The sequence below is a fragment of the Mycoplana azooxidifex genome (assembly GCF_014196765.1).
Classification (GTDB): Bacteria; Pseudomonadota; Alphaproteobacteria; order Rhizobiales; family Rhizobiaceae; genus Mycoplana; species Mycoplana azooxidifex.
This window is the reverse complement of the sequence record NZ_JACIEE010000003.1, coordinates 447,727-563,069: the sequence shown is the minus strand read 5'-3', so window position 1 is coordinate 563,069 and position 115,343 is coordinate 447,727. Positions and strand designations below refer to the sequence as shown.

Genomic DNA, 115,343 nt, shown 5'->3' with positions numbered 1-115,343 from the left:
ACGCTGCGCGCGCAGCGGGCCTACCGATCAGATCCTTCGTCGCCGGCTCGTTCCTGGCAAGCGGGCTTTGCGGTGGTTTCGCCGGCATCCTGTCGGTCTCCTATCTCTCGGGCAGCACCACGGGGGCGGGCGACATGCTGCTGCCGGTCGTCGTCACGGCGCTGCTCGGCACGGTCTTTTCCCGCCGGCTGGTGCCGACGATCACCGGCACGCTGCTGTCTGCGCTCTTCGTCGGCTTCCTGATCAACGGCTTCCAGCTTCTCAACATTTCCAGCACGCTGGTGAGCGGCGTGCAGGGTCTTCTGATCCTGCTCGTCGTCTCCGCCACCACGCTGCTCGGCCGCAAGGAGAGCATCTGACATGGCGACGGCCTTCCTCTCCTCCCTCACCCGTGGCATCGGGCGCTATGCGCTGGTCGCCGCACTCACAGCCGTCTTCGCCTTGTTCGCTACGCTCGCGCCGGGCTTCCTGTCCGGCGCCAATCTCCTCAGCGTGCTGGTGAACAATTTCGCGCTGCTTGCCATCGTCGCCGTCGCCATGACCTTCGCCGTCTCGGCCGGCGGAATCGACCTCTCGGTCGGCACGGCGATCGATTTCGCGAGTTTCGCGTTCGTTTCCCTCGTTCTCGCCGGCCAACCGGTCGCGCTCGCCGCCCTCGGTGGGCTTGCCGGCGGCGCGCTCGTCGGCGTCTTCAATGCCGTGCTCATAGCCGGCATCGGCATTTCGCCGTTCCTCGCCACGCTCGGTACGCTCTTCGTCGGCCGCAGCGTGCAGCAATTGCTGACGAACGGCGGCAACCCGGTCTACCTGCCGCCCGCCGGCGTGCCGGAAGCCTTCCGCTTTCTCGGCCATGGCACGGTCGCCGGCATTCCCGTGCCGCTCCTTCTTGCCGCACTCGTCATTGCCGGGGCCTGGCTCGTGCTGTCGCAAACCCGCTTCGGCCGGGTGGTGCTCGCCACCGGCATCCAGGCGAGCGTCGTGCGCTATTCCGGTATCCGGCTGTCCCGCGTCACCGCCGCAAATTACGTGCTGGTCTCGACGATTGCCGCCGTCGTCGGGCTCATCCTCACCTCCACGGTGACGGTCTATATCCCGTCCTCCGGCAATGCCTTCCTCCTGAACGCCATCGGCGCCACCTTCATCGGCACGACCTTCGATCCGCGCGGCCGGCCCAACGTGCCCGGCACGGTGCTCGGCGTGCTGCTGCTCGGCGTGGTCGCCAATGGCCTCTTGCTCTCGGGGCTCAATTTCTACTGGCAGCAGGTCGGCACCGGCCTTCTCATTTTCTCCGTCCTTGCCATCGGCTTCGCCAACCGCAAGGCCGCCGCCCGGGCATGACCCGGATCCCTCGAAAGGAATGCCCATGAGCAGCGTCACCCGGCTCACCGAATCACAGGAAGCCGCCCATCGCATCGTCAACGAAGACGAGGCGCTCGCCGTCGCCCGCGCGCTGGCGGCGGAGTTCGCCGGCGGGGCAAGCCGGCGCGACTATGAGCGGGCGCTTCCGCACGAGGAACTGGACAAGCTCTCGGCCTCCGGCCTGCTCGCCATCACCGTGCCGGCCGAATACGGCGGCATCGACGTCTCCAACGCGGTGCTCGCCGAGGTGACGGCGATCCTCTCAGAGGCCGACAGCTCGATCGGCCAGATTCCGCAAAACCATTTCTACATTCTCGAGGCCCTCAGGCATGACGGCAGCGAGGCGCAGAAGCGCTTCTATTTCGGCCGCGCGCTGGCCGGCGACCGGTTCGGCAACGCCCTCTCCGAAGTCGGCACGAAAACCGTCGGCGACTACAACACGCGCATCACGCCGGACGGGGCGGGTTTTCGCATCAACGGCCGCAAGTTCTATTCCACCGGCGTGCTTTTTGCCCATTGGGTGGCGATCTTCGCGCTCGACCAGCAGGATCGCCTCACCATGTCCTTCGCCCCGCGCGAGACGGCGGGCATTGAGATCGTCGACGACTGGGACGGCTTCGGCCAACGCACCACCGGCAGCGGCACGACGATCCTGCGCGACGTCTATGTGCCGGCGGATGCCGTCGTGCCGCACCAGAAGGGTTTCGAGCGCCCCGGCACGATCGGCTCCGTCGGCCAGATCATCCATGCCGGCATCGATCTCGGCATTGCCCGGGCGGCGCTGACGGAGACGATCGGTTACGTCCGCGACAAGGCGCGGCCCTGGACGGACAGCGGCGTCGAGCGCGCGGCGGACGATCCGCTGACGATTGCCCGCATCGGTGAACTCGCCATCCGCATCGAGGCGGCCGAGGCGGTGCTGGAGCGCGCCGGCCGCAAGGTCGACAAGGCGCAGGTCAGTCCCGGCGAGGAGAATTCCATTGCCGCGACGCTGGCCGTGGCCGCCGCCAAGGTGCTGACGACCGAAATCGCCATCGACGCCACCAACGTGCTGTTCGAACTCGCCGGCACCTCCGCGACGAAGCGCGGCCTCAACCTCGAACGCCACTGGCGCAATGCCCGCACCCACACGCTGCATGACCCGGTGCGCTGGAAATACCACGTCGTCGGCAATTACCACCTCAATGGCGTCCCGCCGCCGAAGAACGGTGCACTCTGAAGTCCAGCTATTGTTGTGGGGCGATAGAGAGCGAACCGACCGCATGTAGCGGGTTGCCCCTCACCCTAACCCTCTCCCCGCGAGCGGGGAGAGGGGACGTGCCCTGAGAAGGGCTTAGATCGAAGAAAGCTGAGCGGCGCATTACCTTCTCCCCGCTTGCGGGGAGAAGGTGGCCGGCAGGCCGGATGAGGGGCGGAAGATGAGTTCGAACGGCCGCTCTCCCCCTCCTCCCACCCAGCCTCAGCTGTACAGGCTCGGCTCCGGCACGCGGCCGTTGAGGGTGAAGTCGCCGACCTCGCGGGCCTTGTAGAAGACCGGATCGTGCAGTGTATGGGTGCGCACGTTGCGCCAGTAGCGGTCGAAGCGGTAGTGAGAGGCTGTCGAGCGGGCGCCGGTCAGTTCGAAGATGCGGGCGGTGACGTCGAGGGCCACATGGGTGGCGTTGACCTTGGCCGCATAGGCCTCGATCGCCGCCTCCCCGCGTTCGCGGTCGGTGACGCCGCGGCCGCGCGCAAGCGCCGACTGAACGGCGGTTGCGGCTGCGTCGGCCAGCGCCACGGAGGCTTTCAGGGCCGCACGGAATTCACCGATGCGTTCCAGGATATACGGATCCTCGCTTGCCTTTTCGACGCCGGACGTGAGCCAGGGGCGCGTCGTCGTGCGCACGTAGTCAATGGCCGCGTCCAGCGCGCCTTCCGCCGTGCCGAGGTAGAAATTGACGAACACGAGCTGGATCAGCGGCGTATTGAAGGTCGCCTGCACGGCAGGGGGCGCATCCTTGTCGGCGAACGGCAGGATGAAGTCGCTTTCGTAGACCGGAGAATCGCGGAACTCGACGCTGCCGCTGTCGGAGAGCCGCTGGCCGATATTGTCCCAGTCGTCATTGGCGATGTAGCCGGGGCGATCGGTCGGCAGCACGAAATTGGCGACCTGGTCACCGAAGGCGGCATTGGCATTGATGCGATCGGAAACGCGGGCGCCGGTCGAAAACGTCTTGCGGCCGTTGAGCAGATAGTGCTCGCCCTCCTTCCTGAGCGTCAGGCCCGGGTCGCGCGGATTGACCGCAGCGCCCCAATAGAGCGTCTTCGCGACAGTCTCGACGCCGAGGTCCCAGGCCTTGTCCGGATCTTCCGCCGCCCAATAGATGTACTGGCTGTTGACGAAATGATAGCCGAGAAGCTGGCCGATCGAGCTTTCGCCGCGCGCCAGGATACGCACCAGACGGAGGCCATCGACCCAGTCCAGCCCGCCGCCGCCGATTTCAACCGGATGGAGGGCCGAAAGCAGCCCTTCCTTCTTCAGCTGTTCGATTTCCGCTTTCGGCGGTTTGCCTTCAGCATCCAGCGCCGCGCCGCGGCGGGCGAGGTCGGCGGAAATCGCCTCCGCCTTGGCGAAGAGCTTTGCCCGGTCGTCGTGAAGATTGGGGTCCTTGAGAAGGTGCAGGGCGGTCATGGCTGGTCTCCTGTTCTACAGCCTTTCGGCAATTCGCCCCACATCTTCCCCGAGGCGCAATCTTCGGGCCAGCAAAGCCATTTCCGAAATTAATATATCTAAAAGATAGAATTTCTGTATTTTCGCAACGAAGGCTCTATTCTCCGCAAACTTCGATGCCGTTCGGCATCCAAAAGATGCTGGAGATCGCCATGGCCCGCCCTATCCGCTTCAACGCCTTCGACATGAACTGCGTGGGTCACCAGTCGCCGGGCCTTTGGGCGCATCCGCGCGACAAGTCGTGGAAATACAAGGACCTGGACTATTGGCAGGATCTGGCCCGCACGCTGGAGCGCGGCGTCTTCGACGGCATCTTCATCGCCGACGTTATCGGCTACTACGACGTCTACAAGGGCTCGAACTACCATGCCATCCACCAGGCGGCGCAGCTCCCGGTGAACGACCCGCTGCAACTCGCCGCCCCCATCGCGCTTGCCACGGAGCACCTCGGCATCGGGATTACCGCCTCGACGTCCTTCGAGCATCCCTACACCTTTGCCCGGCGCATCGCGACGGCCGACCATCACACGAAGGGTCGCGTCGGCTGGAACATCGTCACCTCCTATCTGGAAAGCGGCGCAAAGAATGTCGGTCAGGGCGGCCTTCGCCGGCATGACAACCGCTACGAGGTAGCCGCCGAATATGTCGAAGTGCTCTACAAGCTGCTCGAAGGCTCGTGGGAAGAGGGTGCCGTGGTGCGCGACGGCGAAAAACGCATCTTCACCCATCCCGAAAAGGTCCACGAGATCGCCCACAAGGGCAAATTCTTCGAGGTTCCCGGCTATGGCCTGACGGAACCCTCGCCGCAGCGCACGCCGGTGCTCTACCAGGCCGGCGCCTCCGGTCCCGGCAAGGCGTTCGCCGCCGCCCATGCCGAATGCATTTTCGTCGCCGCGCCGACGAAGTCCGTGCTGAAGGCCTACGTCGCCGACATACGCCAGCGCATCGCCGCCACCGGCCGCGATCCGAAGAAGGTCTTCATCTACACGCTCATCACCATCATCACCGACGAGACGGAAGAGAAAGCGCAGAAGAAGTTCGAGGACTACAAGAGCTACGTCTCCTATGACGGCTCGCTCACCTTCATGTCGGGCTGGAGCGGCATCGACTTCGGCCAATACGCGCCGACGGATGTAGTGGAAAGGATCGAGACCAACGCCATCCATTCCTTCGTCGAGCACGTTGCCGGTGGCGACAAGTCCTGGACGATCGACGAACTCGCCCGGTTCGGCGGCATCGGCGGCATGGGGCCGGTCTTCGTCGGCTCGCCGGAGCGCATCGCCGATATTCTGCAGGAATGGGTTGCCGACACCGACGTCGACGGCTTCAACATCGCCTATGCGGTGACGCCCGACAGTTTCGAGGATGTCGTCGCCCATATCGTGCCGGAGCTGCAGAAGCGCGGCGCCTATCCTATCGCCTACAGGCCGGGCACCCTGCGCGAAAAACTCTTCGGCGAAGGCCCGTACCTGCCGAAGACGCATCCGGCCGACGGCTATCGCGACATCGAGTCGGTAAAGCGCCGCGAGGCCGAGGGCGTGCAGGCCTTGAGATCGGTCGGCGCCTGACGGCCAGCCTCGCGCCGCCGGCCGCGGCCCGGTGCTCTGTCGACCCCGTGGCCGGCGGCCAGTAGCGGAACGCCGCAGGCGTAGCCCTGCCATCGGCACTCAATTCGGCATTCCATGCGGCGCGGCTTCAGGTCGATCAGCGCTCGCGGGAGCATGGCCGACGAAGCGATCCGTCGGGCCCTGGAGGGCCGTTGCCCGATCGAACGGCCCGAGACCGAGGGCAGCGCTCGCGTTGCCGGGCATCCGGCGGAGGCGGGTAGGGACAAAGCCTATCCCAATGGACGGCGGGGCACCGGTCAGACCGCACTCGCGACGCGCTCTCCTCGCGGTTCTACCGCAAAAGGGTGACGACCGTAATTCTTGCCTCGGGTCGGTGATCATCTAGAATCCCGGCCAGGTGAGGAAACATCGAGAAACACATGGCGACGGTTCAGGTCCTCGTTCCCTGCTATAACTACGCTCGATATCTGGAGCAATGCGTCCAGAGCGTTCTCGATCAGGAAGGCGTCGACGTCGACGTCCTTATCATCGACGATTGCTCGTCCGACGACACGCCACGGGTCTGCGCCGATCTGATGCGCCGTGACCCGCGCATCCGGGTCATTCGCCATGAGACCAACAGGGGTCACATCGCGACATACAACGAGGGCATCGCACAGATCCGTGGCGACTACTTCGTCCTGCTTTCGGCAGACGACCTGCTCACGCCTGGCGCCCTGTCGCGGGCCACGTCGCTGATGGACACCAATCCGAATGTCGGCATGACCTACGGGCAACCGATCTCTTTCACGGATGTCCTTCCGCCGGCGCGCACCTCGTCGAGCAGCACCTCGATCTGGAATGGAAGGAAGTGGATCCGACACATCTGTCGATCGGGAAAGAACTTCGTCGTCTGCCCGGAGGCGGTCGTTCGCGCCGATATTCAGAGGCGGATCGGCGGCTACAGTGCTGATCTCCCGCATTCCGCCGACATGGAAATGTGGCTGCGAATCGCAGCTATTTCCGACATCGGCCGCGTCCACGGCGCCGACCAGGCCTACTACCGCGTCCATGTGCTCAGCATGCAGCGAACCATCCACGCCGGCGTATTGTTCGACCTGGAGGGACGGCACAAGGCTTTCAAGGCCGCGTTCGAAAAGGAGGGCGCGGACCTGTCGGACCGGGACGAGCTCTATGGCCTCGCAAGGCGCTCGCTCGCCATTATGGCGCTCCAACATGCGCGCAAGCTTTGCGATTTTCCCGCAGAGAACGACGTCTCGCCGGCAAAGTATCGCGAATTCGCCGTTTCGCTGTGGCCGGATATCGTTGACACATCCGGATACCGTGCGCTGGTGGCCGACGAGCGTCGCCATGACAGGAGCGCCGTGCAGGCCGCCCTTGCCCGCCAAAGCGCGCGATTGCGCCTATTCGCGGAGCGCGAGATCTTCAACAGGGTCGATTGGCATTGGGCCCGATACACCGGCATACACGTTCCGCGATTCTACTTATGATCGCCATGCCCCGCGACATCGCGAGGACCGCTTACCGGCCTGGCCATCAAAGGCAGCACGCATGCTGACGACGGTGTTGAGAGATGACGTTTCCCGCAGCGGCAGGCCCACGCCTGACGCGTATCGGGGACGTGTGCGCGGCAAGGCTGCCGTCGTCGCCGGCGCCACGACCGCCCGGGCTGTCGCAGGCACGCCAGACCCGGTAAGCCGCAAGACCAGGGCACGGCTGCCGTGGCCCATTGTCGTCTTCGTCGTCGGCCTCGTCATTCCATGGATCATACCGCTCGGCCCGATGAACCTGTCGGTGTACCGGATCGTCCTGCTCGCCACCTTGTTGCCATGCCTGTTCATGTGGGTCAGCGGCAGGGCAGGGCCAATCCGCTTTGCGGATATCGCCGTCCTGCTGTTCAGCCTCTGGGCTTCGCTGAGCCTCGCCGTCGTCCACGGTATCGGGCCGGGGATCGAGGCGATTGGAATCCTGAACATCGAGACCCTGGGGGCCTATTTCCTGGCGCGCTGCTATATCCGGACGGCAGAAGACTTCCGCAATATTGTCCGGCTCGCCTGCTGGCTGGTCTTGATCCTCCTTCCGTTCGCCCTCTACGAATGGACGACCGGCCAGAAGCCGCTGTTGACGGTCCTTGGAACGGTCTTTCCGACCGTCGAGATCACGCTGATGGAGCCGCGAATGGGATTCTGGCGCGTCCAGGGGCCGTTCGGACATTCGATCGTCTTCGGTCTCTTCTGCGGGAGCCTTCTCGCGCTGGCCTATCAGGTGCTCGGTTACGGAAGAATGGGCCTGTCGCGCTGGGTCTGGCCGGCCGCCATTTTCTTCACGGCCTTTCTGTCGATGTCGTCGGCGCCCATTGCCGGTATGGTGATGCAACTGGCGTTCATCGGCTGGAATCTGGCGCTGCATCGGTTCAGCTACCGATGGAAGATTTTCTGGGGGATCGTCTTCCTAGGGTATCTGATCGTTGAATTCGGCTCCAACCTGACCCCTGTGCAGTTCTACATATCTCGCTTCACCTTCGACCCGCAGACCGGCTGGTTTCGCCTGCTGATCTGGGAATTCGGCTCCGCCTCGGTCGCGAACCATCCGCTGTTCGGCATCGGCATGGGCGACTGGGCGCGGCCGTCGTGGATGCCAGACAGCGTCGACAACTTCTGGCTCCTGATTGCGATGCGACACGGCATTCCGGGCGTCATCCTGATCTTCGCAGCCTGCCTGGTCGCGATCTGCGGGGTTGCCTATAGAAAAAGCGTCGACGAGAAGATCGACGCCTATCGCTCCGGATATGTCATCTGCATGGCGATGTTCATGCTCGTCGGCTGCACGGTCCACATCTGGGCCGCGAACTATGCATGGTTCCTGTTCCTGCTGGGAAGCGGCATCTGGATGCTGGACGCGAAGCCCGGGGAAGGGGTCCCGATCGAACAACCGGGCGTTCGGGCGCGCAGGTCTGCGCGAACGCCGGCGGCGATCGAGCGGAAGGGCCGAAGGGAGCGTCCTGAGGCCGAAGTGCGGGGTTAGCTGCAGCCGCTGCGCGGCGACCCTGGCGAAGCCGGCAGGCAGGCCCGTGCGCCTATGCGCGTGAACGTCGGGGCTGGAGCGCCCCGTGAATTGTTCCGAAGCCTGAGCTCTCGCTTAAAAGTCACGGTCCCCACGCAGAAGGGGCAAATCCCCGCCCGCATGGCGCCAGCGAAGTTGCGCGCCGGAATATCGATCGGACATGGCCGACGCGGCGACGCCGCGGGTGTGACGTGAAAATCCTTGCGGCGTCGATGTCTCACCGCTCGGTGAACGCCCTGGACATGCTGTCGGTGATCGGCTTGACGATGTAGCTGAAGAAGGTGCGCTTCTCCGTCTGGATCATCACCTCCGCCGGCATTCCGGGCGTCGGGTGGAAGCCCTTGACCTTTGCGAGCTCCTCCGCGGGAATGTTCACGCGCGCCAGGTAGACGTCGTGGGCCGGCATGCCCGGCTTGCTGTCCTCCAGCGCGTCTGCGGAAATATAGAACAGGTTGCCATGGAGAACCGGCGTGGTGCGCTGGTTGAGCGCCACCAGGCGGACCGTTGCCGTCTGCCCGACGGACACGCTGTCGATATTGTTGCGCGGTATCTGCGCCTCGATGATCAGCGGCACCCCGGCCGGCAGTATTTCCATGATGCCCTTGCCGCTTTCGATGACGCCGCCTGCCGTATGGTAGTGGGTCCGCACGACGGTCCCCGTCACCGGCGCGTTGATCGTGACGCGGCGCAGGACGTTCTCGGCCTGGCGGGACTGTTCCCTTACTGTGTCCAGTTCGCCCTGGATCGCCTGCAGCCTGTCGAGCGCGTCTTCCCGGTAGGACTGTTCGGTGCTGCTGATTTCCTGCCGCCCCTTGACGATCTGCGCCTGCGTCTCGGCCACTTCTGATTCCAGCCTGCCGATCTGTCCCTCCGCGTCGGCCATCGCGCGTTGAATGGCCTTCAGTTCGGTCTCGCGGATCAACGCCTTGGCGAGAAGCTTCTTCTTGCTCTCCTGCTCCTCCCCGAGCAGTTCCAGTTGCCGCATGATGGATATGCGTTGGCGGGCGTATCCTTCGCTACGGAACTCCAGGGCCTTGATGTTCTGGCGCAGCAAGGACAGTTCGTTCGACTGCTTCAGGCCCAGAGCCTTAAAGTTCAGCTGCTGGTTCATCAGGATCGATGACACATCCGGGTCGTTTCGGTGGTTCTCCGCAATGCCGGTAATGTCTATCTGCTCGTCGCCCTCGAACAGGGAGGTCAGGCGCGCGGCGGTCGCCTCCAGCCTGACGCGGCGCAGGAACAGTTCGCGCTCCTTGGCCAGCGCGGCGGTCTCGTCCAGCCTCACCAGCGGCTGGCCCTCCACCACCTCGTCGCCCTCGTTGACGAGCAGCTCCTTTATGATACCGCCCTCGTAGTGCTGGACGACCTTGTTGCGGCCGGTCGCCACGAAGCTGCCCTGGGCGATGACGGCTGCGGCGAGCGGAGCGGTGAAGGCCCAGGCCCCGAAGCCTCCGAACGTGGCGCCCAGCAATATCAACCCGGCGGTCATCTGCTTTCGGATCGACCGGGGCACCTCCGAATACCACTCGATGTCTTGGATTTTCGCTATGTCGGACATCACCGCCGCTCCTACTGCAACTGATGGCCAAACGAGCCGTTGTCGATCTGGATGCCCCGCGTCTCCAGTGCCTTCAGGACGTCCTGGCGCAGGCCGAACAGCGCCACGGTGCCGTTGACCAAAAGCAGCACCTTGTCGACATTGCTGAGCAGCGCCGGGCGCTGCGTGATCGTGATCATGGTGATCTTGTGCTCCTTGGCGTGCTGCAGGGCGCGCATCAGGGCGGCGTCGCCGGCACTGTCGAGGTTGGAGTTCGGCTCGTCCAGCACGACCATGCGGGGATCGCCGAAGAAGGCGCGGGCGAGCGCGATGCGCTGCTTCTGCCCGCCGGAAAGCGGTGATCCGTCGGCGGCCACGGTGGTCTCGTATCCGTGCGGCAACGTGGCGATCATCTCGTGGACGTCGGCAAGCATCGCCGCCTTGTAGACCTGCTCGTCGGTTGCGTCCTGGCGCATGCGGGCGATGTTCGCCTTGATCGTCCCGGGGAAGAGTTGCACGTCCTGCGGGAGATAGCCGATGTTCTGGCCGAACTGCCGCTGATCCCAGTTCCGGATGTCCATGAGGTCGAGGCGGACGTTGCCCGATGTCGGCAGGATCGAGCCGACCAGCATCTTGCCGAGCGTCGTCTTCCCGGCCCCCGAGTTGCCGATGACGGCAAGGGAATCGCCCGGTTGCAAGGCAAAGGAGATGCCGTTCAGCACGACGCGCTTGGTCCCCCCCGGCACGTAGAGCAGCCGCTCCACATCCAGCCGGCCTTCCGGCCGCGGCAGGTTCAGGCGTTCGAAATTGAGCGGCGACGCCTTCAGCAGGCTGGTTATCCGGCTATAGGCGGCACGCGACTGGCTGTACTGGCTCCACCCTTCGATGGCGCCTTCGATCGGCGCCAGCGCGCGTCCGGCGATGATCGACGATGCAATCACCATGCCGCCGGTCATTTCGCCGTTGATCGCCAGATGGGCGCCCCATCCCAGCATGGCCACCTGCGCCAGCAGGCGGATGCCCTTCGAGAGCGCGCTGATGGCGATGTTGCGATCCTGCGCGATGACCTGCGCCTTCAGGGAGGTCGCCGTGTCCCTGCCCCAGATCTGCACCGCCTCGGGTATCATGGCGAGCGCGTTGATCACCTGCGAATTGCGCGACATCGATTCCAGATGAAGATTGGCCTTCACCTGCGAGGTGTTCGCTTCCGCGAAGGGAGCGGCCGTCAGGCGCTGGTTGACGAGCGTGAGGATGAGAAGAAGCAGCGCCGTGGCGATCACGATCGATCCGAGATGAGGATGGACGAGGAAGACGGCGAGGACGAAAAGCGGCGCAAGCGGCGCGTCCAGGAACGACAGCAGGGTTCTGGATACGAGGAAGGAGCGCACCTGCTGGAGGTCGCCGAGTGTCTGGTATTCCCGGCCGTTTCCGTTGAGCGATGCGGTCGCCGCCGCGCTGAGAATGGGTGCGCCCAGCTGGACCGCGACCTCCACGGCCGTGCGCATCAGGATGAAGCGCCGGATCGCGTCGAAGACCGCCTGCAGAACGATCGCGCCGACGATGACGACGGTCAGCATGATCAGCGTGTCGAGCGAGCGACTGGTCAGGACGCGGTCGGAGATCTGGAACAGATAGATGGGCACCGCCAGCACCAGCACATTGGTGGCGAGGGTGAACACCATGACTGCAGCCAGGTTGAGCCTGACGGCATCGATCCCCGCCTTGAGGCTCGCGGAGAAGTCGACGGGTCCGAGCCGCTTGTGGAAGGTGCCGCCGCCCGAGCCGGACCCCTTCCCTCCACCCCCGGAGAAGGCTTTGTCGTTGGCCCCCCCTCCGGCCTTTATCGGGCCGGTGTCGCCCTCGATCGTCACGAGACCCTCTGGGCCCTTGGCAATGGTCGGTTCGCGCTTGGCCGTCTCCGGCTTGGCTTCGCCGAAGAGCGCGCGCGTCCGCTCCCTGATCGGTGCGGCCTGCGGCTTTTCCTGCTCCTGCACGACCGGCTCTGCCGCAATCCGCGTGACCGGCTGGGGAACGACGGTCAGGATTTCCGGTTCCACGACGGTTGGCGGCGGGTCGATGTCAACAGGCTGGGCGGCGGGACGGGGGGCAACGGGGGACTCTACCGCCTTGATCGGGCGCACGTCCTTCTCCGGCTGCGGCACGCCCCGCGGGCCCATTCCCGGCGTCCGCTCGGGGCTCTCCGGCCTGGCAGCGGATTGCGAATCCTGCCGCCGCACGTCTTGAGACGGCGCGGGCAGGGCGGCTGCGACACGGGGCGGACCTGCCGCCTGTTCGCTCTCCGCCGAGACGATTCTGGGACCCGGTCTGTTGGGCGGACCGAATTTTGCACGATGCGCAGACGTCATGGCGACGGCCGAATCCGGCCCCTCGACCGCAGCCGCCTGGCACTGCTGCACGGCATTCTGAAACCGAGCATAGGCCTGGTCGTACGTCGCCGGCTGAACGCCTTCCGAGGGCACACGATGCTCGTCATTGCCATCGGCAACCCGTTTGCGGTTGTCAGACATCCCCTCGTCCCCTCAATGACCGAGTACGTGTTGCAGCCCGTCGTCCGTTGGTCCGTCGTTGGCGGACGGAATGTAGACGCCATGCCCCGGCTGCTGGTCGGCCCCGGCCATCGGGTCGTCGAGGAATGCGATTGCTTCGCTGACCAGCATGTTCGGATCCTGAGCGCCGAGGCGATCGGGTTCGCATGAGATCAACTCGGCCTGGATGAGTGTCTCCTGGGAATATTTCTCTCCGCCGACATAGGTCTTGCCGAAGGAATCCAGGTTGACGATCGCGGCGTTGTTGATCAGGGCGTTGCCGCCGGTCGAGATGGACCAGTCGGTGTCGAGATGAGGTTTGAGCTGGTCCATCGCCAGTGCGACCTGGTCGCAATCCCCGAGCACGCTGGTCTGCTTGATGTACTGCAGGTTGATGATGTCTCCCTCGATGTAGAGCACGTTCAGGCCCTTCAGCCCGGCAAAGGCCTCGTCGCTCAGGACGTCCTTGGAAATCGTGTTCTTGCCGTCTGCAAGGTCTTCCGCGGTCTCCCGGTAGGCATCGGGCAGGGCCGCGAAGCGGTCCGCGCCGCCGATGTTGTTGATCACCGCCTCGTTCCACAGCAGGTTGTCCGATGTGGAGGCCGAGCCGGTCCCCTTCGTCTCGAAACCCTGTACGCCGCCGAGCAGGTCGTTGTCGAAAAGGACGTTGATTTGCTGGATGATGCTGGCGTCATAGATCGAGCCGCCGACGACGATGAGGTCGTAGGAGAAGCCGAGGTCGAAGATGGAGGTCTGGTTGACGCCCGTGTTGTCGCCGCTGATCACGCTCGTCGTGACGCCGGTCGACGACAGGATTCCGACGTCGTTGTCGGTCTTGAAGATAAACTGTTCGAGCCAGTTGACCATCAACAGGTCGCCCTCGATCTTCGTCACGGCCCAGAAATCGGGAAATTCACCTTCCGTTGCATCTGCCTTGTCGTCGTCCGCAGAAAGGTCCGTTCGGTTAAAAGAGGCGATGTTGAGCACCTCGTTGACGGCGGCGTCGCTCGTCCAGTCGCAGACGCCGGTTCCGATCTTGTCTGCATCCCAGATCGCATTCGTCTGGATGATCGCATTGAGTTCGATGTGGTTGCCGACGACCGCGGTCACGGTGCCGGCGGTCCAGAGGTTCTTCAGGATGGCCTCGTTGACCAGCGTGTTGTCGCCGGCGGTCAGCGTCACGGAAGCCTCGACCAGGATCGATCCATCCTCGCCGAAGGTTGCATTGCCAGTCGAAACGACTTCTCCGGTCCCGTCCGGCTCGTCCTCTTTCTCGAATTCGTGATAGTCCGTGAGCTTCGGCACTTCGTCCACCAGTTCGCCGTTGACGAAGATGCCGCTGATGCCCTGCCCCTGTTGCACGAAGACCTGGAATTCGCTGCCGTTGCCGGGGGCGAACCCGTCCAGCCGGGCGGCGATATCATTTACGGTCTCGATCATCTCAACGCTCGATCCCGGACGCTCCAGCCCGCCGATCGGCGACAGGGAATAGGCCGCTTCGGCCGCATCGAGCAATTCGTCGGCGCTCACTTCCCCGGGTGTGAAGGAAAGGCCATGCCCGCCGACACTGAAGACATCGTTGTCGGAAAGGCCGATCGCCTGGTTGATGTAGGCGACGACGGAGCCCGGCGGTTCGAGTTCCGGCGGGCCGGCTGTAGCGGCGCCCGATGCAACTGCGTCCTGTATTCTGACCATCGGTGTCACGGAGAACTCCGGAAAGTCGGGCACGAGCGGTGGCGGGGGCGGAAGCATGTTGGGGAAGCGGTGCGGGTCGCCGTCCATCGGACCCGGAGGGGGAGAGCGGTACGGGACGCCGGGATCGAAGCCGATGAACTCGTAGGGCGCTGCAAACGGCAAATTGCCGGGCGCCGGCGCATCGGGATCCGGCTCGACCGGCTTGAGCGCGTCGAACTCCTCATAGGTGTGCCTGACAAGGGCTTGTTCGGCACTCATCTGAAGCATGCCGATGAAGTGGGCGATCTCCTCGTTGATCTTGTCCATGGTGATCATGACGCGATACTCCCCCCAGACGCTGGCAACTTGCTGGATGCTGTGAGATCGGTCCGGTTGAGCGGCTAGGGAGCGCTCCAACCGTGCGACCAGGAAAGTGCTCTACCCGAAGTGAACTGCGCAGCGACGGCTGCGCAGTTCGAACGCGGGTGGTCTCGCTCGATGGAGCGAAACCACCACCTCGTGACGTCATGCGTCGTCGTCTTCGCCGATGACGGTGTTGCTGAGGTTGCCGCCGACCACGGTCATGTCGACCGCGTTCTGCTGCAGGTTTGCACCCATGACGATTTCCTGGTTGAAGGCGCTGATGCTGATCGCTGCATCGGCCGAGGCCGAACTCGTTCCGGTGACGTAGCCGTCATCGCCGTTGCCGGAGCCCCAGGTGCCGCCGGCGCCACCGGCGCCGCCATCGCCATTGGTTGCCGTTCCGCCAGCGCCACCGGCTCCGCCGGCACCGCCATAGGCCCAGCCGCCGTAGCCGTCGCCGCCGGTGCCCGTAGCCCATGCACCGCTGAGTGCGTGGCCACCCGTGCCGTCTCCGGCCCATGCACCGCCGCCGGTGCCTGCTCCGCCGGTTGCGTCGCCGCTCGCGGCAGCTCCGCCGACACCGTATCCGCCGGCTGCGCCGTCACCACCGGTACCCGCACCGTTACCGGCGCCGTAACCAATGCCGACGCCCGCGCCGAGCGCGCCGCCGCCATCGCCGCCGTCGCCCGCATCGGTCGCGGACCCGCCGCCACCGCCTGCGCCGCCTGCTCCGGCACCGCCGCCTGCACCACCGGCACCGCCGCCACCGCCATTGCTGGCGTTGTCGACGTCGCCGCCGTTGCTATCTACGAAGACAGGGTCGATCAGGCCGAGGGCAACGCCGACTGCGGTACCGCCGTCACCTGCCGTCGAGGATGCGCCTTCGCCGCCGTCACCGGCATCGCCGCCGTCGGCATCGCCGCCGTCGCCGCCTTTGTCGCCATCGCCGGCCTTGTTGTTGCCGCCTTCTTCACCGTCGCCGGCAAATGCCAGCCCGGCGCCGAGGCCGAGGCCGAGACCGAGGCCGAGGCCGAGGCCTGCGCCACCGTCACCGCCTTTGCCGCCGTCGCCTTTGCCGCCGTCAGCGTAGCCGCTTGTGGCGTCGCCGCCGTCGCCCTTGCCGCCGTCAGCGTTGCCGCCTTCGCCCTTGCCGCCGTCAGCGTCGCCGCTTGTGGCATCGGCCTTGCCTTTGCCGCCCGCAGCGAAGCCACCCAGGGCACCGCCGCCGTAACCGCCGTCGCCGCCGTCCGCATAGGCTTCGTCGCCGCCGTCGCCGCCGGTGCCGCCGGCAGAGATGCCTTCCTCGGCTTCGGCCTTGCCGCCTTCAGCGGTCAGGTTGAAGTTTACCGGGCCGTTGTTCGTGACCTGGGCGTTGTCGAGTTTGTCGTTGTCCTGGAGATTGGCGACCTGGTTGAAGACGTTCGCAACGTCATTGCCGGCACCGGTCAGGGCGCCGTTCAGCATATCGTCGAACTTGATGTTGAACATCCCGTCGATCGAGTTGTGGCCCTTCATGTCGATGTCGGCGAAATCGTTGTCGTCAGGCCGATGGCTCTTTCCCGATGCCGCTGCGACATCCACGTTGACGTCCACGTCGACGGTCGTCTTGCTTTCGTTGATGTTCTTGTTGAGGTTGGCGTTGCCGTTTAGGTTCAGGTTGCCGTTGCCATTGAGGTTCAGGTTGCCGTTACCGTTACCGTTGCCATTCCCGTTGTCGTTGCTGTTCTCGTTGGTCGAGTCGCTCGTCTGGGTCTGGTCCTGGGTGGTGGCCTGTTCCTGCTGCTGCTGTTGTTGTTCCTGCTGCTGCTGTTGCTGCTGTTGTTCCTGTTCCTGCGAAGGATCGACGTAGTCCCAGTTGTTGTTGTTCCGGCTCTTGCTAGACATAGCTATACCCTCTGTTGCTGGGCCGCTACGGCTTGACCGCCATTCATCTTCATAGGGTCTTGACCGAGCGGGGGTTGAACATGAGTGCTGTCAACTGGCCTGTGCCCGGACGCCGGGTTTCGGCGTTCACCGGTTGCTTCAATCCTGTTGTTGGATTGTATGCCTCCCTTCTGAACTCAGGGTGCGGTGGACGAAGGCCACTTAAGGGGCCTTGGCCGTTTCCGCTTGCAGACCCGCCGAACGCGTTGCGTTTCGTCGACCTGACCCAAGCCAGGTTGTGATTGTTGCGCCAACTTGCGCACTTAATAAGTTGGCCGTTCGAGCTAGGAGGCCGGTGTTTGTGCGACTATGTGTATTAAGCCGGCAAAGGGTTACCACCTTTGGTGCACGTCAGCGCACATAAGCGTACTCAGTTCGCGTAGTATCAATGTATAGTTGTTCGCGAGTTTAGTATTACTTATTTCTCAACCTGTAGATATTGTTGTTTCATGTGGCAACCTATACGACGTTGTCGTGACGAGTGATGCATATGAATTCTTTACTTGTTTAGCATTCGGCAGGAGTATGTTTCTGCGGAATTGACGGAAATCCGGCAGCGTCGATTCAAGGACTTCGAGGGCCGATCGGAAAAATGCGCGGGGTTTGGAGACATCGCATGCCGAAGTTGCAGGACATACTGCTGCTGGTGGGGCAGCTCAACTACACCTGGACCAACACCGAAAGCCTGCTGATCCACATGATTGCCGGCCTTGCCAAGGTGGACAAGGAAACGGCCATCGTCATATTTCTCACCTTGAATACGACGCGCGCGCGGGTCGATCTCGTCGAGCGGCTGACGAAGATGCAGAAGACGCCGGCCGAGTGCCGCAACGACGTGCTCGAGGCGACGAGGCGGCTCAGCGAGCAGGCGAAGCTGCGCAACAAGTACAATCATTGCATCTACTCCTTCGATCCTGACAGCGGCCAGGGTCTGACGCAGCTCATGCGCATTTTCGATAGCAAGGACGAGGTCAAATACGGGAAGGTGGAAGCGCTCGACGACCAGGAAGTCGTGCGGATAAGGGAGTGCATCGCCTCGCTGGTCGCCATCAATCGCACGCTGTGGGATATCACCGACAAGTACGGTTTTCCCAGGTAGCAGCTCGACTGCGTCCTGGTGGCGAGGCCGAAGACGGCTGGTCCGGCACGACTCTCACCGGAAGGCCGATCGAAGGCCGGCCCAGGCAAGAGACGACGACGGGGTTCGCTGCAGCTTGCTCGAAGCCGGCTACAAGACAGTTGCGGCGGCCTGACGGCCGCCGCAACCTGATGACGTCGATGCTTTCCTCGGGTCGCGCCGGTGGCGCGAGCCGGGGGCATCCTTAGAGGATGAAATCGCTTGCGGCGAGCTTGACGAGCCCCTGCAGCTGGAGTTCGAAGTCATGGACGCCATCGCCGTTCGTGTCGGCCTGGATGACGGTCACGTCCCTCGCGGTTCCGGACTTGTCTTCGAGGTGCCAGGCCAGCGCGCCCTTGGCGCGATCGAACACGGCATTGTCTGCGGCGATGAAGTGGAACGTGCCGTTGCCGGATGCCGAACCGTTTGCGTCGATGACAGACAGGTCGATCTTGTCCTGACCCTTCTGGAAGTCGGTGATCACGTCGCGGTTCGAGCCGGAGCCCGTTTCCGAGGCGGCCTTGAAGGTGAAGACGTCCGCACCTGCGCCACCCTTCATGGTGTCCTTGCCGGCTCCCCCATTGAGCGTGTCGTTACCGGCACCGCCGTCGAGGGTGTCGTTACCAGCCTTGCCATTGATGGTATCCTTGCCGGAACTGCCGACGAGGTTGTCGTTTCCGCTCGTGCCGTCGATCACCTTGTCACCCGGGGTCGGTGTGGGCGTCGGCGTCGGGGTGGGCTCGGGGGTCGGCGTAGGCTCGGGCGTCGGCTCCGGGGTGGGGGTTGGCGTCGGTTCCGGCGTCGGGGAGACGGTCCCGTCACCCGGTTCGGGTGCACCGTTGCGCGGATATTCGACATTGCCGGAGAGAACCGGGCTGGAGTTGTCGATGCTGTAGTAGCCGTAGCCGCCCTTCTCGATGTGGTTGTTGCTGATCGTCACGCCGGTGATCGGCCCACCATTGGCGCGGCCGTCGACATAGACCGGATAGCCACTGTCGCCGAGCAGCAGGTTGCCGGTCACCTTGACGTTGGCGATCGGGCCGAAGTCGTTCTTGATGAAGACGTCGGAGGTATCACGGCCGATGACAGTGTTGCCTTCGATCAGCACGCCGTTCTGACCGCCCTGCACCGAGATGCCGTCATAGTGCGGGTCGGAGCCGGCCGCCTCGAGGTCGTGGATGTAGTTGCCCTTCACCGTGCTGGCGCCGCCCTGCAGGACGATGCCGTTCTCCGACTTGGAGATGTCGTTGCCGCTGAAGTTGCCGCTGCCGAGGATGGCGGCATTGGCGATGCCGGAATAGCCCGGACCGGTGATGTCGTTGTTCTGGATGGTGACGTTCTTGGCGCCTTCGGCGTCGATGCCCCAGGTGCCGCTGTACTTGATGACGCTGTTCTTGATCACGACGTTGTCGGCGGTGATGCGCAGCGAGCCGTTGATGATCGCGTTCTCGATCACCGTGCCGGCCTTGGTGATGGTCATCGGGCCGGTATAGGTCTTGAGCGCGGTTCCGGCCGGAACGCCGCTCGTCGAGGCATCCGGGAAGCCGGACGAGGCTGCGGCGGCAGCGGCCGGAGCGGCAGCTGCGGCTTCGACACTGCGGACAGCCGTGGTGTCGGCAGGAGCCGAAGTCGACTGTGTTTCAGCGACGGCGTCGGTGACGCCGGCGGTCTTGACGGAGGACAGCTCGGTCGATGACTGGAGGTCTGCCTTTGTGGCGGTCGTGCCCGACTTGTCAGCGAACGAGAAGTCACCCCAGCCACCCTTGTGGTCGGCTGCCTTCTTGCCGAAATCGTCGATCATCTTGCTGACGCGCTCGTTGTAGGCATCGGCACCCAGATCATCGGTGCTGCTCGACAGAAGATCGAGCAACTTATCAAGCGACAGAGCTACAGCCTGGCCATTTTCGTTGATGGGATTGCCGATGAGGTCGACGTGAGTTGTCTCAGCCCGGACTCCGGCCTTGGTTACATCGCGAATTGTGCTTGTCACTGCTACTTTGCCTTTCTCCCCACCCTGAACCCTTTGGAGATGAGTGGTTACTACTTATGTGCGATACCGGTTAATATTTTTGGTTAATCCGGCGTTACGGGGAGAACTAATAGTGCAGCTTTCCGGGGGCCGCAACGCCTCGGAACCAGTAAGACTGCCGACTATAGTGGCCATATTGCTGCCACATTATCTGGACCGGCTGCGACTTATTCTTGAAATAGTTGCCAAAATCGGAGCTGCCAAAATTAAGGCAGCCACTTGCCAAGCGTAGTCCGCAAAAGTTGAACTTGGCGGCCCAACACGCGCGGACGAACACTGAAAACATTAGGCAATTCTTATTGACGATTGCGAGAGGCGCGAAAAATTACGCCCAAAAGGAGAAAATCGAAATTTTTTCTGAATATCGCAATTTTGCAATCTATGAGGGGGCGTTTCGGCGCCCTCAATCCCTGATTCATGCCGGCTCCGGCTCAGGAACCAGCGACGGGAGGCGAATCAGGACGGCGATTGTCAAGCTCCACAAGCTGGTTTCCGGACGGCGCTCTGCCGACCGGAATCGGCCTGTTCCGGCACAAACCGGTTGATCAGAGGAGGACGTTCCGCCCGCTGACCCGGTAGCGGCAAAGATGGCGCCGCACCCTTGGAGATGCCCCTCGCGGGAAAGCCGTCCGCCCCGCTGCGCGCGCGCTGCGGGGGTCAGTAGCCCGGGCCGTACCGGCACCTGTTCAGCACCACGCCGGCGACGTTCGATCGTTCGGCCAGGTCGCGTTCGCAGGCATCGACTTCCTCGATGGTGCTCTTCTCTGCCCCGACCACGAGGATGGCGCAATCGACGTTCGGCAGGAATGCGGTCACGTCGTCGCGCGAGAGCATCGGCGGCAGGTCGTACAGGATCACGTGCGGGTTCAGCCGCTTTCGCATGTCCCTGAGCGCCTTGGCGGCATCCATGCTCTGCAGTAGCTCGGCCGAGTATTTGACCGGGCGGCTGTTCATGCCGATCGCAAGATTTTCCCCGTAGCGCTGCATCACGCTGCGCAGTTCGCAGCGGCCGCCGAGGAGGTCTTCCATGGAAGCGTTGTTCCTTGCCCCCAGCATCTGGCCGATCTGCGGCTGCTTCAGGTCCAGGTCCATCAGCACCGTGTTGCAGTCCTTCTGATTGGCAAGGCAGAAGGCCAGGTTGAGCGCCACCAGCGACTTTCCGCAGGACGGCGTCGGCGAGGTGATCGCGACGGAGGTCCAGCCGTTCTGGCGCAATGTCTGCAGCAGCCGGGTGCGCAGCATGTCGAAGGCGACATGGGCCGGGTCCGATCGTGCGAACGTCACGATACGGCTGCGCTCGGCGATCTGCGGGTTCACCGTCAGGACGGGAAGGCTCTCCCAGACCATCTCCTGCTCGAAGCGGGCGCAGGCCTGCACGGTCTGCTCGGCCAATCGGTCGGTGCTGCGAAACCGCATGGCTTCCTGAAGGGGGGCGGGTATCTGCTCCATGGCCTATTTCCCGATGACGAAGGTCTGGTCGCGATTGATGGCAAGGCTGGACCGCATTCTCATGCCACTCCCGAAAACAGCCGCAGCAACAGGTGGTCGAGCGGGACCGTGAAACAATGAAGCGTCATGAAGCAGGCGGAGACGAGCGCTGCGAGTCCGCGCTTGCGCTTGGCTGAAGAACCACTGCGTGCCGGTGCGATTTCCGGAATGGTCGCCAATGGCTGCGTCTGCAGCAGCCTGGCAAGTTCCACCGGCCGGCGAATGGTCCTGTTCAACATCTCCAGGGCGAGCGCCACGCCGAGGCCGAGCGCGAGACCTGCGACCGGCCCGAGCGCCATGATTTTCATGCGCTTCTTGTTGACCGGCTCGAGCGGCGGCACGGCCGCCTCCAGCACGGAGACACGACCGCCGTCGGAACGCATTTCGATCTGTTCGCCCGTCGAGGCTTCGGCGCGTCGGGCGATCGCCTCGTTATATTGCGTCTGGACGTTGGCCCGATTGCGCTCCAGCGCGGTCAGAACGGTTTCGCTGGCAGGCGTCGCCGTGATCGACCGGGTCAGTTCGTCGATGCTCTGCGACATCGAGACCCGTTCGCGCGCGATCGCCTCGAGCCTCTGGTCGATGTCGGAGAGCTGGAGGTCGAGCCCGAACGTCATGTCGTCCCGCTGCCGCGGATCGGTCTTGCTGTCGGCAAGCGCCCTCGGCTCCCGTGCCAGCAGCTTCGCCTGCAGTGCCGCGATGCGGCCCCGCAGCGCCGCGATGTTCGGGCTCGTTTCGGAAAAGATCGCAAGCTGTTCGGCGAGCGCGCGATTGAGGTCGGCCAGCATCTGCTGTTCCGGTGTCAGGGGGGATGCATCGGAGATGCGCCCGGTATTGGTATAGGTTGCGATCAGGTTGATGCGCCGCGAGCGCAGGTCGGATTCCTCCCGCTCCAGCGACACCAGCCGTTCCTGCAGGTTGCTTTGCTGGGTACGGCGGAATTCGATGCTTTCCGGCAGAGTGTCCTTGTTCTCGGTCTTGAACTTGAGGATATCGGCCTCCAGCTTGCTCAGTTGCGTGCCCAAACGGGCGACCTCCTGGTTGAAGAACTGGAGCGTGCTGCCGGCGCGGTCTGTTCGCTGGCGCTGGTTGCGGGCCAGGATCATGTTCGCCAGTTCGTTCGCCATCCGCGCGGCAAGCACCGGATCGCCCGACGTGAAGGAGACGTCGAAGATGACCGCGCTCATGTTGCGACCCTGCGTATCGACAAGCATCTCCTCGATGGAGATCCGTGAGCGCATGTCTTCGACGATGTCTTCCGGCAACGGCGGTTCCTCGGCATTCGCATAGAGGTTCAATCGGTCGGCGAGCGCCAGCAGGTCGTCGCGGGTGGTAATCTGCTGCTGCAGGATCTGCACCTGCTCAGCCGGCCCGATCGTCACCGAGGACCGGGCGAGCTCGGATGGAATCTGCGGAGATTCGACGAGGATCTTCGAACTGGCCCGGAATTTTGTCGGCAGCATATAGGCAGCGCCTGCGATCAGCACCGCAAAGGAAACGGCGATCGCCAGCACAAGCGGCAACCGCCTGATCAGCAGTGAAAGGTAGAACCGCAAGTCCAAGCTGCTCATTACGAATCCACGTGCAACGCCAGAGGGGCCTCATTGCCTGGAAGCCATTCTCAGGCGGCTGCGCATCGCACGATAGATCGTCAATGGTGGGTGCAGCGGTGGCGCGAACGGCGCGCGGTAACCCATTTGGGTAGTCGCGCTCGACCTATGCCTTACCGCCGCCGGCCGTTGCGAACCCGGAAGCGGACCTCTCGCGCCTTGTGGCCGCGACGTCGCCATCCGGCAGGACCCTATGAAAGGAGAGATGCCGGGGCGGGATTTGCCTTCTGCCATGGAACGCCACCGGTGTGCCGGCCGTGTTTTCGTCCGCTGGCGCACTCCGGACACCATCCCGGGCAGGTCGATGATCTCCGTCGGCAACAGGGCACCTGCGAGCGCCGGCAAGGCCCCGCGACGCCTATCCTCCATGTGTCCGTCGCGCCGGCGCCGGCTTCCACCGTCGATGCCAGAACCCTCGCCCGATGTGGGTCTCACTTTAAGTACAGGCGCCCGGAAGGAGCCCAAAGGATCGCCGCGTCGGCGCGTTTCCTACCCCGAAACGCTCACCAAACACTACCGAACGACGTACAGGGTGATCATCCCGATAACCTAGATCGAATTGGCTAACGGGGATTTATTTGAGACGCCATTTCATATGGTTAATATAGTCTTACTCAAGCGCCTTCGAACCCAATTGAAGACACCCGGACCGGCACGAACTGCCGGCGCCGAGCCTTCTTGTGTGCCGCGATGGCACCGGACGCTTGTGGCTGTGTCCAGCGTACGCGGAGGCTATAATGTCGAAAGACCACCTGCCCTATTCGCTCGGGCTTGCGACCCAACCGGCGTCACAAGCCCAGGCATCGGGCTCGCGATCTGTCTATCTGTCATCGAAGAGACTGTTCGATATCCTTTTCACCCTCGCGATCGCGCCTCTCGTGCTGATCGTGGTCGGCATGCTGGCCCTGCTCGTCAGGTTGGATGGGCAGGCGGCGTTCTTCTGCCAGCCGCGCATCGGCAAGGATGGTCGGATATTCAAGCTCTGGAAGCTGCGCACGATGGTGCCGAAAGCGGACCAGCGGCTTCAGGGCTATCTTGCCGAAAACACCGCGGCCCGCATCGAGTGGGAACTGACGCAGAAGCTGAAGGACGACCCGCGCATTACCCGGGTGGGCCGCTATCTGCGCAAGTACTCGCTCGATGAGTTGCCGCAGCTATGGAACGTCTTCCGCGGCGACATGAGCCTGGTCGGGCCGCGGCCGATGCTGCCCGAACAGCGTTCGCAATATCCAGGCACTTCCTACTTCCACATGCGCCCGGGCCTGACAGGGCTGTGGCAGATCAGCGTGCGCAACGGCTGCAGCTTCGCAGAGCGGGCGATCCACGATACGCGCTACTTCGGCATGATGTCCTTCGCCACGGATCTCTGGATCTTGTCCAGGACGCCGATGGTGGTGATCCGGGGTACCGGTCTCTAAAGGGGGAAGGGCGGCCCCCGTGCGAGGGCGTCCTGCCACTGGTGAGCGGGTTCGGTACGGACACATGCATTCGAAAGGTCGTATTGGGCTCTGCTTGTCCGGCCCGGCCAAGTCTGAAGCGGCCCATCGGACTTCATCGGGCCGCGGTCCCTGCGGGGAACAGGCAAGGTGAAGAGAGAGGATCGGGAGCGGTTTGTGCGGACGGCCCTCTGACCTATGAAACGCAGCAGGCCCCTAATGCATGTCGCCCGAAAATGTGCGGCGGTTTCGGGAAAACGGCATGCATCAAGACAAGGACTTGAGGGGTGGCGGACCGAAGACAAGAGCGGACAAGCTGAAATGCATCCGGGCTCCGCGAGGGAGCCCGGAAACTGGTACAGCGGAGAAAGAATGGCAAAAGATCACGGCTCACAAGCCGCGGGCCGGTAAAAGCCTTCAGTGTTCCAGCCGGCTTGCAGTGTCGGCGGAGAAGTCGGTCGGGAAGAGATCGTTGATCTTGTAGGCGACTTCGGTCCTGTTGGTGGCCTTCACCTTCTTCATGATATTGCGAATGTGAACCTTCACCGTGCTCTCGCGCAGGTTCAGCTCATACGCAATGATCTTGTTGGCCTTGCCACGACGAAGGGCTTCGACCACTTCGGCCTGGCGGGCGGTAAACATGCCGGCCAGGGGACGGGCAACCGGACTGCCGGTTTCGAGGACCTGGCGCATTGCGAAGACGCTGCTCGCCGGAACGAAGATGCCTCCCGCAAGCGACAAGGCGATCGCCTCGATGCAGACATCGATGCTGACCGAAGACGGGATGTAACCCTTGGCTCCGCACTCCAGGGCTCTCATGATCTGGGCAAGATCGTCCGTATCCGCCAATACGATGATCGGTGCCTCGAACTCGGCTGCGAGCTTCTTGATCTCTTCGGAGACAGAAGGCTCGGCAATCTTGCGACCGCCTACGTTGAGCAGGATGGCAGCAAGCGGCGGATAGTCCTGGCGCTTGCGCTTCCACTCCTCCATGGAGCCGAAAGCGACGACATCCATGTCAATCTTGTGCGCGGAAATACACTGGGCAAGGCATTGCCGGTCCAGTGCTCTATTGTCGATGATCAGGAGAGACCTCTCTCTCGCAACGTGAACCCCCTCGAACACCTTTGCATGAGACGAATTGGAAGGATCAAGTGCGATGGGATGAATGAGACTGCCTGCTATTTCCTTGCCGGTGGACATCATTGCTGAATTCATAGCTATTTTACTCCCTACAACGCACGTCCATCCTCCTCTGTGTCACAGAGGTGCAGTGGATGATACGTGCTAGCCCCAACTATACTTATAGGCCCCGAACTGCGCATTCACTCACGGTTATTAAACTTGAATATTATGTATGAGGTATAGCTTATTTACCCGATAATAACGATCTTGCATAGCGGGGTATTCGCTGCGGCAGTCGCATTCGCCTGCCTGGTGCCGGCAAGACAGCTACCGCATTGAGTTAGGGGGGTGCCTTCGGATGGGGTAGGACACTACGCCTTTTGAGGGGGAGAGGCGGGGGCCGGAGGTTCCCGGGCCGTGCTCCGTTACCGGTCAAGCGGGCGTTTGAGCCGGCTAAGCCTATAGTAACATAACCAGATTCCCATCACCCAAAGGATGAATGCAGGCCTCTGCCCGGCAATACTCACCGAAAATTACGTCGGTAACGTATATTGATCGAATAATACGTCGATGCTTGTCATAATTCTGTTAGCTGTCAACTCCGACGCCCGGAGAATGAGCCCGGAAGGCGTAGTTATTCACCGAAAAGTGCAGCCGAAAGGCGGATTCTCGCGCGACGGGCGTCACAGCGTGCCGTGCCCTCGCCGGCTTGTCGCGAGGCGTCCGAGCCGGCGGCAAGCGACGTCGGCGGACGGCACCGTCGAAATAAATCGCCGCGCGATGGAAGATATCCCGTCCCAGTTCCGTATATGCGGGTATGGATCGGAATGGACGACCCTTCGACGTCATCGAGCAGCTCGGCACGCTGCGGCGCTACGCGCGCTCGCTCGTCCGCAATTCGTCGGATGCCGAAGATCTTGTCCATGACGCTCTGGTGAGAGCCTATGAGCGGCGCTCGACCTTTCGGAGCGGCGCAAACCTTCGCAACTGGCTGCTTTCGATCGTCCACAATACCCATGTGGATCGGCTGCGCTCCACGCTGGCCAGTCGGCGCCGGCAGGATGCGGCAGCGATCGAGGCGGAACAGGCCTATCCGGCTACGCAGGAGCATGCCGTCCGGCTGCGCCAGGTTCGAGAGGCCTTCCTTGAGCTGCCAGAAGAACAGCGCGAGGCTCTGCATCTCGTTGCCGTGGAGGATCTGTCCTACCAGGAGGCAGCCGATGTGCTCGGCGTGCCTGTGGGAACGCTGATGTCGCGCGTTTCGCGGGCGCGGGCGCGGCTGCGCTCGTTCGAGGACGGTCCGGGACAACCCCATCATCTGAGGCTCGTGGGAGACGGCGATGACTGACACCGCTACCATTCTCGATACCGATCTCGACGCCTACGTGGACAACCAGCTCGATGCGGACGGCCGCCTCAGGGTCGAGACCTATCTGGCGCGCCATCCGGACGTCGCCGCCCGTGTCATGGCCGATCTCGGCATGCGGACCACCCTGCGGCTTGCCGTGGCGGCGGACGTCGTGACCGGCCGGCCGGAAACCCGCGAAGCCGCCCGCCATCTGTCCTCGGGTCTCGCGGGCCGGCGCATGTGGATGGCCATCCGGCGGGTGGCGGCCGTCGGCCTGCTCGTTTCCGCCGGCTGGTTCGCCCATTCTGCGATGGGTCCGCTCGGCGCGCGCGAGGTGAATGCGTCGGTTCCTCCGCCCGCCTTCGTCGAACAGGCGGTGCGCGCGCACCAGACAGCGCTCGTCAGGAAGAACATGCCGTCGCAAACGGAGGCGAAAATCTACGACCGCGACGACATCCGGGCGGCAACCGCGATCGTCATGCCCGAGCTGCCGGACGGGTGGACGGTCACCGACGTGCAGATCTTCCCGTCCGGCTACGGGCCGAGCGTCGAGATGAGCATCGGCACCGGCGACGGGACCCGGATCTCGTTGTTCGCCGTCCGGCCGGGCCATTTTGCCGTCGAGAACGTGACGGACATCAACCTCAAGGATGCGGAGGCTGCCTGGTGGCAGATCGGCGACGTCGCCTATGCCGTCGTGTCCAGCACCCCCGGTACCGGTCTCTCCGACGAGGCCGAACTTCTCAAGAATTCCCTCTACTGATCATCAAAGGAGACCCACATGTATCCGAACCAGGGCCGCTTCGGCGGCTATAGCCAGACTTCCGCCGCCGCCTTCGATGAGGGCCTCAGACAGCACATGCTGCGCGTCTACAACTACATGGGCCTAGGGCTCGTGGTCACGGGCCTTGTCGCCTTTATCGTCGGCACGACGCCGGCGCTCTATGTGCCGATCTTCTCGTCGCCGCTGAAATGGGTGGTGATGCTGGCGCCGCTGGCCTTCGTCTTCTTCTTCTCGTTCCGCATCCAGACCATGTCGGCGTCTACCGCTCAGATGACGTTCTGGGCCTTCTGCGCCGTGATGGGCCTGTCGCTCGCCTCGGTGTTCCTCGTCTTCACCGGCGCCAGCATCGCGCGGACGTTCTTCATCGCCGCGACCATGTTCGGCACCACCAGCCTCTATGGCTACGTGACCAAGCGTGACCTGTCCAAGTTCGGATCGTTCCTGATCATGGGCCTGATCGGTGTCGTCATAGCCTCGATCGTCAACATCTTCCTGGGATCGAGCGCCCTGCAGTTCGCCATTTCGGTGATCGGCATCGTCGTCTTCGTCGGCCTGACCGCTTGGGATACCCAGAACATCAAGGAGCAGTATGCCGAAAACTTCGACCAGGAGTCGCGGCAGAAGCTGGCCGTCTTCGGCGCGTTTTCCCTCTACCTGAACTTCGTCAACATCTTCCAACTGCTGCTGAACTTCACCGGCGAACGCGAAGGCTGACAGGATCGTTCGTATTCGGCGCGAGCTGAAAAGATGATGTCTTCGAGGGGCGGTCCAACCGGGCCGCCCCTTCGCGTTGATGCCGTTTGCCAGGGCCTGTCGGGCTTTTCCGGACGCCTTTCTCGCCTGCCTCCCGGCAAGTGCTTGACGTCGGAGCCGGTGCCGGTTTGAGGCAGCCTCCGGCAGCGCGGGATCATGGTCAGGGCGATGAGAGCATGTCTCCCGAAAGTGGGAACCGGTTTCGGGATAAAGACATGCGTTAAAACAAAGACCTAAAGCGCCAAAAGCGAATCCGAAGGATCGCGACGCGCTTTAGAAGTGGCCTGAATCCCGACCCTTAAAGGGCGCTGCGGACCCGTTCCCAGGCGTTCGCCAGATGGCGGCCCAGCACGTCCGACAGCCGCGCCTGGTCGCGGGCCTCCAGCGCCGAGATCATCTCTTCATGCTCGGCGACGGCGGCGGCCCATTTCTCCGGCCCCTCGTGGCCGATGAAGCGAATGCGCTTCAGCCGGGTCTGGAGCATCTGGTGTATGTCGGCAAGCGTGGCGTTCTGTGCCAGCCGGACGATCGCGGTGTGGATGTCCTGGTTCAGCTTGTAGTACTGCAGGCGATCGGCCGCCCGGTAGCACCGGATCATCTCGTCGTGCAGGGCGCGGACATGGGCGATCTCGGCTTCGCTTGCGAGCTGGCAGGCGAGCTTGCCGGCCAGTTCCTCGAGGTTGCGCAGGACCGTCAGCATGTCCTGCACGTCCTTGCCGCTGAACCGCTTCACGATCGCCCCGCGGCTGGGCACCAGCTCGACCAGGCCCTCGCTCGCCAGATACTTGATCGCTTCGCGAAGCGGCGTGCGCGATACGCCAAGCTGCTCGCCGAGTTGACCCTCATGCAGGCGCGTACCAGGCTCGAGGTTGCCCTCGATGATCATGTCGCGCAGGTGGTTGACGAGCGTGTCGTGCAGGGCGGTGCGGCGGATCGGTCCGGGACCGCCCGAGGTCGGTCGGTCCAAGGTGCTGATTTCGTCCATCTTTTGTCTTTCCACCGTGTCTGCTCCGCGATCCGACGCGCGTCAGCGATTCTCCAACACGACCATTATGACCATGGCAACACCATAGACCCGCGTCAACGGAAAATGCTGCATGCAGAATACAAAAGACTTGATGCAGCGTTTTGAATGCCGTATGTCTGCCGTCACAAGGCATGACGAGGAGGAACATCATCATGACAACGAACGGCGCAAATGCGCGTCCCGTTATCGCGCTCGCCATGGGCGACCCGGCCGGAATCAGCCCGGAGTTGACCGCGCGCATCCTCGCGCTGGACGAAGTTCGCGCCGCCGCGCACATCATTGCCATCGGTGATCGCCGCATTCTCGACGAAGGTGCGAAGGCCGCGGGCCTAACGCTCGCCCTCGAAAGCGCCACGCTGGAAGGTGCCGACAGGGCCGGAACCGACCGGCACGTCTTCGTCGACCTGAAGAACCTCGATCCGGCGGACGTGACGCGCGGAGAGGCGACCCTTGCCGGGGGAACGTTTGCCACCCACAATTTCCGCGAGGCGCTGAAGCTTGCCCATCGCGGCGGCGCCCAGGCCGTCTGCTTCACCCCCTTCAACAAGAAGGCCATGCGCTTTGCCTATCCGGGCTATGACGACGAAATCCGCTTCGTCGCCGATGTGCTCGGGTTCGAGGGCAAGGTTCGCGAGTTCAACGTTCTGGAGAAGGTGTGGAACGCGCGCGTCACCTCGCACATCCCGCTTTCGGAGGTGGCGTCGGCGATTTCCGTGGAAGGTATCCTCGGCGAACTCGAGCTGGCGCAGGCCTGCCTGAAGAATGCCGGTTACGAAAACCCGAAGATCGCCGTTGCCGGCATCAACCCGCATGCGGGTGACGGCGGCAGCTTCGGCATGGAAGAGATCGACATCATCGAGCCGGCCGTCGCCGAGGCGAAGGCCCGCGGCTACGATGTCGATGGACCGTTCCCGGCCGACACCGTGTTCCTGCGTGCCCTCAAGGAGGGCTTCCACGCGGTGCTGACCATGTATCACGACCAGGGCCAGATCGCGATGAAGCTCATGGGCTTCGACAAGGGCGTGACGATGATGGGCGGCCTGCCGTTCCCGCTGTGCACCCCGGCCCATGGCACCGCCTATGACATTGCGGGCAAGGGGATCGCCGACGTCGGCGCCAGCCGCGAGGCGATCCTGCTCGCCGCCCGAATGGCAAAGCGCGCATCGGCAATTTCCGCCGCTGCCTGATTTACATCGGTTTTCATCAATAGCGGCATGGAGGAGGTCTCGTGCCGTCGTCAAACGGAGGAGTTGACTATGAAAAGAAGCCTGTCCCTTGCATGCGTCGTCGCGGCTGCCATCGGGGTTGTCGCCCCGGCACATGCCTTCGAGCCCAACCGCCCGGTCGAGTTCGTCGTGACCGCCGGCCCTGGCGGCGGCACCGATATCTTTGCCCGCACGATCCAGGCGATCATCGCCAAATATGAGCTGATGAAGGCCCCGGTCGTCGTCACCAACAAGGGCAGCGCCGGCGGCGCGGAAGGCTTCGTCTATACCGCGGGTTACAAGGGCGATGCCCACAAGCTCGCCTTCGGCACCAACAATGCCTACCTCCTGCCCATCCGCGCCAAGGTTCCCTACAAGTCGGAGGATCTCGTTCCCGTTTCGGCGCTCGCAGCCGATGAGTTCATTCTCTGGGTCAACGGCAACTCGGAATTCAACACCGCCGCCGACTTCGTCGCCAAAGCGAAGGAATCGGCGGACATGAAGGTCGGCGGCAGCCAGTCTAAGGATGTCGACCAGATCCTGACCTCGATGATCAACGATGCCACCGGCAGCCAGCTCGGCTACATCCCGTTCAAGAGCGGCGGCGAGGCAGCCGTCCAGCTTGCCGGCGACCATATCGCCGCCAACGTCAACAATCCGAGCGAGAACCTCGGCCAGTGGCAGGCGGGCATGGTCAAGCCGCTCTGCGTCTTCAAGGCCGAGAAACTGAAGAACGATGCCAAGGTCGCCGGCGACAAGGGCTGGTCCGATATCCCGACCTGCAAGGAAAGCGGCATCGCCATCGACAACTACTCCATGCCGCGCACCGTCTGGCTGCCGGCCGGGGTCGAGCCGGACGTCGTTGAGTTCTATTCCGAGGTCCTGAAGAAGGTGTCCGAAACGCCGGAATGGGCCAAGTATCTCGCAGACACCTCGCAGTCTCCGGCCTATATGAGCGGAGAACAACTGACGACCTTCATCAAGGGCGACGAGACCTCCGTCAGCGAAGTGCTCAAGCGCGAAGGCTGGCTGGCCAACTGATCCTCCCAAGGTCAGTGCGGACGCCTCCGGGCGTCCGCAACCCGTTCGAAAGGCTCAATCGATGCAAGAACATGGTGAAAAGGGACTGCCGCGCTTCGTCATGGAGGCAGGCGTCGCCCTCTTGACCGGCGCCTTCGGCGTTGCCGTGTGCTACGGCTCCATCGAGGCCGGTGCCGGCTGGACCGACATGGGCCCGGATGCAGGCTACTTCCCCTTCTATATCGGCCTGCTGATCGTCTTCGGAAGCCTGGTCAACCTGGTGCAGGCGCTCGTCAAGCATCGCGGCAGCGGCGAGATCTTCGTCGACGCGGCGCGCTTCCAGGCGGTTCTCGGCTTCTTCCTGCCGCTGGTCGCCTTCGCGGCCGTCTCGACCTTCCTCGGTCTCTACGTCGGCACGGCGCTCTATATCGCCGGCACGATGATCTTCCAGGGCCGCTACAAATGGTGGGTCGGCCTGCCGGTGGGTATCGCCGTCTCGCTCTTCTTCTTCGTCATTTTCGAAATCGGCTTCAAGGTTCCTCTGCTGAAGGGGCCGGTCGAGGCGTGGTTCGGGATCTACTGACCCCCGCGCCGGCTGTCTTTGGAGGAAAGACATGGAAAACATCGGACTTCTGATGGACGGGTTCGCCCACGTCCTGAGCTGGAACCACATTCTCCTGATGATGCTGGGCGTCACGCTCGGCATCCTGGTGGGCGTGCTGCCCGGCCTGGGTGCGCCCAACGGCGTGTCGCTACTCCTCCCGCTCACGTTCTCGATGGATCCGATCTCGGCGATCATCCTGCTGTCCTGCATGTACTGGGGGGCGCTCTTCGGCGGCTCCACCACGTCGATCATCTTCAATATCCCCGGCGAGCCCTCCTCCGTGGCCACCACCTTCGACGGCTATCCCATGGCCAAGAAGGGCGAGGCGAGCCGCGCGCTGACGCTTGCCTTCGTCTCCGCCGGCCTCGGCGCCCTTGCCGGCGTCGTCATGATCACGCTTCTGTCCGGCTGGGTGGCGAATTTCGCGCTGCGCTTCTCCTCACCGGAATACTTCGCCGTCTATTTCCTCGCCTTCGCCAGCTTCATCTCGATGGGCGCCCAGTCGCCTTTCAAGACATTGGTGTCGATGATGATGGGTTTCGCGCTCGCCTCGGTCGGCATGGACACGATTTCCGGCAACCTGCGCCTGACCTTCGACATTCCCGAGCTGATCAAGGGCGTCTCGTTCCTGATCGCTGTCATGGGCCTGTTCGGCATCGGCGAGCTGCTCCTGACCACCGAGGAGGGCCTGCGCTTCGAGGGCATCAAGGCGCGCGTCCGCCTCGTCGAGATCGGCCGCACGCTGATGGAGATGCCACGCTACTGGTTCACCATCGTGCGCTCCACGCTGATCGGCATCTGGATGGGCATCACGCCTGCCGGTCCGACGGCGGCCTCCTTCATGAGCTACGGCGTCGCCCGCCGTTCGGCACGCGACAAGTCGCAATTCGGCAAGGGCGATCCGCGCGGCATCGTGGCACCGGAGACGGCCGACCACTCCGCCGGCACCTCTGCCCTGCTGCCGATGCTGGCGCTGGGCGTTCCGGGCTCGGCGACAGCGGCGGTGATGATGGGCGGGCTGATGATCTGGGGCCTGACGCCCGGTCCGACCCTCTTCACCGACCGGCCGGACTTCGTCTGGGGCCTGATCGCCTCCATGTATCTCGGCAACATCGTCGCCGTGATTCTGGTCATCGCCACCGTGCCGCTCTACGCCTCGATCCTGCGGATCCCGTTCTCGATCATCGGCCCGGTGATCGTTGCCGTCATCCTCTCCGGCGCCTACCAGGTCGGCAACTCGATCTCCGACATGTGGCTGGTGCTCGCCTTCGGCATGCTGGGCTACGTCTTCAAGAAGCTCGACTATCCGCTGGCGCCGCTCGTCCTTGCGATGGTGTTGGGAGACAAGGCCGAGGATGCCTTCCGCCAATCCATGCTGATGTCCAACGGCAGCCTGTCCATCTTCTGGTCGAACGGCCTCGTGACCGTCCTGATGCTCGTCAGCCTGGCGCTGCTGCTGTCGCCGCTCGCCTTCTGGCTGGTCGGCCTGGTGCGCGGTCGCCGGGACGATCCCGCCGAAATCGATCACGACGGCAAGCCGGCCGTCTGATCGGCCAGCTTGCCGATCCAATGGAAACGAGGGAGGTTGCGATGAACGCGACGCCACGAAAGTGGAACAACGAGACCTGGCCGATCGCGGCCGCCATGATCCAGTATCCGAACCTGTTGCCGGACGGCCGCTCGGTTCAGGACCAGTCCGCCGAGGAGTGGGCCGCAACGCTGGCCGACATCGTCGAGGCCGGCTTCACCGAGCTCGACCCGACCGACAGCTGGCTGCGGCTCGCCGACCTGACGCCGTCGCGGCTTGAGAGCTTCTTGGCGCTGACGCGGTCGCTCGGGCTTTCGATCCCCGCGATCTCCACATCCAGGCGCAGCGTGATCGACGCGGTGCACGGCGACGAATACCTGGCCTACGGGCATCGCGTCATCGACACCGCGAGCGCGATCGGCGCCAGCGCCGTCTCCTTTGGCCTGTTCGAGCCGCTGACCGAGGCGCAGAAGCAGGTGCTGTGGTTCTGGACCGTCGACGGTGCGAGGAACCCGGACGATCCGGCAACCTGGCAGAAGGCGGTCTCCCGCATCCGCGAGCTTGGCCGCCATGCCGAGGAACTCGGCATCGAGCTTTCGCTCGAGATGTACGAGGATACCTATCTCGGCACCGCCGACAGCTCGGTTCGGTTCGTAGACGACGTCGGGCTCGACAATGTCGGCATCAACGCCGATCTCGGCAATCTTATCCGCCTGCACCGTCCGGTCGAACACTGGCAGCAGATGATGGCGAAGGTTGCGCCCTATGCGAAGTTCTGGCACGTCAAGAACTATACCCGCATGGAGGATCCGGCGTCCGGCGTGATCATGACCCACCCCGCGCCGCTGGAATCGGGCATCATCAACTATCGCGCCGCCATCCGCATGGCCCTTGCGCACGGTTTCTCGAGCCCCTTCCTGTGCGAGCATTACGGCGGCGACGGCGTATCGGTCGCCGCCACCAATCGTGATTATCTGCGGCGCATCCTGCCGCGCTGACGAGGACTTCGCCCATGACGACGATTTTCGACGCCCCGGAAGAGTTTGCAACGACGGCGCTCGCCGGTTTCGCTGCACTCTACAGCCGCTTCGTTCGCCCGGTGAAGGGCGGGGTGGTGCGTTCGACGGGCGTGCCGGAGGGCAAGGTCGCCGTCGTCATCGGCGGCGGCTCCGGCCACTATCCGGCCTTTGCCGGCTATGTCGGTCCGGGCCTCGCCGATGCAGCGGTCGCCGGCGACGTCTTCGCCTCGCCATCGACTGCGGCGGTCGCCCGCGTCTGCCGACAGGCCCATCGCGGCGGCGGCATCCTGCTCGGCTTCGGCAACTATGCCGGTGACGTGCTGAACTTTGGCGTCGCGGCTGAGCGCCTGCGCGCCGAAGGCATCGATGTCCGCATCGTTCCGGTGACGGACGACGTCGCCAGCGCATCGGCCGAGACGCCGGCCAAGCGCCGCGGTATCGCGGGCGACCTCGTCGTCTTCAAGATTGCCGGTGCCGCGGCGGAAGCGGGGCTCTCGCTGGACGAGGTCGAGCGCGTCACGCGCCATGCCAACGAGCGCACCGTCTCGTTCGGCGTCGCCTTCGCCGGCTGCACCCTGCCCGGCGCCGGCCATCCGCTGTTCACCGTGCCGGAGGGCCAGATGGCCCTGGGCCTCGGCATCCATGGCGAACCGGGCATTCGCGAGGAGGCGATCGTCCCGGCGAGCGATCTTGCCAAGCTTCTGGCCGACAAGCTGCTGGCCGAGCGCCCCGCAGGCACGGGCAGGGTCGGCGCTGTCCTGAACGGCCTCGGCTCCACGAAGTATGAGGAACTGTTCGTGCTCTGGACGGCGGTCGCAGCACTGCTCAAGGAGGCGGGGCTCGAGGTCGTGGCGCCGGAGGCCGGCGAATACGTCACCAGCCTCGATATGCAGGGCTGCTCGCTGACGCTGCTGTGGCTCGACGACGAGTTGGAAACCTACTGGACGGCGCCGTGCGATACCCCGGTCCTGCGCCGCGGCGCGGCGATTCCCACCGTGCCCGCCACCGACATCCTCGTCGACGAGGACGGCCCGGCGAGCTATCCGGTCGCCACCGAAGAGGGCAAGCGCGGGGGTGCCTGCATCGCCCGCATCTTCGGCGAGATCTCAGCCACGCTGCACGATGCCGAGGAAGAACTCGGCCGTATCGACGCGCGCGCCGGCGACGGCGATCATGGACAGGGCATGGCCCGCGGTGCGACCGCCGCCCTCGAAGCCGCAAGAGCGGCCAGCGCTGCCGGTGCCGGAACGGCAAGCGTGCTCGCCGCCGCAGGCGACGCCTGGGCCGATCGCGCGGGCGGAACCTCCGGCGCGATCTGGGGCCTGCTCCTGCGGTCCTGGAGCAGCGCGCTCGACGACAACGCGCCGATCGAGGATGCGGCCGTCGTCAGGGGCGCACGCCTGGCGCTGGACAGCGTCTCGAGCCTCGGCGGCGCCAGGGTCGGCGACAAGACGCTGGTCGATGCGCTCGTACCCTTCGTGGAGACACTTGAAGCCCGCGTCGCCGCCGGCAAGCCCCTGCCGACAGCTTGGGCCGACGCCGCGGCGGCATCGAAGGCTGCTGCCGATGCAACGGCAGAGCTGACGCCGAAGCTCGGACGTGCCCGCCCCCTCGCCGAAAGGAGCATCGGCCATCCCGATGCAGGCGCCGTCTCCCTGTCGATGATTGCTGCCCGCGTGGCGGCAGCGCTCGGCTGACGCAGCTGGGGCAACCCGCAGTCGGATTGCGCGCGGCAGGCTTCAAGGCATCCGGTGAAGGTCACGGGAACAGTTCGCCTCGCGCTTTCGGAGCACGAGGCGATCATGAAATATCGCCGCAGTGTTCTGGCAGAAGCGTGACCGACTTTGGCTTTATGCCCGGTTCCAGCGGGCGCTCCATGCCGGGGCGCTGGCGCCGAACGCAAGCGCGAGCATGATCCAGAACCTGTAGCAGCGGACGAACACGACGCCGAGGAAGGCAAGGGCGCGCGAACGCCAGCCTTTCAGCCGGTCGGTCCGGCCGATCCGCAGGAGTTCGGCGGCGGGAGAGATTGCGACGGCCAGGCTGCGCAGGATCCAGCGCAGCCGCCACCCGCGCTTCGATTGGATCCGCACGAAATCGTGCGCCGTATGCCGCTCCCATTTCTTGGCAAGCTCGGCAAGTGTCTTGCGCGCAGGATGATAGACGATCATGTCCGGGAGATAGTGGGTCCGGTAGCCGAGCCGCAGGGCCCGCTGCCCCCAGTCGCGGTCCTCGGCGATCTCGATGCCGCCGAACGGGCCGACGGCTGCAAAGACCTCCGCCCGCACCGCCAGGTTGCCGGTGCCGGTAAATCCCTGCTTGGCGATATACTCCTTCATGCGGTAGGCGAACACGCTCTCATAGGCTTCCAGAAGCGTCAGCCTGTTCGGATCCACACAGGCGATCCGCACGTCGCCGCCCAGGATCGCAAAATCCGGATGCGTCGAGAAGCAGCGCTCGATCTCGGCAAGCCAGCCGCCGCCGGCGATGCAATCGGCGTCGATGAAGGCGAGGATGTCGCCCTTCGCGCTCGCGACGCCGAGGTTGCGCGCCGGCCCCGGCCCCGGCACCGGCTGCGACAGCAGGGTGACGCTGGGGAAGGCGGAGCAGATCTCGACAGGGGGCACCCTGGAGCCGTTGTCGACGACGATGATTTCGACCTCTTGGCCGAGCCCGGTCTGGGCGCGCAGCGAGGCGAGGCACGACCGCAGGGCCTCCGCCTGGTCGAGATGCGGGACAATGACGCTGATCATTGATCAAGCTCCGGCGGAACAGGGCATTACAGGCACCAAAGTATCGGCAGGCCGGACATGCGGGTCTTCGACCAGGATCAGGATGTGATGCCTCATGGAAATCGTAGCCTCCCGTTCGCATCCGCAAAGACGGCGAGGTCGACCATACGACCAGCAAACCGTAACGCTCCAGTCGGCAATGGGGATAGGGACCTGACCTTTTGTCGAACTACCTTCGGCCCGGCAGGTGGCTATAAATACCTGAACTAAGCTCAGGCGACCGGTTGGGGAAGATTGCGAAGGAATTGACGGACAGTGTCACACTCTGAGTTCAGATCGACTGCCGAAAACATCGAGATATGCCCGATCACACCCGGTGATGTGGAGCGCGTTGCCGAATTTCTTCACGCCGAACTGAACAGCCGGCTATCGCCGTCGGCATGGGCGGCGGCCATCCGCCCGACGTGGCAATCGGCATCGCCCAATCATGGGTTCATGCTGGTGGACGGCGAGCGCGTGCTCGGCGCCTATGTGGCGTTCTATTCCCAGCGTCGCGTCGACGACCGGATGGAGAATTTCTGCAATCTCTCCGCCTGGTGCGTGCTGGAACCATACCGCTCGCACGGTCTCAGGCTGCTCAGGGCCATGCTTGCCCAGGAGGGCTACACCTTTACCGACCTGTCGCCGAGCGGCAACGTCGTTCCGCTGAACGCGCGGCTGAATTTCCAGCATCTGGATACGGCAACAGCGCTCGTCCCCAATTGGCCATGGCCGCGGCTTGGAAAGCGCCTGCGCATCGTCTCCGATCCGGCGACGATCGAAAAGAGCCTGAAGGGACGCGATCTCCAGATCTACCGGGACCATGCCGGCGCCCCGGCAGCCTATCATCTCGCCGTGATAGAGGACGGCGAGTGCTGCTATGTGATGTTTCGCAGGGACAGCCGGAAAAGGCTCCGCCTGTTCGCCTCGATCCTTCATGTCGGCAATCCGGATCTGTTTCAGCGGGTCGCCCGCCATGTCTACAGCCATCTGCTGACTCATCACGGCATTCTGGTGACGCTTGCCGAAACGCGCGTCGTTTGCTCCAGGCCGCGATATTCCATCCTGCTGGCCTCGCCACGACCCAAGATGTTTCGCAGCAGCAGGGTGTCGTCCAGCCAAGTCGATTACCTCTATAGCGAACTTACCTGCGTGCCTTGGTAGGAAGGAGTGAGGCGATACATGCGACCGGCAATCAAGACCAACCTGGCCCATCTCCTGCAGCAGGCTGCCGGTGTCCACGCGGCATCTCCCGCGGTGACCTACAAGAATGTGACCTGCACCTATGCCGAGCTCTGGCAGCAGGTTGGCAGGTTCGCCGCAGCGCTTGGCACGATCGGGATGCGTCGCGACGATCGCGTCGCGGTGTTCCTCGAAAAGCGCATCGAGACGGTCGTGACGATCTTCGGCACGACGGCGGCGGGCTGCGTCACCGTGCCCGTCAACCCTCTGCTCAGGCCGCAGCAGGTCGCCTACATCCTCGGCAACTGCGATGTGCGCGTCCTGGTCACCTCGCCCGACCGTCTCGCCCAGCTCCAGGAATTCATCGCCGACAACGAAAAGCTGCGCAACGTCATCCTCGTGGACGACGCCTATGCTGACGACCGCCAGACGCAGGCGGGGGGCCGCGAGACGCATGGCTGGGCCGAGCTGCTCTCGGCCGCGGTCGCGCCGGAACCCGAGATGACGACGGTCGACTGCGACATGGCGGCGATCCTCTACACCTCGGGCAGCACCGGCAAGCCGAAGGGGGTCGTCCTCACCCATCGCAACATGATCGTCGGCGCCGAGAGCGTCAGCCATTATCTCGGAAATAGTCCCGCCGACACGATCCTGTCCGCGCTCCCGCTCAGCTTCGATGCCGGGCTGAGCCAGCTGACGACGGCCTTCAATTCGGGCGCCCATGTCGTCCTGATGAATTTCCTCCTGGCCGGCGACGTCATAAGGCTGTGCGAAAAGCATGGCGTGACCGGGATTACCGGCGTGCCCCCATTCTGGATCCAGATCGCCGAGCTTAACTGGCCGCCCGAAGTGGCGGCTCGGCTGCGCTATTTCGCCAATACCGGCGGACGCATGCCGAAGGCGACGCTCGACCGGCTGCGCGCGCAGTTCCCGCAGGCGCTGCCCTATCTGATGTACGGGCTGACGGAGGCCTTTCGCTCGACCTATCTCGATCCGTCCGAGATAGACCGTCGGCCGGACTCGATCGGCAAGGCCATTCCGAACGCCGAGATCCTCGTCGTGAGACCGGATGGGTCGCGCTGCGCGCCCGGCGAACACGGCGAGCTCGTACACCGCGGCCCGCTCGTGGCCATGGGCTACTGGAACGACCCGGTGCGCACCGCCGAACGGTTCCGCCCGCTCCCGGGCACAGACACGAGCTGGCGGGCACCCGAGATCGCAGTCTTCTCCGGCGATACGGTTGTCGCCGACGAGGAAGGATTCCTGTTCTTCGTCGGCCGGAAGGACGAGATGATCAAGACGTCCGGCTACCGGGTCAGCCCCACCGAAATCGAGGAAGTCGCCTACGCCACGGGCCTGGTCCGTGATGCCGTCGCGCTCGGGCTGGAAGACGCAGCGCTGGGGCAGCGCATCGTCCTCGTCGCAAGCCCCGTCGCCGACACGCTCGACGCGGCCGCCCTGCTGGCGGCCTTCAGGAAGCGGTTGCCGCAGTACATGGTGCCTTCGGAGGTCATCGAAATGGACGTCATTCCAACCAACCCGAACGGCAAGTTCGACCGGGTCCTGCTGAGGGAGCGAGCAAGCTCGTGAGCGCACACCCGTCCATCGCTGAATTTCAGGTCGCCGGAGATTGCCTCGCCGTCGGCGGCGTCTCGCTCGATCGTCTGGCCGAGCGTGTCGGCGCAACGCCGTTCTTCGCCTATGATCGCCAACTCATCACGTCGCGGGTCGGATACCTCCGGTCGGTGCTGCCGTCGGCCGTCAAGCTGAGCTATGCGGTGAAGGCCAATCCGATGCCGGCGGTCGTCCAGCATTTGTCTGGCCTGGTCGACGCGCTCGACGTGGCTTCGTCGATGGAGATGAAGGTCGCGCTCGACACGCCGGTGCTGCCCTCGCATGTCAGTTTTGCAGGTCCGGGCAAGACCACGGCGGAGCTGACACAGGCGGTGGCTGCCGGCGTGACGATCGAAATGGAATCGCCCAACGAGGCGAGCCGCCTGGTAGAGATCGGCAACAGGCTGGGGATTCGTCCGCGCGTCGCGCTTAGGGTCAATCCGGACTTCCAGGTCAAGGGATCCGGTATGCGCATGGGCGGCGGCCCGCAGCAGTTCGGCGTCGATGTCGAGGAGGTCCCTGCGCTGCTGCGCTCGCTTACCGCGACCGACCTCGACTTTCTCGGGTTCCACGTCTTTGCCGGCTCGCAGAACCTGCATGCCGAGATCCTCTGCGAGGCCCTGGCAAAGAATGTCGCGCTGTTGTTGCGGCTCGCCGGCGATTGCCCCTGGCCGGTGCGCTATCTCAACCTCGGCGGCGGGTTCGGCATCCCCTATTTCGAGCAGGATCGCCCGCTCGACCTCTCGTCGGTCGGAAAGGCGCTCGGCGAGCTCGTCGAGGGGTCGATCCGCCCGCAGCTCCCCGACGCCCGTGTCGTGATCGAGCTCGGCCGATACCTGGTCGGCGAAGCCGGCGTCTACGTCACGCGCGTCGTCGATCGCAAGGTATCGCGCGGGCGCACCTATCTCGTGGTCGACGGGGGCCTTCATCACCAGCTCGCCGCTTCCGGCAATTTCGGGCAGGTCATCCGCCGCAACTATCCGATCGTCATCGGAAACCGGATGCGTGACACCGAGCTGGAGAGCGTTTCGGTGGTGGGATGCCTGTGCACGCCGCTCGATCTCCTGGGCGACAACGTCATGCTTCCGCATGCCGACGTCGGCGATCTCGTCGTGATCTTCCAGGCGGGCGCCTACGGCCTGACCGCCAGCCCGACCGCGTTTCTCGGCCACCCGATGCCGGCGGAGGTTCTGGTCTAGGACCGTCTTGGGCGCGTGATTGAAAATTTGGTTTCAGACACTGAGAGGGCAGCATGAATACGTCAACGCTCGAAGCCGTGAAGGACGTCATCATAGAGACGCTCGGTATAGAAGACCGGGGCAGGATCGAGGCGGCCTCGACACCCCTGTTCGGGAATATTCCGGAACTCGATTCCTTCGCTGTCCTCAGCCTGGCAGCAGCGCTGGAGCAGCGATTCCGCTTCACCATCGACGACAGCGACTTTACCGGCGAGGTCTTCGAGACCGTCGGGTCGTTGGCCCGGTTCGTGGATAGCAACCTGAGCCACTAGGCCGGGCCGCGCCGGGCCGCGGCGTGGCTGCAACAGCGTGGGAGACCGGAATTGGCAGATAGATTTCAGGACAGCTCGCCGGTGGTCGACACGGCTAAGGAGGCGGGGGTGGATACGACGACCACCGTGTCCGTCGTCATCGTCACCTACAACAGCGCCTCCGCCCTGCCGGCTTTGCTCGATTCCCTGCCGGCAGGCCTGAACGGGGTTGATCGCTTCGAGGTCGTCATTGTCGACAACGAGTCCAGGGATGGGTCGGCGGAACTGGCGGAAGCCCATCCGATCCGCCCGAACGTCATCCGCATGGGACGGAACGCAGGCTATGCCGCGGCCATCAATGCAGCCGCCGCGTCGGTGCATCCGAATTCCCATCTCCTCGTCCTCAATCCCGACCTTCGGCTCTATCCGGACGCCGTCAGGCCGCTGCTCGATCATCTCGAGGCGCGGTCCGTCGGCGTCGTCGTTCCGCTGAACTACACGGAAGGCGGCACGGTCGATCCGACCCTGCGGCGGGAGCCGTCCATGCTCACCGCCTGGGCCGACGCGATCCTTGGCGGGACGTTGGCGGCGCGGATCGGCTGGGGCGAAGTCGTGGGCGAACCGGCCCGCTACGACCGAAGCGGGCCGATCGAGTGGGCGACCGGATCGGCACTCCTCGTATCCGCAAGGGCCCGGCGCATCGTCGGGGACTGGGACGAATCCTTCTTCCTCTACAGCGAGGAGGTGGACTATCAGCGAAGGGTACGCGAGGCAGGATTCGAGATCGTCTACGAGCCCCGGTCGAAGGTGATGCATGCCTCGGGCGGCAGCGGCGCGAGCCCGCGCCTGTACGCGCTGCTGACCTCCAACCGGATCCGCTACTATGGGCGCCATCACGGATTTTTCCGGACATCGATGTTCCGGCTGGGGGTTGCTGCAGGGCAGGCCATCAGGTTCTGGCGGGGATCGCCGCATCGGGCAGCGCTCTACAGCGCCCTGATGCCGCTGAGGCCCGTGTCCGAGTTCCAGGCCAACACACGGAACTAGCAATGGCAGTGGCGGGGCAACAGCGAATCCTCAACTTCCATGGCGTGGGCGAGCCCGGCCGGGCGCTGGAGCGCGGCGAAGCCCCGTATTGGCTCGGTGTAGACCGGTTCTGTGCGGCGCTGGATCGCATCGCTGATCATCCGGATCGCGATCGCTTGTCGATCACTTTCGACGACGGCAACGCCTCCGACCTGCTGATTGCCGCCCCGGAACTGCAAAAGCGCGGCCTTGAGGCGGAGTTCTTCGTCCTGTCCGGCCGCATCGGCGAGGCCGGCTCGCTGGATGCAGGCCAGATCCGGGCGCTGATGCAAATGGGCATGCGCATCGGCAGCCACGGCGTGGCCCATAGCGACTGGTCGAGCCTTTCGGCGCATGCGTTGCAGCGTGAGCTCGTCACATCGAAAGCAGTCCTCGAGGAGATCTGCGGGATCCCCGTCCAGTCGGCCGCGATACCGTTCGGACGCTACAACGCCGCGGTATTGCAGGCCCTGAGAAGCGCGGGATACGCCGTCGCCTACTCGAGCGACAGGGGAAGCTCCACCTCGGCGGCATTCCTCCATCCGAGAACGTCGCTTCGACAGGACACGACCGACAGCATTTTCGAAGCCGTGCTGTCCGGGACCATGGCCCCCTGGAAGCGGTTGCGCCGCTTCGCCGGCATGACCGCGCGGGCCTGGATCTGAAGGCGAGCGTGGTGGCGTGGGCCGATCGGCCCGTCCTGTCGGAATTCCGCCGGAAACAGGCTGCCGGGCTATGAAAATCACCGTCCTGATTCGCCCCTCTGCGCCCCGCTTGTGAGCGGTAGCGAACACGAATCGCTGATTGAATCCATCGGTTCGTCCGCTCATAGATTGCAAAATTGCGATATTCACAAAAATTTTCGAATTTCGCCCACTGCGCGCGGTTTCGCAGCGTTCACGCGCGGATCGTTAAGAATTTACTAATGTTTTCAGCGCCGTTGCCGCGAGTGAGCGTGCGAGATTCAACTTTTCCGTGGAATGGTTAGCCAGTAGTTGCCTTAATTTGGTCAATTCCGATTCTGGCAAATAATTCAAAAAATAAATCGAAGCCGGTTCAGATAATGTGGCAGCAATATGGCCACTATAGTCGGACGTCTACTGGTTACGAGGCGTTGCACCCCCTGGAGAGCTGCACTATTAGTTCCGCCGTGCCGTCGGATTAACAAAAATATTAACCGGCTTAACACACAGATAGTAACCACTCATCTCCAAAGGGTTCAGGGTGGGGAGAAAGGCAAAGTTGCAGTGACAAGCACAATTCGCGATGCAATCAAGTCCGGAGTCCGGGCTGAGACGACGCACGTCGGTAGCACCATCAACGAAAATGGCCAGGCTGTAGCTCTGTCGCTTGATAAGTTGCTCGATCTTCTGTCGAGCAGCACCGATGATCTGGGTGCCGATGCCTACAACGAGCGCGTCAGCAAGATGATCGACGATTTCGGCAAGAAGGCAGCCGACCACAAGGGTGGCTGGGGTGACTTCTCGTTCGCTGACAAGTCGGGCACGACCGCCACAAAGGCAGACCTCCAGTCGTCGACCGAGCTGTCCTCCGTCAAGACCGCCGGCGTCACCGACGCCGTCGCTGAAACACAGTCGGCTTCGGCTCCTGCCGACACCACGGCTGTCCGCGACACAACGGCTGTCCGCAGTGTCGAAGCCGCAGCTGCCGCTCCGGCCGCCGCCGCCGCAGCCTCGTCCGGCTTCCCGGATGCCTCGACGAGCGGCGTTCCGGCCGGAACCGCGCTCAAGACCTATACCGGCCCGATGACCATCACCAAGGCCGGCACGGTGATCGAGAACGCGATCATCAACGGCTCGCTGCGCATCACCGCCGACAACGTCGTGATCAAGAACAGCGTCATCAAGTACAGCGGCACCTGGGGCATCGACGCCGAAGGCGCCAAGAACGTCACCATCCAGAACAACGACATCACCGGTCCGGGCTATTCCGGCACCGCCAATGCCGCCATCCTCGGCAGCGGCAACTTCAGCGGCAACGACATCTCCAAGTCGGAGAACGGCATCGTCCTGCAGGGCGGCGCCAGCACGGTGAAGGGCAACTACATCCACGACCTCGAGGCGGCCGGCTCCGACCCGCACTATGACGGCATCTCGGTGCAGGGCGGTCAGAACGGCGTGCTGATCGAAGGCAACACCGTCATTGGCCGTGATACCTCCGACGTCTTCATCAAGAACGACTTCGGCCCGATCGCCAACGTCAAGGTGACCGGCAACCTGCTGCTCGGCGACAGTGGCTATCCGGTCTATGTCGACGGCCGCGCCAATGGCGGACCGATCACCGGCGTGACGATCAGCAACAACCATATCGAGAAGGGCTACTACGGCTACTACAACATCGAGAACTCCAAGCCGGTTCTCTCCGGCAATGTCGAATATCCGCGCAACGGCGCACCCGAGCCGGGTGACGGGACCGTCTCTCCGGATCCGACGCCCACGCCGACCCCGGGCAACAAGGTGATCGACGGCACGAGCGGAAACGACAACCTCGTCGGCAGTTCCGGCAAGGATACCATCAATGGCAAGGCCGGAAACGACACCCTCAACGGCGGGGCCGGCAACGACACGCTCAACGGGGGAACCGGCAACGACGTCCTCAAGGGGGGCGCCGGTGCCGACACTCTCAACGGCGGCAGCGGACGCGACACGGCAACCTATTCCGGTTCCAACAAGGCGGTCAACGTCAGCCTCGGGACGGGCACCGGCACGGGCGGCCACGCCCAGGGCGACAAGCTTTCCGGCATCGAGAACCTGACCGGCTCCAGCCACAGCGACACGCTGACGGGCAACAGCGGCAACAATGTCATCAAGGGCGGCCTCGGCGTCGACAAGATGATCGGCGGCGGCGGCAACGACACTTATGGCGTCAACGACTCGCGGGACAAGGTGACAGAGAATCCCGGCAACGGACACGATCTCGTCAACGCGAGCGCCAGCTACAAACTTGGCGCGAACATCGAGGAACTGCATCTGACAGGAGAGCGCAACCTGACGGGTACGGGCAACGGCAAGGCGAACGAGATCATCGGAAATGCCGGCGACAACAGGCTGTACGGCGGTGCTGGCAACGACGTGATCAACGGTGGTACCGGAAACGACACCATCCGCGGCGATGCCGGTTTTGACAAGCTCACCGGCGGCGGCGGCGCAGACGGGTTCGTATTTCGTCAGGCGAGCTTGAAGTCGGATCAGCCGGACCATATCACCGACTTCTCTTCGAACGACCTGATCCGTTTCGACGTCACCTCCGGCCCCACCGGCGCCCTGGCCGACAGCGCGTTCCGGCTCGGCACGCACGCCGCCGACAGCAACGATCGCTTCATCTTCGACAAGAAGAGCGACACGCTCTACTACGACAAGGACGGCAGCGGATCCGCCGCACAGATCAAGGTCGCCGTCCTGGACAACGGCTACGTGCTGTCGGCTGACGACATCTGGCTGTTCTGACGGCGACCATGCTTGCCGTCTGGATAAACGCAGACGGCAGATGACGGGACTTGGAGCGCGCCGGGGAAACCCCGGCGCGCTTTTCATATTCGGTGTGTCCGCGAAGACGACAGCGGCCGTCGACAGCCTACCCACCGCTCGGTGCGAGGTGGACGCAGGACCTGCCGCAGGGTTACACATTCGAGCGAGGCGGCTAATCGCAGCCGCGAATACTGAGCATCTACCCCTGTCCGGATACACCTTTAGACGAAACGACTACCGCGTTTTGTTTCCTTTACTCCCAGCCTGAAAAGAACTCTGCTGAACCTCGGAAGAACTTTGCCGTCGACCGTGCCGTGCACTGGTTCAGGCTCGCAGATCTTCTTGGGTTTTGGCGGGAACGGGGGCTCATCCGGAATGATCGCACCTTCAGTGACCCTCGGCGAGGGGGTCGTCATTCATCATCCCGATCTGGTCAATCTCTATGGCTGTACGATCGGGGCCGGCAGCCGTATCGGGACATTTGTCGAAATCCAGAAGAACGCCGCCATCGGCCGCGATTGCAAGATTTCCAGCCACACGTTCATCTGCGAGGGCGTCACCATCGAGGATGGCGTCTTTGTCGGTCACGGCGTGATGTTCACCAATGACATGCATCCGCGCGCCGTCAATCCGGACGGCAGCCTGCAGACCGACAGCGACTGGGAACTGCTTCCCACCCGTGTCGGACGGCGGGTGTCGATCGGCAGCAATGCCACCATCCTGCCCGGCCTGACGATCGGAGAGGGTGCGCAGGTGGGGGCCGGCGCGGTGGTGACCAGGGATGTGCCCAGTCACGCAATCGTCGCCGGCGTGCCGGCGCGCGTCATCGGCCGCGTCGCGGACGCGCCTTACGAGATCCGCTCTTCCGGGAGAAAATGATGATCGGCATTGCTGTAGTCGGATATGGATACTGGGGGCCGAACCTGGTTCGGAACATCGCCGAGATTCCCGATGCAAGGGTTGTCTATGTCTGCGATCTCGCAAAGGAGCGGCTGGCGAACGTCAAGCTTCGCTATCCCGCGATCGAGATCACCGACGACTTCGAGGAAATCCTGCGCGATCCGCGGGTCGACGCGGTGGCGATCGCCACGCCCGTCTCGACCCACTTCCCGCTCGCCATGAAGGCGATGATGGCGGGCAAGCACGTCTTCGTCGAAAAGCCCATGGCATCGACCGCCGAGGAAGCGCGGCGGATGGTCGAGGAGGCGGCGCGGCGCAAGCTGGTGCTGGCCGTCGACCACACTTTCGTCCACACCGGCGCCGTCCGCAAGATGCGCGAGATCGTCGAGAACGGGCTGGGCGAGATCTACTACTACGACAGCGTCCGGGTGAACCTCGGGCTCTTCCAGCACGATGTCAGCGTCATCTGGGACCTGGCCGTGCACGACCTGTCGATCATGGACTACGTGCTGCCGGAAAAGCCGGTCGCTGTCTCCGCGACGGGCATGAGCCATGTTGCCGGCGAGCCCGAGAACATCGCCTATCTCACGCTCTTCTTCGAGAGCAAGCTGATCGCGCATATTCACGTCAACTGGCTGGCACCGGTCAAGGTGCGGCGCACCCTGGTGGGCGGCAGTGGCAAGATGATCGTCTATGACGATCTCGAGGCCAGCGAGAAGATCAAGGTCTACGACAAGGGCATCACACTCAACGGCAATCCGCAGAAGAACGGCGAGAAAGTCTACCAGATGCTGGTCGGCTATCGCACCGGCGACATGTACGCACCGCAACTGGACATGACCGAGGCGCTCGGCCGCGAATTGCGGCAATTCGTCGAGTGCATCGACACCAACGGCCAGCCGATCGCGGACGGCCAGGCCGGCCTGCGCGTCGTGCGCATCCTGGAAGCCGCAACTCAGTCGCTCGCCCAGCGCGGCCGCGTCATCGAACTCGAGCAGCAGAGGCGCATTGCATGATCCCGTTTCTCGATCTGAAGGCCCAGTACGCCTCGCTGAAGAGCGAGATCGATGCGGCGGTTCTCGGTGTGCTGGCTTCGGCACAGTACGTGCTGGGCGAGGAAGTCGCCCAGTTCGAGCGGGAGTTCGCCGCCTATTGCGGGACGAAGCACGCGATTGCCGTCAACACCGGCACCAGTGCGCTGCATCTGGCGTTGCTCGCCGCCGGCGTCGGCCCCGGCGACGAGGTCGTCACCGTGCCCTTCACCTTCGTCGCCACGGCGTCCGCGATCTGCTATTCGGGAGCGACCCCGGTCTTCGTCGATGTCGAGCCGGTGACGCTGACGATGGATCCGCAAAAGCTGGAGGCGGCGATCACGCCCCGCACCAAGGCGATCCTCCCCGTGCACCTCTACGGGCAGATGGCCGATCTCGACGCGATCATGGCCATCGCCGACCGGCACGGCATTCCCGTCATCGAGGATGCCTGCCAGGCGCACGGCGCGGAAGACAAGGGACGGCGCGCCGGCAGCATCGGCGTCTCGGGCTGCTTCAGCTTCTACCCCGGCAAGAACCTCGGGGCCTGCGGCGAGGGCGGCATCGTCGTCACCAATGACGACGACCACGCCAAGACCATCCGCATGCTGCGCGATTGGGGCCAGGAGCAGCGCTATCACCATGCGCTCAAGGGCTTCAACTATCGCATGGACGGCATCCAGGGCGCGATCCTGCGGGTGAAGCTCCGGCACCTCGAAGACTGGACCGAGGCGCGCCGCGCCCATGCGAAGCGCTATTCCAGCCTGTTGAAGGGATCTCCCGAGGTGAAGGTCCCCGTCGAACTCGAGGGCCGCCGGCACGTCTACCACGTCTATGCCGTCCGCTGCCGCGACCGCGACGCGCTTCAGCGTCATTTGCAGGCCGAAGGCATCCAGACCGGGCTGCACTATCCCATTCCCGTGCATCTGCAGAAGGCGCATGCGGACCTCGGCTATAAGCCCGGCGATTTCCCGGTCTCGGAGGCGGCCGCGCGCAACGTCCTGTCGCTGCCGATCTATCCGGAGATGACGGCGCGCCAGGTCGAGCAGGTGGCGGCCGCGATGGAGCAGGAAGCCTATGTCGGCTGAACCCCTCGCCGCCCGCATCGTCCCCTCGGTCCACGGCCGCCGCGAGGCGCCGGCCGATCCGGACTACCAGCGCGAACTCGTCGAGGAGCTGAAGCGGGCCTATACCACAGCCGGTCTCGTCGAGTTCTACGGGCGCTTCGCGATGGGCGACGGGTTCTTCGACGCGATGATGCGCAAGCTGATCGTGAAGGCGATTGCCCGCAGTTCCGGTTCCGGGCTTCAGGTCGGAAGCGGCGTCGGCTTCAAGCATGCGGAGACCTTCGAGATCGGCAGCGGCGTCTTCGTCGGCGCCCAGGCCTATATCCAGGGCCGCTATGACGGGACGTGCCGGATCGGCGACAATGTCTGGATCGGCCCGCAGGCCTATTTCGACGCGCGCAACCTGATCCTGGAGGATCATGTCGGCTGGGGGCCGGGCGCCAAGGTGCTGGGATCGAGTCATACCGCGATTCCCGTCGACGTGCCGATCATCCGCACCGACCTCGAGATCAAGCCGGTCAGGGTGGGCGCCTGGGCCGATATCGGCACGAACGCCACGATCCTGCCCGGCGTGACGATCGGCAAGGGCGCCATCATAGGCGCCGGCGCGGTGGTCACGTCCGACGTCGAGCCCTTCTCGGTCGTTGCCGGCGTGCCGGCGAAATTCATCCGGTGGCGGCAGGATCCGCTGCCGGAATCCTCGTGAATGGTGGATAGTCATGAAGAACAAACGGATATTGATCACCGGCGGCGCTGGTCTGATCGGGTCGCACATTGCCGACCTGGTCGCCTTGGAAGAGCCGCGCGAAATCCTCGTCCTCGACAATTTCGTCCGCGGACGGCGCGAGAACCTGGAGGCCGCGATCGCCGCTGCCCCGGTCACGATCGTCGAGGGCGACATTCGTGACCGCACACTCCTGGCCGAGATGCTTCAGGGCGTCGACGTCGTGTTCCATCAGGCGGCGATCCGCATCACCCAGTGTGCCGAGGAACCGCGGCTGGCTTTCGAGGTGCTGGCCGGCGGAACGTTCGACGTGCTCGAGGCCTCGGTGAATGCCGGCGTGTCGAAGGTCGTGGCGGCGTCGTCCGCCTCGGTGCTGGGGCTCGCCGAGAGCTTCCCGACCACCGAGGATCACCACCCCTACAACAACCGCACGATCTACGGGGCGGCGAAAGTGTTCAACGAGGCGCTGCTGCGCAGCTTCACCGACATGTACGGCCTGAACTACGTCGCGCTCCGCTATTTCAACGTCTACGGCCCGCGCATGGATGCCTACGGCGTCTATACCGAGGTGATGATCCGCTGGATGGAACGGATTGCGGCGGGCCTGCCGCCGGTCATCTTCGGCGACGGCCTGCAGACAATGGATTTCGTCAACGCGCGCGACATCGCCCGGGCCAACATGCTGGCCGCGAAGTCGGACGTGACCGACGAGATCTTTAACGTCGCCAGCGGCACGGAGACGAGCCTGCTCGAGCTGGCGCAGATGCTGGTGCGGATCATGGATTCCTCCGTCGAGCCGCAGTTCCAGCCGGCGCGCAAGGTCAACGCGGTCACCCGCCGGCTCGCCGATACGAGCAAGGCGGAGCGGCTTCTCGGATTTCGCACGGAGATCTCGCTCGAGGACGGACTGCGCGAACTGGTCGCCTGGTGGCGCAGCGAAGTGGACCGGGCAAAGGGCGAGGCTGCGTGATGGCCATGATCCCCATTGCAAAACCGATGCTGGACGAGCGCGAGGTCGAGGCCGTCAGGCGGGTCGTCCTGTCCGGCTGGGTCACGCAAGGCCCCGAAGTCGCGACCTTCGAAAACGAGTTCGCCACCTTCGTCGGCGCGGATCACGCCTGTGCTGTATCCAACTGCACCACGGCGCTGCACCTGGCCTTGAAGGTCGTCGGCGTCGGGCCGGGCGACGAGGTCGTCACCGTCAGCCATTCTTTCATCGCCACCGCCAATGCGGTGCGCTATTGCGGCGCCGTTCCCGTCTTCGTCGACATCGAGGAGAACGGGTTCAACATCGATCCGGACAGGATCGAGGCCGCCATCACGCCGAAGACGAAGGCAATCCTCTGCGTCCACCAGTTCGGCATGCCCTGCGACCTCGAGAAGATCGTCGCCATCGGCCAAAAACATTCTATCCCGGTCGTCGAGGATGCGGCCTGCGCGTCGGGCAGCGAGATCCTCTGGCAGGGGAACTGGGAGAAGATCGGCAAGCCGCATGGCGACGTCGCCTGCTTCTCCTTCCATCCGCGCAAGCTGCTCACCACCGGCGACGGCGGCATGCTGACGACGGCCAATGCCGACTATGACGCCAAGTTCCGCCTCTGGCGGCAGCATGGCATGAGCGTCACCGACGCGGTGCGTCACGGCTCCAAGCAGGTGATCTTCGAGAGCTATCCCGAACTCGGCTACAACTACCGCATGACCGACATGCAGGCGGCGATCGGCCGCGTCCAGCTCGCGCGGTTGCCGGATTTGATCGAAGCCCGCCGCCGGATGGCGGAACTCTATCGCAAGGGCCTGGCGGAAATCCCGGGCGTCGAGGCGCCGGGTGAACCGCCCTGGGCGCGTACCAACTGGCAGAGCTATTGCGTGCGCCTTGCAGAAGGGCTGGACCAGCTCCAGGTCATGCAGACGCTGCTCGATCGCGGCGTCTCCACCCGCCGCGGCATCATGAACAGCCATCGCGAGCCGGCCTATGCCGATCCGTCGACGCACAGGGTTTCGGGAAGCCTGGAAAACAGCGTCGCGGCGCAGGAGCGGTGCATCGTCCTTCCGCTGTTTGCTCAGATGACGGAAGCCGACGTGGCGACGGTGCTGGACGAACTCCGCCAGGCCTGCAGGCTGCCGACGCGCGAGCGCCCGGTCGCGGCCGCCGAGTAGGGCGTCCGCATTCACGGACCAAAAGGTCGCTGTTTCCGCGGCCGGGCGGGCAGGCAAGGTTCAAGTCCGCTACAGATCGAAAGCCCCGGGGAGCACAACGCTCCCCGGGGTTCGCTTTTTACAGCGCCAGATCTCAGGCTGATTTGGACAACAGGGCCCGCACCGGCATCGGCAGGGATTCCGGAGGCAGCAGGTTGATCAGGCTGCGAAGCGCATGGAGCCCGAGGACGAGGGTCACCAGCAAGCCCGCCGCCATGGCCTGCCAGGGCGGCAGATACTGCGTCGCGCAGAAGACGAGGCCCGAGGCGACGATGAAGAGCATGCCGGTCCTGAGATTGGCGCCAGACCACCTAAACTGCGTCAGGTGGCGGGCGATGGCATAGACCATGAACCCCTGCCAGACATAGAGCCCGAGAAAGGCGACCGCCGCACCAGTCGGCCCGAGGCGTGGCACGAGCAGGACGGCCAGGACCACATGCAGGCTGTGCGAGACGATCTCGGAGAAGAAGAAGATCATTTGTCGGCCCTTGGCGATGATCACGAATCCGAGCGGCCAGGACACGATTCTGAGCAGCACGCCCAGGCAGATCCAGCGCAGGATCTCGGCTGCCGGGTAGAATTCCGGCGAATAGAACAGCCACATCGCCACAGGCGCAAAGGTCAGCGTGGCCAGCACGCCCGGCCCTCCCAGCAGCAGGCTGATCTGCGTCTGCTCGTTCACCAGCCGGTTGGCGGCCGCGTGGTCGCTCGCAGCCGCGGTCAGTCGCGGATAGAAATCCGCCCCCATCGCCTGCAGGATGAAGCCGGCATAGAGGCCGCCGAGCGCCCAGGCCGCCTGGTACTGTCCGGCGGCGGCGATTCCCCCGTCCCACGTGACGAGCATGCGGATGACATAGGCGGCGCCGAAACCAAGGATGCCGCTCAGCATGAAGGCGAAGCCGAGTTTCAGGAGCGGCGCCACTTCCTCCACCAGTTCGCCGGTCGACATGGCCTGCCGGCTGATGCGGAGCTTCCGGCCGGACCACCAGCAGATCAACAGCAGGGCTGCCGCGCTCATGACGATCGACGGCGCCAGGGCGGCGGGGCCGAAGAAGAAGACCAGCGCGACGGTGATGCAGCTTGTCGCAAGCCCCGACAGGATCTGGATGCGGGCGAGGCTTGCGATGTCGCGCATGCCCTGCGTCAGCGCGATCTGGCCGCCGGCCACCAGTTGCAGGAGGATCGCCAGCGACAGCAGGGCGACGCCCAACGTATGCTGGTCGTCGCCGAATGTGAGGTTGGCGATCGGGCTGGCCAGGGCGGCGAGCAGGACGGCGCCGATCAGGCCGAGCACGATCGAGGTCCTGCGCAGGGCCGTTGCAGTGCGTGCGATGCGGTCGGTGTCGCCGGTGCCCGCGGATTCGGCGATCTGGCGCACGCCGCTGGACTGGACCCCGAAGCCGGCCAGCGCCTGGGCCAGGTCGACGATCGACAGGTAGAGGCTCATCTGCCCGACGCCCGCCGGGCCGAGCAGGATGGCCAGCGCCTTGTTCTTCACGATCGAGAACAGCACGTTGATGACCGACGACCCCCCGATCATCGCCATCGACTTGAGGATATGGAAATAGGACTGTTGTCTCTCGGTGTGCGGCGTGGTCATTGCCATCGATCCGTGCGGGCGCCGCAGCGGCGCCCGTCCCCTGGGTTTTTCATCAATCCTGTTGCAGCACGCGGCGGACGACCGCGGCGGTGCTCTCCTGCCACGGCGGCGCGCGCCAGCCGAACGTCTGTTCGAACTTGGCGCAGCACAGGCGCGAGTTCAGCGGCCGCCGCGCCCTGGTCGGGTAGTCCGCCGTTGCGATGTCACGGATGTCCGCGCTGGGGCCGTCGTTGGCCTTGCTCACCTCGAACACCGACCGGGCAAGACCGGCCCAGTTGGTATCGCCGGTGCCGGCCACGTGATAGATGCCCGGCCGTTCCCTTGCGGGATGCGTCGCGACCAGCAGGATCGCATCGGCGAGGTCCAGCGCGCTGGTCGGACTGCCCCACTGGTCGGCGACGACGGATATCGACGGGCGCTCGCCCGCAAGCCGCAGCATGGTCTTGACGAAGTTCGTGCCGAAGGGGCTGTAGACCCAACTCGTCCTCAGGATGATGTGGCGCGGATTGGCGCCTGCTACCGCATGTTCGCCGCGCAGCTTCGTATAGCCATAGACCGTCTTCGGCTCCGTCTCGTCGTCTTCCGAATAGGGTCGCTCCGCGTCTCCGGAAAAGACGTAGTCGGTCGAGATGTGGATCACCGGGACCCGCAGGGCTGCCGCCGCCTCCGCGACCGCGGCCGCGCCGATGACGTTCACCGCATAGGCGAGGTCCTGCTCGTCCTCCGCCCGGTCGACCGCTGTGTAGGCAGCAGCCGAGACCACGATGTTGGGCCGCGCCGCAAGGATCTCCCGCTGGATGGAGGCGGGGTTCGAAAGGTCGAGTGTCGGTCGCCCGGCCGTCACCAGCTCGATGCCGGGCATGCCCGCTGCGGCCTCGACGAGGCTTGTCGCCAGCTGTCCATGCGTGCCCGTCACCAGGATCTTCATTACCCTGCAGCCAGTCTGCCGAGGCGGTCGCCGGCATAGGTCCCTTCGCGGATCGGCCGCCACCACCAGTCGTTGACGAGATACCAGTCGACGGTCCGTTCCAGTCCGGTCGCAAAGGTCTCCCGCGGCGCCCAGCCGAGCTCGCGCTCGATCTTGGAGGTGTCCATCGCATAGCGCCGGTCGTGGCCCGGGCGGTCGGCGACGAAGGCGATCAGCGCGCGATGGCTCTCGCCGTTCCGGCGCGGCCGCCGCTTGTCCAGCGCGTCGCAGATGGCTTCCACGACCGCGAGGTTGGTAAGCTCGGCGGCGCCGCCGATATTGTAGCTCTCTCCGATCCCGCCGCGTTCGGCCACGAGCGCCAGCGCCCGGGCGTGGTCCTCGACATAGAGCCAGTCGCGGACGTTCGCCCCGGTGCCGTAGATCGGCAGCGGCTTTTCGTCGAGCGCGTTCAGGATCACCAGCGGGATGAGCTTTTCCGGGAAGTGGAAGGGCCCGTAGTTGTTGGAGCAGTTGGTGACGACGACCGGCACCCCGAACGTATGGTGCCAGGCGCGCACGAGATGGTCCGAAGCGGCCTTCGAGGCCGAATAGGGCGAGGACGGCGCATAGGGCGTGCCCTCGTTGAAGGTGCTGTCGTCGAAGGGAAGGTCGCCGAAGACCTCGTCGGTCGAGACATGGTGGAAGCGAAACCGTTCCGCAGCCGGCGCCGGCAGGCTGCGCCAATATTTCAGCACCGCTTGCAGCAGCCGGTACGTGCCGACGATGTTGGTCTCGATGAAGGACCCCGGCCCGTCGATCGAGCGGTCGACATGGGTTTCGGCGGCAAGGTGGATGACGCGGTCGATCGCCTCCGCCCGCAACACCTCGCCGATCGTCGCCTCGTCGCCGATGTCGGCGCGGACGAAACGGTAGTTGGGCAGGCCCGAGATCGAGGACAGTGAGGCGAGGTTGCCGGCATAGCTGAGCTTGTCGACATTGACGACACGATTGGCCGGATCGGCGGCGAGATGACGGCAGAGCGCCGAGCCGATGAAACCGGCACCGCCGGTGACGAGTATGTTCATGGCCAGGTCCCCCCTGTTGGCTCGAAGACGTCCGCCTGTGCCAGGCGCGACGCATTGCGATCCTTGTCCGAAAGCTGGAACTGCGAGGCGGCGATCGGCCAGATGATGCCGATCTGCGGGTCGTCGAAGCGGATCGACCGGTCGTGCGTCGGCGAATAGGGGTTCGTAACCTTGTAGATCACCTCGGTATCCGGCTCGAGCGTCACGAAGCCGTGCGCAAACCCCTTGGGTACGAGCAACTGGTTCCAGTCGGCCGCCGAAAGCCGTGCCGCACACCACCGGGCAAAGGTCGGCGATCCCTGCCGGATGTCGACGGCGACGTCGAAGATCGCCCCGCGCGTCACCCGCACGAGCTTGTCCTGCGCAAACGGCGGAAGCTGGTAGTGGAGCCCGCGAAGGACGCCGCGTGCAGCGGAATAGGAGTGGTTGTCCTGCACGAAATCGAGCGCGATGCCTGCCTCGGCAAAGGCCGCGGCACTCCAGGTCTCTGAAAAGAAACCGCGCTCGTCGCCGAACTTGCGCGGCCGTATCTCCAACACGTCCTCGATCTCCAGCCGCCTGATTTCCAGCGTCATCCGGCGCGTTCCTCGACGAGGCGGTTCAGATAGGCGGCATAGGCCGTCTTGCCGAGCAGGCTGGCGCGCCGGCTCACCTCTTCCGGCCCGAGCCAGCCCATCTCCAGGGCGATCTCTTCGGGGCAGGCGATCTGCACGCCCTGGCGCCGTTCCACCGTGCGCACGAAAGAGGATGCGTCCTGCAGGCTGTCATAGGTGCCGGTATCGAGCCAGGCATAGCCGCGGCCGAGCTGGCAGACATGCAGGTCGCCGCGCTCCAGGTAGATGTTGTTGACGGTGGTGATCTCCAGCTCGCCGCGGGCGGACGGCTGAATCGACTGGGCGATGTCGACGACGTCGTTGTCGTAGAAGTAGAGACCCGTCACCGCCCAGTTCGACTGCGGCTCGAGCGGCTTCTCCTCGATCGTCAGCGCCGTGCCGGTCTTCCTGTCGAAGGTGACGACGCCGTATCGCTCCGGATCGTCGACGTGATAGGCGAACACCGAGGCGCCCTTCTTGCGCGCCGCCGCTTCCCGGCAGACCGCTGGCAGTCCGTGGCCGAAGAAGATGTTGTCGCCGAGGATCATTGCGACATTGTCCCAGCCGATGAAGTTTCGGCCGATGATGAAGGCCTCGGCAAGCCCGTTCGGCTGCGGCTGCTCGGCATAGGAAATGTCGAGGCCGAAGTCCGATCCGTCGCCGAGCAGGGCCCGGAAGCACGGCAGGTCGCGCGGCGTCGAAATGATGAGGATCTCGCGGATCCCGGTGAGCATCAGCACGCTCAGCGGATAGTAGATCATCGGCTTGTCGTAGATCGGCAGGATCTGCTTCGACACCGCGATCGTCAGCGGATAGAGCCTCGTGCCGCTGCCGCCCGCCAGGATTATGCCTTTCATCGCGTCCGCCCTTCGTTGCGCCCCGGACCGGTCGGTCCCTTGCCCCGTCTCGTCACGTCCCGTCTCGTCATTGGCTCGCCTGCTCCGTTGGATTTTCCGCAGCCGGCACGCCCGCGGCCTCGTCCGGCAGGGTGCCGGCGACCGGCAACCGCGTCCGCACCACGCGGACGACATCGCCCGGCTGCACCGTCGTCGTTTCGTTTGCCTCGATCACGTCGACCTTGCCGTCGGCGCGTCGCGAGATGCTGTAGCTGGTGAGCGAGGTACTGGCCGCGTTGTCGCCGTCCGCATCGGCCCCCAAGGCGCCGTTCAGCACGTTGCTGCGGGTATCGCGCCGCAGTTGCAGCTGCTTCAGCGCGCCTTTTTCCGCCTGCAACTGCGCCGTGACGTCCACCTGCCGGTTGTCGGTCAGCCCTTCGAGATTGCGCGTGGCCTCGGAAATGTTCTGGCGAGCGCGCATGATCGCGGTGACCATGTCGAGCCGCGTCGACTGGTATCCGCGCAGCGACCGCTCCAGGTCGATCTGCCGCGTCGGCAGGATCACGCCGCGCTCCACCATCGGCTTGACGGTCGCAAGCTCCTTGCGGACGGATTCGATGTCCTCGTCGTTGCTGTCGATCTTCTTCTCCAGCGTGCCGATCTCCTGGCCCATCAGTTCGCGAAGCTCCGTGAAGGATCGCGACTGGCGCTCGACCACGGCGGCGCGTGCGGTAAAGATCTGCTGCTCCTGCTGAAGGATGGTCGCGGCCAGCGGGTTGTCGCGATGCGGCTTCAGGTCGAAATCGAAGCCCTTCGCGCCCGCCATTTCCGCTTCGAGCCGCGCCACGCGGATGCTGCCGCGCAGGATGGAATCGTTCAGTTCCCGCAGTTCGCCCGCATACTCTACCCCGCGCGCACCGGTGAGACCCTCCAGCCTGAACTCGCCGCCGGCCGTGGCAAGTGTCTGCAACACGGTCAGGCCGGGGCGGAAGCGGTATTCGCCGGGCGAGGCGACGTCGCCGACCACGTAGACGGGCGGATAGTCGATGACGGCGATCGAGGCGTCGGGCTTCTCGACCAGCCCGATCCGGGTCTTCAATTGCTCGGCGATCCTGGCCGCCAGTTGGGCCTCGTCGAGGTCGCCGACGGGAACATTGCCGAGAACGGGAAGCGAAAGGGTGCCCTCATCGGAAACGACGAACTCGCCGCCCAGCGCATCCCAGCGTTCATAGGTTCCCCGCGTCGGCATCCACTGGACCACCGAGAGCCGGATGCGCGTCTGGGGCGCAAGCTTCGATGCAATGGCGGGGGCAGGCGCCAGCGCGCCGGCCACGATGAGCGCAGAGAGGATGATCCCGGCCTTGAGGGATCTGCAGCGATGCAGAATGGCGACTGGCATGTATTTCTCCAACCCGTCACAGGGAGAGGTGCAGATGCACGCTCGACCAATGCTCGGCGCTGCCCTTCCAGACAGCGTGTCCCAGTGTGCAAATTCCTGAAATATTGAGAAGGGGCAGGATCTTGCTCCGACTTCATCAATATTGGTGAAAGTGCATAGGCAGGGCCTACCCCCATCGCCGTTCCGTAGCCCCGGCCGGGGCAGGTGCGATCTATGGGCGGTGTCCGGGCGGGTGAGGTAGCAGGAGAATTGCGCCTGATGCCCAAGTTGGTGGGTGGGCTTCACCTTAGGTTAGTTCGTTTGGATGAACGTGCCTTGCCCGGTGCCTCCACGTGCATTGCCCTTCGATCCTTTTCTCAGCCCATTTGCGCCGTCGCCGTCGTTCGTGGCGTGCGCTAAGGTCTTGTCGATGGTGCACGATTTCGTGCGTTCGCCGGCAGTGACGATTGCCGGCGACGAAAACCGGGATCGGGCAGGGCGGGTGAAGGGATATGGTGCTTTTGGACGGGAACGAATACGCGGAAGCGGGGCCGGGCGCGGCGGGTATCAGGGGTGGACCTGAACCACAACGCGTGATGCTGATAGTTACGAGCACGGGGAGCGTATCGAAGCGGCTGATCGATGCGGTCGAGCGCGAGTTCCCCTGGGTTCTCGTCGAGCAGGTGGAGAGTGTCTCCGCCGGCTGCAGGGCGTTTGCCCATCCGGTCGCGCTGATCCTCGTCGATGTCGCCCTGGTGCAGGAGGCCGAGGCCGCCGCCGCAATGCTTGCGCGCGTTCATCCGCAGGCCCTTGCCGCCGTCATCGAACCCTATGACAAGATGCAGGCGACGTCCTTCTCGGCCGTCGCCGATTCCGCCCTGTTCCGCAGCGTCCTGCCGATGGATATGCGGCTCGATATCTGGCTCTCGATCATCAGGCTGATGCTGTGCGGTGGCGAATACCTGCCGCCGGGGTCGGTGGTCGGCGCGCGCGCAGGCGAGCCCGGGCCGTCGATGCCGGCGCACAACGGCGTCTCTTCCGGTCCACGCAAGGCGGAGAGCAGCGTCGCAGAACTGACGGCCAGGGAATTGCAGATCCTGGAGATGGTCTCCCGCGGGCTCCAGAACAAGCTGATCGCAGCCGGTCTCGGTCTTTCCGAGCATACGGTCAAGATCCATCTGCACAATATCATCCGCAAGCTCGGCGTGCACAACAGGACGGAGGCTGCCGCTCGCTTCCGCAATGCCAGAAACGGCAATGTCCTCTTCGACTGAGCCGGCGCGCGACCGTTGATGTCGCGAACGATCTCCATTGCCCGAAAACGTCCGATCACCGTACCTAAAACGTCCGGTCACCGTATGAGTGACCCTGCGACCCGGCTGCTTGCCAACCGGAGGGCGCCCTGCAATCCTTCGCAGAATTGCGGCGGCCGCGCTGATTCGCCGGCCCGGATCGCCGCGGGAGCACAATGCACCGGGGGGAGCATCTTGGACATCAGAACCTGTCTTCTTGGCACGGCGGCCAGCCTTGCCTGCGTCTCGGCGGCCGGCGCGGCCGATGCAATCGTATCGGCCGAACCTGAGCCGATGGAATATGTCCGGGTCTGCGACGCCTACGGGGAGGGCTATTTCTACATACCCGGCACGGAAACCTGCCTGAAGATCGGCGGCTATGTGCGCGGCGAAGTCGCGTTCGGCGATCCGAACGGGCAGGACACCTATCCCGGCGGCGGCGGCGATTCCCTGTTCACGCGCTCCCGCCTCAACCTGCAGATGAGCACGTCCTCGGACACGGACTACGGCGTGCTCGGCACCTATTTCGAGGTCGAGATCAACCGCGACGACAACAACAACGCCTACGAGACGTTCAAGGCCGGCTACGTCGAGCTCAGCGGTTTCCGCGTCGGCTACAGCGACACGCTCTATACCGAATTCACGGGCTATGCCGGAAACGGCATCAACGACTACTACTATGTCGACTACGGCGACTTCGCCCGCAACCAGCTCCGCTACACCTACGACACCGGTTCCGGTTTCAGCTTCGGTTTTGCCATCGAGGACAACGATCCGACCAGCGATCGTGTCTACGACTATGACATCGCGGTGGACAGCTACATGCCAGACCTCGTGGCCGCGGCCGGCTATACCGCGGGCGACTTCATGATCCGCGCCGCCGGCGGCTATGACGAATCGATGGAGGAGGGCGCGATCAAGCTCCGCGTCGACGGCAAGGTCGGCATCGTCTCGCTCTTCGCCATGGGGGGCTGGAGCACGGACGGCGACCGGATCAACAACTATGCCCTGTGGGAGGGCGACTGGGCGGTCTGGCTCGGCGCCACGGCCGACATCACCGAGAAGGCCCAGATCAACGCCTCGATCAACTTCGACGAAGGCGACGACATCGAGGCGGCCCTGAATGTGGTCTATGCGATCGTTCCGGGGCTGAGCATCACGCCCGAGCTGAACTACGTCAACAACATGGACGAGAAGGCCGGGCCGGAAGCGGAAAACTGGGGCGGCGTGATCCGGATCGAGCGCGAATTCTGACCCGCGCTCGCGATCGCACCGGCGTTATTTCCGCGCAAACCGCCCGATGTGCCGGGCGGTCCATTCCTCCCAGTAGTCGAGCCGCTCGAGGTTGACCTTGCCGCGCGCGATCCCGGTGCCGACATCCGTCATCAGCGATCCCGGCCGATGCGCGCCGAAGGACAGCGGTTGGCGCAACCGCCGCCATCCCCGCCATCCGAAGACGAGCTTCAGCCGCGCGATATACTCGCTGTCCGCACCCGTGCGGACGTCCTCATAATAACCGGCGCGGCCAAGGGCATCCTCGCGCCGGAACAGCGGGGAGGCAGGATTGAGGCGCGTCAGGGGATAGATCTGCCGGGCGTAGAACTGGCCGTGGTCGTCGACGCGGACCCAGTTGGACAGGGTGAAGAACAGCCCCTTGTCCTTCAGGAGCGGCCTGACCTGCCGTGCGATCTTCTCCGGGTGCGCCCAGTCGTCGGAATCCTGGCACGTCACGAAGTCGCCCCTTGCATGGGCAAGGGCCAGATTGCGCGCGGCATAGGGACCGCCGTTCTGGTCGCGCCGGATCAGCCGGACGCGGTCGTCGCGTGCGGCAAGTGCGGTGACGACCGCGACGGTGTCGTCGGTGCTCGCATCGTCGGCGACGAGCACCTCGATGTCCCGGTAGGTCTGGGCCAGCAGCGATTCGATCGAGCGGCCGATCCGTTCGGCGGTGTTGTAGGCCGGCATCGTGATCGTTACCAGCGGTCCGCGGACGCTGCCGGCAGCGACGCGGCTTGCCAGGTTCGAGGCCGAGATCGGCCGTTGCGGATCGAGCAGGGCAACCGGCGACAGCCCATGCGCCGAGAGAAACGCGTTGGCGAACGGCAGCGCGGCGCTCTCGTCGCCTGTGGCGTTGGCGAGCAGCAGGTGCAGGCCCGGCTCGCGTTCGCCCTCGCCGCGCCCGATCGCGGCCCTTGCCTCCCGCAGCGCTTCCTCCTGCCGGCCTTCCGCCAGCAGCAGTGCGATACGCAAGCCGGTGCTGATCGGAGCGCCGGCGCGACAGAAGTGGGTTGCCGTGTCGAGGCTGTAGGGAGCGACGGCTTCTGTCGCCGCCGCGAGCTGCCTTCCGTTGAGCTGCCCGCCCTCGTGCGCCTTGCGCAGCAATGCGATCCCCGCCTCGTTCTCGCCCGAGGCGACGAGCGAAATCCCGAGCGCCAACGCCTCCCGCCCGGAGCGTGGCTGGCGCAGAAGGGCGCTCGCCGACCTGTAGCAGCCAAGGCGATAGAAGGCCCAGGCGCGGCCCGTACGGGTCACCTCGGGATCCGCCTCCGAAAGTGCGAGCGCCTCCGCAAACCGGTTGGTCGATAGGAGATAGTGAAATTGAAGTCGACGGAACTGCAGCACGATCCACCCGCTTGCCGAAAGCCACCCGAGGGGAAACAACCAGTGCGGGTGTCGGCCGATCGAAGGAATCTGGCAGTAACCAATACTTTGTGGCATGGCAAGGTCACTGGCGCTGTCGCTTCGCCCTGATCCCGCAGGAAAGCGCTTCTTCCTGACATTTCACATTTTCGCACTGCGGGTTCGGTTGCATCCCTGTTGACAAGGGTCGCGAGGATGCGGCACCGGTCTCCATCATCAAGCGTTGCATTCTGACGGTCACGCCATGTCCAAGACCACTCGCGCCACCCAGGCCCTGCAACGGGCGGGCGTCGCCTTTACGGTTCATACCTACGAATACGACCCCTCCGCCGAGAAGGTCGGCCTGCAGGCTGCCGAGGCGATCGGGGAGGTGCCGGACAGGGTGCTGAAGACGCTGATGGCGGAGGTAGACGGCAGGCCCGTCTGCGTCGTCGTGCCGTCCAACTGCGAGGTCAGCATGAAGAAGCTCGCCGCAGCCTTCGGGGGCAGGTCGGCGAGCATGATGAAACCGGCCGACGCCGAGCGGCTGACGGGCTACCATGTGGGCGGCATCAGCCCGTTCGGGCAGCGCAAGGCCGTGCCGACGGCGATCGAGGCGGCGGCGCTCGCCCATGAGCGCGTCTACATCAATGGCGGGCAGCGGGGCCTGCAGGTCCGTCTTGCGCCGGAAGACGCACGCAAGGCCCTGAATGCGGTGGCCGTCCCGGTCGTCGCCTGACTTATCTGCACTGCCTGTCGTCGCCGATCTTCTGTTTTTCGCCATTCCGTCCTAAGTAGAAGGCAACGCAATCGAAGACAGCAGGTAAGAGCGATGAACGCACCGCTTCGTACAGCAGCCACGCCCGTCGATCCCGTCAAGCTCGAGAGGCTCGCCGAGGTGGCCGTCAAGGTCGGCCTCCAGTTGCAGAGGGGCCAGGATCTGGTGATGACGGCGCCGGTCGCGGCACTTCCGCTGGTCCGCCTGATCACCAAGCATGCCTACATCGCGGGCGCCGGCCTCGTCAGCACTTTCTATGCCGACGAGGAGGCGACGCTGGCCCGCTATCGCCACGCCCCCGACGAGAGCTTCGACCGCGCCACGGACTGGCTCTACCAGGGCATGGCGAAGGCCTATGCCGATGGCGCCGCGAGGCTGGCGATTGCCGGCGACAACCCGATGCTTCTTTCCAACGAGGACCCGGCCAAGGTCGCTCGCGCCAACAAGGCGAACTCGATCGCCTACAAGCCGGCGCTGGAGAAGATCGCCAATTTCGACATCAACTGGAACATCGTCTCCTATCCGAATCCCTCCTGGGCCAGGCAGGTCTTTCCGGACGATGCCGAGGACGTGGCGGTGGAGAAGCTGGCGAACGCGATCTTTGCGGCCTCGCGCGTCGACCGCGACGATCCGGTGGGCGCCTGGAAGGCGCACAATGCCAACCTGCGCAGCCGCTCCGCCTGGCTGAACGGCGAGCGTTTCACAGCCCTCCATTTCAGGGGGCCGGGCACCGACCTGACGGTCGGCCTCGCCGACGGCCACGAATGGCACGGCGGCGCCTCGACGGCGAAGAACGGCATCACCTGCAATCCGAACATCCCGACCGAGGAGGTCTTCACGACGCCGCATGCCCTTCGCGTCGAGGGCCATGCGTCGAGCACCAAGCCGCTGTCCCACCAGGGCACGTTGATCGACGACATTCGCGTCCGCTTCGAGGCAGGCCGCATCGTCGAGGCCCATGCCTCGAGAGGCGAGGCCGTGCTGAACAAGGTCCTCGATACGGACGAAGGCGCGCGCCGGCTCGGCGAGGTTGCGTTGGTGCCCCATTCCTCGCCGATCTCGGCGAGCGGCCTGTTGTTCTACAACACCCTCTTCGACGAGAACGCCGCCTGCCACATCGCGCTCGGCCAGTGCTATTCCAAGTGCTTCCTCGACGGCGCCAGTCTTTCCCCGGAGCAGGTCGCCGCACAGGGCGGCAATTCGAGCCTGATCCACATCGACTGGATGATCGGCTCGGGCGAGATCGACATCGATGGAATCCGGGCCGACGGCAGCCGCATCCCGGTGATGCGCGCGGGCGAATGGGCCTGAGGCGGGCGTGGCGACGATCGGGGTCATCGGCGGTGGTGGTTGGCTTGCAGGGGCATTGCTGCACCCTGCGCTCGAAGATGGCGTCATCCGTCCGCAGCAGTTGATCCTGTCCTCCCGCTCCGGCGACGTGACCGGCTTCGAGGACTGGCCGGACATCGCCACCACGACCGACAACGAGGCGCTGGTGGCTCGCGCCGACATCGTCGTGCTCTGCGTGCGCCCGCACGACCTGGACGAGATCGATGTCGACCTGGCGGACCGGCTGCTTGTCTCCGTGGTCGCCGGCGTCAGCGCCGCCGAGCTTGCCGAACGATACGGCGCCACCCGCATCGTTCGCGCCATGCCGAATGCCTGTGCCGAATACCGGCTGTCGTTCACGCCCTGGTTTGCGACCGACGGCGTGACCGACGACGAGGCGGATTTCATTTTCCGCTTCTTTTCGGCCTCGGGCCAGGCGCACGGCATCAACGAAGAGGCGCAACTCGACTATTTCACCGCGCTCACCGGTTCGGGCCCGGCCTTTCCCGCCCTCTTTGCCGACGCGATGATCCGCCACGCGATCGGTGCCGGGCTCGACCCGGAGACGGCCGACGCCGCGGTGCGTCAGCTTTTTCTCGGCGCGGGCGTGCTGATGGCGCAATCCGAGACGCCGCCCTCCGACCTCGTCGACATCTTCCTCGAATACCGGGGAACAACCGCCGCCGGCCTGTCGGCAATGATCGAGGCCGACGTCGCCTCCCCGATCTTCCGGGGCCTGTCTGCTGCCCGAGAGCAGGCCGAAGAGGGGCTGCTCTAGCATCCCCAGTTCCTGTCCTCCTGAACTGAATCCCTTCCCGAATGGGCGACCGAAGGCGGTTGACGTCCCGCGTCCTGAATCCTATTTTTAGAATTATTCTAAAAAGTAGGTTTCATCATGTTCTCCCGCATCTTTCGTAACCCCAAGCGCTCGCTGGAATCGTTGAGCGAGCAGGAAATTCTCGCCCTTGCCATCTCCTCCGAAGAGGACGACGGCCGCATCTATCTCGCCTATGCCGACGCCCTCCGTGAAAGCTCGCCGCATACGGCCGGCATGTTCGAGGAGATGGCGAAGGAGGAGAGCGAACACCGTCGCCTGCTGATCGACATGCACATTCGCCGCTTCGGCGCCCGGATCCCGCTGGTGCGGCGCGAATTCGTGCGCGATTTTCCGGAGCGAAAGCCGGATTGGCTGATCGCCAGCATGCCGGTGCAGACCGCCCGCGCGCAGGCGAGGGCGATGGAAGAGGCGGCGCACCGCTTCTATCTGCAGGCCGCGGCCCGGACGACGGATGCGCAGACGCGCAAGCTCCTGGGCGATCTCGCCATCGCCGAGAAGGCGCATGAGGACAAGGCCCGCCACATGGGCGAGGGGGAAACGAACAAGGCAGCGATCGCCGAGGAAGACGAAGTCGAACGCCGGCAATTCATCCTCACCTACGTGCAGCCGGGCCTCGCCGGGCTGATGGACGGATCCGTCTCCACCCTTGCCCCGATCTTCGCGGCCGCCTTCGCCACCCAGGATACCTGGCAGACCTTCCTGGTCGGACTTTCCGCCTCCATCGGCGCCGGCATTTCCATGGGGTTCACGGAAGCCGCCCATGATGACGGCAAGATATCCGGGCGCGGCTCGCCGGTCAGGCGCGGCCTTGCCTCCGGCATCATGACCGCCATCGGCGGCCTCGGGCATGCGCTGCCCTACCTGATCCCGAACTTCGCGCTCGCCACCACGATTGCCGTCGCCGTCGTCTTCGTCGAACTCTGGGCGATCGCCTTCATCCAGAACCGCTTCATGGAAACGCCGTTCCTGCGTGCCGCCTTCCAGGTCGTCCTCGGCGGCGGGCTGGTGTTCGCCTGCGGAGTGCTGATCGGCAACGCCTGAGGTCAAACGAAAACGGCGGCCGGAATGCCGGCCGCCGCAGCAGAATGTCTTGTAAACCTGCTCGTTACTTGCCGACCGACGACACCATGACCGCGTCGCCGTTTTCGATCGACACCCAGCGGCCGGGATTGAAGGATGCCTGGCGCTTCAGGTAGCGGTAGGGCGTCTCGGTCCACAGCTTCACGTCGTTGTCGAGGTTGTCGAGAACGTAGTCCCCCTCCGTCGACCGGACTGTCAGGACCGCATGGCCTTCGCCGTCGGGCTTGCGCACGACGGTGATGAGCAGGTCGGCGGCTTCGAAGCCGTGCTCCATCAGCTTGCGACGCTTCAAAAGCACGAAGTCCTCGCAGTCTCCGGCCGCCTCCGGATAGGACCAGTATTCGTCACGGCCGTAGAGGTCCTTGTCGGTCACCGGGCTGATGGCGCGATTGATCTCCGAATTGATGTCCCTGACGACGGTCCAGCCGAACGTCGTGACCTTGGCTGCACCGGGATCGCGCCGGGAGGTGTCACACTCGGAAGGGTGGGACCGGCAGAATTCGTAGTGCCCGATCGGCTGGGAGGTAACGCTGCCCGTGCGCATCGACAGGGGCGACGCAGGGGCCGTCATGGCGACGGAAGACGAAATGAACAGGGCTGAAATTGCCACAAAAATAGCCTTCGCACCGATCATTCGCGCCATGGGTGTCCCCTCAATCATTAACAAAACGTTAAATTTTTAGGGGCCTGTTCGTCAATCACGATAATTCGCAATGCGACAACATGGTTAAAATGCGCCGCGTCGCGTGACCATTATGCAGCATTGAGCAGGTGGGATACCGCCTCCTTCAACTTCTCGATGTCCTCCGGACGCGAAAGGCGATGGTCGCCGTCACGGATCAGGGTGAGCACCGCGTCGTCGCACGACAGGTGTTCCATCAGCCTTATGGCGTGGGTGTAGGGCACGTCCGGATCCTCCATGCCCTGCAGCACGTGGATGGGGCAGCCGAGGTCGATCACCCCGTCCAGCACCCTGTTTAAGCGTCCGTCCTCGATCAGCTTCAGCGTATAGACGTTCGGGTCAGGCCCATAAGGCGTCGGCTCCTCGAAGTAGCCGCGCTCGGAGAGCGAGGCCCGTTCGGCGTCCGTCAGGTTGGGCTCGATCAGTTCGCTGGTGAAGTCTGGCGCCGGCGCGATCAGGACCATGCCGGCAATGTCGGAGCCCTGTCCGCTCCGGCGCAGTTCCTGCGCGAGCCGCAACGCCAGCCAGCCGCCCATCGACGAGCCGACGAGGATCATGCGTCGGGTGCCGAGATGCTTGCGGGCGTGCGTGACGACTGCCAGCGTTTCCTCCAGCCAGCGGGAGATCGTGCCGTCCACGAAGGCGCCGCCGGAGGCGCCGTGGCCGGAATAGTCGAACCGCACGCAACCGGTGCCGAGACCCGCAGCATGGCTCGCGAGTTCGACGGCCTTGGTGCCGGTCATGTCCGAGCGGTAGCCGCCGAGCCAGACGAGATGCGGATGCGGGTTGCCCTCCCGTTCGGGAAGAAGGCGCATGGCGACCTCGCGGTGGTCGACACCTGTGCCGACGGCCAGCCTGCCGCTCGTTTCGCTGGTTTGCTCTGGGGTCATGAAATGCTCCTGAATTGCCGGTGGTTGCAGCGCGCCGTGCCTGCGGTAACGACCTTTCCGGCACCGATTTACACGATTTTGCACCGGGCGGCACAGATGGTGATTTTTTCCACGCGACGTGGTATTGACTTCGCCTCGGTGATCGACACATTGCCCGCAAGCAGCGCTCATGCGCGAGGCGGCGGTGAAAATTGCCCCGAAAATAGGTATCCCTATTCGAAACTATTCGAGGAGAATACGACCATTCGCAGACCCTTCAAAGCGGACGCCCCGGTCAAGGACGGCCCGCGCTCAAACCGAGAAATCCGGATTCCCCGGATTCAGCTCATCGATGCCGAAGGCGTAAACCACGGTATCGTTCCCACCGATCAGGCCCTTCGCATGGCGGAAGACGCCGGCCTCGATCTCGTGGAGATTTCCCCCAACACCGATCCGCCGGTGTGCAAGATTCTCGATCTCGGCAGGCTGAAGTACGCCAACCAGAAGAAGGCGGCCGAGGCGCGCAAGAAGCAGAAGATCGTCGAGATCAAGGAAATCAAGATGCGCCCGAACATCGACACGCACGATTACGACGTGAAGATGAGGGCGATGAACCGGTTCTTCGAAGAAGGCGACAAGGTCAAGGTAACGCTCAAGTTCCGCGGACGCGAAATGGCGCACCAGGAACTCGGCATGAAGCTCTTGCTGCAGGTCAAGGAAGACACGCAGACGATCGCCAAGGTCGAGGCCGAGCCGAAGCTCGAAGGCCGTCAGATGATGATGGTGCTGGCTCCCCGCTAGGGAGCGCGACAAAGCGCATGAGCCGCCGACCAGGCGGCTTTTTGCTTTTCTGGCGCAACCGCCCGGTTTTCAGGAATCCGGTTGCGCTTTCGGGGGACTTCGGTTACAAGCCCCCGTCCGAACGGTCCGGCAGGGCATGCCGTGGCCGTTCTTTACGCTGGAGACGTGCCTCGTCAGCCGTCTCGAAACCAAGAAGAATGGAGTAGCAAAATGCCCAAGATGAAGACGAAGTCGTCTGCCAAGAAGCGGTTCAAGATCACCGCGACCGGCAAGGTCCGTGCTGCTGCCGCCGGCAAGCGCCACGGCATGATCAAGCGTACCAACAAGTTCATTCGCGACGCGCGCGGAACCATGGTTCTCGCCGAGCCCGATGGCAAGAAGGTCATCAAGAACTACCTGCCGAACGGTCTCTGAGACTTTCAGGCTAATTGGATACGTTAAGGAGATCATGACATGGCACGTGTAAAACGCGGCGTTGCCGCCCACGCCAAGCACAAGAAGACCCTCAAGGCAGCCAAGGGCTTTTATGGCCGCCGCAAGAACACCATCCGCGCCGCCAAGGCTGCGGTTGACCGTTCCAAGCAGTACGCCTACCGCGACCGCAAGGTGAACAAGCGCAACTTCCGCGCTCTCTGGATCCAGCGCATCAACGCTGCCGTCCGCGAATTCGGCCTGACCTACGGCCGCTTCGTCGACGGTCTGAACAAGGCCGGCATCGAAGTCGACCGCAAGGTGCTTTCCGACATGGCGATCCACGAGCCGGCGGCTTTCGGCGCCCTCGTCGAAGCTTCCAAGAAGGCGCTCGCCTACCTCAAGGACGCCGGCACGAAGAACGAGTTTGAAAGCGCGGTTCGTTAAGACCCAGCGCTTCCCAAGCCTTTGCATCTAGAATTGGGAAACCCGCGCTGGCAGGGCTGGCGCGGGTTTTTCTTTGGGCTCAATGGATTTTGAACGATGTCCGATCTCGACACTTTGAAACAAACCCTCCTGGCGGACGTCGCAGCCGCCGGCGACGAGCCGGCCATCGAGGCCGTGCGCGTCGCAGCCCTCGGCAAGAAGGGCTCCGTCTCCGAACTGCTGAAGACGCTCGGCACCATGACGCCGGAAGAGCGCCAGACGCGCGGGGCGGCGATCAACGCGCTGAAGAACGACCTGACGGACGCGATCACCGCCCGCAAGAGCGAACTGCGGGACGCTGCGATCGCAGCCCGGCTCGCAGCCGAGACGGTGGACGTCAGCCTGCCGGTGCGCTCCTCTCCCGCCGAGCGCGGCCGCATCCATCCGATCAGCCAGATCATCGACGAGATCACGGCGATCTTCGCCGACATGGGCTTCTCCATTGCGGAGGGCTCGGACATCGAGACCGACTACTACAACTTCACCGCGCTGAATTTCCCCGAGGGACATCCGGCGCGCGAGATGCACGACACCTTCTTCTTCCCGCCGGATGAAAACGGCGAGCGCAAGGTGCTGCGCACCCACACCTCGCCGGTGCAGGTTCGCACCATGGAGGCGCAGAAGCCTCCGATCCGCATCATCATCCCCGGCAAGACCTACCGGCAGGATTCGGACGCCACCCACTCGCCGATGTTTCATCAGGTCGAGGGCCTGGTGGTCGACAGGAAGGCGAATGTCGCCAACATGCGCTGGGTGCTGGAAGAGTTCTGCAAGGCCTTCTTCGAGGTCGACGGCGTGACCATGCGTTTCCGGCCATCGTTCTTCCCCTTCACCGAACCCTCCTTCGAGGTCGACATCCAGTGCGACCGCTCCTCGGGTCCGATCGTGAAGTTCGGCGAGGGCACCGACTGGATGGAGATCCTCGGCTGCGGCATGGTGCACCCGAACGTGCTGCGCGCCGGCGGACTGGACCCGGACGAGTACCAGGGCTTCGCCTGGGGCATGGGGCTGGACCGCATCGCCATGCTGAAATACGGCATGCCGGACCTGCGCGACTTCTTCAACGCCGACGTCCGCTGGATGAACCACTACGGCTTCCGCCCGCTCGACGTGCCGACCCTGTTCGGCGGCCTGAGTGCTTAAGTCGCGTGCGTAAGGATCAGAAACGATGAAATTCACACTCTCCTGGCTGAAAGACCATCTGGAAACGGATGCGACGCTGGAACAGATCTGCGAACGCCTGACGTCGATCGGGCTCGAGGTCGAGGACGTCGACGACAAGGCCTCGTTCCGCCCCTTCGTGATCGCCAGGGTCGTCTCGGCCGAGCAGCATCCGAATGCCGACAAGCTGCGCGTGCTGATGGTCGACACCGGCGCCGGCGCGCCGATACAGGTCGTCTGCGGCGCGCCGAATGCGCGCGCCGGCCTCGTCGGCGCCTTTGCCGCGCCCGGCACCTACGTGCCCGGCATCGACGTGACCCTCTCGGTCGGCAACATCCGCGGCGTCGAGAGCCGGGGCATGATGTGCTCTGAGAAGGAGCTCGAGATGTCGGACAATCACGACGGCATCATCGACCTCCCGGCCGATGCCCCGGTCGGCAAGAGCTTCGCCACCTATGCCGGCCTCGACGATCCGGTCATCGAGATCAACCTGACGCCGAACCGGCCGGACTGCACAAGCGTCTTCGGCATCGCCCGCGACCTGGCGGCCTCCGGCCTCGGCACCTTGAAAGCGCCCGTTCCTCCGTCCTTCAAGGTCGAAGGCGAGACGCTGGTGAAGGTCAAGCTTGAACTCGGCGAGGACACGCATCTTTGCCCCGGTTTCGCGCTCCGGCTCGTGCGCGGCGTCAAGAATGGCCCGAGCCCGCGCTGGATGCAGCAGCGGCTGATCGCGATCGGCCTGCGCCCGATCAACGCGCTGGTGGACATCACCAACTACATGACCTTCGACCAGGGCCGGCCGATGCACGTCTTCGACGCGGCCAAGGTGAAGGGCGATCTCGTCGTCCGCCGCGCCAGGGAAGGCGAAACCATTCTCGCCCTCGACCAGCGCGAGTACAAGCTGTCCCCGGCCAACGTCGTCATCTCCGACGACAACGGCCTGGAATCCATCGGCGGCGTCATGGGCGGCGAGCATTCGGGCTGTGACGAGAACACCACGGACGTGCTGATCGAGTCGGCGCTCTGGGATCCGATGAACATCGCGCGCACCGGCCGCACGCTCGGCATTATCACCGATGCGCGCTATCGCTTCGAGCGCGGCGTCGATCCGGAATATATGGCCCCCGGCCTCGAGCGGACCACAGAGCTCGTCCTGCAGCTCTGCGGCGGTATCCCGGCAAAAACCGACGTCGTCGGATACAAGGGCTACGCGCCGAAGGTGGTCGACTTCCCGGTTTCCGAGGTCAAGCGCCTGACGGGCCTTGAAGTCTCGTCCGAGGAGAGCGGCGCGATCCTGGCGAAGCTCGGCTTCGGCGTTTCCGGCTCGGGCGAGCGGCTGTCCGTGTCCGTGCCCTCCTGGCGCCCGGATGTCGACGGCAAGGCGGATCTCGTCGAAGAGGTGATGCGCATTCACGGCGTCGATAACATTCACGCCGCGCCGCTCGAAAGCCATACGAGCGTCAACGGCAAGATCCTGACGACGCTGCAAATCCGCTCGCGCCTCGCCAAGCGCGCGCTTGCCGCCCGCGGCATGATGGAGGCCGTCACCTGGTCCTTCATCCCGAAGGCGCATGCCGAGCTCTTCGGTGGCGGCGCGCCGGAACTGGCGCTGTCCAATCCGATCGCAGCAGACATGTCCGACATGCGTCCCTCGCTGCTGCCGGGCCTGCTGACGGCCGCGCAGCGAAACGCCGACCGGGGCTTCGCCGACGTTGCAATCTTCGAGGTCTCCGGCACCTACGAAAGCGACCGGCCTGAGGGCCAGCGGCGCGTCGCCGGCGGCATCCGCCGCGCAACGGCCTCGCTGTCCGGTGCAGGGCGCCTCTGGTCGAACCCGGCAAAGGGCGGCGGCAAGCCCGTCGATGTCTTCGACGCCAAGGCCGACGCCCTTGCGGTGATCGAGGCCTGCGGCCTGCCGATGACGAATGTCCAGATCGAGCCGGGCGGTCCGGCCTGGTATCATCCCGGACGCTCCGGCACCATCAAGATGGGCCCGAAGGTCGTGCTCGGCACGTTCGGCGAGTTCCATCCGAAAACGCTCGGCGCCCTCGACGTCTCTGGTGCTCTGGCTGGCTTCGAGATCTTCATCGACGCGATGCCCGAGCCGAAGAAGAAGGCGACCCGGACCAAGCCGGCCCTCGAGCTCTCACCGTTCCAGGCGGTCAGGCGCGATTTCGCCTTCCTCGTCGACAAGACGGTGGAAGCCGGCGCCATCGTCCGGGCGGCCGCGGGCGCCGACCGCAAGCTGGTTGCGAGCGTGAACGTGTTCGACGTGTTCGAGGGCGCTTCCGTCGGCGAAGGCAGGAAGTCGATTGCGATCGAGGTCGTCATCCAGCCATCGGACAAGACGCTGACGGACGAGGACTTCGAGGCGCTGACGGCGAAGATCGTCGCAAACGTAGCCAAGACGACGGGCGGTGTTCTCCGCGCCTGATCGCGCAAAATACCAGTGAAATGGAATGACGGGCGAGGGATCCGCCGGCCGCCTCGATGGCCTCCCCACCCGTCATTCTTCTTGCCCGGCCCTTTCCTCCGATCGGGTCCGGCCAAAAGTCAGGCGGCCTTGGTCGCTTTCCTGCTTGAGCCCGCCATTGTCAGCTTTAGGTCCTCGTCGGCCAGCGTGTCGTGGAACAGGCCGTTCGACGTCTTTTCCTTGGCCATCTGCCTCTTCCTTCCGGGGAAATCTTGGAATGCCACGTTGCGGTGGCTCCCCGACAACGGTGGGCCGGCGCAGTTGTTCCGCCGCACGGGCGTTTTCCTCGCGTGGAGTTACTCGTCGGAAAGGAAAGCGGCCGGCCCGTGGTCCGGCCGGACGATGCAGGTCCGGGGAGGCGGAGCGATCAGGCTCCCGCCGCGTCCAGTGCGGCCATGTGATCGGCGGAGAGCGAGAGGCTCGCCGATCTCGTCAGGCTCTTCAACTGATCAAGATTGGTCGCGCTGGCAATCGGCGCGGTGACGGCGGGCTTGGCGATCAGCCAGGCGAGCGCGATCTCGGCGGGCTTCGCGCCCGTCTCGGCGCTGATCCTGTCGAGGGCTGCAAGGATGCGCAGGCCCTTGGCGTCGAGGTATCCGGCGACGCCTCCGCCGCGCGCCGTGCCCTCCGTGTCGGCGATCGAACGGTACTTTCCGCTGAGGAAGCCGCGCGCGAGGCTGAAATAGGTGATGACGCCGATGTTCTCGCGGGTGCAGAGATCTGCCAGCGGGCCCTCGAAGCCGGCCCGGTCGTAGAGATTGTACTCGGGCTGCAGCGCGGCATAGCGCGGCAGGCCTGCCCGGTCGGCGGCTTCGAAGGATGCCTGCAATTGCGCGGCATCGAGATTGGAGGCGCCGAAGGCGCGCACCTTGCCGGCCTTCACGAGAGCGGCATGGGCCTCCAGCGTCTCCTCGTAGGGTGTGCGGTCGTCCGGCCAATGCGAAAGGTAGAGATCGATGTGATCCGTCTTGAGCCGCGACAGCGAAGCCTCGGCCGCCTCCATGATCCACTTTCGCGACAGATCCCGGTGGCCCTGTCCCATGTCGGAACCGACCTTGGTGATCAGGACGACGCTGTCGCGGGCCCGTCCGGACTGCTTCAGCCATTTGCCGATGATGTCCTCGGATTCGCCGCCCCTGTTGCCCGGCACCCACGACGAATAGACGTCGGCCGTATCGATGGCGTTGAAGCCGGCATCCGTGAAGGCGTCGAGCAACGCGAACGAGGTCTTCTCATCGGCGGTCCAGCCGAACACGTTTCCGCCGAAGACGAGCGGCGCGATGCCCAGGCCGGTTCGGCCCAGAGTGCGTTTCTGCATGATGCATTCTCCATTTTCAGGTGACAAGGCAGGCGGGTGGCGTTTGCAAGCATAGGGCAGGCGGCGGATTTTTGAACCGGCAGGAGAAGAATTTCGTCGCAGCCTGCCCTTGCTAGGCACGTACCTCAGGCATAGTCTGCGGCCGATTCAAGGAGGATCTGCCATGTTGCGTTTCGGTATTCTGTCTACGGCCAAGATCGGCCGGGAACTGGTTGTTCCCGCAATCCAGGACGCGGAGAACTGCGTCGTCACCGCGATTGCGAGCCGAGATCTCACTAAAGCCCGCGCCATGGCCGACCGCTTCTCGGTGCCCCACGCCTTCGGCTCCTATGAGGAGATGCTGGCCTCCGATCTGATCGACGCGGTCTACATCCCGCTCCCGACCTCGCAGCACGTCGAATGGACGATCAAGGCGGCCGACGCCGGCAAGCACGTGCTCTGCGAGAAGCCGATCGCCTTGCGCGCGTCCGAGATCGAGACGCTGATCGCTGCGCGCGACCGCAACAAGGTGTTGATCTCCGAAGCCTACATGGTCACCTACGCCCCGGTGTGGCGCAAGGTCCGCGAGCTTCTGAGGGAAGGTGCCGTCGGCAAGCTGCGCCACGTCCAGGGCGCCTTCACTTACTTCAACCGCGATCCCGGCAACATGCGCAACATTCCGGCCCTCGGCGGCGGCGGCCTGCCGGACATCGGCGTCTATCCGACCATCACCACCCGCTTTGCCACCGGCAAGGAGCCAATCCGCGTCCAGGCTGCGACCGAGCGCGACCCGGACTTCGGCACCGACATCTATTCGAGCGTGCGCGCCGACTTCGGCGACTTCGACCTGAGCTTCTACATCTCCACCCAGCTCGCCGCCCGCCAGGTGATGGTCTTCCACGGCGACAAGGGCTTCATCGAGGTGAAGTCGCCCTTCAATGCCGACCGCTACGGCGCCGAGGAGATCGAGTTGACCAACCAGAACCATTCCCAGTCGCAGCTGTTCCGCTTCCCGGATTCGCGCCAGTACAAGCTCGAAGCCGAGGCCTTTGCCCGCGCGGCGAAGGGCGAGCCGGAGGAAGTGGTCACGCTCGAAAGCTCGATCAACAGCCAGAAGTTCATCGACGCCATCTACCGTGCCAGCGACAAGGACGGCTGGGAAACGGTCTGACGCCTGCTTGGCGTCGCGCTGATGACCGGCCGATTGCAGGTGCAGCCGAAAAGGCCTTCCGAAGATCGTGACGGAAGGCCTCGGTCTGCGTCTCAGGCCGTCGCCGCCCGCTGGCGGTGCAGCCCGGCCATCTTCAGCAGCATGATGTCGAAGACGGCGACCGCGGCAACCGCGATCGCGGCGATGCCGACCGCCGACAGGCCATCTCGCGCCACGAGAAGGATGGCTGCACTTCCAACCACCCAGGCCGCGTCGCCGGCGATGGCGAAGCAGACGGCATTTTCGGCCGGATGCGACGGGCGCGCCGATGCCAGGTGAAAGATACCCCAGCCCAGCAGGAACATGCCGACGGCCATGACGATGCCGGATGAGACGGCAGGGCCGGCGAGGCTGGCCACCTGGCCGGAAAAGACGACAAGTCCCGCTCCTGCCATGAGCGAGAAGGCACCGTCGGCGAGCATGACGGACTTGAGGAGGTTGCGGTTGATGCTGGCAAGCATGGGATGCTCCTTTCGTTGCGAATGGGGCAATCCTCGATGACGCCGGTCGCAAAACCAATTACCTCTGAGGTAATGGATTTCCTTCCCCGGTTTCAATTTGATGACGCGGAATCTAGAGGAATCAGGCCATGGAGTTCGGCGAACATCTCAAGGAATGGCGCGGCCACCGGCGCATGAGCCAGCTCGGCCTGGCCGTCGAGGCCGGCATTTCCACGCGCCATCTGTCCTTTCTGGAGACCGGCCGGTCACGCCCGTCCGAGGGCATGATCCTGCGCCTGGCGGATGTGCTTTCGATCCCTGCGCGCGACCAGGGCATTCTCTTTTCCGCCGCCGGCTTCCGGCCGCGCCACGAAACGCGCCCCGCACGAAATCTGCAAGCCCTCCCTCCGCCCGTCGTCGAGGCGATCAGGCTGATCCTGGCGCGTCACGACCCCTATCCGGGCGTCGTCTTCGATCACGACTACAACGTGCTTGACGCCAACGCCGCCTTCCGCGGCCTGGCGACCATGGCGGGCATCACGCTGGCGATCGGTGACAACTTCCTCGATGCCTATCTGGGTGCATCCTCGTTCCGGGCCTTGATCGTCAACTGGCCGCGAACGGCCGCCGATCTCGTCCACCGCATCCGCACCGACGCGTGGCTGCAGGGCCCGCGCAGCGCGCTGGCGCGGAGAATCGAGCGGCTGGCGGCAGATCCGGCCGTGCGTGCTGCGATCGAAACCTATCCCGAGACGGAACGCCTGCCTGTTCTGCCGATCGAGATCCGGCACGGCACTGACCGCCTGGCTTTCATCACCACGCTCACCTCGTTCGGATCGGCACAGGACGCGCTGGTGCAGGGCGTGCTGATCGAATCCTTCTTCCCCGGAGACGAGGCCACCCGCGCCTATTTCGAGGAGGCGGGCGGGCCGAAGACCAGGCGGGAATAGCCGAATTGGCGCCAGTGCCCCTCTGGCCACGCGGCGCGGAGCCGGTCAGAATGGGGCATGAGTATGTTTCCGGACAACGATTCGCCCTCCAACCTTGCCGAATACTCCGTTTCGGAGCTTTCGGGGTCGATCAAGCGCACGGTCGAGCAGGCCTTCGACCAGGTGCGGGTGCGCGGCGAGATCTCCGGCTATCGCGGCCCGCATTCCTCCGGGCACGCCTATTTTAGCCTCAAGGACGACCGCGCTCGCATCGACGCGGTGATCTGGAAGGGCAGCTTTTCCAAGCTCCGCTTCCGCCCCGAGGAAGGGATGGAGGTGATCGCCACCGGCAAGATCACGACCTTCCCCGGCTCGTCCAAGTACCAGATCGTCATCGAGACGCTGGAACCTGCCGGCGCGGGCGCGCTGATGGCGCTGCTGGAAGAGCGCCGGCGCAAGCTTGCGGCCGAGGGCCTGTTCGATACGGGGCGCAAGCGGCCGTTGCCGTTCATGCCGCATGTGATCGGCGTCGTCACCTCGCCGACCGGCGCTGTCATCCGCGATATCCTGCACCGCATCGCAGACCGCTTCCCGGTCCACGTGCTCGTCTGGCCGGTGAAGGTCCAGGGCGAGGGCTCGGGAGAGGAGGTCGCGGCCGCGATCAGGGGGTTCAACGCATTGCAGCCGGGCGGGGTGATCCCGCGTCCGGACGTGCTGATCGTGGCGCGCGGCGGCGGCAGCCTGGAGGACCTCTGGAGCTTCAACGACGAGATCGTCGTACGCGCCGCTGCGGCCTCCGCGATACCGCTGATTTCCGCCGTCGGCCACGAGACCGACTGGACGCTGATCGACCACGCAGCCGACCGTCGCGCGCCGACCCCCACGGGTGCGGCCGAAATGGCCGTTCCGGTCAGGGCGGACCTGGAGGCGGCGGTATCGGCGCTTGCCGCGCGCCTGCGGGGGGCTGCAAGCCGCCAGATGGACGGCCGCCGGCAGGCGGTGCGCGCGCTCGCCCGGGCGCTGCCGTCGCTGGACCAGTTGCTGGCGCTGCCGCGCCGGCGCTTCGACGAGGCGGCCGCCGGCCTCGGCCGCGGCCTGCGGATGAACACGGTCAACAAGCGCCGCGCCTTCGAGCGGGTCGCCGCGCATGTGCGGCCGGAGCTTCTGTCCGGTCGGATGGTCGAACGCCGCCAGCGCCTGACCGACGCGCTCCGGCGGGTGGACCGCGTCGTCGAGCGACGCCTGGATCAGGGCCGCAGCAGGGTTGCCGCGCTGGATGCGGCCTTGCGGACGGCACCGTCGCGCATCCTGGCAAGGGCCGGGCGCTCGCGTGACCGGTTGGCGGGACTGGCGCTTCGCGCCGACACGGCACTTGCCGCCGACCTTGCCCGTCGCAAGGCGCTGGTCACGGGGCAGGACCGGGTCCTGCAATCGCTGTCCTACCGGAACGTGCTCAGGCGCGGCTATGCGCTTGTCCGAGACGAGACAGGACATGCCGTCAAGCTGGCGGCGGAACTGTCGGAGGGAACTGCCATGACCCTCGAGTTTTCCGATGGCACCGTCGAGGCAGTGGCCGGCAAGCGTCCGGAAGGGGGCGATACGCCTCCCACAACGCCCCCGGCCGCGCCGGTGCCGCAGAAGCGCAAGACCGCCAAGTCGGCGGACGCTGCGGTCGGTCCGCCGAAGCAGGGATCGCTGTTCTAGTCCGGTCGCCCCGGTGGTCGCCGGGCTCTGGTGCGGCGATGCGCCCGATTGCGGGACGTGCGCGAAACGCCTATCTGTCGTGGTATGGAACCCGTTGCAGAAGATCGCCAGTCCCACTTCCAGCAGATTCGCGCGCGTGCCGTCTCGGAGATGGCCGAAATCGGTGTGGGCCCAGAGTTCATCCCCGTGCTCGTGGATACCTTCTACGATCGCGTCCGGGGCCACCCGCAACTCGGCCCGGTCTTCGAGGCGAGATTGGCGGGCCGATGGCCGGAGCATCTGGCAAAGATGAAGCGCTTCTGGTCTGCCGTCGCCTTCAAGGACGGCGGATATCAGGGAAAGCCGGTGATGGCGCATCAGGGCATCGCCAACCTCGAGGCGCCGCTGTTCAAGGTCTGGCTCGGCCTGTTTTCCGACACGCTCGACGATATCGCGCCGAGCGCGGAGGCCAAGGGCTGGTTCATGGCGGCCGCCGAGCGGATCGCCAAGAGCCTCGTGCTGTCGCTGTTCTACAATCCCGCCGACGACGATCCCACCCGCAGGAGCGCCTGAGCCAGGCCGCTTTTCCCGCAAGCCCAATGAAAAACGCGCACCCCGCCGGGATGCGCGTCCAAAGCTGTGATGCGGCGGGCTTGTCAGCCCTGGCGCAGCGGCGAGATCGAGATTTCCACGCGCCGGTTCTGGGCGCGGCCGGCTTCGGTCGCATTGGAGGCGATCGGGCGGTCCTGCCCGTAGCCCATCGCCGACATGCGCCGCTGGTCGACGCCGCGCGAACCGAGATAGTTGGCGACGGAATAGGCGCGGCGTTCCGAAAGCGCCTGGTTGTGGGCGGCGGAGCCGGTGGAATCGGTGTGGCCATCGACGTCGATCAGCGACCTGTTGAACTTGCGCAGCACGATCGCGACCGAATCGAGCGTCGGATAGAAGGCCGGCACGATCTGGTCCTGGTCGATGGCAAAGGTGATGTTGGACGGCATGTTCAGGATGATGCGGTCGCCCGTGCGGGTAACCGAGACGCCGGTGCCCTGCAGCTGTGCGCGCAGTTCTGCTTCCTGGTTGTCCATGTAGTTGCCGATGGCACCGCCGGCAAGCGCGCCGACGCCTGCGCCGATCAACGCGGCGTTGCGCCGCTGCACCGGGTTGTTGCCGACGAGAAGGCCGGTCGCCGCGCCGAGGCCAGCGCCGATCATCGCGCCGCCGGCTGTGTTGGAGACCCTCTGTTCACCCGTGTAGGGATCGGTGGTGGTGCAGGCTGAGAGGTAGATGGCGGAGAGGGAGATGATTGCGATCTTCTTGTACATGGAGAGCTGATTCCGAGCGTTTATCTTGATTCTGCTTCAAACTAGCGATTGCGGCGGCAAGATGGAACCTCCGGTGTCCTCCCCGGTTTCCTGTCCCACAATTTCCGGCTGTGTTGCTGGCCCGCAACCCCCGGCACTCAGCCGGAGATGCCTTTCAGCACGTTTGCCACGTTCAGGCCGATCTCCGGCACGCCGTAGCCGCCTTCCATCACCACCAGCAGGGGGACGCCGTTTGCCGCAATCTTCCGCCCCATGTCGATGTAGTCCGGCGATGTCAGCTTGAAGAAGGAGATCGGATCCTTCTCGAACGTGTCGACGCCGAGGGAGACGACGATCGCCTCCGCCCCGAAGGCCGCGATCTGCTTCAGCGCATCCTCCAGCGCGCCCCCCCAGACTGAATAGGGCGTGCCGCGGCCCATCGGGTAGTTCCGCGTGGTCCCGGCGCCGGCGCCCTTGCCGGTTTCCTCCTCGTAGCCGAGGAAGTGCGGGAAAGCTTCAGCCGGGTCTCCGTGCAGCGAGGCGAAGAAGACGTCGCCGCGCTCGTAGAAGATGTCCTGCGTGCCGTTGCCATGGTGGAAGTCGACGTCGAGGACGGCAACCTTGGCCGCACCCTTGTCCAGCAGGCGCTGGGCGGCGACGGCGGCGTTGTTGATGAAGCAGTAGCCGCCGAAACTGTCGATGCCGGCGTGGTGTCCCGGCGGACGGCAGAGCGAGAAGGCGGCTCTGTGTCCCGCGGCGACGAGATCGGCGCCGTCGAGGGCCGACGACATCGAGGAGAGCGCCGCCTCCCAGGTGCCCGGCGAAATCGCGGTCTCTGCGGCGTTGCAGTAGTAGCCGAGCTGCCCGTCGATGTCGGTCGGGATGCGTGGCGAGGTCCGGCGCACGGGGAAGGAGGTGGCGATCGCCTCTCCCCGGTGTCCGGCGGCCTCCCAGCGCTCCCATGCGCCCTCCAGGAATGTGAGGTAGCCGGCGTCGTGCACCTTCAGCGCTGTCTCCAGCCCGTGCTTCGCCGGCGCCACCACGTCGTTGAAACCCGCTTCCTTGACCGCCGCGAGGATCCATTCCGCCCGGAACGGGGCCTCGAAAGGCGGCACGAGTTCGCCGCCGCTCAGTTCGGTCCTGGCATTTCTGAGCTTGTGGTCCTCGGAGAATACGACGCGCATGTGGGGCTCCCGGTTCGGTCGAGGCGACGTTAGCCTCGAAGCGGCCTGGGAGGCAAGGCGGCCGAAGCATGAGTGGCTTCGGCCCGCACTGTTGTTCTCCGGCCGCCCGAAAGGGCACGTCCGGCCGCAGCTGCGGGCGAGTCATCCACAGCGGCATGTGCTACCATAGAGGGAAAGTGATGGCACGCGCGTCCGGGAATGCTGGACGGCTGGTTAGCAGGTGCGAATGGACCAGCCCCGCTGCCGTCCGCGAATTAAAGATGATCGCACCGGGCTTGCACGATTCCACATATTACGCAAACGGCAGCCCATCATTCGAAAAATTGCGCGGCGACCGTCGCCTGTGCTCTGCCGAGGTGTCTCTGACCCCGCTGGTCCGGTCTGGGACACGCCGGCGGGAAACGGGTGGCCCTGCAATCATGGCGTTCACCTTGCTGCGCGCGCTCGACCGATTTGACGCGTCGCCTCGCAAAATTCCTTGCGTTTCCGGTCTTTCTGGCTTTCACTCCGGCCTTCCAAGTAAGAACAACATGGGGAAGGTAACAAAAAATGGCACCTCGAATTCTCAACCTGCGCGCAGCCCTCATGCTTGGAGCCGTCCTGCTCGCAAGCAGCCCGGCATTGGCCGAAGCGGTCCTGCATCGCGGCAATGCCGGCGAGCCGCAGACGCTCGACCAGGCCCACACCTCGATCAACATCGAGGAATTCATCCTCAAGGACCTCTACGAGGGCCTGACGATCTATGACGCCAGCGGCAAGATCGTGCCCGGCGCCGCCGAGACCTGGGATCTCTCCGACGACGGCCTGACCTACACGTTCAAGCTGCGCGCCGATGCCAAGTGGTCCGATGGATCGCCGGTCACTGCCGAGGACTTCGTGTTCTCCTACCAGCGCGTCGAGGATCCGAAGACGGCCGCGGGCTACGCCAACATCCTCTACCCGATCAAGAATGCCGAGAAGGTCAACAAGGGCGAGGTGCCGCCCGCCGAGCTCGGCGTGAAGGCCATCGACGAAAAGACGCTGGAAGTCACGCTCGAGCGACCGACGCCCTTCTTCCTGGAACTGCTGGCGCACCAGACGGCATTGCCGGTGTCCAAGGCGAGCGTCGAAAAGAACGGCGCCGAATTCGTCAAGCCGGGCACCATGGTCTCCAACGGTGCCTTCAAGCTCATAAGCCATGTGCCGAACGACAATCTCGTGATGGAGAAGAACCCCAGCTACTGGGATGTCGCCAACGTCAAGCTGGACAAGGTGATCTTCTACCCGATCGATGATCAGGCCGCCTCGGTCCGCCGCTTCGAGGCGAAGGAGATGGACCTCGTCTACAACTTCTCCGCCGACCAGATCGACCGCCTGCGCGGTGCCTATGGCGACCAGGTCCACGTCTCGCCGACGCTGGCGACCTACTACTACGCCTTTGACACCCGCCAGGAACCCTACAGCGACGTGCGCGTGCGCCAGGCGCTGTCCATGGCCGTAGACCGCGACTTCCTGGCCAAGGAGATTTATTCGGGTTCGCAGATCCCGGCCTATTCCATGGTTCCCCCGGGCATCGAGACCTACGGCGAGCCGTCCAAGGCCGATTTCGGCACGCTGTCGCAGCTCGATCGCGAGGACAAGGCGGTCGCCCTGATGAAGGAAGCGGGCTATGGCGAGGGCGGAAAGCCGCTGGACATCGAGATCCGCTACAACACCAACCCGAACCATGAGCGCGTGGCGACGGCCGTCGCCGACATGTGGAAGAACACCTTCGGCGCCAACGTCTCGATGGTGAACCTCGACGTCTCGTCGCACTACGCCTACCTGCAGGAAGGCGGCAAGTTCAACGTCGCCCGCGCCGGCTGGGTGGCCGACTATGCCGATGCCGAGAACTTCCTCGCGCTGAGCCTCGGCTCCAACAAGACCTTCAACTACGGCCACTACGAGAACCCCGAGTTCGACGACCTCATGAAGAAGTCCTACGCGGAGATCGATCCGGCAGCCCGTTCGAAGCTGATGCACGAGGCCGAGGCCCTGCTGATGCGGGACCAGCCGACGGCCCCGCTCCTGACCCAGGCGGACCTCTGGCTCGTTTCCGGCCGTGTGCAGGGCTGGCATGACAACGCCGCCAACCAGCACCTGAGCCGCTTCCTGAGCGTTTCCGAGTAACATTGCGACAAGGAGGCGGCGCGCGGTCCTGCCGCGCGCCGCCTCACGGGAGTACGGGCAATGATAGCCTTTGTCTTGCGCCGCCTTGCGAGCGCCGTGCCGACGCTGTTCATCGTCGTCACGATTTCCTTCTTCCTGATGCGGTTTGCCCCGGGTGGCCCCTTCAATCTCGAGCGTCCGCTGCCTCCGGCGACGATGGAGAACCTGGTCCGCACCTACCAGCTCGACCAGCCGCTCTGGCGCCAGTACGTGACCTACATCACCAACGCGGTCACCGGCGACTTCGGCCCCAGCTACATCTACAAGGACAATTCGGTCGCCGAACTGATCGGCAAGGGCCTGCCCTATTCGATCGAGCTCGGCTTCTACGCGCTGCTGCTCGCACTCATCGGCGGTGTCACCATGGGCACGGTGGCCGCCTTGCGCCAGAACAGTGCGCTCGACTTCTCCATCATGTCGCTTGCGACCGTCGGCACCACGGTGCCGAACTTCGTCGTCGGCCCGGTCCTGACGCTGGTCTTCGCCATTGCGCTGTCCTGGCTGCCGGCCGGTGGCTGGGGCGACGGTTCGCTGCGCTTCCTGATCCTGCCGATGATCGCTCTCGCCCTGCCGCAGCTCGCCGTGTTCGCGCGCCTCACCCGCGGCTCGATGATCGAGGCCCTGCACGCCGACCATATCCGCACCGCCCGCGCCTACGGCCTGCCCGCCCGGGTCGTCGTCGTCACCCATGCCATGCGCGGGGCGATGCTGCCGGTCGTCTCCTATCTGGCGCCCTGCGCCGCGGCCCTGCTGACGGGCTCCGCCGTGGTGGAGACGATCTTCACCATTCCCGGCGTCGGCCGTTACTTCGTGCTCGGTGCGATCAACCGCGACTATACGCTGGTCATGGGCACGGTGATCCTGATCGCCATCTTCGTCATCGTCTTCAACCTGCTGGTCGACATCCTCTACGGCCTTCTCGATCCGAGGGTCCGCCATGACTGACCTTGCCGCAATGCCGATGAACGAGCCGCCGAAGACGGCGAGCCGCAGCCTGTTCCAGCTCGCGCTGATGCGTTTCCGCCGCAACAAGGCGGCGATGGCCGGCTGCGTCACGCTTGTCCTGATCGCGCTGTTCTCCTTCGTGGGACCGCTTTTCGTTTCGCACACTTACGACCAGGTGTTTTCTTCCTATGTCACGATCCCGCCGAGCCTTGAGCCACGGCCGGACACATCGACGCTGCAGGAGGTGATGGAGGGCGTTGCCGGCCGGGCGCGCGTCAATCTCGACGCGTTTACCGTGGAGGGACAGACCTTCACCGCCACGATCAGCGCCGAAGAGCCGATCGACCCGCGCGCAACCCGCTACTTCGACCGCGCCAACGAATTCAGGGACACCAAGGTCGAGGTGAGCGAGAACGACGGCCGCGTCCTCAAGCTCACCGGCCAGGTGAACCGGGAATACTTCCCCTTCGGCACCGACCCCAATGGCCGCGACCTGCTCGCGCGCGTCATGCTGGGCGGGCAGATCTCGATCGCCGTCGGCCTGCTCGCGAGCCTCGTCTCGCTCGGCATCGGCGTCGTCTACGGCGCGACGTCGGGCTATATCGGCGGACGCGTCGACAACGTCATGATGCGCTTCGTCGAAATCCTCTATTCGCTGCCCTTCGTCTTCCTCGTCGTCGTGCTCGTCGTGTTCTTCGGCCGCAGCTTCGTCCTGATCTTCCTCGTCATCGGCGCGGTCGAATGGCTCGACATGGCGCGCATCGTGCGCGGGCAGACGCTGGCCTTGAAGCGGCGCGAGTTCGTCGGCGCCGCGCAGGCGCTGGGGCTGAGCGACTGGCAGATCATTCGCCGCCACATCATCCCGAACACGATTGGTCCGGTGATTGTCTTCGTCACCGTCGTCGTGCCGAAGGTGATCCTGCTGGAGAGCTTCCTCTCCTTCCTCGGTCTCGGCGTCCAGGCGCCACTGACGAGCTGGGGCGCGCTGATCTCTGAAGGCGCTAACAACATCCAGTCCGCGCCCTGGCTCCTGATCTTCCCCTCGATACTCTTCGTCGCCACCCTGTTCTCGCTGAACTTCGTGGGCGACGGCCTGCGCGATGCGTTCGATCCGAAGGACCGCTGAGATGGCAGACAAGAACGAGACCATCCTCGCCATCCGCGACCTGAAGGTGGACTTCACGACGCCGGACGGCACCGTCAACGCCGTCAAGGGCATCAGCCTCGACGTCCGGGCAGGTGAGACCATTGCCGTGGTCGGCGAATCCGGCTCCGGCAAGAGCCAGACCATGATGGGCATCATGGGTCTGCTCGCCAGCAACGGCACCGTCACCGGCTCGGCCGCCTATCGCGGCAGGGAGCTCATCGGGCTGCGGCCGTCCGAGCTGAACAAGGTGCGCGGGGCGAAGGTCACCATGATCTTCCAGGAGCCGATGACTTCGCTCGATCCGCTCTACCCGGTCGGGCGGCAGATCGCCGAGCCGATCGTCCACCATCGCGGCGGCAGCTACAAGGAGGCGCGCAAGCGCGTGCTGGAGCTCCTTGAACTGGTCGGCATCCCGGAGCCCGCCCGGCGCATGGACAGCTATCCGCACGAGCTCTCGGGCGGCCAGCGCCAGCGCGTGATGATCGCCATGGCGCTCGCCAACGATCCCGACATCCTGATCGCCGACGAACCGACTACGGCGCTCGACGTGACGATCCAGGCGCAGATCCTGAAACTCCTGCGCTCGCTGCAGGAACGGTTCGGCATGGCGATCGTGCTGATCACCCATGACCTCGGCATCGTCCGGCACTTCGCCGAACGCGTCGCCGTGATGCGGCGCGGTGAGGTGGTGGAGCAGGGAACGACGGCCGACATCTTCGAGCGGCCGACGTCGGACTACACGAGGATGCTGCTTGCCGCCGAGCCGCACGGGCGCAAGGCGTCGCCGCCGGACACGGCCCCGATCATCCTGGAGGGCCGCGACGTGGTCGTCGACTACCGGATCGGCGGTGGCCTGTTCTCGGGCGGGGCGGCCCTGTTCCGTGCGGTCGACCGGGTGACCGTGCGGCTGCGGGAAGGCCAGACGATCGGCATCGTCGGGGAGTCCGGTTCCGGCAAGTCGACGCTCGGGCGCGCGCTCCTGCGCCTCATTCTTGGCTCCGGCCACTATCGCTTCGGCTCCACCGACATTTCCGGCTACGACCGCTCGCGCATGCGTCCCCTGCGCAAGGCGATGCAGCTGGTCTTCCAGGACCCCTATGGGTCGCTCTCGCCGCGGCAGACGGTGGGGGAGGTCATCACCGAAGGCCTGCTGGTGCACGAGCCGGATCTCGGCAAGGCCGAGCGCGACCGGCGCGCGGTCGCGGCGTTGAAGGAAGTGGGCCTCGATCCCGATGCGCGCAATCGTTATCCGCACGAGTTTTCCGGCGGCCAGCGCCAGCGCATCGCCATCGCCCGGGCGATGATCCTCAAGCCGAAGGTGGTCATCCTCGACGAGCCGACCTCGGCGCTCGACCGCTCCGTGCAGGGCCAGGTCATCGACCTCCTGCGCACGCTGCAGGACAGCCACCGGCTCTCCTACATCTTCATCAGCCACGACCTTTCCGTGGTGAGGGCGATGTCCGACTATGTTGTGGTGATGAAGGACGGCCGGATCGTCGAGGAGGGTGAGACCGACCGCATCTTCGAGGCACCGGCCAACGCCTATACGAAGGCGCTGATCGGCGCGGCCTTCCACATCTGACGGAACTGCCGACCATAAGATCCGGTGATGCCCTCGCGGGCCTGCGCCGGATCATGGTACGGCGTCACCTGTTGCTGTCGGGCTCCGGGTAGGAGTAGGGCTGGCGCTTCTCCTGGCCGTCCTGCCGGAACATCTTGAAGCTGAACGTCGAGCCGGACCGCATCGCCTGGCGCATGCTGGTCTTGCCGTGGACGACCACCGGCAGTTGGTAGGGTGCGTTTTCAGCCTGCTCCGGCGGGGCGGCCAGTGCGTCACCGGCAGCCAGTGCGCTGCCGGCGATCGCGCAAGCGGCCAGGAGGACGAGAATGGTTCGCAAGTGCATCGTGACACCCCCTGGCCGGTGACCGGCCGTTTGGCGCCACCCCTTTCCTGCTTCCCGCGGAGCCGGCGCCTTTTGATGAAAGATAAGCACCATTGCGCCTGAGCGCCAGTATCCCGGGGCTGAATGGACTGTACACCAAAGGAGAGGCTTTCCTGATCGTGAACACCCCGGCGTTGCCTCTTCGGCGCGGGGGCTGTATCCCGGGACCGCGCGCCCAGTAGGCGCACCCTATTCCTGCAAGATGGATGGACAAGACGTGGACGCACAGACCTTTCCGATCTTCGGCAAAACCTTCGATGCCTTCCTGTTCGACATGGACGGCACGCTCATCAATTCGATCGCGGCGACCGAGCGCATCTGGGGCGATTGGGCCCGAAGGCACGGGCTTGATGTCGAGGCCTTCATGCCGACCATGCACGGCCGGCGCGGCATCGATACGATCACGGCCCTCGACCTGCCGGGCGTCGATCCGCTGGCCGAGGCGCTGAAAATCGAACGCAGCGAGATCGAGGACGTGGAGGGTGTGGTGGCGATCGATGGCGCGATCGCGTTCCTGTCCGCCCTGCCGCCGGACCGGTGGGCCATCGTGACCTCCGCACCGATCGCGCTGGCAAGACGCAGGCTCGAGACCGCGGGCATCGAACTGCCGAAGACGATGGTGACCGCCGAGGACGTCAAGGTGGGCAAGCCCTCGCCGGAAGGCTATCTGCTCGCCGCCGCGCGGCTCGGCGTCGATCCCGCCCGCTGCCTCGTGTTCGAGGACGTCGACGCCGGGGTAAAGGCCGGCGAGAACGCCGGCGCCGGTGTCGTGGTCGTCACGGCGACGCACGCCCATGAGCTGGCGACGGCGCACCCGTCGATCGACAGCTATCGGCAATTGCGCCTGCGCGTGGCTGCAGGCGGCACCCTGTCGTTGACGCAGGCGGCAACCGACTGAGCATGGCCTCCGACGCAGCCGATCCCGTACTCGCCCCCTTTGTCCGCACATGGTCCCTGGTGCCGGATGGCCGTGCGATCGTCACGCCGACGAGCCATCTGCTCCCCGTACGATGGCGCCACCTTCCGGCGATGCTGAAGGTGGCGACCGTGCCGGAGGAAGCTTCCGGCGGCCGGCTCATGGCCTGGTGGGACGGCGACGGCGCGGCTGCGGTCTACGCGCAGGCGGGCGAGGCGATCCTGCTTGAGCGCGCCCTCGGAACGCGTTCGCTCGCCGCCTACGCCCGGAACGGTCGCGACGACGAGGCGACGCGCATTCTGTGTGGAGCGGTGCGGCGTCTTCATGCTCCCAGAAGCGAGCCACTTCCGGAACTGGTCCCGCTTGATCGGTGGTTCGAGGCGCTCGGGCCCGGTGCGAACGCCCACGGCGGTATTTTGCCTCGGGCCGCGGCGACCGCGCGCAATCTCCTTGCCGACCAGCGCGACATCGTTGTCCTTCACGGAGACGTCCATCACGACAATTTCCTGGATTTCGGCGACCGAGGCTGGCTTACGATCGATCCCAAGGGGCTGCGCGGCGAGCGCAGCTTCGACTTTGCCAACATCTTCTGCAATCCCGACCTCGCCGACCCTTCGATCCCGGTCGCGACCCGCCCGGAGCGCTTCGAGGCCCGTCTGGAGATTGTCTGCGCCGAAACGGGGCTGGATCGACGCCGGCTGCTGCAATGGATCCTCGCCTGGGCTGGGCTGTCGGCCGTCTGGTATCTCGACGACGGCATGCCGGCAGACATCGATCTCGGCATCGCCGCCCTCGCCGCGGCCGCCCTCGATTGCTGAACACCGGTTTGACGCCCGCGGGCGAAGAGGGGAAGTAAGCTGCGGACGAGTACGTCCCGCCCCTCCCGAACTTCGGTACGAATTGCCATTGCGCAGCTGCGCCATGGCGTTGTCCAAGCTGGAGAATGTCATGTCCGACGAGACCTATCGGCTCCACCAACCGGCGGTCCCCGCCGACAAATTCATCCTCCTCTCCGGCTGTTCGGGCGGCGGGAAGTCGACGCTGCTTGCGGCATTGCGGGGGCAAGGCTTTGTTGCCTTCGAGGAGCCGGGGCGTCAGGTCGTCAAGGAGCAGATGCTGATCGACGGACCGGGCCTGCCCTGGCGCGATCAGGCTCTCTTCGCCGAGCTGTGCGTGTTCTGTGCCATCCAGCAGATGCAAGCGGCTGCGGAGAGTGCGGGGCCGGTCTTTTTCGATCGCGGCATCGTCGATGCCGTCGCGTTCTTCGATTATCTCGGCCGCGACGTTCCCGCCCATCTCGAAAGGGCGGCGCGGCTGCTCCGGTACGATTCGACCGTCTTCCTCACGCCGCCCTGGCCGGAGATCTTTGCCGGCGACGACGAGCGCAGGCACTCCTACGAAGAGGCTGCCGCGCAGTACGATTCCTCGTTGAAAACTTTCGCCAGGCTGGACTACCGACCGGTGGAACTGCCGAAGGCTTCGGTCGACCAGCGCGTCGATTTCGTGCTTGCAAGCCTCGCAATCCCGTTCGACCTGTCGCAGACATGAAAATGCCCGGCAGCGCCGGGCATTGGAAGCACGCTCCGCGGGGGGACGCTGTCAGCCCTCGAAGAATTCCTTCATCCGGGCGAAGAAGCCGGTCGATTCCGGGTTGTTGTCCTTCGACGAGATTTCCTCGAACTCCTTGAGCAGCTCGCGCTGCCGCTTGGTCAGCTTCTGCGGCGTCTCGATCATGATCTGGATATAGAGGTCGCCGACCTGACTGGAGCGCAGCACCGGCATGCCCTTGCCCTTGAGGCGGAATTGCCGGCCGTTCTGGGTGCCTTCCGGCACCGTCACGCGCGACTTCGTGCCATCCAGCGTGGAGACGTCGAAGGTGCCACCGAGCGCCGCGGTCGTCACGGAGATCGGCACGCTGCAATGCAGGTCTGCGCCGTCTCGCTGGAAGATCTCGTGCGGCTTGACCGACAGGAAGATGTAGAGGTCGCCGGCAGGCCCGCCGCGCAGGCCGGCTTCGCCTTCTCCGGCGAGCCGGATGCGGGTGCCGTCCTCGATGCCTTCGGGAATATTGACCGAGAGCGCGCGCTCCTCGGTGACGCGGCCATGCCCGTGGCACTTGATGCAGGGGTCGGGAATGGTCGTTCCGCGGCCATGGCAAGTCGGACAGGTGCGCTCGATCGAGAAGAAACCCTGTGCCGCGCGCACGCGCCCGGCCCCCTGGCAGGTGGCGCAGGTCTGCGGCTTGGTGCCGGGCTTGGCGCCGGTTCCGGTGCAGACGTCGCAGGTGATCGAAGTCGGCACGCGAATCTGGGCCGTCTTGCCGGTAAAGGCCTCTTCCAGCGAGATCTCCATGTTGTAGCGCAGGTCCGCGCCGCGCTCGCGTCCGCCCGACGAGCGCCGCTGGCGGCCACCGCCCATCATCTCGCCGAAGATGTCCTCGAAGATGTCGGAGAAGCCGCCTGCACCGAAGCCGCCGCCGCCCATGCCGCCGCCACCCATGCCGCCGTGCTCGAAGGCCGCATGGCCGTAGCGGTCGTAGGCGGCCCGCTTCTGCGGGTCCTTCAGGATCTCGTAGGCCTCGTTGACTTCCTTGAACCGGATCTCGGCCGTCGCATCCCCCGGATTCTTGTCGGGGTGGTATTTCATCGCCATCTTGCGAAAGGCGCTCTTCAGCTCCTTTTCGTCGGCTGTTCTGGAAACACCCAGCGTCTCGTAGAAGTCAGTCTTAGCCATATCACTGCCGCGCCCGTCTCGTGAACGGTTACTTTGTTCGTTGAAGGTGGAAATGCCAGCCGTAGGTCGATGTATCCGGCTTCACGGCGAAAAAGCAAGGAGGCGGCGCCGTGGGAACAGAGGAAACCATGACATCGTCGCCGCCTCGAACGGGATGCATCATGGAACTCGCCCCTTGGTTTCTTCCGCCCCTGCTAAAAAAGACAGGCTGGCCGCGTGCTTTGCGCGGCCAGCGGTCGTCATGATCAGGACGCCGAACGCTTGCGGTCGTCGTCGTCCTTGACTTCCTCGTAGTCGGCATCGACGACGTTGTCGCCGGCCTCGTCCGAAGAAGCGCCGGCTTCCGCCTGCTGGGACTCATAGATCGCCTGACCGAGCTTCATGGAGACTTCCATCAGCGTGTTGGTCTTGGCCTTGATGTCCTCGGCGTCGGGCTCGGAAGCCTCCACGGCCGTCTTCAGCGCGGCGATCGCGTCCTCGATGGCCTTGCGATCTTCGGCGGAGACCTTGTCGCCATACTCGCCGACCGACTTCTCGGACGAATGGATCAGGCTTTCGGCCTGGTTCTTCGCCTCGACGGCCTCGCGGCGCTTCTTGTCGGTCTCGGCATTGGCCTCGGCATCCTTGACCATCTTCTCGATGTCGGCGTCGGAAAGTCCGCCGGAAGCCTGGATGCGGATCTGGTGTTCCTTGCCGGTGCCCTTGTCCTTGGCCGAGACCTGCACGATGCCGTTGGCGTCGATGTCGAAGGTGACTTCGATCTGCGGCACGCCGCGCGGTGCCGGCGGAATGCCGACGAGGTCGAACTGGCCGAGCAGCTTGTTGTCGGCAGCCATCTCGCGCTCGCCCTGGGAGACGCGGATCGTCACGGCCGACTGGTTGTCCTCGGCAGTCGAGAAGGTCTGGCTCTTCTTCGTCGGGATCGTCGTGTTGCGCTCGATCAGGCGAGTGAACACGCCGCCCAACGTCTCGATGCCGAGCGAAAGCGGGGTCACGTCGAGGAGCAGCACGTCCTTGACGTCGCCCTGCAGGACACCGGCCTGGATGGCGGCACCCATGGCGACCACCTCGTCCGGGTTCACGCCCTTGTGCGGCTCCTTGCCGAACAGCTGCTTGACCACTTCCTGGACCTTCGGCATGCGGCTCATGCCGCCGACGAGAACGACTTCGTCGATCTCGGCAGCCGAGACGCCGGCATCCTTCAGCGCAGCCTTGCAGGGCGCGACGGTGCGCTGGATCAGGTCGTCAACGAGGCTTTCGAACTTGGAACGCGACAGCTTCATCGTCAGGTGCTTCGGACCGGAAGCGTCAGCGGTGATGAAGGGCAGGTTGATTTCGGTCTGCTGCGACGAGGAGAGTTCGATCTTCGCCTTTTCCGCAGCTTCCTTGAGGCGCTGCAGGGCCAGCTTGTCGTTCTTCAGGTCGATGCCCTGGTCCTTCTTGAACTCGGCCGAGAGGTACTCGACGAGACGCATGTCGAAGTCTTCACCGCCGAGGAAGGTGTCGCCGTTGGTGGACTTCACCTCGAACACGCCGTCGCCGATCTCCAGGACGGAGATATCGAAGGTGCCGCCGCCGAGGTCGTAGACGGCGATCGTCTTGCCGTCCTTCTTGTCGAGGCCGTAGGCAAGTGCTGCAGCCGTCGGCTCGTTGATGATGCGCAGCACTTCGAGGCCCGCGATCTTGCCGGCGTCCTTGGTCGCCTGGCGCTGGGCGTCGCTGAAGTAGGCTGGAACGGTGATGACGGCCTGGGTGACCTTCTCACCGAGGTAGGATTCGGCCGTTTCCTTCATCTTCTGAAGGATCATGGCGGAGATCTGCGAGGGCGAATAGGTCTCGCCGTGCGCCTCGACCCAGGCGTCGCCGTTGGAAGCCTTGACGATCTTGTAGGGCACCATGCCCTTGTCCTTCTGGGTCGTCGGATCCTCGAAGGTGCGGCCGATCAGGCGCTTGATCGCAAAGAGCGTGTTTTCCGGGTTCGTCACAGCCTGGCGCTTGGCCGGCTGGCCGACAAGGCGTTCTCCGTCGTCCGAAAAGGCGACCATGGAGGGCGTCGTGCGCGCGCCTTCGGCATTCTCAATCACTTTCGCGTCCTTGCCATCCATGACGGCGACGCAGGAATTCGTCGTTCCGAGGTCGATACCGATTACTTTTGCCATGTCATTCTCTCCTTGAAGCGAACTGCCGGAACCCAATCAGGCATTCGTTTGGCAGTCCCTAGTGGGATGGTATTGCAGGAAATCGCGACCGGGGCCGCGGTTTCCGGCTATATAAGGATCAGTCTAGGCGACTGCAAGGCATCAATCTGCTTCCGGCGCGCGTTCCAGGCGGGCACGAACAGTCGAAAAAGGCCGATGCCTTCGGCTGAAATGTGGTGGGGCCGCGCACGTCCGTCAAGGCCGCCGGTGCGTGCCGGACAAGCGGATCAACGGATGATCGGCCGGGTACGTCACCCGCCGATCAGCACGTCCAGCAGGCTGGAGCGCCGGGGCCTTGCGGGCTGCTCCCCGACATCGGCGGGCGGGACGGGCAGATCGCCCCCGATGCCACCTGTCCGGTCCGGCGCCACCGGCGCCTCGCCGCCGCCATCGCGGCTGGTCGTGCCCAGCGCGCGCGCCACCATTTCCGCCAGGGATTCGTCCTGCCGCGCGGCCGGGGCCGCAGGGTCCACACCGGCCACCGGCAGCCCGCCGCCGGTCGTGCCGAACAGCGGCGAGGGCGAGAGCCCCTCGTGGGCGGCGGTCATGAAGCGGCTCCAGGCCTTGGCCGGAAGGCCGCCGCCTGTCACCTTCTCCATCGACTTGCCGTCGTCGTTGCCGAACCAGACGCCGGTCGTCAGGTTGCTGGTGTAGCCGACGAAGAGCGCATCGCGGAAGGATTGCGTCGTGCCGCTCTTTCCGGCCGCCTCCCAGCCGGGGATCCTGGCGTTCTTGCCGGTGCCTTCGGTGATGACGCGCGCCATCATGCCGTTCATCATGGCCACGATTTCGGGCTGGAGCACGCGTGGCGGGTTGTCGTAGGTGTTTTCGTAGAGCACCTTGCCCTCGGCCGTCGAGATGCGGCGGATGATGTGCGGCGTCGCCTTGTAGCCGCCGTTCATGAAGGGCGCATAGGCGGAGGTGAGTTCGACGAGCGAGACCTCCGAGGTGCCGAGCGCGATCGAGGCGTTCGACTGCATCTCGGATTCGATGCCCAGCCTGTGGGCGAGCTTGATCACGTTGTCCGGTCCCACCTCCATCACGAGCTGGGCCGCGATCGTGTTCAGCGAATTGGCGAGCGCAGCCGAAAGCGTCACTTCCCCGCGATATTTCTGGTCGTAATTCTCCGGCGTCCACTTGCCGATGCGCACCGGTGCGTCGTTGCGGACGGATTGCGGCGAGCGGCCCATTTCCAGCGCGGCGGCATAGACAAACGGCTTGAAGGCCGAGCCCGGCTGGCGCTTCGCCTTGGAGGCGCGGTCGAACTGGCTTTCGGCATAGTCGCGGCCGCCGACCAGCGCACGGATGGCGCCGGTGCCGTCGATCGACACGAGGGCCGCCTGCGAGGCATTGAGCTTGGCGCCCTCCGCATCGATGATCGCGGTGATGGCTTCATCCGCCTTCTTTTCCAGGTCGAGGTCGATCGTCGTCTCGACGACGAGGTCCTCGGTGATGTCGCCGACGAACTTCGGGACTTGGTCCATCACCAGGTCGGCCGCATAGTGCTCGGCCCCCGACCAATAGCTCTTCGCCCGCGTCGGCGGCTGCGACATGGCAGTGGTGATCTCGCGTTCGGTGACGAAGCCGGCGTCCCGCATCGTGCCGAGCACGACCTGGGCCCGTTCCTCGGCGGCCTCCGGATCGCGTGCGGGCGAAAGCCGCGACGGCGCCTTCAGAAGGCCCGCCAGCACCGCCGCTTCGCCGAGGTTCACGTCGCGGGCGGACTTGTTGAAATAACGCCGGGACGCCGCCTCCACGCCATAGGCGTTGGATCCGAAGAACACCCGGTTGAGATACATCGCCAGAATCTCGTCCTTGGTGTACTTGTGCTCGAGCCAGAAGGCGAGGAGCACTTCCTGCACCTTGCGCTCCAAGGTTCGCTCGGGAGACAGGAAGAGGTTCTTGGCGAGCTGCTGGGTCAGCGTCGAGCCGCCCTGCACCATCCGCCCCGTCGTCACGTTCGTCACCATCGCACGGGCCAGCCCGAGCGGATCGATGCCAAAATGGGAATAGAAGCGGCGGTCCTCGATCGCGATCACCGCCTGCGGAATGTAGGGCGACATCTGCTCGAGCGACAACGCCTCGCCGCCTGTCGCGCCGCGGTTGGCGATCGCCGTGCCGTCGGTGGAGATGATCTTGACGTTCGGCGGGCGCGCCGGAATGTTCCAGGTCGTCGCGCTCGGCATCTGTGCGCCGTAGTAGAGCACCAGTGCGCCGATGGCCATGCCGCCCCAGATGCCGAGCACGACGCACCAGTAGGCGAGGAACCGGACGGCACCGAACAGGCGTCCGCCGCCGCTGCGCCGGCGCTTGCGGGCAGGAGCTTTCCGGCGCGACGCCGGTGTTCCCTTGCGGGCAGCCGGCTTCGTCTTGCGCGTCGCAGATCGGGTCACGCGATCCTCCTCGTCGATGCGCAGATCGTCATCGTCGTATTCGTCCTCGCTCTGGAACGAGGGCTCGATCCGCTGTGATTTGCGCCGGCCTGCCATCCTGGAAGAAATATGCCTTTCGTGTCCGTGCCGCCTGAGTCTGCGTCCGCCGGGGCGAACCGGCGTGCGATAACGCCTTGAATCTGCAGAGCGCCCGCCTGGGCTGTGCTCTCGGTCCGTTGAGAACTTTAAATGCGGCGATTTAAGGGGTGGTTAAGGACGACTTAATGGGGAGGAGAAGCAGTAAGTATCTTCTTCTGATTGTGCCGCCGAGGTCGGCACTTGCCGGAATGCGCGCGGAAACGTGATTTCCGCTTTGCAGCCTGCGTGGGTATCCTGCGCTCCGCAACGATCAAGGAGACGATCTATGAAACGCATCCTCGTATTTGCATGCGCGCTCGGCCTGTCGGCTCCCGTGGCATTTGCCGATTGCACCTACCACCAGACCAACGCGAAGGCCGATGTCGACACGACGACCACGACGGCCAGCATTTCGGAGAAATCCACGCCCGCTACGGGCGAAGTCGTTCTGCTGAAGAAGAACGACACCACTGCCGCGCAGGAACAAACGGCAGAGTGAAACAGGTCATGCCCGTCTTGAAGCAAAGGGCGGCCCTATGGAGCCGCCCTTTCCTTTTTCAGTAATAGGGTGACAGGCACTGCTGGCGCGGCCCGCCATAGGGCTGGAAGCTGTTGTCGTAGGCGCGATACGAGCGGTAGCGTCCCGCACACCATTCGAAATGCCGCGGGTTGACGCCGCCGTCTACGGCGCGCGGCTGGCTGGCGATCGCGCCGCCGATGATCGCGCCTGCGCCGAAGGCAGCCAGCGGATACCAGTAGCCGTCGTCGTAGCGCCGATAGCCCTCGCGATAAGCGGGATAGCCGCGGTAGCCGCGATAGTAGCCGCCGCTGCGATAGTAACGCGGGCCGCCGTAGTGGCGCGGTGGCGGCGGACGATAGCCGCGGCGGACATAGTAGTCGACGTTCTCGACGTCCGTCTGGACGGTGACGCCGGCGTTCGGCATTCCGGCTGCTTGCACCGGCACCAGGCCGGTTGCGAGCGTTGCCACCGATAGGGCGGCCGCCAAAAGGCCACTGACGATCTTTCTCATCTTGTTACTCCCGAGAGCCATCAAACTTTCCAATGACGTGCGGGATGATGCAGGAATTCGGCTGAACGGGCGATGAACCGCTCAACCTCGCGTTCCATCGCGCTCTTCCTGCTTCATCTGCGTATAGCGCGCATGCTCGAACGCCAGCACGGCGCCGAGGCCGAGCACGAACGGAATGATCAGGTAGAACACGCGGAACACTGCAAGCGCGGCCAGCACGTCGACGGGGTCGAACTCCGGCAGGCCGGCGATGAAGATCAACTCCAGCACCCCGATGCCACCCGGCGCATGCGAAAGCAGTGCCGCCGAAAACGAGGCGAGGAAGATGCCGAGCACGACGAGATAGCCCGGGTTGTTGGCGTCCGGCAGAACGAAGTAAATGATCGCAGCCGCCGCCAGCAGTTCCACCGGCGCGATCAGCAGTTGCCGGAAGGCGACCGACGGCCGCGGATATTCCAGTTTCAGCCAGCGGGTGCGGATCGGCCGGAATCCGACGAGGCTGCCGATGAGGTAGATCGCGACCAGGGCCAGGATCAGCACGCCGGTGGAAAACGCCGCCTCCACGGGCAGGAACTTCGACACCCGCTCGATGATCTCCGGCTCGACGATCAGCACCAGCCCCATCAGCACTGCCGTTCCGAGCGCGAAGGTGAAGGAGCAGAAGGCGACGAGCACCCCGACTTCGCTCGCAGAGAGGCCCTTGGAGGTATAGGCGCGGTAGCGCACCACGGCACCCGAGAAGACCGATGCGCCGATATTGTGGGCCAGCGCATAGGCGGTGAACGAGGCGACCGTGATGAACCAGAGCGATATCCGGTGGCCGAGGTGCTCGAGCGCCAGGTGGTCGTAGGCGGCAAGCGCCGCATAGGCCACGATCGTCGCAAAGGCGGCGAGCACCCAGCCCGACGGGGGAATGGCGAGAAGGCTGTCGCGGAACTCGTGAAACGAAAGCCCCCTGAGGTCGTGATACAGGATCCAGAGGGAGAAGATAATCGCAGCCAAGCCGACGAAGGGCCAGAAGAGCTTGCCGAGTTTCATGCGCCCTGTGCCCGCCCGCACCGGCGACGGCTGGCTTGCGGCAGGCCGGATCGCAGGCGATGTGCAGGATTGTCGTTCATGCCGTTGCTTCCCTTCCGGGTCGTCTTCTGTCGCTGCAGGTCCCGCCGGACCTGCACTCGCCTATGGTTTCATCCGCTCGAAGTTAATCACTGTCGGGCAACCCGGACAACGATGCGAGTGGCGAAGTGTACGACTTGCGCGCCCTTCACGGTCAACATTTCGTCAGCGTGCCGCCAGGGCCGCAAGGATGCGCACCCAGGAACGAATGCCCTTCTCGAACGAACGCAGCTCGTATTTCTCGTTCGGCGAGTGAATCCGGTCGTCGGAAAGTCCGAAGCCCACCAGAAGCGATTCCATGCCCAGCATCTTCTGGAAGTCGCCCACGATCGGGATCGAGCCCCCCATGCCGATCATCACCGCCGGCTTGGGCCATTCCTGCGACAGCGCGTCCTTCGCCTTGTTCAGGAGCGGCGAATCATAGGGCAGCTGGATCGCCGGCGAACCGCCATGGGCGTGGAAGGTCACCGAGCAGTCGGCCGGGACCTTCGCGCGGACATAGGCGCGGAAGGCGTCGCGGATTTTGCCCGGGTCCTGCTTGCCGACGAGCCGGAACGAGACCTTCGCCGTCGCTTCGGCGGCGATCACCGTCTTGAAGCCGTCGCCCGTATAGCCGCCGATAATGCCGTTGACCTCCGCCGTCGGCCGCGCCCAGGTCAGTTCCAGCACCGAGCGGTTCTTCTCGCCCGAGGGAACGGACAGGCCGATCTCGCCCAGGAACTTCTCCGCCGTCTGGCCGAGCTTGTCCCAGGTGGCCTTGATGTCGGCAGGCGTCTCCTCGACGCCGTCATAGAAGCCCTTGAGCGTGACGCGCCCGTCCCGGTCGTGCAGTCCGGCAAGGATGTCGGCAAGAACATGGATCGGGTTGGCTGCCGCCCCGCCGAAATAGCCCGAATGCAGGTCGCGGTCGGCCGCCTTGACGACGACCTCCTCGCCGACCAGCCCGCGCAGCCCAGCCGCGATCGCCGGCGTCTCGGCATCCCACATGTTGGTATCGCAGACGAGCGCGTAGTCGGCCTTGAGCTCGGCCGCATTGGCCTCGAGGAAGGGCTTCAGCGATGGCGAGCCGGACTCCTCCTCTCCCTCGAACAGGATCGTGACCTTGCAGGGCAGCGCGCCGGCCGTCTCCTTGTAGGCGCGGCAGGCCTCGACGAACGTCATCAACTGGCCCTTGTCGTCCGACGTGCCGCGGCCGGTGATGATCCGCCGCCCGCCGCTGATGTCGCGCACCGCCGGCTCGAACGGGTCGTTCTCCCAGAGCTCAAGCGGATCGACCGGCTGCACGTCGTAGTGGCCGTAGAACAGCACGTGCGGCGCGTCGGTGCTCGCGCCTTCGTGGTGGGCGACCACCATCGGGTGCCCGGACGTATCGCGCACGGTGGCGTCGAACCCGAGCGTGCGCAGCTCGCTCACCAGCCATTCCGCGCCGCGTCGCACGTCGGCCTTGTAGGCCGGGTCGGTCGAGATCGATTTGATGCGGAGAAGGTCGAACAGGCGTTCGAGGGCGGCAGGCACGTTGGCGGCGGCGTGGTCGAGTACGGGTAACAGATTGGTCATTGTCGAATCCTCTTTGCGGGGCGACCTTAGAGCGTGCTGTCGTGATTTGGAAACAGTTCTGTTGGTCCAGGCGGCGCCGGATTTCCTACTCCGTCGGTCGGAACGGAATGCCTCAGGCCCGCGTGTCGCGCGCGACGTTGGTGATCATCATGCGCATGTATTCCAGCAGGAGCTCCCGCTCGAACCGGCGGAAGCCCTTGAACAGCTCGGCTTCGGCATGCTCGGCGGCGGCAAGGGCGTCGGCGCGCATCGCCCGCCCGCGCTCGCTGAGATGCACCAGCTGGGCGCGCTTGTCGGCCGGATGCGGCGAGCGCGTGATCAACCCGTCCCGTTCCATGCGCGAAAGCGTGTTGGCCATCGTCGCCTGCTCGATGTCGAGCCGATCGAGGAGCTGGCGTTGCGTCAGCCCGTCGCAGGACCAAAGTTCGAGCAGGACCGGCAGCTGGCCGGGCGCAAAGCCGGACTGCTTCGCGCGGGCCTGAAAAGCGCGCGCGGCCTCTTTCGCCAGCAGGCCGGCAAGGTAAGCGGCCGATTCCCTCCGATCGAACACCATGCGCAGACAGTAGGCCGGAATTCGATTCCAGACAATCGGCCGTGGGCTTTGCGGGAAAGACACCAAAAATCGGGGTGGCGGACATGAGAAGGGCCGCTTCGGACGGGAGGTACGTCCGAAGCGGCCCTTGCAAATTGTGGACAAAGGCCCGGAGAGGGGGATAAGGCCTTTGTCCTCTGGTCTGGCGCGGCGGGGGACAGGCCGGGATGCCAGACCACGGCTTGATCAGGTGCCGATGACTGTCATTTGGGCCTCGGAATGTGGCTTTTCAAGGGATATGCGCGGTGCCGGAAATTACAAATTGGTAACGTTTGTGTGAGCCTCCAAAGCGGTTTGGCCAGCGTCGCCACGAACGCAATGTACGATGGACGCGGGCACCCGCGCACGCTATCCCTAGCGCCATGAAAAATGGTGACCATCTCTTCCTCGTCGACGGCTCGGGCTTCATCTTCCGTGCCTTTCACGCGATCCCGCCGCTGAACCGCAAGTCGGACGGCCTGCCGGTCAATGCCGTCTCCGGTTTCTGCAACATGCTGTGGAAGCTCCTGAAGGATGCGCGCAACACCGACGTCGGCGTGACGCCCACCCATTTCGCCGTCATCTTCGACTATTCCTCGAAGACCTTTCGCAACGAGCTCTACGATCAGTACAAGGCGAACCGCACGGCCCCGCCCGAGGACCTGATCCCGCAGTTCGGGCTGATCCGCCACGCGACGCGGGCCTTCAACCTGCCCTGCATCGAAAAGGAAGGCTTCGAGGCCGACGACCTGATCGCCACCTATGCGCGGCTGGCCGAAGCGGCTGGCGCCGACGTCACCATCGTTTCCTCCGACAAGGACCTGATGCAGCTCGTCACCCCGAAGGTGTCGATGTACGACAGCATGAAGGACAAGCAGATCTCGGTCCCCGAGGTGGTCGAGAAGTGGGGCGTGACCCCGGACAAGATGATCGACCTGCAGGCGATGACCGGGGATTCGACCGACAATGTCCCCGGCATTCCGGGCATCGGCCCCAAGACGGCCGCTCAGCTTCTGGAGGAGTACGGCGATCTCGACACGCTGCTCGCCCGGGCCGAGGAGATCAAGCAGCAGAAACGCCGCGAGAATATCATCGCAAACCGCGCCCAGGCGCTGCTGTCGCGCCAGCTCGTGACGCTGAGGACGGACACCCCGCTCGACGTGCCGCTCGAGGATCTCGTGCTGGAGACGCAGGACGGCCCGAGGCTGATCGCCTTCCTCAAGGCGATGGAATTCACCTCGCTGACGCGCCGGGTCGCCGAAGCCTGCGATTGCGACGCCTCCGCGATCGATCCGGCCACCGTCCCGGTGGAATGGGGCGCCGAAGCCCACGGCCCCGATCTCGACAAGGACGAGGCGCCCGGGCCGGGCACCGAAGGCGCGTCCGGGGAAAGCGCTGCCGATGCGGCCGAGACCCTGCTTCCGACCGCATCGGCGGACGGCTATGAGCCGGCACAGCTGGCAAGGACACGCGCCGCCCGCTTCTCCGGCCAGCCGATCGACCATTCCGCCTACGTGACGATCCGCGACCTCGCCACCCTCGACCGCTGGGTCGCCGATGCGCGCGAGACGGGTCTCGTCGGCTTCGATACCGAGACGACGTCGCTCGATGCGATGCAGGCCGAGCTCTGCGGTTTCTCCCTGGCAATCGCCGACAATGCCCGGGACCCGTCCGGCGTCTCGATCCGCGCGGCCTACGTGCCGCTCTTGCACAAGTCCGGCGTCGGCGATCTGCTCGGCGGCGGCATGGTCGAGGGGCAGATCCCGATGCGCGACGCGCTTTCGCGGCTGAAGGGCCTGCTGGAGGATCCCTCGGTCCTGAAGGTGGCGCAGAACCTGAAATACGACTACCTGGTGATGAAGCGCCACGGCATCACGATGCAGGGCTTCGACGACACCATGCTGATGTCCTATGCGCTCGACGCCGGCGCCGGCACGCATGGCATGGATTCGCTCTCCGAGCGTTGGCTCGGCCACAAGCCGATCGCCTACAAGGATGTCGCCGGCAGCGGCAAGGGCGCCCAGACCTTCGACATGGTCGACATCGACCGGGCGACCGCCTATGCCGCCGAGGACGCCGACGTGACGCTGCGCCTGTGGCACGTGCTCAAGCCGCGCCTCGCCGCCGAGAAGATGACGACCGTCTACGAACGCCTGGAGCGGCCGCTGGTGCCGGTGCTGGCGCGCATGGAGGAGCGGGGCATCACCATCGACCGCCAGATCCTGTCGCGCCTGTCGGGAGAACTGGCGCAGGGTGCAGCCGCGTTCGAGGACGAGATCTACGAGCTCGCGGGCGAGCGCTTCACCATCGGCTCGCCGAAGCAACTGGGCGATATCCTTTTCGGCAAGATGGGCCTGCCGGGTGGATCGAAGACGAAGACGGGCCAATGGTCGACCTCGGCGCAGGTGCTGGAGGATCTGGCCGCCCAGGGCGTGCCGCTGGCGCGCAAGATCGTCGACTGGCGCCAGCTGACCAAGCTGAAGTCCACCTATACCGACGCGCTGCCCGGCTTCGTCCACCCCGAGACGAAGCGCGTCCACACGTCCTACGCGCTGGCCGCGACGACGACCGGGCGCCTGTCCTCGTCCGAACCCAACCTGCAGAACATTCCGGTCCGCAACGCCGAGGGCCGCAAGATCCGCACCGCCTTCATCGCCACGCCGGGCCACAAGCTCGTCTCGGCCGACTACAGCCAGATCGAGCTGCGCGTGCTGGCCCACGTGGCGGAGATCCCGCAGTTGAAGCAGGCCTTTGCCGACGGCATCGATATCCATGCGATGACGGCGTCCGAGATGTTCGGCGTACCGGTGGACGGCATGCCCGCAGACGTCCGCCGCCGCGCCAAGGCGATCAACTTCGGCATCATCTACGGCATTTCCGCCTTCGGCCTTGCCAACCAGCTGTCGATCGAGCGCTCCGAGGCCGGCGACTACATCAAGCGCTATTTCGAGCGCTTCCCCGGCATCAAGGACTACATGGACCAGACGAAGGCCTTTGCCCGCGAGAACGGCTATGTCGAGACGATCTTCGGCCGCCGCGCGCATTACCCCGAAATCAAGTCGTCCAACCCCTCGGTTCGCGCCTTCAACGAGCGGGCGGCGATCAATGCGCCGATCCAGGGCTCGGCCGCCGACATCATCCGCCGCGCCATGGTCAAGATGGAGCCGGCGCTCGCCGACGGCGGCCTGTCGGCCCGCATGCTGCTGCAGGTGCACGACGAGCTCGTCTTCGAGGTCGAGGATGCGGAGGTTGAGCGTGCCATTCCCGTCATCGTCGGCGTGATGGAGAACGCGTCCATGCCGGCGCTGTCGATGAAGGTGCCGTTGAAGGTGGATGCGCGCGCCGCCCTCAACTGGGACGAGGCGCATTGAGCGGTTCTGCAGCTGTCGCCGGTGCAACTGTTGCGGGACCGTTTACCACGTTCGCGTGGATGCCGGCCCTGGCCGTGCGGCCTTAACCCAGCCTTAATCGCTTGCTGCGTTTCTGCGGGAGGCTTGGGGGGCGCGTGTCATCGACTTGGCGCCTGGAAATTGCGGATGACCCGCAATGAGATGCGGCACGGATGACGCATGGACGCATTATCGCAAGGCAGTCTTTCCATCGATCCCGGCAAGCGTGCGCCGCTGGCCGTGCAGGTCGTGCGCCAGTTTTCGCCGAGCCGCGGCGGGCTGGAGGACGTCGTCGCCAATCTGTCGCGCCAGCTTTGCGCGCGCGGCTACCGCGTCCGCGTGGTGACGCTCGATCGCCTCTTCACCGCCCCCGACCGCACGCTTCCCGCACGCGAAACCGTCGACGGAATCGAGGTGGTCCGGATTCCCTTTTCGGGCAGCACCCGATATCCTTTCGCACCGAGCGTTTTCCGGCACCTGAAGGATGCCGACCTGGTGCACGTCCATGCGATCGACTTCTTCTTCGACGCGCTCGCCTGGGGCAAGTTCCTGCATGGAAAGCCGCTCGTCGCCACGACCCATGGCGGGTTCTTCCATACCGACAGGCACAAGGCGATCAAGCTCGCCTGGTTCAACGTGACGACCCGCCTGTCGGCGCTCGCCTACCGCCGGCTGATCGCCTGCAGCGCGCAGGATGCTAGGCTGTTCCGCAAGATCGCCGGCCGTCGCGTCGTCGAGGTCGATAACGGCGCCGATATTGCCAAGTTCCGCAATGCGGGTGCCACGAAGCCGCTTCGCCGCATCGTCACGATCGGGCGCTTCTCCTCCAACAAGCGGCTCGACCGCCTCTTCGACGCCCTGTCGCGCCTCGTCGTGCACGAGCCGGACTGGCGCCTTTCGGTAGTGGGCGTGCCGGGCGAACTGAGCGAGGCGGAGCTGCAGCGGATGATCGGTCAGCGGGCGCTCGAGGACCATATCGACGTGCATGTCGGCCTGTCTAACGAACAGATCCGCGAGCTGGTTTCCGGATGCTCGCTGTTTGCCTCCGCCTCGGAATATGAGGGCTTCGGCCTCGTTGCCGTCGAGGCGATGAGCGCGGGGCTTCTGCCACTGCTGCATCCGAACCAGGCCTACGAGGACCTCGCTGCCAAGCATCCGGAGGTGCGCCTTTGCGACTTCGAGGACGCGGACGCGGCGGCAGGGACGATCCACTCGGCGTTCCTGACGCTCGCCCGCGACGTGCCCGGCTACCGGGCAAGGGCGATGCGCGCGGCGGAAGGCTATTCCTGGGATCACGTGGCCCGGCGCTATGCCGCGATCTATACTGAGATATTGGGAGGCGTCGCACCGCCCGAATGGGATCCGGCGACGGCAAAGGGCAGTGAAGGCAATGAAGTCGCAGCCAACGGCTGAACGCCGGCATTCGCGAAAGGACGCATCCGGGAGCAGGCAGATGAGGCGCAGGGCGATGCGGATCGGCGGGCTCGCGCTGGCGCTGGTCCTTCCTTTCGACGCGTCTGCCGCTTGCATGCGTGGCGTCAACCTTGCCGGCGCCGAGTTCGGCGATCCGCCGGGCGTCTACGGCAAGGACTACATCTATCCGAGCGATGAGACGATCCGGTACTTCGCCGGCAAGGGGTTCAACGGTGCACGGCTGCCCTTCCGCTGGGAGCGGCTTCAGCCGAGGCTCGGCCGGGCGTTTGCGATGGGCGAGCGCCGGCGTCTCGCCGACACCGTCAAGCGCCTGAAGGCGGCGGGCTTCACGGTGGTTCTCGATCCGCACAACTATGCCTATCACGGCGGCAGGCAGATCGGTTCTGCCTCGGTCCCCGTGGAGGCCTTCGCCGACTTCTGGCGGCGGCTTGCCACCGAGTTCGCAAACGATCCGGCGGTGCAGTTCGGCCTGATGAACGAGCCTCACGACATTGCGGCCGACCAATGGCTGGTCGCCGCCAACGCCGCCATCGCCGCGATCCGAGGTGCAGGGGCCGAAAATCTCGTCTATGTCCCCGGAACGATCTGGACCGGCGCCCATAGCTGGGAAAGCGAGCGTCCCGGCGGCTCGAACGCCGGCGTGATGCTGGGCGTCGAGGATCCGGCGAAGAACTACGCCTACGAGGTCCACCAGTACCTGGACGACGATTTCTCCGGCACGCACGACACCTGCGAGGGTGCGGCGGATGCCGTCGCTGCGCTCGAGCGCTTCACGGCCTGGCTGCGCGAGAACGGCAAGCGTGGTTTTCTCGGGGAATTCGGCGCGCCCGCCAGGACCGAATGCCTGACGGCCCTGTCGCGCATGACCGCCGTCGTCGACGGCGCCCCGGACGTGTGGACCGGCTGGACCTACTGGGCGGCCGGCGACTGGTGGCCGGAAACCGAGGCGCTCAACATCCAGCCGACCAAGGGAGGCGACCGGCCACAGCTGCGCGCCCTCGAATATGGCGGCAGCATCCCGGCGCCGAAGGGCGCCTGCCCGGCGCTCGGCGAAGCCGAATAGGAAACGTTACGCGCGATGTGGCAGGGCCGGGGCGAACGGCCGTTGAGCAACGACCGTTTGCCGGCAGGCGCCGGCCGTGCCGACCAGGAACCACATCAGGGCAGCCGTCTTGATCGAATAGAACGAGTCGCTGATCAGCATCAGAAGCAGCAGGTAGACGATCATCATCGAATGGAAGCGCCAGGCCCCCGCGTCCTTCAGTGGCGCGTGCACGAACATCGTCCACAGCCCGATGAAGCCGAAGATCCCGAAGGCGGTCAGCGAATAGGAAATGCCGGAATCGGCGGTGAACGCGTCGGTCGTCTCCGCGCCGAGCACAACACCCAGGTCGAGCTGTGTGAGGATGTGTGCGGTGACTGCAAACCGTCCGGCGAGGTCGTTCGGCCCCCCGCCGGAAACCGAGGTGATGCCGTAGACAGACAGGACGGCCAGCAGGAAGAAGGGCAGGACCACCCAGACCAGCCGCGGCAGGAAGGAATAGACGGGATAGAGAAGCGTGATCAGCACGCAGCTGTAGAGCCCGAAGCGCGCGTCGGCCATCGCGATCACGGTGAAGGCGAGCGCAAAGACCAGCCACCGGCCCGGAAAGGCGCGACCGCGATAGAGCGCCCAGGAATAGATGATCACGGCGAAATTGCCCATCGAGACCGGCTCCAGGAAGACCGAGGAGACGCGATGCTGGCCGAGGAAGGGCAGGATCGTTCGTGCCTCGGGGCGCTGGCCGGAAACGAACAGGCCCTTGGTCTGCCCGAACACCTGGTCGAGCGTCACGGTGCCGCGCGCAAGGTAGTAGCCGATGACGTTGAAATACTCGAGGAAGGTTTCCAGGAAGAGATACTCGAACAGCCCGAAGCCGACGACGATCAGGCCGCTTGCCATCACGAGCTTGTCGGCGAGCCTCGCATCGGCGATGCGCACAGCCATGAAATAGAAGGTCAGCGGGATGAGGATGTCGCGGACCGCCTTCGGGTTCACCTGCCCGCGCAGCATGAACAAAAACAGCATGTAGCTGACGAACACGCCCAGGATCACGTAGAGCGTGGACTTTCGCGTCATGGCCGCGAGGAATGCGCAGCCGACGATCGCAAGCTCCGACATGATGACGTGGCGATCGGCCATGCCCATGAAACGCGTGTTGACCAGGCAGAGGAGCGCGTTGAACACGAGGCCGCCGATCACCGTCACGATCGCGGCGACGCGCACGGGATCGATCCTGGCCGGAGCGCCGGCATCGTGGCGCACCTGTGGGGTGCTCCGGCTCCGCCGGTTGCTGAAGCCCGTCCCGTAGCCGATCGATTCCGTGCGGGCCATCCTCGACGTCTCCTATGGCGCCCTGCGGGACAGGAGGACGTTGCCGAGGATCTTGTCGCGCCACGGGCCGATTTCCGCCATCAGCGTGTCGAGTGCATCGCCGCCGGTGGCGCCGACGGTCGAGACGATGATGACGGCGTCGGTGTGCTTGAGGACGGTGGGGATCACGGTTTCGGCCGGCGTGCCGCTGCAATCGACGACGGTGAAATCGACGGGTTCGGTCCGCGGCGCGGTGCTGACACGGGAGGATCCAAGCGCTGCGATCCGTCTCAGGCCGCCGGCGCCGATACGCTCGAAGTGCAGGACATCCTCCAGCGCATGGCCGCGCGGCGCGCCGGCGTCGAGGCGGATCTTGACGCTCCAGGACGGCCGTGCGGCGGAATGGTCCCTGGGGCGGAGTTCGCCGTCGCAGAAGAGTACGACCTCGCCGGCGACATGCAGCTCGCGCGCCACGTCCGCGGCGACGCCGTCCCGGCCGCTGCCGTCGGGAGACAGGAATGCGATGGTGGCGGGACGGGTGGCGCCGAATTCCGCCTCGAGCAACTGGCCCAGCCTGCGGATCCCCGCCTCTCGCGGCAAGGCTTCCGGGGCGGATGGCCGTGCGAACGGCAGTCGGCGCGTGAAGCTGTCGATGCGCCCGGATGGCGATGGCGCGTTGCCTGCCATGACCGCGAGCATTGGAGCGCTGGTCTTGGCTACGAGGCTTCGTTCCATGCGCTTGGTACCGCCCAGGAGTTCGCGCAGCACCGCAAGGGTCGCCCCGGCGGCCGAGCCGAACAGGACCGCGGCGATCAGCACGAGAAGCTTCGGCGCCTGCACCGCCTTGTCGGACGGGACGGCTTCGGAGATGACGCGGGAATTGCCGTTGCCGAGATCCTGCTGACGGCTCAGTTCCTCCGCGCGGGTGAGAAATGCCTTGTAGACCGCGTCGATCGCCTGGGCCTCGCTGGTCAGCTGCACCAGTTGGAAGCGGAGCTTGCCGTTGTCCTTGCTCGAGGCCGCCTGGTCGTCGAAGCGTTTTTCCAGCGAGACGAGGTTTGCCCTGGTGCGCTCATAGGTGTTGGCCGACAGCTGACGAATGCGCTCGAGCTCGATCTCGATGGCATTGCGGATGCTGGCGATCTGCGAGCGGATGGCACGCATCTGCGGATGGTCGTTGCCGAGGTTGGCTGCAAGTTCCGCCTGGCGGTCGAGCGCTTGCGAATAGCGGCTGCGCAGTCCGGAGAGCGCGCCGGAGTTCAGCGTTTCGGGTATGGCGCCGGCCTCGACATTGGACACGTTGAGCTGGCGCGCCTGCTCGTAGGCCGTCTTCTGTTGCTCGACCTGCTGGCGCGCTGCCAGAAGCTGCTGGTTCAGGCCGGCGAGTTGCTGGTCGGTGATCAGCCCCTGGTCGCCGGCGCTGATCATGCCGTTCTCGGCCCGGAAATCCTCCACCGCCTCCTGGGCGTCGAGCACGCGCTGGCGCAGCTCCTCCGCCTGTTCGGCGATCGTGCGGGTGGTCTTCAAGCTGACGTCCAGGCGGGCCTTGTCGGCCACGGTGAGGTAGCTTTCGGCGATGGCATTGGCGATCTTCGCGGCCATCTCGCTGTTGCCGTGCTTGACGGTGATGGTGAAGACGAAGCTGTCGCCGTTGCGCGCGACGCTCAGGTTTTCGAGCAGGGCATTGATGACGCCGTCGACAGTCGCAGCGTCCGTCTTCGTCCGTCCCAGCAGCCTGGACAGCAGGCCGCTGCCGTTGAAATAGGGGTCCCTGGTGAGGTCGAGCCTGGTGACGACGTCGCGCAGCACGTCGCGGGACTGGATCAGGTAGATCTGGCTGCCGATCACCTGCTGCATGTTGAGAGATCCGCCCGTATCGGTGCCGACGACAGGCCCCGCCCCGATGTCGACGAAGATCTCCACGGTCGAGCGGTAGAACGGCTTCTGGGTGAGGACGAAGCCCATGCCCAGCAGCGCGCACACCATCGCAGCGAGGACCACATAGTGGATCCTCTTCCTCACGATGCCCGGCAGCTGAAAAATGTCGATGTCCATCAAATGTCCCGTTGCCCGTGCCCAGGGGGACGCGGCCGAATTTCGCAGCCTTCGCCGCCGTCCGATCACACGGGTGCTTCCCGGGAACCGTCCTGCAACCTCTCAGATTATGGTTAACAACCTCTCAACCGGGAGGCAGGAAAGACCGCGGCAGGGGCGGTGGCGGAAATATTAAGGATATTGAAAATACGATGCTTTTCGGAGCGGGCGGCCGCAGTGGAGTACCTTCTCCTTGATCCGGAGCGGGTGCCGGGCCGTCTTCATGGAATCTTATCCATGTCCCTTCAAGCGTTCTTATCTCTCCTCATGTATGCCTCTGGTTGAACCAGATCGGAGCGGGCGGCATCGCCTGCCGACAAGAGAACAGCGCGGGAGAGTGTCGCCATGAAGCAGAAGATCCGTGAGTTGCTTGCCAAGCATGGCGGCCTGCCGGTCGCCGTCGACCAGATCGTCGACGACCAGGACCTCTACGCGGCCGGCCTGTCGTCCTTCGCCTCGGTCCAGATCATGCTGGCGATCGAGGAAGCCTTCGACCTGGAGTTTCCGGACAATCTGCTCAACCGCAAGTCGTTCCAGAGCATCGCGGCCATCACCCGCACGGTCGAGAGCCTGACCGGCAATGCGGAGGCTGCCGAATGAACATGTCCACCGGCGCAAGCCTGGCGGAGAGAGCCGCCCGCGTTGCCGCCGTGGCCGAGGCGCACGCCGGCGATGTCGACGTGAAGGGACGCTTCCCGCAGGAGGCGGTGGACGCCATGCGCGCCGAACGCCTGCTGTCCATCCAGATCGCTAAGGAACTCGGTGGCGAAGGGGCGAACATCGCCGAGATCGCCGAGGTCTGCTCCATTTTGGGCCAGTCCTGCGCCGCCGCAGCCATGGTTTTCGCCATGCACCAGATCAAGGCGTCGAGCCTCGTCTCGCATGGCGCGGATGTCGCCTGGCACAGCGCCTTCATGCGCCGCATCGCCGACGAACAGCTGCTTCTGGCTTCCGCCACGACGGAAGGCGGCATCGGCGGCAACCTGCGCAACAGCATCTGCGCCATCGAGGTCGAGGGTGATCGCTGCCGGCTCGAGAAGGACGCGACCGTCATCTCCTACGGCGCGAACGCGGACGCGATCCTGATCACCTCGCGCAGCCATGCCGAGGCCGCCTCCACCGATCAGGTCATGACGGTGTTCACCAGGGATCAGTACACGCTGGAGCGCACCCATGTCTGGGATACGCTCGGCATGCGCGGCACGTGCTCCGACGGCTATCTGTTCAAGGGCCGGGCGCCGGCCGAGCAGATCCTGCCCAAGCCTTTTGCCGAGATCGCCGCCCAGTCGATGCTCGCCACCTCGCATCTTCTCTGGAGTGCCGTCTGGTACGGCATCGCCGCCAATGCAATGGCGCGGGCGCAGGCCTTCGTCCGCGCCGCGGCCCGCAAGGCGCCCGGCCAGACGCCGCCCGGAGCCCTTCGCCTGGCCGAAGCCTCGAACCTTCTGCAGATCCTGAAGTCGAACGTGGTCGCGGGCCTGAACGAATTCGAGGCGGCGAAGGCGGATGCCGACCGGCTGTCGTCGATGGGCTTCGCCGTCGCCATGAACAATCTGAAGATCGGCTCGTCCGAGACGATCCTGACGATCATCAACCACGCCATGCTGATCTGCGGCATCATGGGCTACAAGAACGGCACGCCCTACAGCCTCGGCCGGCACCTGCGCGACGCGCATTCGGCCCAACTGATGATTTCCAACGACCGCATTCTCGGCAACACGTCCAATCTCCTGCTTGTCCACAAGCAGGACACCAGTCTCCTGGGGTGAAGAACCATGGATATGCAGACCTCGTTTCTCGACCGGCTGTTCGATGCCGGTCTGCTGATCGATACCGGCGTTGACGGTCTCTATGGCCGCAGCGGCCAGTTCGAGGACGTGATTGCGGCCTTCGAGCGACTGATCGACCGCGTCGGCGGTGGCGACGGCGCCGAAGCGATGCGCTTCCCGCCGGGCATGAACCGCGCCTTCTTCGAGAAGAGCGGCTACATGAAGAGCTTCCCGCAGCTCGCGGGCACCGTCCATTCCTTCTGCGGCAACGAGCTCGACCACATGAGCCTGCTCAGGTGCATGGAAGTGGGCGAGGAGGACTGGACCAGGGATCAGAAGGCGACGGATATCGTCCTGACGCCGGCCGCCTGCTACCCGCTCTATCCGACCGTTGCCAGACGTGGGCCGATCCCGGCAAAGGGCGCGCTCTACGACCTGCAGTCCTACTGCTTCCGCCACGAGCCGTCGCAGGATCCGGCGCGCCAGCAGCTGTTCCGCATGCGCGAATATGTCTGCATGGGCACGGAGAAGCATGTCACCGATTTCCGCCAGTCCTGGATGGATCGCGGCGTGGCGATGATGAAGGAGGTCGGCCTCGAGGTCACGATCGACGTCGCCAACGATCCCTTCTTCGGCCGCGCTGGCAAGATGCTGGCCAACAACCAGCGCGACCAGGATCTCAAGTTCGAGCTGCTGATCCCGATCACCTCGGTCTCAAAGCCGACCGCCTGCATGAGCTTCAACTATCATCAGGATGCGTTCGGCTCGAAATGGGGCCTGAACATGGAAGACGGCAGCGTGGCGCACACCGCCTGCGTTGGCTTCGGCCTGGAGCGCATCGCACTCGCCTTGTTCCACACCCATGGCCTCGACGTCGCCGACTGGCCGGAGAGCGTCCGCAAGACCCTCTGGGGCTGACTTTGGGCACGGCTTCCGTCTTTCCCGGGCTCGATCCCGCCACATACCGGCCGCACGCGCTGCACGACCACGAGCGCATGTGGCCGGAGACAAACTGCTACGTCGACCTTTGGATCGAGGTGCTGAACGCACGGGCGCTGCCGCCGGAGGCCATGCTGAGCTTCACGCTCACGCAGGACTTCGAGGGCGACCAGTTCACCTTTTTCAAGGTGCCGCTCGAGGATCTCGAAGTCCTCTACGGCATCCGCTGCACCGAGCTTGCGATCTACGACCGCGTCGAGCGCCACGTCGCCGAGCAGATCGGCCGCGGCCGCCTGTGCCTGGTGGAGATGGACAGTTTCTACATGCCCGATACGCGTGGCGTCGCCTACCGGTTGGAGCACGGCAAGACGACGGTGGCGATCAACCGGCTGGACCTTGCGAACCGCACGCTCGACTACTTCCACAATGCCGGCTTCTTCAGGCTGGAAGGCGAGGATTTCGACGGGCTGTTCCAGCTCGACGCGCCGACCGATACGTTGCCGTTCCTGCCCTATACGGAATTTGCGAAATTCCCCGCCGCGCACCCGGCCGAAGCCGACATGGCAAGGGCCGCCCGTCGCCTGCTGCGCTTCCATCTGCAGCGTCGGCCGCTGGAAAACCCCGTTGCCGCCTTCGTCGCCGTCTTTCCCGGCCAGGTCGAGGCCGTTGCGGAACGCCCCTTCGGCTTCTTCCACAAATATGCCTTCAACACGCTGCGCCAGTTGGGCGCCAATTTCGAGCTCGCGGCCAGCCATCTCGACTGGATAGCCCCGGACGGCACGCTGTCGGATGCGGCGGCAGCCGCGCGTCGCATCGCCGAGAACGCCAAGTCGGTGCAGTTCCAGCTCGCCCGCGCGGTCACCCGCAAGCGCTTCGAGCCCCTAGCGACCGCGCTCGACCCGGCAGTTTCGGCCTGGGACGAGATGATAGCCGTGCTCGAACGCCGCATCGACTGAGGCCAGAGGGCGCATGAGCGAACTGGCTGAAGGCACGTCCCCGCACATCGTGGAACTGGAGAGGGGCTGGAAGCTGTGCCTCACCACGGCCGGCGCGTGCTCCGACCCCTCCATGATCGGGTCCGATATCGAAATGCTGGATGCGCCGGTGCCGGGGACGGTCGCGGGCGTGCTGGAACGCGCGGGACGCTTCGACCGCGACGATCCGATGCCGCTCGACGGATACGATGCGTGGTACCTGCTCGATCTCTCCGGCGAAAAGCCGGGTCCTGCCGTGCTCACCCTCGATGGCCTGGCGACGATCGCAGACGTCTACTGGAACGGCGAGCTCCGACTTTCCTCCCGCTCGATGTTCGTGGCTCACGAGATCGACGTGCATGTCACCGGCAGGGACCGTCTGGCGGTCTGTTTTCGCGCGCTCGCCCCCCATCTCGAGCGACGCGGCCCGCGCGCCCGCTGGCGCCCGCAGATGATCGTTCCGCAAGGCGTGCGGCTCACGCGCACCACCCTGCTCGGCCGGATGCCGGGATGGTGTCCTTCCGTGCATGCGGTCGGCCCTTACCGCCCCGTCCGCCTCGTGCGGCCGCAGCCGGGCAAGCCGCGGGACATCCGCATGGCGGCCACACTGGCGCCGGACGACACCGGGCATCTTGCCGTTTCGTTTCTGGCCGGCGATGGCACACGCACCGCCGTCCTGCGCTGCGCCGGTATCACGGTTCCCATGGAGCGCGGTGCCGACGGCCGATGGAACGGCGCCCTCTCCATCCTCGACGTCGCGGCCTGGTGGCCGCACACCCATGGCCGGCCGGTGCTGCATGCGGTCGAGGTCGAGCTGGACGGCGAGAGCCATGCGCTCGGCCGCACCGGATTCCGCCGGATTGAAATCGACACCGGCGTGGACGGCAGCGGTTTCGCCTTGCAGGTGAACGGTGTCCCGGTCTTCTGCCGTGGCGCAGTCTGGACGAATGCCGACATCGTCGACCTGCCGGGTACGCGAGGGGGCTACGAGCCGACTTTGCGGCTTGCGGCCGGGGCCGGCATGAACATGCTGCGCATCGGCGGCACCATGGCCTACGAGACCAAGGCCTTCTTCGACCTGTGCGACGAGCTCGGCATTCTCGTCTGGCAGGACGTCATGCTGGCGAACTTCGACTATCCGGCGGCCGACGAAGACTTCGTCGCCTTGCTGCGAACCGAGGTCGAACAGCTCCTGCAGCGCACGGCCGCCTCGCCCTCGCTGGCCGTCCTGTGCGGCGGCAGCGAGGTGTTCCAGCAGGCGGCGATGCTGGGCCTGCCGGCTGCCGCCTGGAGCGGGCCGCTGACGGATATGGTCCTGCCCGAGGCTGTACGGGCGCTGCGTCCCGACGTCCCGTTCGTCCCAAACTCGCCCTTCGGCGGCGCCATGCCGTTTTCCCCCAATGCCGGCGTCGCGCACTACTATGGCGTCGGCGCCTATTGCCGGCCGCTCGAGGACGCGCGCCGGGCCGGCGTGCGCTTCGCAGCCGAATCTCTGGCATTTGCCAACGTGCCGGAGCAGGCGACGCTCGAGGCGCATCTTCCCGTCCCCGCCGTGCACGACCCGCGCTGGAAGGCACGGGTCCCGCGCGACCGCGGCGCCTCCTGGGATTTCGAGGACGTGCGCGACCACTATCTCGGCCTGCTCTACGATTGCGATCCTGCACGCCTGCGTCGCGAGGACCCTCTCCGCTACCTCGATTTCTCCCGCGCCGTCAGCGGCGAGGTCATGGAGACGACCTATTCCGAATGGCGGCGGCCGCAATCGACCTCCAACGGCGCGCTCGTCTGGACGCTTCAGGACCTCATGCCCGGCGCGGGCTGGGGCGTCGTCGATGCCACCGGCCTGCCGAAGCCGGCCTGGCACGCGCTGCGCCGAGCCTTCCGCCCGCTCCAGGTGCTGCTGTCCGACGAG

The 115,343-nt window shown here is 64.8% G+C and carries 95 protein-coding genes (2 of these 95 only partly in view); 61 read left to right on the top strand and 34 right to left on the bottom strand.

Annotated features, from left to right (window positions below; genetic code table 11):
* The 3 genes in view from GGQ64_RS09160 to GGQ64_RS09150 are tightly spaced (at most 25 nt apart) and all read left to right on the top strand, a layout consistent with a single transcriptional unit that may run on beyond the window.
* Positions 1–359 carry the 3' portion of an ABC transporter permease gene (locus tag GGQ64_RS09160; RefSeq protein ID WP_183802453.1) on the top strand. 691 nt of this gene lie to the left of the window's left edge, so 359 of the gene's 1,050 nt are visible here — the last part of the coding sequence; its start codon lies beyond the left edge, outside the window; the stop codon is at positions 357–359.
* A 1-nt stretch (position 360) separates the two neighbouring features.
* Entirely contained in the window at positions 361–1,338 is a 978-nt protein-coding gene (locus GGQ64_RS09155) for an ABC transporter permease (protein ID WP_183802450.1), read from the top strand.
* A gap of 25 nt (positions 1,339–1,363) precedes the next feature.
* Positions 1,364–2,578: an SfnB family sulfur acquisition oxidoreductase gene (locus GGQ64_RS09150; RefSeq protein WP_183802447.1), complete on the top strand. Its 1,215-nt coding sequence runs from the start codon at positions 1,364–1,366 to the stop codon at positions 2,576–2,578.
* Between the two features lie 240 nt (positions 2,579–2,818).
* Here the strand turns inward: GGQ64_RS09150 and GGQ64_RS09145 are convergent, their stop codons facing one another.
* Positions 2,819–4,030 (bottom strand): acyl-CoA dehydrogenase family protein, encoded by a 1,212-nt coding sequence (locus GGQ64_RS09145; protein ID WP_183802444.1) that lies wholly within the window; start codon positions 4,028–4,030, stop codon positions 2,819–2,821.
* A gap of 191 nt (positions 4,031–4,221) precedes the next feature.
* On the opposite strand from GGQ64_RS09145, the gene GGQ64_RS09140 reads away from it, so the two are divergent.
* The 3 genes from GGQ64_RS09140 to GGQ64_RS09130 all read left to right on the top strand — a co-directional run bounded on the left by GGQ64_RS09140 (position 4,222) and on the right by GGQ64_RS09130 (position 8,661).
* The gene (locus GGQ64_RS09140) at positions 4,222–5,637 is read left to right on the top strand and encodes an LLM class flavin-dependent oxidoreductase (protein ID WP_183802441.1); all 1,416 of its coding nucleotides are present in this window, start codon (positions 4,222–4,224) and stop codon (positions 5,635–5,637) included.
* Between the two features lie 419 nt (positions 5,638–6,056).
* Positions 6,057–7,127, top strand: a complete 1,071-nt coding sequence (locus GGQ64_RS09135; protein ID WP_183802438.1) for a glycosyltransferase family 2 protein — start codon at positions 6,057–6,059, stop codon at positions 7,125–7,127.
* Between the two features lie 61 nt (positions 7,128–7,188).
* Positions 7,189–8,661, top strand: coding sequence for an O-antigen ligase family protein (locus GGQ64_RS09130; RefSeq protein ID WP_183802434.1), 1,473 nt, complete (start codon positions 7,189–7,191; stop codon positions 8,659–8,661).
* 256 nt (positions 8,662–8,917) lie between these two features.
* On the opposite strand, the gene GGQ64_RS09125 is transcribed toward GGQ64_RS09130, so the two are convergent.
* The 4 genes from GGQ64_RS09125 to GGQ64_RS09110 all read right to left on the bottom strand — a co-directional run bounded on the left by GGQ64_RS09125 (position 8,918) and on the right by GGQ64_RS09110 (position 16,704).
* Positions 8,918–10,258 (bottom strand): HlyD family type I secretion periplasmic adaptor subunit, encoded by a 1,341-nt coding sequence (locus GGQ64_RS09125; protein ID WP_183802431.1) that lies wholly within the window; start codon positions 10,256–10,258, stop codon positions 8,918–8,920.
* Between the two features lie 11 nt (positions 10,259–10,269).
* Positions 10,270–12,765, bottom strand: coding sequence for a type I secretion system permease/ATPase (locus GGQ64_RS09120; RefSeq protein ID WP_183802428.1), 2,496 nt, complete (start codon positions 12,763–12,765; stop codon positions 10,270–10,272).
* A 12-nt stretch (positions 12,766–12,777) separates the two neighbouring features.
* A complete protein-coding gene (locus tag GGQ64_RS09115; protein WP_183802425.1) occupies positions 12,778–14,793 on the bottom strand; it encodes a hypothetical protein in 2,016 nt (671 codons plus the stop codon).
* A 189-nt stretch (positions 14,794–14,982) separates the two neighbouring features.
* Positions 14,983–16,704 carry a hypothetical protein gene (locus tag GGQ64_RS09110; RefSeq protein ID WP_183802422.1) on the bottom strand — a complete coding sequence of 574 codons (1,722 nt, stop codon included), beginning with the start codon at positions 16,702–16,704 and terminating at the stop codon, positions 14,983–14,985.
* Positions 16,705–17,359: 655 nt separating this feature from the next.
* On the opposite strand from GGQ64_RS09110, the gene GGQ64_RS09105 reads away from it, so the two are divergent.
* On the top strand, positions 17,360–17,842 hold the full coding sequence (locus GGQ64_RS09105; RefSeq protein WP_183802419.1) for a hypothetical protein: 483 nt from the start codon (positions 17,360–17,362) through the stop codon (positions 17,840–17,842).
* A 223-nt stretch (positions 17,843–18,065) separates the two neighbouring features.
* On the opposite strand, the gene GGQ64_RS27775 is transcribed toward GGQ64_RS09105, so the two are convergent.
* The 3 genes from GGQ64_RS27775 to GGQ64_RS09090 form a co-directional block, all read right to left on the bottom strand.
* Positions 18,066–19,850: a right-handed parallel beta-helix repeat-containing protein gene (locus GGQ64_RS27775; RefSeq protein WP_343059446.1), complete on the bottom strand. Its 1,785-nt coding sequence runs from the start codon at positions 19,848–19,850 to the stop codon at positions 18,066–18,068.
* A 696-nt stretch (positions 19,851–20,546) separates the two neighbouring features.
* A complete protein-coding gene (locus GGQ64_RS09095) occupies positions 20,547–21,338 on the bottom strand; it encodes a CpsD/CapB family tyrosine-protein kinase (protein ID WP_183802414.1) in 792 nt (263 codons plus the stop codon).
* 59 nt (positions 21,339–21,397) lie between these two features.
* On the bottom strand, positions 21,398–22,948 hold the full coding sequence (locus GGQ64_RS09090) for a GumC family protein (protein ID WP_183802411.1): 1,551 nt from the start codon (positions 22,946–22,948) through the stop codon (positions 21,398–21,400).
* 776 nt (positions 22,949–23,724) lie between these two features.
* On the opposite strand from GGQ64_RS09090, the gene GGQ64_RS09085 reads away from it, so the two are divergent.
* Positions 23,725–24,405 (top strand): sugar transferase, encoded by a 681-nt coding sequence (locus tag GGQ64_RS09085; protein ID WP_183802408.1) that lies wholly within the window; start codon positions 23,725–23,727, stop codon positions 24,403–24,405.
* Positions 24,406–24,840: 435 nt separating this feature from the next.
* On the opposite strand, the gene GGQ64_RS09080 is transcribed toward GGQ64_RS09085, so the two are convergent.
* Positions 24,841–25,641 (bottom strand): LuxR C-terminal-related transcriptional regulator, encoded by an 801-nt coding sequence (locus GGQ64_RS09080; protein WP_183802405.1) that lies wholly within the window; start codon positions 25,639–25,641, stop codon positions 24,841–24,843.
* 724 nt (positions 25,642–26,365) lie between these two features.
* Here GGQ64_RS09080 and GGQ64_RS09075 point away from each other — a divergent pair.
* The 3 genes from GGQ64_RS09075 to GGQ64_RS09065 are packed head-to-tail and all read left to right on the top strand — an operon-like array spanning position 26,366 to position 28,394.
* Positions 26,366–26,896, top strand: coding sequence for a sigma-70 family RNA polymerase sigma factor (locus tag GGQ64_RS09075; RefSeq protein ID WP_183802402.1), 531 nt, complete (start codon positions 26,366–26,368; stop codon positions 26,894–26,896).
* Positions 26,889–27,659 carry an anti-sigma factor family protein gene (locus GGQ64_RS09070; RefSeq protein ID WP_183802399.1) on the top strand — a complete coding sequence of 257 codons (771 nt, stop codon included), beginning with the start codon at positions 26,889–26,891 and terminating at the stop codon, positions 27,657–27,659. Before GGQ64_RS09075 ends, GGQ64_RS09070 begins: the two co-directional genes overlap by 8 nt.
* An 18-nt stretch (positions 27,660–27,677) precedes the next feature.
* On the top strand, positions 27,678–28,394 hold the full coding sequence (locus GGQ64_RS09065) for a Bax inhibitor-1/YccA family protein (protein WP_183802396.1): 717 nt from the start codon (positions 27,678–27,680) through the stop codon (positions 28,392–28,394).
* 337 nt (positions 28,395–28,731) lie between these two features.
* Here the strand turns inward: GGQ64_RS09065 and GGQ64_RS09060 are convergent, their stop codons facing one another.
* On the bottom strand, positions 28,732–29,418 hold the full coding sequence (locus tag GGQ64_RS09060) for a GntR family transcriptional regulator (RefSeq protein WP_183802393.1): 687 nt from the start codon (positions 29,416–29,418) through the stop codon (positions 28,732–28,734).
* Between the two features lie 194 nt (positions 29,419–29,612).
* Between GGQ64_RS09060 and GGQ64_RS09055 the strand changes: the two genes are divergently transcribed.
* The 6 genes from GGQ64_RS09055 (at position 29,613) to GGQ64_RS09030 (ending at position 36,533) form a co-directional block, all read left to right on the top strand.
* The gene (locus tag GGQ64_RS09055; protein ID WP_183802390.1) at positions 29,613–30,647 is read left to right on the top strand and encodes a 4-hydroxythreonine-4-phosphate dehydrogenase PdxA; all 1,035 of its coding nucleotides are present in this window, start codon (positions 29,613–29,615) and stop codon (positions 30,645–30,647) included.
* A 69-nt stretch (positions 30,648–30,716) separates the two neighbouring features.
* Entirely contained in the window at positions 30,717–31,706 is a 990-nt protein-coding gene (locus GGQ64_RS09050) for a tripartite tricarboxylate transporter substrate binding protein (RefSeq protein ID WP_183802388.1), read from the top strand.
* A 61-nt stretch (positions 31,707–31,767) separates the two neighbouring features.
* Positions 31,768–32,268: a tripartite tricarboxylate transporter TctB family protein gene (locus GGQ64_RS09045; RefSeq protein ID WP_183802385.1), complete on the top strand. Its 501-nt coding sequence runs from the start codon at positions 31,768–31,770 to the stop codon at positions 32,266–32,268.
* Between the two features lie 31 nt (positions 32,269–32,299).
* Positions 32,300–33,838: a tripartite tricarboxylate transporter permease gene (locus tag GGQ64_RS09040; protein WP_183802382.1), complete on the top strand. Its 1,539-nt coding sequence runs from the start codon at positions 32,300–32,302 to the stop codon at positions 33,836–33,838.
* A 41-nt stretch (positions 33,839–33,879) separates the two neighbouring features.
* Complete coding sequence (locus tag GGQ64_RS09035; protein WP_183802380.1) at positions 33,880–34,815, top strand: sugar phosphate isomerase/epimerase family protein; 936 nt, start codon at positions 33,880–33,882, stop codon at positions 34,813–34,815.
* A gap of 14 nt (positions 34,816–34,829) precedes the next feature.
* The gene (locus GGQ64_RS09030; protein WP_183802377.1) at positions 34,830–36,533 is read left to right on the top strand and encodes a dihydroxyacetone kinase family protein; all 1,704 of its coding nucleotides are present in this window, start codon (positions 34,830–34,832) and stop codon (positions 36,531–36,533) included.
* Positions 36,534–36,686: 153 nt separating this feature from the next.
* Here GGQ64_RS09030 and GGQ64_RS09025 read toward each other — a convergent pair whose 3' ends face one another.
* On the bottom strand, positions 36,687–37,589 hold the full coding sequence (locus GGQ64_RS09025) for a glycosyltransferase family 2 protein (protein ID WP_183802374.1): 903 nt from the start codon (positions 37,587–37,589) through the stop codon (positions 36,687–36,689).
* Positions 37,590–37,883: 294 nt separating this feature from the next.
* Here GGQ64_RS09025 and GGQ64_RS09020 point away from each other — a divergent pair, with 294 nt between their 5' ends.
* The 13 genes from GGQ64_RS09020 (at position 37,884) to GGQ64_RS08960 (ending at position 52,324) form a co-directional block, all read left to right on the top strand.
* Positions 37,884–38,771 (top strand): hypothetical protein, encoded by an 888-nt coding sequence (locus GGQ64_RS09020; RefSeq protein ID WP_183802371.1) that lies wholly within the window; start codon positions 37,884–37,886, stop codon positions 38,769–38,771.
* Between the two features lie 18 nt (positions 38,772–38,789).
* Complete coding sequence (locus GGQ64_RS09015) at positions 38,790–40,379, top strand: acyl-CoA ligase (AMP-forming), exosortase A system-associated (protein ID WP_183802368.1); 1,590 nt, start codon at positions 38,790–38,792, stop codon at positions 40,377–40,379.
* Complete coding sequence (locus GGQ64_RS09010; protein WP_183802364.1) at positions 40,376–41,602, top strand: pyridoxal-dependent decarboxylase, exosortase A system-associated; 1,227 nt, start codon at positions 40,376–40,378, stop codon at positions 41,600–41,602. Before GGQ64_RS09015 ends, GGQ64_RS09010 begins: the two co-directional genes overlap by 4 nt.
* Before the next feature lie 53 nt (positions 41,603–41,655).
* On the top strand, positions 41,656–41,913 hold the full coding sequence (locus tag GGQ64_RS09005; protein ID WP_183802361.1) for an acyl carrier protein: 258 nt from the start codon (positions 41,656–41,658) through the stop codon (positions 41,911–41,913).
* 81 nt (positions 41,914–41,994) lie between these two features.
* Positions 41,995–42,939 carry a glycosyltransferase gene (locus GGQ64_RS09000; RefSeq protein ID WP_183802633.1) on the top strand — a complete coding sequence of 315 codons (945 nt, stop codon included), beginning with the start codon at positions 41,995–41,997 and terminating at the stop codon, positions 42,937–42,939.
* Positions 42,940–42,941: 2 nt separating this feature from the next.
* Complete coding sequence (locus tag GGQ64_RS08995; RefSeq protein ID WP_183802358.1) at positions 42,942–43,622, top strand: polysaccharide deacetylase family protein; 681 nt, start codon at positions 42,942–42,944, stop codon at positions 43,620–43,622.
* A 582-nt stretch (positions 43,623–44,204) separates the two neighbouring features.
* Positions 44,205–46,424: a right-handed parallel beta-helix repeat-containing protein gene (locus GGQ64_RS28080; protein ID WP_183802355.1), complete on the top strand. Its 2,220-nt coding sequence runs from the start codon at positions 44,205–44,207 to the stop codon at positions 46,422–46,424.
* 396 nt (positions 46,425–46,820) lie between these two features.
* Positions 46,821–47,324, top strand: coding sequence for an acyltransferase (locus GGQ64_RS08985; RefSeq protein ID WP_183802352.1), 504 nt, complete (start codon positions 46,821–46,823; stop codon positions 47,322–47,324).
* A complete protein-coding gene (locus tag GGQ64_RS08980; protein ID WP_183802349.1) occupies positions 47,324–48,361 on the top strand; it encodes a Gfo/Idh/MocA family protein in 1,038 nt (345 codons plus the stop codon). The genes GGQ64_RS08985 and GGQ64_RS08980 overlap by 1 nt, the downstream gene beginning before the upstream one ends.
* Positions 48,358–49,464, top strand: coding sequence for a DegT/DnrJ/EryC1/StrS family aminotransferase (locus GGQ64_RS08975; RefSeq protein ID WP_183802347.1), 1,107 nt, complete (start codon positions 48,358–48,360; stop codon positions 49,462–49,464). Before GGQ64_RS08980 ends, GGQ64_RS08975 begins: the two co-directional genes overlap by 4 nt.
* Complete coding sequence (locus GGQ64_RS08970; RefSeq protein WP_183802344.1) at positions 49,454–50,149, top strand: acyltransferase; 696 nt, start codon at positions 49,454–49,456, stop codon at positions 50,147–50,149. Before GGQ64_RS08975 ends, GGQ64_RS08970 begins: the two co-directional genes overlap by 11 nt.
* Before the next feature lie 13 nt (positions 50,150–50,162).
* Complete coding sequence (locus GGQ64_RS08965; protein ID WP_183802341.1) at positions 50,163–51,137, top strand: NAD-dependent epimerase/dehydratase family protein; 975 nt, start codon at positions 50,163–50,165, stop codon at positions 51,135–51,137.
* Positions 51,137–52,324 carry a DegT/DnrJ/EryC1/StrS family aminotransferase gene (locus GGQ64_RS08960; protein ID WP_183802337.1) on the top strand — a complete coding sequence of 396 codons (1,188 nt, stop codon included), beginning with the start codon at positions 51,137–51,139 and terminating at the stop codon, positions 52,322–52,324. The genes GGQ64_RS08965 and GGQ64_RS08960 overlap by 1 nt, the downstream gene beginning before the upstream one ends.
* A 133-nt stretch (positions 52,325–52,457) precedes the next feature.
* Here the strand turns inward: GGQ64_RS08960 and GGQ64_RS08955 are convergent, their stop codons facing one another.
* The 6 genes from GGQ64_RS08955 to GGQ64_RS08930 all read right to left on the bottom strand — a co-directional run bounded on the left by GGQ64_RS08955 (position 52,458) and on the right by GGQ64_RS08930 (position 58,783).
* Positions 52,458–53,963 carry an O-antigen translocase gene (locus GGQ64_RS08955; protein ID WP_183802334.1) on the bottom strand — a complete coding sequence of 502 codons (1,506 nt, stop codon included), beginning with the start codon at positions 53,961–53,963 and terminating at the stop codon, positions 52,458–52,460.
* Positions 53,964–54,015: 52 nt separating this feature from the next.
* Positions 54,016–54,891 carry a dTDP-4-dehydrorhamnose reductase gene (rfbD, locus tag GGQ64_RS08950; protein WP_183802331.1) on the bottom strand — a complete coding sequence of 292 codons (876 nt, stop codon included), beginning with the start codon at positions 54,889–54,891 and terminating at the stop codon, positions 54,016–54,018.
* On the bottom strand, positions 54,891–55,955 hold the full coding sequence (gene rfbB / locus GGQ64_RS08945; protein WP_183802328.1) for a dTDP-glucose 4,6-dehydratase: 1,065 nt from the start codon (positions 55,953–55,955) through the stop codon (positions 54,891–54,893). The genes rfbD and rfbB overlap by 1 nt, the downstream gene beginning before the upstream one ends.
* Entirely contained in the window at positions 55,952–56,530 is a 579-nt protein-coding gene (rfbC, locus tag GGQ64_RS08940; RefSeq protein ID WP_183802325.1) for a dTDP-4-dehydrorhamnose 3,5-epimerase, read from the bottom strand. Before rfbC ends, rfbB begins: the two co-directional genes overlap by 4 nt.
* Positions 56,527–57,405: a glucose-1-phosphate thymidylyltransferase RfbA gene (gene rfbA / locus GGQ64_RS08935; protein WP_183802322.1), complete on the bottom strand. Its 879-nt coding sequence runs from the start codon at positions 57,403–57,405 to the stop codon at positions 56,527–56,529. The genes rfbC and rfbA overlap by 4 nt, the downstream gene beginning before the upstream one ends.
* A gap of 67 nt (positions 57,406–57,472) precedes the next feature.
* A complete protein-coding gene (locus GGQ64_RS08930; protein WP_183802319.1) occupies positions 57,473–58,783 on the bottom strand; it encodes a polysaccharide biosynthesis/export family protein in 1,311 nt (436 codons plus the stop codon).
* Positions 58,784–59,274: 491 nt separating this feature from the next.
* Between GGQ64_RS08930 and GGQ64_RS08925 the strand changes: the two genes are divergently transcribed.
* Together GGQ64_RS08925 and GGQ64_RS08920 are read left to right on the top strand one after the other, a co-directional pair.
* Positions 59,275–60,036 (top strand): helix-turn-helix domain-containing protein, encoded by a 762-nt coding sequence (locus tag GGQ64_RS08925; protein ID WP_183802315.1) that lies wholly within the window; start codon positions 59,275–59,277, stop codon positions 60,034–60,036.
* Between the two features lie 213 nt (positions 60,037–60,249).
* Positions 60,250–61,308: a porin gene (locus GGQ64_RS08920; RefSeq protein ID WP_183802312.1), complete on the top strand. Its 1,059-nt coding sequence runs from the start codon at positions 60,250–60,252 to the stop codon at positions 61,306–61,308.
* Between the two features lie 24 nt (positions 61,309–61,332).
* Here GGQ64_RS08920 and GGQ64_RS08915 read toward each other — a convergent pair whose 3' ends face one another.
* Positions 61,333–62,772: a glycosyltransferase family 2 protein gene (locus GGQ64_RS08915; protein ID WP_210300192.1), complete on the bottom strand. Its 1,440-nt coding sequence runs from the start codon at positions 62,770–62,772 to the stop codon at positions 61,333–61,335.
* A 166-nt stretch (positions 62,773–62,938) separates the two neighbouring features.
* Here GGQ64_RS08915 and ybaK point away from each other — a divergent pair, with 166 nt between their 5' ends.
* The 4 genes from ybaK to mbfA all read left to right on the top strand — a co-directional run bounded on the left by ybaK (position 62,939) and on the right by mbfA (position 66,659).
* A complete protein-coding gene (gene ybaK, locus GGQ64_RS08910; RefSeq protein WP_183802306.1) occupies positions 62,939–63,412 on the top strand; it encodes a Cys-tRNA(Pro) deacylase in 474 nt (157 codons plus the stop codon).
* Positions 63,413–63,505: 93 nt separating this feature from the next.
* Positions 63,506–64,762 (top strand): aminopeptidase, encoded by a 1,257-nt coding sequence (locus tag GGQ64_RS08905; RefSeq protein ID WP_183802301.1) that lies wholly within the window; start codon positions 63,506–63,508, stop codon positions 64,760–64,762.
* 7 nt (positions 64,763–64,769) lie between these two features.
* Positions 64,770–65,558 carry a pyrroline-5-carboxylate reductase dimerization domain-containing protein gene (locus tag GGQ64_RS28185; protein WP_183802298.1) on the top strand — a complete coding sequence of 263 codons (789 nt, stop codon included), beginning with the start codon at positions 64,770–64,772 and terminating at the stop codon, positions 65,556–65,558.
* A 117-nt stretch (positions 65,559–65,675) separates the two neighbouring features.
* The gene (mbfA, locus tag GGQ64_RS08895; RefSeq protein ID WP_183802295.1) at positions 65,676–66,659 is read left to right on the top strand and encodes an iron exporter MbfA; all 984 of its coding nucleotides are present in this window, start codon (positions 65,676–65,678) and stop codon (positions 66,657–66,659) included.
* A 64-nt stretch (positions 66,660–66,723) separates the two neighbouring features.
* Here mbfA and GGQ64_RS08890 read toward each other — a convergent pair whose 3' ends face one another.
* Together GGQ64_RS08890 and GGQ64_RS08885 are read right to left on the bottom strand one after the other, a co-directional pair.
* Positions 66,724–67,341 carry a transglutaminase-like cysteine peptidase gene (locus GGQ64_RS08890; protein ID WP_183802292.1) on the bottom strand — a complete coding sequence of 206 codons (618 nt, stop codon included), beginning with the start codon at positions 67,339–67,341 and terminating at the stop codon, positions 66,724–66,726.
* Positions 67,342–67,451: 110 nt separating this feature from the next.
* A complete protein-coding gene (locus GGQ64_RS08885; protein ID WP_183802289.1) occupies positions 67,452–68,270 on the bottom strand; it encodes an alpha/beta hydrolase in 819 nt (272 codons plus the stop codon).
* 243 nt (positions 68,271–68,513) lie between these two features.
* On the opposite strand from GGQ64_RS08885, the gene infC reads away from it, so the two are divergent.
* The 5 genes from infC to pheT all read left to right on the top strand — a co-directional run bounded on the left by infC (position 68,514) and on the right by pheT (position 73,542).
* Positions 68,514–69,050 carry a translation initiation factor IF-3 gene (gene infC, locus GGQ64_RS08880; RefSeq protein WP_343059450.1) on the top strand — a complete coding sequence of 179 codons (537 nt, stop codon included), beginning with the start codon at positions 68,514–68,516 and terminating at the stop codon, positions 69,048–69,050.
* A gap of 210 nt (positions 69,051–69,260) precedes the next feature.
* Positions 69,261–69,464: a 50S ribosomal protein L35 gene (gene rpmI / locus GGQ64_RS08875; protein ID WP_065372108.1), complete on the top strand. Its 204-nt coding sequence runs from the start codon at positions 69,261–69,263 to the stop codon at positions 69,462–69,464.
* 39 nt (positions 69,465–69,503) lie between these two features.
* Positions 69,504–69,908: a 50S ribosomal protein L20 gene (rplT, locus tag GGQ64_RS08870; RefSeq protein WP_183802286.1), complete on the top strand. Its 405-nt coding sequence runs from the start codon at positions 69,504–69,506 to the stop codon at positions 69,906–69,908.
* A gap of 96 nt (positions 69,909–70,004) precedes the next feature.
* Positions 70,005–71,090 (top strand): phenylalanine--tRNA ligase subunit alpha, encoded by a 1,086-nt coding sequence (gene pheS, locus GGQ64_RS08865; RefSeq protein WP_183802283.1) that lies wholly within the window; start codon positions 70,005–70,007, stop codon positions 71,088–71,090.
* A 25-nt stretch (positions 71,091–71,115) separates the two neighbouring features.
* Positions 71,116–73,542, top strand: a complete 2,427-nt coding sequence (gene pheT, locus GGQ64_RS08860) for a phenylalanine--tRNA ligase subunit beta (protein WP_183802280.1) — start codon at positions 71,116–71,118, stop codon at positions 73,540–73,542.
* A 406-nt stretch (positions 73,543–73,948) separates the two neighbouring features.
* Here the strand turns inward: pheT and GGQ64_RS08855 are convergent, their stop codons facing one another.
* The gene (locus tag GGQ64_RS08855) at positions 73,949–74,899 is read right to left on the bottom strand and encodes an aldo/keto reductase (protein WP_183802277.1); all 951 of its coding nucleotides are present in this window, start codon (positions 74,897–74,899) and stop codon (positions 73,949–73,951) included.
* A gap of 163 nt (positions 74,900–75,062) precedes the next feature.
* On the opposite strand from GGQ64_RS08855, the gene GGQ64_RS08850 reads away from it, so the two are divergent.
* Entirely contained in the window at positions 75,063–76,049 is a 987-nt protein-coding gene (locus tag GGQ64_RS08850; RefSeq protein ID WP_183802275.1) for a Gfo/Idh/MocA family protein, read from the top strand.
* Between the two features lie 92 nt (positions 76,050–76,141).
* On the opposite strand, the gene GGQ64_RS08845 is transcribed toward GGQ64_RS08850, so the two are convergent.
* Positions 76,142–76,549, bottom strand: coding sequence for a hypothetical protein (locus GGQ64_RS08845; protein ID WP_183802271.1), 408 nt, complete (start codon positions 76,547–76,549; stop codon positions 76,142–76,144).
* A 128-nt stretch (positions 76,550–76,677) separates the two neighbouring features.
* Between GGQ64_RS08845 and GGQ64_RS08840 the strand changes: the two genes are divergently transcribed.
* From GGQ64_RS08840 to GGQ64_RS08830, 3 genes are all read left to right on the top strand, one after another.
* Positions 76,678–77,478: a helix-turn-helix domain-containing protein gene (locus GGQ64_RS08840; RefSeq protein ID WP_183802269.1), complete on the top strand. Its 801-nt coding sequence runs from the start codon at positions 76,678–76,680 to the stop codon at positions 77,476–77,478.
* Positions 77,479–77,535: 57 nt separating this feature from the next.
* Positions 77,536–79,161, top strand: a complete 1,626-nt coding sequence (xseA, locus tag GGQ64_RS08835; protein WP_183802266.1) for an exodeoxyribonuclease VII large subunit — start codon at positions 77,536–77,538, stop codon at positions 79,159–79,161.
* A gap of 84 nt (positions 79,162–79,245) precedes the next feature.
* A complete protein-coding gene (locus tag GGQ64_RS08830; protein ID WP_183802263.1) occupies positions 79,246–79,713 on the top strand; it encodes a group III truncated hemoglobin in 468 nt (155 codons plus the stop codon).
* Positions 79,714–79,796: 83 nt separating this feature from the next.
* Here the strand turns inward: GGQ64_RS08830 and GGQ64_RS08825 are convergent, their stop codons facing one another.
* Positions 79,797–80,462 (bottom strand): YiaD family glycine zipper/OmpA-like lipoprotein, encoded by a 666-nt coding sequence (locus GGQ64_RS08825; protein WP_183802260.1) that lies wholly within the window; start codon positions 80,460–80,462, stop codon positions 79,797–79,799.
* A 137-nt stretch (positions 80,463–80,599) separates the two neighbouring features.
* Positions 80,600–81,625: a histone deacetylase family protein gene (locus GGQ64_RS08820; RefSeq protein WP_183802257.1), complete on the bottom strand. Its 1,026-nt coding sequence runs from the start codon at positions 81,623–81,625 to the stop codon at positions 80,600–80,602.
* A gap of 549 nt (positions 81,626–82,174) precedes the next feature.
* Here GGQ64_RS08820 and GGQ64_RS08815 point away from each other — a divergent pair.
* From GGQ64_RS08815 to GGQ64_RS08800, 4 genes are read left to right on the top strand one after another with little or no spacing between them, the layout of a single operon-like run.
* Positions 82,175–83,773, top strand: a complete 1,599-nt coding sequence (locus GGQ64_RS08815; protein ID WP_183802254.1) for a peptide ABC transporter substrate-binding protein — start codon at positions 82,175–82,177, stop codon at positions 83,771–83,773.
* 60 nt (positions 83,774–83,833) lie between these two features.
* Entirely contained in the window at positions 83,834–84,757 is a 924-nt protein-coding gene (gene oppB / locus GGQ64_RS08810) for an oligopeptide ABC transporter permease OppB (protein ID WP_183802251.1), read from the top strand.
* Positions 84,758–84,767: 10 nt separating this feature from the next.
* A complete protein-coding gene (locus GGQ64_RS08805) occupies positions 84,768–85,883 on the top strand; it encodes an ABC transporter permease (RefSeq protein WP_425488501.1) in 1,116 nt (371 codons plus the stop codon).
* Position 85,884: 1 nt separating this feature from the next.
* Complete coding sequence (locus GGQ64_RS08800; RefSeq protein WP_183802246.1) at positions 85,885–87,486, top strand: ABC transporter ATP-binding protein; 1,602 nt, start codon at positions 85,885–85,887, stop codon at positions 87,484–87,486.
* Between the two features lie 64 nt (positions 87,487–87,550).
* Here GGQ64_RS08800 and GGQ64_RS08795 read toward each other — a convergent pair whose 3' ends face one another.
* On the bottom strand, positions 87,551–87,808 hold the full coding sequence (locus GGQ64_RS08795) for a hypothetical protein (protein ID WP_183802243.1): 258 nt from the start codon (positions 87,806–87,808) through the stop codon (positions 87,551–87,553).
* Between the two features lie 241 nt (positions 87,809–88,049).
* On the opposite strand from GGQ64_RS08795, the gene GGQ64_RS08790 reads away from it, so the two are divergent.
* From GGQ64_RS08790 to GGQ64_RS08780, 3 genes are all read left to right on the top strand, one after another.
* Entirely contained in the window at positions 88,050–88,745 is a 696-nt protein-coding gene (locus tag GGQ64_RS08790; protein ID WP_183802240.1) for an HAD family hydrolase, read from the top strand.
* 2 nt (positions 88,746–88,747) lie between these two features.
* A complete protein-coding gene (locus tag GGQ64_RS08785) occupies positions 88,748–89,581 on the top strand; it encodes an aminoglycoside phosphotransferase family protein (RefSeq protein WP_183802237.1) in 834 nt (277 codons plus the stop codon).
* 130 nt (positions 89,582–89,711) lie between these two features.
* Positions 89,712–90,311, top strand: coding sequence for an AAA family ATPase (locus GGQ64_RS08780; RefSeq protein ID WP_183802234.1), 600 nt, complete (start codon positions 89,712–89,714; stop codon positions 90,309–90,311).
* A 51-nt stretch (positions 90,312–90,362) separates the two neighbouring features.
* Here the strand turns inward: GGQ64_RS08780 and dnaJ are convergent, their stop codons facing one another.
* From dnaJ to GGQ64_RS08765, 3 genes are all read right to left on the bottom strand, one after another.
* Positions 90,363–91,496 carry a molecular chaperone DnaJ gene (gene dnaJ / locus GGQ64_RS08775; protein WP_183802231.1) on the bottom strand — a complete coding sequence of 378 codons (1,134 nt, stop codon included), beginning with the start codon at positions 91,494–91,496 and terminating at the stop codon, positions 90,363–90,365.
* A 245-nt stretch (positions 91,497–91,741) separates the two neighbouring features.
* On the bottom strand, positions 91,742–93,655 hold the full coding sequence (gene dnaK / locus GGQ64_RS08770) for a molecular chaperone DnaK (protein ID WP_183802228.1): 1,914 nt from the start codon (positions 93,653–93,655) through the stop codon (positions 91,742–91,744).
* Positions 93,656–93,945: 290 nt separating this feature from the next.
* A complete protein-coding gene (locus GGQ64_RS08765) occupies positions 93,946–96,183 on the bottom strand; it encodes a transglycosylase domain-containing protein (RefSeq protein ID WP_183802225.1) in 2,238 nt (745 codons plus the stop codon).
* Between the two features lie 307 nt (positions 96,184–96,490).
* Between GGQ64_RS08765 and GGQ64_RS08760 the strand changes: the two genes are divergently transcribed.
* Positions 96,491–96,703, top strand: a complete 213-nt coding sequence (locus tag GGQ64_RS08760; RefSeq protein WP_183802222.1) for a hypothetical protein — start codon at positions 96,491–96,493, stop codon at positions 96,701–96,703.
* A gap of 58 nt (positions 96,704–96,761) precedes the next feature.
* Here the strand turns inward: GGQ64_RS08760 and GGQ64_RS08755 are convergent, their stop codons facing one another.
* The 4 genes from GGQ64_RS08755 to GGQ64_RS08740 all read right to left on the bottom strand — a co-directional run bounded on the left by GGQ64_RS08755 (position 96,762) and on the right by GGQ64_RS08740 (position 100,461).
* Positions 96,762–97,235, bottom strand: coding sequence for a BA14K family protein (locus GGQ64_RS08755; protein ID WP_183802219.1), 474 nt, complete (start codon positions 97,233–97,235; stop codon positions 96,762–96,764).
* Positions 97,236–97,316: 81 nt separating this feature from the next.
* A complete protein-coding gene (locus GGQ64_RS08750; protein WP_183802215.1) occupies positions 97,317–98,273 on the bottom strand; it encodes a lysylphosphatidylglycerol synthase transmembrane domain-containing protein in 957 nt (318 codons plus the stop codon).
* Positions 98,274–98,516: 243 nt separating this feature from the next.
* On the bottom strand, positions 98,517–99,908 hold the full coding sequence (locus tag GGQ64_RS08745) for a dipeptidase (RefSeq protein ID WP_183802212.1): 1,392 nt from the start codon (positions 99,906–99,908) through the stop codon (positions 98,517–98,519).
* Between the two features lie 112 nt (positions 99,909–100,020).
* Positions 100,021–100,461: a MarR family winged helix-turn-helix transcriptional regulator gene (locus GGQ64_RS08740; protein ID WP_183802628.1), complete on the bottom strand. Its 441-nt coding sequence runs from the start codon at positions 100,459–100,461 to the stop codon at positions 100,021–100,023.
* A gap of 401 nt (positions 100,462–100,862) precedes the next feature.
* Here GGQ64_RS08740 and polA point away from each other — a divergent pair, with 401 nt between their 5' ends.
* From polA to GGQ64_RS08725, 3 genes are all read left to right on the top strand, one after another.
* Positions 100,863–103,850: a DNA polymerase I gene (gene polA / locus GGQ64_RS08735; protein WP_183802209.1), complete on the top strand. Its 2,988-nt coding sequence runs from the start codon at positions 100,863–100,865 to the stop codon at positions 103,848–103,850.
* Positions 103,851–104,048: 198 nt separating this feature from the next.
* Positions 104,049–105,281: a glycosyltransferase family 4 protein gene (locus tag GGQ64_RS08730; protein ID WP_183802206.1), complete on the top strand. Its 1,233-nt coding sequence runs from the start codon at positions 104,049–104,051 to the stop codon at positions 105,279–105,281.
* A 40-nt stretch (positions 105,282–105,321) separates the two neighbouring features.
* Positions 105,322–106,365 (top strand): glycoside hydrolase family 5 protein, encoded by a 1,044-nt coding sequence (locus GGQ64_RS08725; RefSeq protein ID WP_183802203.1) that lies wholly within the window; start codon positions 105,322–105,324, stop codon positions 106,363–106,365.
* Between the two features lie 6 nt (positions 106,366–106,371).
* Here the strand turns inward: GGQ64_RS08725 and GGQ64_RS08720 are convergent, their stop codons facing one another.
* Positions 106,372–107,676, bottom strand: coding sequence for a UDP-phosphate alpha N-acetylglucosaminyltransferase (locus tag GGQ64_RS08720; RefSeq protein ID WP_183802200.1), 1,305 nt, complete (start codon positions 107,674–107,676; stop codon positions 106,372–106,374).
* 12 nt (positions 107,677–107,688) lie between these two features.
* On the bottom strand, positions 107,689–109,710 hold the full coding sequence (locus tag GGQ64_RS08715; RefSeq protein WP_183802197.1) for a GumC family protein: 2,022 nt from the start codon (positions 109,708–109,710) through the stop codon (positions 107,689–107,691).
* 384 nt (positions 109,711–110,094) lie between these two features.
* Between GGQ64_RS08715 and GGQ64_RS08710 the strand changes: the two genes are divergently transcribed.
* The 5 genes in view from GGQ64_RS08710 to GGQ64_RS08690 are tightly spaced (at most 13 nt apart) and all read left to right on the top strand, a layout consistent with a single transcriptional unit that may run on beyond the window.
* Positions 110,095–110,349, top strand: a complete 255-nt coding sequence (locus GGQ64_RS08710) for an acyl carrier protein (RefSeq protein WP_183802194.1) — start codon at positions 110,095–110,097, stop codon at positions 110,347–110,349.
* Positions 110,346–111,518 carry an acyl-CoA dehydrogenase family protein gene (locus GGQ64_RS08705; protein ID WP_183802191.1) on the top strand — a complete coding sequence of 391 codons (1,173 nt, stop codon included), beginning with the start codon at positions 110,346–110,348 and terminating at the stop codon, positions 111,516–111,518. The genes GGQ64_RS08710 and GGQ64_RS08705 overlap by 4 nt, the downstream gene beginning before the upstream one ends.
* Before the next feature lie 6 nt (positions 111,519–111,524).
* Positions 111,525–112,436 (top strand): amino acid--[acyl-carrier-protein] ligase, encoded by a 912-nt coding sequence (locus tag GGQ64_RS08700; RefSeq protein ID WP_183802188.1) that lies wholly within the window; start codon positions 111,525–111,527, stop codon positions 112,434–112,436.
* The gene (locus GGQ64_RS08695; RefSeq protein ID WP_425488500.1) at positions 112,433–113,413 is read left to right on the top strand and encodes a DUF1839 family protein; all 981 of its coding nucleotides are present in this window, start codon (positions 112,433–112,435) and stop codon (positions 113,411–113,413) included. Before GGQ64_RS08700 ends, GGQ64_RS08695 begins: the two co-directional genes overlap by 4 nt.
* A 13-nt stretch (positions 113,414–113,426) precedes the next feature.
* A protein-coding gene (locus GGQ64_RS08690; RefSeq protein WP_183802185.1) for a glycoside hydrolase family 2 protein crosses the window boundary here: on the top strand, positions 113,427–115,343 show its 5' portion. Its footprint extends 549 nt past the window's final position; 1,917 of the gene's 2,466 nt are visible here — the first part of the coding sequence; it begins with the start codon at positions 113,427–113,429; the stop codon falls past the right edge of the window.

Excerpts from the sequence above, each read along its gene's own strand:
- GGQ64_RS09155 (WP_183802450.1), top strand. The coding sequence starts at position 361 with ATGGCGACGGCCTTCCTCTCCTCCCTCACCCGTGGCATCGGGCGCTAT.
- GGQ64_RS09150 (WP_183802447.1), top strand. The coding sequence starts at position 1,364 with ATGAGCAGCGTCACCCGGCTCACCGAATCACAGGAAGCCGCCCATCGC.
- GGQ64_RS09145 (WP_183802444.1), bottom strand. The coding sequence starts at position 4,030 with ATGACCGCCCTGCACCTTCTCAAGGACCCCAATCTTCACGACGACCGG.
- GGQ64_RS09140 (WP_183802441.1), top strand. The coding sequence starts at position 4,222 with ATGGCCCGCCCTATCCGCTTCAACGCCTTCGACATGAACTGCGTGGGT.
- GGQ64_RS09135 (WP_183802438.1), top strand. The coding sequence starts at position 6,057 with ATGGCGACGGTTCAGGTCCTCGTTCCCTGCTATAACTACGCTCGATAT.
- GGQ64_RS09130 (WP_183802434.1), top strand. The coding sequence starts at position 7,189 with ATGCTGACGACGGTGTTGAGAGATGACGTTTCCCGCAGCGGCAGGCCC.
- GGQ64_RS09125 (WP_183802431.1), bottom strand. The coding sequence starts at position 10,258 with ATGTCCGACATAGCGAAAATCCAAGACATCGAGTGGTATTCGGAGGTG.
- GGQ64_RS09120 (WP_183802428.1), bottom strand. The coding sequence starts at position 12,765 with ATGTCTGACAACCGCAAACGGGTTGCCGATGGCAATGACGAGCATCGT.
- GGQ64_RS09115 (WP_183802425.1), bottom strand. The coding sequence starts at position 14,793 with ATGATCACCATGGACAAGATCAACGAGGAGATCGCCCACTTCATCGGC.
- GGQ64_RS09110 (WP_183802422.1), bottom strand. The coding sequence starts at position 16,704 with ATGTCTAGCAAGAGCCGGAACAACAACAACTGGGACTACGTCGATCCT.
- GGQ64_RS09105 (WP_183802419.1), top strand. The coding sequence starts at position 17,360 with ATGCCGAAGTTGCAGGACATACTGCTGCTGGTGGGGCAGCTCAACTAC.
- GGQ64_RS09095 (WP_183802414.1), bottom strand. The coding sequence starts at position 21,338 with ATGGAGCAGATACCCGCCCCCCTTCAGGAAGCCATGCGGTTTCGCAGC.
- GGQ64_RS09090 (WP_183802411.1), bottom strand. The coding sequence starts at position 22,948 with ATGAGCAGCTTGGACTTGCGGTTCTACCTTTCACTGCTGATCAGGCGG.
- GGQ64_RS09085 (WP_183802408.1), top strand. The coding sequence starts at position 23,725 with ATGTCGAAAGACCACCTGCCCTATTCGCTCGGGCTTGCGACCCAACCG.
- GGQ64_RS09080 (WP_183802405.1), bottom strand. The coding sequence starts at position 25,641 with ATGAATTCAGCAATGATGTCCACCGGCAAGGAAATAGCAGGCAGTCTC.
- GGQ64_RS09075 (WP_183802402.1), top strand. The coding sequence starts at position 26,366 with ATGGATCGGAATGGACGACCCTTCGACGTCATCGAGCAGCTCGGCACG.
- GGQ64_RS09070 (WP_183802399.1), top strand. The coding sequence starts at position 26,889 with ATGACTGACACCGCTACCATTCTCGATACCGATCTCGACGCCTACGTG.
- GGQ64_RS09065 (WP_183802396.1), top strand. The coding sequence starts at position 27,678 with ATGTATCCGAACCAGGGCCGCTTCGGCGGCTATAGCCAGACTTCCGCC.
- GGQ64_RS09060 (WP_183802393.1), bottom strand. The coding sequence starts at position 29,418 with ATGGACGAAATCAGCACCTTGGACCGACCGACCTCGGGCGGTCCCGGA.
- GGQ64_RS09055 (WP_183802390.1), top strand. The coding sequence starts at position 29,613 with ATGACAACGAACGGCGCAAATGCGCGTCCCGTTATCGCGCTCGCCATG.
- GGQ64_RS09050 (WP_183802388.1), top strand. The coding sequence starts at position 30,717 with ATGAAAAGAAGCCTGTCCCTTGCATGCGTCGTCGCGGCTGCCATCGGG.
- GGQ64_RS09045 (WP_183802385.1), top strand. The coding sequence starts at position 31,768 with ATGCAAGAACATGGTGAAAAGGGACTGCCGCGCTTCGTCATGGAGGCA.
- GGQ64_RS09040 (WP_183802382.1), top strand. The coding sequence starts at position 32,300 with ATGGAAAACATCGGACTTCTGATGGACGGGTTCGCCCACGTCCTGAGC.
- GGQ64_RS09035 (WP_183802380.1), top strand. The coding sequence starts at position 33,880 with ATGAACGCGACGCCACGAAAGTGGAACAACGAGACCTGGCCGATCGCG.
- GGQ64_RS09030 (WP_183802377.1), top strand. The coding sequence starts at position 34,830 with ATGACGACGATTTTCGACGCCCCGGAAGAGTTTGCAACGACGGCGCTC.
- GGQ64_RS09025 (WP_183802374.1), bottom strand. The coding sequence starts at position 37,589 with ATGATCAGCGTCATTGTCCCGCATCTCGACCAGGCGGAGGCCCTGCGG.
- GGQ64_RS09015 (WP_183802368.1), top strand. The coding sequence starts at position 38,790 with ATGCGACCGGCAATCAAGACCAACCTGGCCCATCTCCTGCAGCAGGCT.
- GGQ64_RS09005 (WP_183802361.1), top strand. The coding sequence starts at position 41,656 with ATGAATACGTCAACGCTCGAAGCCGTGAAGGACGTCATCATAGAGACG.
- GGQ64_RS08995 (WP_183802358.1), top strand. The coding sequence starts at position 42,942 with ATGGCAGTGGCGGGGCAACAGCGAATCCTCAACTTCCATGGCGTGGGC.
- GGQ64_RS08985 (WP_183802352.1), top strand. The coding sequence starts at position 46,821 with ATGATCGCACCTTCAGTGACCCTCGGCGAGGGGGTCGTCATTCATCAT.
- GGQ64_RS08980 (WP_183802349.1), top strand. The coding sequence starts at position 47,324 with ATGATCGGCATTGCTGTAGTCGGATATGGATACTGGGGGCCGAACCTG.
- GGQ64_RS08975 (WP_183802347.1), top strand. The coding sequence starts at position 48,358 with ATGATCCCGTTTCTCGATCTGAAGGCCCAGTACGCCTCGCTGAAGAGC.
- GGQ64_RS08970 (WP_183802344.1), top strand. The coding sequence starts at position 49,454 with ATGTCGGCTGAACCCCTCGCCGCCCGCATCGTCCCCTCGGTCCACGGC.
- GGQ64_RS08965 (WP_183802341.1), top strand. The coding sequence starts at position 50,163 with ATGAAGAACAAACGGATATTGATCACCGGCGGCGCTGGTCTGATCGGG.
- GGQ64_RS08960 (WP_183802337.1), top strand. The coding sequence starts at position 51,137 with ATGGCCATGATCCCCATTGCAAAACCGATGCTGGACGAGCGCGAGGTC.
- GGQ64_RS08955 (WP_183802334.1), bottom strand. The coding sequence starts at position 53,963 with ATGACCACGCCGCACACCGAGAGACAACAGTCCTATTTCCATATCCTC.
- rfbD (WP_183802331.1), bottom strand. The coding sequence starts at position 54,891 with ATGAAGATCCTGGTGACGGGCACGCATGGACAGCTGGCGACAAGCCTC.
- rfbB (WP_183802328.1), bottom strand. The coding sequence starts at position 55,955 with ATGAACATACTCGTCACCGGCGGTGCCGGTTTCATCGGCTCGGCGCTC.
- rfbC (WP_183802325.1), bottom strand. The coding sequence starts at position 56,530 with ATGACGCTGGAAATCAGGCGGCTGGAGATCGAGGACGTGTTGGAGATA.
- rfbA (WP_183802322.1), bottom strand. The coding sequence starts at position 57,405 with ATGAAAGGCATAATCCTGGCGGGCGGCAGCGGCACGAGGCTCTATCCG.
- GGQ64_RS08930 (WP_183802319.1), bottom strand. The coding sequence starts at position 58,783 with ATGCCAGTCGCCATTCTGCATCGCTGCAGATCCCTCAAGGCCGGGATC.
- GGQ64_RS08925 (WP_183802315.1), top strand. The coding sequence starts at position 59,275 with ATGGTGCTTTTGGACGGGAACGAATACGCGGAAGCGGGGCCGGGCGCG.
- GGQ64_RS08915 (WP_210300192.1), bottom strand. The coding sequence starts at position 62,772 with ATGCCACAAAGTATTGGTTACTGCCAGATTCCTTCGATCGGCCGACAC.
- ybaK (WP_183802306.1), top strand. The coding sequence starts at position 62,939 with ATGTCCAAGACCACTCGCGCCACCCAGGCCCTGCAACGGGCGGGCGTC.
- GGQ64_RS08905 (WP_183802301.1), top strand. The coding sequence starts at position 63,506 with ATGAACGCACCGCTTCGTACAGCAGCCACGCCCGTCGATCCCGTCAAG.
- mbfA (WP_183802295.1), top strand. The coding sequence starts at position 65,676 with ATGTTCTCCCGCATCTTTCGTAACCCCAAGCGCTCGCTGGAATCGTTG.
- GGQ64_RS08890 (WP_183802292.1), bottom strand. The coding sequence starts at position 67,341 with ATGGCGCGAATGATCGGTGCGAAGGCTATTTTTGTGGCAATTTCAGCC.
- GGQ64_RS08885 (WP_183802289.1), bottom strand. The coding sequence starts at position 68,270 with ATGACCCCAGAGCAAACCAGCGAAACGAGCGGCAGGCTGGCCGTCGGC.
- rpmI (WP_065372108.1), top strand. The coding sequence starts at position 69,261 with ATGCCCAAGATGAAGACGAAGTCGTCTGCCAAGAAGCGGTTCAAGATC.
- rplT (WP_183802286.1), top strand. The coding sequence starts at position 69,504 with ATGGCACGTGTAAAACGCGGCGTTGCCGCCCACGCCAAGCACAAGAAG.
- pheS (WP_183802283.1), top strand. The coding sequence starts at position 70,005 with ATGTCCGATCTCGACACTTTGAAACAAACCCTCCTGGCGGACGTCGCA.
- pheT (WP_183802280.1), top strand. The coding sequence starts at position 71,116 with ATGAAATTCACACTCTCCTGGCTGAAAGACCATCTGGAAACGGATGCG.
- GGQ64_RS08855 (WP_183802277.1), bottom strand. The coding sequence starts at position 74,899 with ATGCAGAAACGCACTCTGGGCCGAACCGGCCTGGGCATCGCGCCGCTC.
- GGQ64_RS08850 (WP_183802275.1), top strand. The coding sequence starts at position 75,063 with ATGTTGCGTTTCGGTATTCTGTCTACGGCCAAGATCGGCCGGGAACTG.
- GGQ64_RS08845 (WP_183802271.1), bottom strand. The coding sequence starts at position 76,549 with ATGCTTGCCAGCATCAACCGCAACCTCCTCAAGTCCGTCATGCTCGCC.
- GGQ64_RS08840 (WP_183802269.1), top strand. The coding sequence starts at position 76,678 with ATGGAGTTCGGCGAACATCTCAAGGAATGGCGCGGCCACCGGCGCATG.
- xseA (WP_183802266.1), top strand. The coding sequence starts at position 77,536 with ATGAGTATGTTTCCGGACAACGATTCGCCCTCCAACCTTGCCGAATAC.
- GGQ64_RS08830 (WP_183802263.1), top strand. The coding sequence starts at position 79,246 with ATGGAACCCGTTGCAGAAGATCGCCAGTCCCACTTCCAGCAGATTCGC.
- GGQ64_RS08825 (WP_183802260.1), bottom strand. The coding sequence starts at position 80,462 with ATGTACAAGAAGATCGCAATCATCTCCCTCTCCGCCATCTACCTCTCA.
- GGQ64_RS08820 (WP_183802257.1), bottom strand. The coding sequence starts at position 81,625 with ATGCGCGTCGTATTCTCCGAGGACCACAAGCTCAGAAATGCCAGGACC.
- GGQ64_RS08815 (WP_183802254.1), top strand. The coding sequence starts at position 82,175 with ATGGCACCTCGAATTCTCAACCTGCGCGCAGCCCTCATGCTTGGAGCC.
- oppB (WP_183802251.1), top strand. The coding sequence starts at position 83,834 with ATGATAGCCTTTGTCTTGCGCCGCCTTGCGAGCGCCGTGCCGACGCTG.
- GGQ64_RS08805 (WP_425488501.1), top strand. The coding sequence starts at position 84,768 with ATGCCGATGAACGAGCCGCCGAAGACGGCGAGCCGCAGCCTGTTCCAG.
- GGQ64_RS08800 (WP_183802246.1), top strand. The coding sequence starts at position 85,885 with ATGGCAGACAAGAACGAGACCATCCTCGCCATCCGCGACCTGAAGGTG.
- GGQ64_RS08795 (WP_183802243.1), bottom strand. The coding sequence starts at position 87,808 with ATGCACTTGCGAACCATTCTCGTCCTCCTGGCCGCTTGCGCGATCGCC.
- GGQ64_RS08790 (WP_183802240.1), top strand. The coding sequence starts at position 88,050 with ATGGATGGACAAGACGTGGACGCACAGACCTTTCCGATCTTCGGCAAA.
- GGQ64_RS08785 (WP_183802237.1), top strand. The coding sequence starts at position 88,748 with ATGGCCTCCGACGCAGCCGATCCCGTACTCGCCCCCTTTGTCCGCACA.
- GGQ64_RS08780 (WP_183802234.1), top strand. The coding sequence starts at position 89,712 with ATGTCCGACGAGACCTATCGGCTCCACCAACCGGCGGTCCCCGCCGAC.
- dnaJ (WP_183802231.1), bottom strand. The coding sequence starts at position 91,496 with ATGGCTAAGACTGACTTCTACGAGACGCTGGGTGTTTCCAGAACAGCC.
- dnaK (WP_183802228.1), bottom strand. The coding sequence starts at position 93,655 with ATGGCAAAAGTAATCGGTATCGACCTCGGAACGACGAATTCCTGCGTC.
- GGQ64_RS08765 (WP_183802225.1), bottom strand. The coding sequence starts at position 96,183 with ATGGCAGGCCGGCGCAAATCACAGCGGATCGAGCCCTCGTTCCAGAGC.
- GGQ64_RS08760 (WP_183802222.1), top strand. The coding sequence starts at position 96,491 with ATGAAACGCATCCTCGTATTTGCATGCGCGCTCGGCCTGTCGGCTCCC.
- GGQ64_RS08755 (WP_183802219.1), bottom strand. The coding sequence starts at position 97,235 with ATGAGAAAGATCGTCAGTGGCCTTTTGGCGGCCGCCCTATCGGTGGCA.
- GGQ64_RS08750 (WP_183802215.1), bottom strand. The coding sequence starts at position 98,273 with ATGAAACTCGGCAAGCTCTTCTGGCCCTTCGTCGGCTTGGCTGCGATT.
- GGQ64_RS08745 (WP_183802212.1), bottom strand. The coding sequence starts at position 99,908 with ATGACCAATCTGTTACCCGTACTCGACCACGCCGCCGCCAACGTGCCT.
- GGQ64_RS08740 (WP_183802628.1), bottom strand. The coding sequence starts at position 100,461 with ATGGTGTTCGATCGGAGGGAATCGGCCGCTTACCTTGCCGGCCTGCTG.
- polA (WP_183802209.1), top strand. The coding sequence starts at position 100,863 with ATGAAAAATGGTGACCATCTCTTCCTCGTCGACGGCTCGGGCTTCATC.
- GGQ64_RS08730 (WP_183802206.1), top strand. The coding sequence starts at position 104,049 with ATGGACGCATTATCGCAAGGCAGTCTTTCCATCGATCCCGGCAAGCGT.
- GGQ64_RS08725 (WP_183802203.1), top strand. The coding sequence starts at position 105,322 with ATGAGGCGCAGGGCGATGCGGATCGGCGGGCTCGCGCTGGCGCTGGTC.
- GGQ64_RS08720 (WP_183802200.1), bottom strand. The coding sequence starts at position 107,676 with ATGGCCCGCACGGAATCGATCGGCTACGGGACGGGCTTCAGCAACCGG.
- GGQ64_RS08715 (WP_183802197.1), bottom strand. The coding sequence starts at position 109,710 with ATGGACATCGACATTTTTCAGCTGCCGGGCATCGTGAGGAAGAGGATC.
- GGQ64_RS08710 (WP_183802194.1), top strand. The coding sequence starts at position 110,095 with ATGAAGCAGAAGATCCGTGAGTTGCTTGCCAAGCATGGCGGCCTGCCG.
- GGQ64_RS08705 (WP_183802191.1), top strand. The coding sequence starts at position 110,346 with ATGAACATGTCCACCGGCGCAAGCCTGGCGGAGAGAGCCGCCCGCGTT.
- GGQ64_RS08700 (WP_183802188.1), top strand. The coding sequence starts at position 111,525 with ATGGATATGCAGACCTCGTTTCTCGACCGGCTGTTCGATGCCGGTCTG.